The following is a 111,900-nucleotide window of genomic DNA, read 5'->3' as shown; positions in this document are numbered from 1 at the left end:
CGCTGCCGCGAGGTGGCATCGGAAAGGGTGGACCAGGCCAACTGACCGCCCTGGCCGACCAGGAATTTGCTGATCATGTCCTTCAGGCCATCGCCGACCTCCCGCGTGAAGCGGTCGAAATCGTCGTCGCCGGGACCGAACGGATCACCGGAAGAAGAGTTGGTGGGCGACATCGGAAGCTCCTCGCCGATCGCGGACTGTCGTACTCGCAGTCCACGGTACGCAGATCCGCGATCGGCGGGGCGACGACTCAGCGGCCGGTGAGCTTGTCCTTCACCGAGTCGATGCCGTCCTTCACCTTGTCGGCGGCTTCGGTCACCTTCGAGCGTGCCTCGGCCAGACCCTGATCGGCCTTGCCTTCGTTCTTCAGATCCTGATCGTCGGTCGCCGCGCCAGCGGCTTCCTTGGCTCGGCCCTTGAGGTCGTCAGCCTTGTTTCGTGCGTCATCGGTCAGTCCCATGCAGTCCTCCTCGTGTCGTCACGTATCGACCCTGGCGGGCCGTTGTCATCCGATCAGATGGCACTACCCACGCTACCGACGCCGACCGGATCCTGCAGGGCGCCGGTTCAGCGGCCGGTCCAGCGGGGTGTCCGCTTCTGCACGAATGCGGCGATGCCCTCCCTGGTGTCGGCACTCACCAGGATCTCGTCCATGACCGCCAGGCTGTCCTGCACCGCCTGCACCGTGTCGGCCTGCGCCTCGGTGTCGGCCATCACCGACAGCGAGGCGCGGACCGCGGTGGGCGAGGCGGCCAACACCTCGGCGGCGACCTCGCGGGCCAGGTCCAAGACCTCTCCGCGGCGGGCCACGCGGGAGACGAGGCCGTGGCTCAGGGCTTCGTCGGCGCTCAGCCGTCGCCCGGTGAGGATCATGTCGCGGGTCAGCGCGGGCGGAATCGTCCGGGGCAGGCGGACGAGGCCGCCCGCGGCCGCGACGAGGCCCACCTTGACCTCGGGCAGCCCGAAGGTGGCCTGCTCGTCGGCGACGATCACGTGGCAGGCCAACGCCACCTCCAGGCCGCCGCCCAGGGCGAATCCGTTGACCGCGGCGATGATCGGCTTGGGCAGGCGGCGCCGGGAGGTGAGACCGCCGAAACCGTTGGCCGGGGTGGCCAGCCCACCCCCGCCCGCGCTGGCCGCGAGGTCGTTGCCGGAGGAGAAGGCCTTGTCGCCGGCGCCGGTCAGGATGGCCACCCAGAGATCGGGGTCGGCGAAGTAGGCGTCGAAGATCTCGTCGAGCTCCTGATTGGTGTTCGCGCTCAACGCATTGCGCGAATCCGGCCGGTTGATGACGATCTCCAGGACCCGACCGTCGCGGCGCAGCACCACGTCCGCGTAATCGTCCCGAAAGCCCACCGGCGTCCGCGGATGCAGACGTTCCATGGTGGTCTCGTCGGCGGTCACCGTGTTGCGGGTCGGCGACGACCGGACCCAGACTCGCGTGCCGATCGGATCGCCCAGGAGGCGTTCGGCGAGGGCGGTGTCGTCGGGGTCGGCCAGTCCGATGAAACGCGAGCCGTCGTCCATCCGTCCGATCACCACCCCGATCGGCGCCTCGCCGGCGGGATCGAGCACCGTGTACGACTCCACGGTCGCGGGCCCATCGGGGAAGCGGCACAACGGGACTCGCTCGCCGCGGTCCAGGCGGGCCTGTAGCGCGGCCGACCGCGAGGGACGCCACGGCGCGGGCACGGTGGAATAGATGCCCACCGAGAGCTTGCTGAGCAGGCCGCCGTTGGCGGTCACCAGTCCCCGCGAGCCCGGGTCGCGGCGCACCCGGCGCACGATTTCGGCGATGCCGTGCATGGAGTAGTTGTTGCCCGGCCCGCCGAAGTACGGCAGACCGCCGGTCGCGGTCAGGCCCCGCGGATCGTCGGCGCGCAACCCGAGCGCTTCGGCCGCGGTGAACATGGCGATCGGGAAGCAGCTGTAGAGGTCGAAGGCGGCGATGTCGTCGGGGCCCACCCCGGCCATCTCCAATGCCTGTGCCAGCGCGGCGTCGGAGGCCGGGGCCAGCGAGAGGTCGGGGCGGGCCAGCATCGGGGCCTCGGCGGTGTCGGCGTGCCCGTGCAGGAAGACCCAGCGCGCCGGGTCGATGCCCGCGGCCGTCGCCTCAGCGACGGACATCATCAGGACGGCGGCGGCCTGGTTCACGTGGTCGCGGGCGATGAGGCGCCGGGTGTACGGCACCGTCACCATGCGATTGTTCTCGCCCACCACCGTGAGCTCGGCGGCCGTGTGCTGGCGGGGCGCCGCGGCGTACGGATTCTCGGCGGCCACCGCCGTCATCGGCGCGAACAGCTCGCCCATCTGCTGCGCGTAGTCCGCCGCCGAGAGGCCCAGCCGATGCCGCCGCGCATTCTCCAGCAGCGCGTACTGGTGCACCGGTGCCATCACACCGTGCTTGACCGACTCCACGGAGGTGAGGCCGGCGATGCCGTAACCGCGGTCCTCGAGCGAGCCCGCCACCTCCTCGGTGAAGTCGGGCGCGGGGTCCACCCGATCGGCGCGCAGCCGCCGCACCGTCGACATGACCTCGGCGCCGAACAGCAGGACGGGCCCGGCTCGTCCGGCGGCGATCTCCGCGCCGAACTCGTTGACCAGATGCTGCGGGCTCTGGCCGCCGGTGATCTCGGCGATGGCGCGTCGCGGGTTCATCCCGGTGCGCGCGGCCACCGCCCGCGGCATGTTGTCGGGGCGTCCGAACACCGAGCGCGCCGCGGGGCTGGAGATCTCGAACGAGCGTGTCGCCGCCACCACGTCCACGTCCGCGGCCAGGTCGGCGGCGGCCCGGTCCGCGCCGGTGTCGGCGAAGGCCGCCCGCACGGCGCGGGCGGCCAGGTCCGCCTCGCCCAGGGCCGCGTAGTCGGGATCGTCGAGGCGTTCGGCGGCCTGCCCGACGCCGACGATCACCGGCGTTGCCGGATCGACTCCGTGAATCAACGTGCTCTCGTCAGGCATGCGCGGGCTCCCTCGTACGGTGGTACTCGGACCTTACTGGCGAGGTCGCACGGTCGAGGCGAGGAGGTGCGATGGCCGAGATGGCGCCGCTCGACGCGGACATGTTCTGGCGCTCGCGGCTCGGGGCCACCGACCAGTTCGCGCTGTACTGCTTTGCGGCCCAAGGGGATCGCCGACCGGACGAGCTTCTCGCCGATCTGCGCCTGCGTGCGGGCGGGGTACCCGAACTCGGGCTGCGGGCGGCGCCCGCCTGGCGCGATCTGGCCCTGCCGCGGTGGTGCCCCGCCCCGATCGTCGACGACCAGCTCCGCCACCACGACGGACCGGCGACCTGGGATGAGTGCCGCGCCGCGGTCGCCGACCTGCTGACCGACAGTCTGGACGCCACCGAACACACCTGGCGGGCGCACCTGTTCGGCCCCGTCGCGGGTGCGCCGCGGGCCGCCGGCCCAGCCTGGGTGCTGGTCCTGCAGGTGTCCCACGCGCTCGCCGACGGGCGCGGGGTGGCGGCGCTGGCCCGCACGCTGCTGGGCCCGGGCGGCGAGCCGGAGCCGACGAGCGGGCGACCGGTCGCCGGGGATCGGCCCGGAGTCCCCGCGCTGGCGGCGGGCGTGCTGGGCATGCCGCTGCGGTTGGCGGCCGGCCTCGCGCTGGGCACGGCCGGGTGGCGCCGCGCCGACGACACCCCGGCACCGCCGACGATGGCGGCCACCACCCTCAACCGGGTGGCCGGTCGCCGCCGCCGTATCGACGTTCGCGTCGTCGAGGCCGACGCCCTGCGGATCGGCACGGCCACCGTCACCGTCTCGGTGCTCGCGCGGCTCGCGGAGGTGCTCGGCCCGTACCTGGGCATCGCCGACGACGCGCTGACGGTCGAACTGACCGTCGGGCGCGCGGCGCACGGGCGGGGGCGCAACAACTTTCACAACGTGAGCGTTCGGCTGCACCCCCATCTGGACCGGATCGACCGCGCCCGCATGATCGACGCGCAGATCCGCGCCGCCCGCGTGCGCGAGGACGCACCCGGTCGACGGCTGGAACGGCGGGCCGCCGACATCACGCCCGCCGTCTTGCGGTCGCTGGCCGTGCGATGGACACCCACCGACGTCGCACCCGCGCGCGTGGCCGGGGCCGCCGTGGTCTCCGCGGTGCACCGCGGCCCGGCGGATCTGACCCTCGGCGGCGGGGCCGTGCTGTTCACCGCCGGTTTCCCGGCGCTGTCGAGCGCGCACGCGTTGTCGATCGGCGTGCTTCGCCTCGGCGCGACGGCGACGCTGTCGCTGACCACCGACCCGGCCGCGGTCGACGCCGATTGTCTGGTCTCCCTGTTGGTCGCGGCGACGGACGGTTAGGGTCCAGACATGACCTACGTCACCGAGAATCCAGCCACCGGAACCATTGAACGCACCTTCGACGTCATGAGCGATGCGGACGTCGACGATGTCCTGGCGCGGTCGGCCGCCGCCTACGGGCAGTGGCGCCGGACGCCGATCGCCGAGCGCGTGCGCATGCTGCGTGACACCGCGCAGATCTACCGGGACCGCGCCGACGAACTGGCCGGCATCATCGCCGGTGAGATGGGTAAACCCCTCAATCAGGCGCAGGGCGAGATCGCGCTCACCGCGATGATCTACGACTGGTACGCCGAGCACGGTCCGGCGCTGCTGGAGACCGAGGAACTCGATCCGCAGGGGGCCGCCAGCTCGACGGTCACCCGCGAATCGGTCGGTCCGCTGCTGGGGATCATGCCGTGGAACTTCCCCTACTACCAGGTGGCGCGGTTCGCGGCCCCGAACCTGTTGCTGGGCAACACCATCGTGCTCAAGCACGCGCCGATCTGTGCCGCCTCATCGCAGGTGATGGAGGAGATCGCGCACTCCGCCGGGGTGCCGCGGGATGCGTACATCAACGTCTACGCCAGCAACGAGCAGGCCGCGACGATGATCGCCGACAAGCGGATCCAGGGCGTCTCGCTGACCGGCAGCGGCCGGGCCGGCGCCGCGGTGGCGCAGACCGCGGCGGCGCACCTGAAGAAGTCGGTGCTGGAGCTGGGCGGCTCGGACGCCTTCATCCTGCTGGACACCCCGGACGTCGCAGCCACTGCGGCGGGGGCCGCGGCGCGCCGGATGATGAACTGCGGGCAGGCCTGCAACTCGCCCAAGCGGTTCATCGTGCACGAGGACCTCTACGAGGGTTTCGTGGAGAACCTCACCGCGGCGGTGCAGGCCATGACGGTGGGCGATCCCACCGACCCCGCGACCAAGATCGGCCCGCTGTCGTCGGTGGCGGCCCGCGATCAGGTGGTCGACCAGGTGCAGCGGGCGGTCGCGCAGGGGGCCACCCTGCACACCGGCGGCACGGCACTGGACGGCCCCGGCGCCTTCATGGCCCCGGCGGTGCTCACCGGCGTCACCCCGGAGATGGACGTCTACTCCGAGGAGGTCTTCGGGCCGGTGGCGATGGTCTATTCGGTCTCCGACGACGAGGAAGCCGTCGCCCTGGCCAACGACGTGGACTACGGGCTGTCCGGGTCGGTCTGGAGTTCGGACGTGGAGCGGGCCAGCGCGCTGGCCGATCGCCTCGACGTGGGCATGGCCATGGTCAACGAGCACGGCACGTCCCTGCCGGGCCTGCCCTTCGGCGGCGTCAAGGCCTCCGGCTACGGCCGGGAACTGGGTCCGTGGGGCCTGGGCGAGTTCGCCAACCTGCGCCTGCGCCGCGTCGCCAAGTCCTGAACGCTCCGCGCATCGGTGCGCGCGGCGTCGGCGATCACTCCACGTAGTCGTCGACGGCCGCGGCACCGATGCCGCGCGGGGTGCCCCGCGTCAAACGCTTCGGCAGCCGGTCGGCGAGACCGCCGATGGGCGCCACCGAACGGTTGAGCAGCTCGACCACCTCGTTGAGATGGTCGACCGTCTCCTGCATGGCCGACAGGTTGGCGGGCAGGGCCGCCAACGTCTCGGACAGTTCGGAGAACTTGTCGAGCGGGCCGTCGGGCGCGATGATCTGCTCCAGCGCGCCGCCCTCTCCGACGAGCTGATCGAGCAGGCCTTCGTCGCTGGCCGCCCGATCGAGCACGCCGCCCGGCTGTGCCAGCTTGGTCAGCACGCCGTCGGGTGCGGTGAGCTTGTCGATCACGCCGCCCTGGCTGGTGAGGCGCTCGAGGATGCCCTCGTTCTCGGTGATCTGGTCGATCACGCCGCCGGACCGGGTGAGCCGGTCGAGCGGGCCGTCCTTGGCGGCGATGCGCATCAGCGCGCCGTTCTCGTCGGTCAGCAGGTCGATCGCGCCGCCGGGCTTGGTGAGCCGATCCAGAATGCCGTCGTTCTCGGTGAACTGGTCCACCACGCCGCCGGACCGGGTGAGCCGGTCGATGGGGCCGTCCTTGGCGGCGATGCGCATCAGCGCACCCTTGTCGTCGGTCATCTGATCGAGGAGGCCGCCCCGGGCGGTGAGCTTCTCCAGGAGGCCGTCCGGGGCGGTCAGCCGATCGATCACGCCCCCCGGCTTGATCAGCCGGTCGAGCGGACCGCCGTTGGCCAGGAGCCGTCCGAACGGGCGGTCGGGGCTCATCAGGTCGGCGACCTGCGCCAGGATCACCAGGGGAGCCCGCACGGTGGCGACCTCGCCCTGTCCCTGAATGCCGAGCGCGCTGTTGAGCTCGGACTCGACGCTGTCGGCGGCCACCCGAGCCACGTTGATGGTCGACTCCACGGTGCTCAGCACCACGCCGGTGGCGGCGAAGCCCAGCCGAATCGGCAGGGTCACCAGGGCGCGGGGATCCGGCAGTTCACTCATGGGCCCAAACTCTACCGTTACTCGTGGTCACAACAACCCTCAGCGAGCGTTGTTCTGGCGTTTCATGGACTTCTTGTACTCGCGGACCTTCAGCAACGATTCCTGATCCACCACGTCGGCGATCGACCGGTAACCGTCCTCGCTGAAGTCGCCGGCGATCTTCTCCCAGCCGTCCGGGCGCACGTCGAGCTGTTTGCCCAGCAGCGCCACGAACATCTTGACCTTCGCCTTGCCGTAGCCGGGCAGGCCCTCGAGCCGGCGGGCCAGGTCGCGGCCGGACTCGGCGTCGCTCCACACCCGCTCGGCGCGTCCGTCGTACTCCTCGACGATCACCCGGGCGAGCTGTTGAATCCGCTCGGCCATGGAGCGGCCGTACCGGTGGACGGCGGGCGGCGTGGCGCACAGCGTGGCGAATTCCTCGGGATCGGCCGCGGCGATGGCCGCCGGATCCAGGGTGCCGAAGCGGTCGAGGATCTTCACCGGTCCGGCGAAGGCGCGTTCCATCGGGAACTGCTGATCCAAGAGGCCGCCGATGAGCAGGGCGAACGGGTCGCGGGAGATGAGCTCGTCGGCGACGGGATCCATCGTCAGGTGCAGATCGGCCATACGGCCATGCTAATCGCCCCGTCGCGGCGCCGCGGCTGGCAGACTCTGCAGGCATGCGCCACCTGTCGTCCATCGCCCGTCCCGTCACCGCGCTGGCTCTGGCCGCCGCCACCGGGGTCGGTGCTCTCGCGCTCGGGACCGCCGCCGCCGGCGGGGCGCAGGCCGCGCCGCCGCTGCGGAACTACGTCAAGACCATTCGCTGCGACAGCGCCAACCCGTTCCCGGCGCCGCGGGTGCCGATCTCGGTGGATGTGTGGAACCAGGTGCGCTTCCCGTCCGACGGCCTGCCCGGTCCGGCGATCGAGCTGATCGCCAGCAGTCCGCGTCCGCGCGGGCTGCTGCCCAACACCGGGATCTACACCATGTCGACCACGGTGAACTGGCACAACGTGACCACCGGAAAGCGGGGCGTGGTGCGGGTGCCCACGCGCGCCGAGCGCATCACCTGGCAGGCGGTGCTGCACCCGGGCGCCGGGCAGGTGAACTTCCGCATCACCCAGCGCATCGGGGCCATGGTCTTCGTGCCGATGGTGAACCCGCAGGTCTCCACCTGCCGCGGTTCGGCCCGGGCCTGAAGCGCTCGGGGACCCGGGCCGAGCCGCTCAGAACAGGTCGTCGAGGTAGCCGAGAACGGCGGTGCGCTCCTGACGCGCGCCGTCGGCGGCGTCGGGCGTGAAGTACGTCTTCGAGGTGACCTTGTTGCTGGACAGCTGCGCATCGGCCAGGAAGCGCAGGGCCTCGTGCACCTGGTTGGCGTCGTTCTGCAGGGTCTGACTGAGCATCAGGGGCCGGCTGAAGCCGTTGCGCGAGAGGGCGAGCGAGCGCTTGAGTGAGGCCGCGAGCTTCGGGCTGGAGGCCACGGACTTGCTGACCAGATCGCCGAGGGCGACGCCCTTGACCGCCGAGCGGAGCGCCGGGGCGCACATCGTCTGAGCCTTGGCGACGAGTTGCTTGCCGGTGGGGGAGAGCACCGAGGCCACGTCGGCGGCCTCCAGGGAGGCCAGCGCGTAGATCACGTCGGCGGTGATCGACTCGGAGACCGCGGGCGAGGTGGGGGTCAGGCCGCTGACCAACACGTCGATGCCGGCCGGGATGCTGGTGGCGACGGCGCCCTGGAAGTCGAGGTCGTCGCCCTGCCACTGGGTGCCCTTGCGGGCCAGCTCGATGGCCGCGGCCGCGCCCTGGGCCTCGCCCAGCACCGCCCACTGCGGTGCCACCGAGCCGTCGACCACCACACCGGCCAGCACGGCGTCGAGCAGATTGCGTGCGGTCACCGCGTGGTCGAGGTACTGCGGGGAGGTGCCGGCGCCGACCATGCCGTAGTCGGGGGTGATCACCGCGAAGCCGTTGCGCAGCAACGCGGCGACGGTGTCCCGAGCGCTCGCGGCCGGGGTGGTGGAGGCATTGCAGTTCTCGGCGACGCCGTACCCGGCGGGAGCGTTGACCACCACCGGCCATCCGCCCGCGGGAGCCTTGCCCTTGGGCTCGAGGATGGTGGCGATCGCCAGGTGCAGGCTGTCGTCGACGCCGGTGGTCCAGTAGCTGTAGCGCTGACCGGACGCTGCGGCGGCGGGGAGGCTGCCCTGGGGCAGCTGCTGGTTGACGTACACCGCGCCCGGCGTCTGACCCGGCACGGACTGTGCCGATTGCGTGGTCTCCGGATCGGCGAAGGCGTGCGTGGCCGTCAACGCCCCGCCGGCGGCGACGGCGGCCGCGGCCGTGGCGATCGCGAGGCTCTTGCGCAGCCGAGGAGAGTGAGGGAGGGGACGGCGGGGGCTCATGGGCGTTCTCTGTTCGATCAGGGGAGCGACGGGGGTGCGGGCCGACGGCGGCCGCGGGTCACGGGAGGGTCAGGAGGCAGGGGTCTCGACGACGCCGACCGCGGGCAGGAAGTAGCAGGTGCGCCCGGCGTGGGTGGTGGTGCCGAAGACCGCGGTGAGGATCGAGCCCTGCCCGGTGTCGACGCGCGCCATGCGGATCGGTGCCGACTTCGTCAGCGCCTGCAGCGCGGCGGAGTTGGTGATCTCGGCGACCGGCTTCAGGTCGGCCATGCCGCCCTTCATGCTCGCGGTGTTGAACCAGGCGACCTGGAATCGGTCACCGGTGTGCCCGGCCGGCGGCAGGAGCGCGTAGGCGGTCTGGTCGGCGGTCAACGCGGAGGTGATCTCGGCGAGGTCCTGATTCTTGTCGAGCAGATCGCCGATCGCACCGATGCCGAGGCCGTCGAGCAGTTGGCTCAGTGCTTCGCCCGCGGTCTGATTGCCCACCTTGGGGAACGGGCCGGGGAAGCCGACCGCCGGTGCGGTGACCAGCCCGAGCGGATTGTCGTCGGTGGGGGTGGCGCAGAAGGGGGCGAACGCCGGGGTCAGCGCCTTGGCGCCGGTCAGGCGTTCCAGGGCTTGCAGGCCGGTACCCGCCGTGCCCAGCGGATTGTCCACGTCGTGCGCGGCGGCCGGCGCCGGTTGCGGCAGTTCGACCGCGGGCTCGGTGGGCGTGGGTTCGGCGGGTGCGGCCGGGTCGGGAGTGTCCGGCGTCGCCGGGGCGGCGGGGTCGGGCGTGCCGGGGTTGGCGGGGTCGCCGCCGGGCAGCAGCGTCATCAGGTCGGGCTGTCCTTCGGCGCCGAGGATGGCCTGCAGGGCTTCGAGTGCCTGCTGGTCGGCGCCGGACGACTTGAGGGTGCGCAGGGCGTCGGCCAGTTCGGTGTCGAACGGGATCTGGCCGAGGGACAGCGCCTCGAGCACGCCGGTGCCCAGCGACGGCATGGTCGGTTCCGCGTGGGCGGGGCCGGTGCCGGCGAGGGCGGCGGCGACCGCGACGGCCATGGCGATGATGCCGGTACGAGCGGCGGGTCGAAGGCGTGCGGCCACGGCGGAGCTCCTCACAGGAAAGCTGAAACAGATGGGACTAATGGTGCTTATGTTAAAGAACAACAGCCCTGTGATCTGATTGCAAGTCGCCGAGTCCGTCCCGTGACCTGATCGCGACCCGCAGGAGATTCTCAGGTGCAAGGGTCGACGGCCCGGCGGTGGACCGATGCCGACGGGCCCCGGCTCCGTGGGGAGTCGGGGCCCGTTGAGCTGGGCGAATGGGCGATCAGATGATCGCGGTGCCGATCGTCGGGGCGATGCCGCAGGTGATGCGCTTGCCCTTGATCTTGGTGGTCACATCGCCGTGAATGGTCGAGACGATCCGGCCGCGACCGGTGTTGGCGATGGCGGTGAAGGTGCCCGGGCCCTTGACCGCGTTGATCTTGGGATTGGGCAGCAGTCGCTGCTGGCCGGTGCGGCCGTTGTCGATGTTCAGCCAGGAGACCCAGAGCGAGCGCGCGGTGTTCTTCTGCGCGACGCCGGTGCCGAGGCTGGTGTAGACGTAGCCGGCCTGGCCGCGCTTGGGGCCGGGGGCGGGCGCCTTCTGCGGGCCCGCGGTCACCAGGGCCATGCCCACCGAGTTGCCGTTGCCGGGCATGCAGCCCAGGCCCAGGGTCGGGTACAGGAACTGCTGAATGCGGGGCTTGTTCGGTCCGCTCGGCAGGTTCGGCGCGTCGTCGTCCTTGGCGGCCGGGGTGGACAGGGCCGCATCCTCGCGGGCGTGCACCGCAGCAGCCTCGGTGGCGCCGGGCTCGCCGAGGAAGTCGATCAGCGCGCGGAAGGTGTCGGCGGCTTCGGCCGGCAGCAGCGGGTTGTCGGCCATCGCCCGCACGTCGGCGAGCAGCTGGGTGTTCACCTGGCCGTCGGAGTCGCGGGTGGCGACCGAGCCGATCAGTGCCGGCGCGACGGCGCCCAGGGCGTCGAGCACGCGCTGATCCACCTTGGGTGCGTTCTCGGCGTCGGGGATGGGGAGGTCCTGGGCCTGATCGATCTGGGCCTGATCGGACTGGGGTGCGCCGGTACCGGGCTCGGCGTACGCGGCCGGGGTGGTGAAGGCCATCGTCGCGGCCAGCGACAGTGCGGCCAGCGACGCGGGGGCCACGCGGGTGCGGCGGGTGCGAACAGTGCGCACAGCGATGTTCCTAACGGTCGACAACGGTCTCGGGCGAGTGTAACCGCACTTCTCGGAAACTACTGAGCCCAATGGGGCCAGTGTTACCAAAGTGATGTGTGGGATGGTCGGGAATCCGGGGTGTCGTCCGCGCCCCGAACTCGGTAGATTCCTCATCGGTCGGATGGACATCTGCCCGCACCCGCCTCTGTCAGGAGACTTCTTGTGAAGAAGCTGTCCCGCCGTACACCCGTGGCGCTCATCGCCGTCGGGGCGCTGTTGGCGACGCTCACCGCATGCACCAGCGGCTCGTCGGATTCGACGGTCACGGTATTGACCCACAACTCGTTCGATCTGCCCCCGAACCTGATCGCCGAGTTCGAGCAGGAGTCGGGGCTGAAGGTGAACTTCGTCAAGTCCGGCGACGCCGGGCAGTTGTCCTCGGTGGTCTCGCTCAGCGCGGGCAAACCGAAGGGCGACGCGGTCTTCGGCATCGACAACACCTTCGCCGCTCGGCCGATCGAGGCCGGGGCGCTGGATCCGTACACCTCGCCGCTCGCCGCCGAGGGCGCCGATCGCTACGCGGTGCCCGATACGGCGAACGAGCTGACGGCGATCGACCACGGTGACGTGTGCATCAACATCGACGAGCAGTGGTTCGACCGCGAGGACATTCCCGCGCCGACCGGACTCGACGACCTGAAGGACCCGCGGTACGCGAACCAGCTGGTCCTGCTCGACCCGGCGACCTCGTCCCCGGGAATGAGCTTCCTGCTCGCCACCATCGGCACCTACCGGGACAAGGCCCCGGACTACTGGCGCGCGCTGATGGACAACGGCGCGCAGGTGGTCTCCGGCTGGGAGATCGCCTACAACCAGCTGTTCAGCGCCGGTGAAGGCCACGGCACCAAGCCGATCGTCGTCTCGTATGCGAGTTCGCCGGCCGCGACACCGGGGACGCGGGCGCTGCTGTCGGGCTGCTTCGCCCAGATCGAGTACATCGGCGTGCTGCGCGGCGCGGCCAACGTCGACGGCGCGCACAAGGTGATCGACTGGATGCTCGGACCGCAGGTGCAGGCCGCGCTGCCGACGTCCATGTACGTCTACCCGGTGCGCAACGGCACCCCGCTGCCGCAGGACTGGCGTCTGCGCGCTCCGGCGCCGCAGTACACCGTGACGATGTCGCCGCAGTACATCAACGCCAATCGGGAAGCCTGGCTGAAGGATTGGCGCGCGACCGTGCGCCGATGACCCCCGTGGACTCCGCGCCGCCGCGCGGACGGACCGGTCGGCGGGTGCTGGGCGCAGCGGTCGCCCTGGTGCCGCTGCTGTTCGTCGCGGCGCTGTTCCTCGCGCCGCTGGCGGCGCTGGCCAAGCGGGCCTTCGACGATGCCGACGCGGTCTCGCCGTGGGCTGCCTGGCAGCGCACGCAGGCGTGGGAACTGCTGGGCGTCACCGTCGGCATGGCGGCGGCCTCGGCGGTGCTGGCGGTCCTGGTCGCCGCGCCGATCGTCTGGCTGGTGGCCACCGTGGACCTGCCCGGCATGCTGCTGCTGCGGGTGGTGGTGACCCTGCCGTTCGTGCTGCCGACCGTCGTGGTCGGCGTCGCCTTCCGCGCGCTGGGCACCGGCCCGCTCGACGGGCTCGGCCTCGACTCGGGCCTGGGGGCCATCCTGCTGGCGCACATCTTCTTGAACGTCGCCGTGGTGGTGCGGGTGGTCTCGGCGGTCTGGCTGCAGGTGGATCCGCAGGCGGTCGTGGCCGCCCGCACCCTCGGGGCGTCGCCGTGGCGGGCCTTTCTCGACGTCGTCGCACCGCGCCTGCTGCCCGCGGTCGCGGCGGCGGCCGCCCTGGTCTTCCTGTTCTGCTCCACCAGTTTCGGCGTCATCGTAGTGCTCGGCGACGGCCGGGTGCGGACCTTGGAAACCGAGATCTACCAGCAGGGCGTGGGCTACTTCCGCATCCCCGAAGCGGTGTCGCTGTCGTTCCTGCAGATCCTGCTCGTGGTGGCGGCGCTCATCCTGGCCCGGGTGCTGGGCCGGTCGACGCCGGCGACCAGCGATCGGGGCGGCCACCGGCGCCGACCGCGCGGGTGGGCGATCCTCGCGGTGGCCGGGGTGCTGATCTGGACGGTCGTCTGGCTGGTGGTGCCCATCGGCTCGCTGGTGGTGCGGTCGTTGCGCCCGGGCGGCGAGTGGTCGATGGGCGGCTACCGCGTGCTGTTCGACGATGCCTCGTCGGTCAGCATCGTCGACTCGCTCTGGTACTCGGTCACCAGTGCGGTCGCGGCGATGGCCATCGCGCTCGCGGTGGGCCTGATCGCGGCGGTCGTGATGACGCGTCGCCGGGACACGGTCGCGAAAGTCGGTGGGGCACTGGCGATCCTGCCGCTCGGCGTGAGCGCGGTGACCCTCGGCTTCGGCTACGTGGTGCTCTCCACCTACCTGCCGCGGGAGGTGGGGATGTCGCCGTTGCTGATCCCGGCCGTTCAGGCGCTCATCGCGATCCCGGTGGTCATCGGCATGATGGTGCCGGCCCTGGCCGAGGTGCCGCAGCGCCGTCGCGATGCGGCCGCGGTGCTCGGGGCCGGTCCGGCGCGCGTGTTCTGGACCGTCGACCTGCCGATGATCGGCCGATCGCTCTGCGCCGCAGCAGGTTTCGCATTCGTGATGGCGATGGGTGAGTTCGGGGCCACCACGTTCCTGGCGCAGGGCGACACCACCACCCTCCCGGTGCTCATCGGCTCCCTGATGGGGCGGCCGGGCGCGGACAACCTGGCCGCCGCGATGGCGGCCTCCGTACTGTTGGTCGCCGTGAGCGCTGTGGTGGTCTTCTTCGTCGAACTCGCCGCGCCGCGTGGCGCGCAGGCCGCGATCGGGGGACGGCGATGAGTGTGCTGCGTCTGCGCGACGTCACCGTCGGCTACGGCGCCCGGACCGTGCTCGACGGCCTCGACTGGGCCGTCGGCTCCGAGGACAGTCCGGTGTCGGCGCTGCTCGGCCCCTCCGGCTGTGGGAAGTCGACCCTGCTGCGTGCCATCGCCGGTCTGGAGCCGCTCGTCCGCGGCGCCATCACCTGGGACGGTCGGGATCTGGCCCACGTGCCGGTGCACCGCCGCGACTTCGGGGTGGTCTTCCAGGACGGTCAGCTCTTCTCCGGTCGCACCGTGGGCCAGAACGTCGCCTACGGCCTGCGGCGTCGCCGGTGGTCGCGCGCGCAGATCGACGAGCGGGTGCGGCAGATGCTGGACCTGGTGCAGCTGCCCGACATCGCCGAACGGCGCGTCACCGAACTGTCCGGCGGCCAGGCCCAGCGAGTGGCGCTCGCCCGGGCGCTGGCGCCGCGGCCCCGGCTGCTCCTGCTCGACGAACCGCTCGCCGCCCTCGACGCGCGGCTGCGCGAGGAACTGGCCTTCGCCATCGGCGACATCGTGCGGGCGGCCGCGACTCCCACCGTGGTGGTGACCCACGACCGTGCCGAGGCCGCGCTCCTGGCCGACGAGGTGTCGGTGATGCGGGCGGGTGCCATCGTGCAGAGCGGGACCCCCACCCGGCTGTGGCGACGCCCGGCCGACGAGTGGGTGGCCGACTTCCTCGGCGCCACGCTGCACATCGACGCCCAGGCGGTGGGGGAGGCCCTGCGGACCCCGCTCGGCGACCTCGAAGCGGCGACCTTCGGGGCGCTGCCGCCCGGCCGCTGCCGCCTGGCGCTGCGACCGGAGTCGGTGCGCGCGGAACCGGCCGCCCCCGCCACCCCGGCCGCCCCGACCGGGGTGGTCACCCACGTCGCCGCGCTGCCGTCGGGGCTGCGCCTGCGGGTGCGCACCGAGGCGCTCGGCGAGATCGACGCGGTGGCCGAACGGGCCGTCGAGGTCGGCGAAACCGTCTCGCTGCGGCTCGATCCGAGTCATGTGGGGGTGATCGGACTGTGAGATTCGTCGTAGCCGGCGCGGTGATCCGGCCCGCGCCGAGCGGCGCCGGGGCGGAGCTGCTGCTGGCGCAGCGGTCCTATCCCGCCGACGTCGCCGGGCTGTGGGAACTGCCCGGCGGCAAGCTGGCGCCCGGCGAGACGGCCGAGCAGGCGTTGGTGCGGGAACTGGCCGAGGAACTGGCGGTGACCGTCGCGGTGGGTGCAGCCCTGAGCGAGCAGGTGCCGCTGCGCGCCGACCTCACCCTGGTGGCCCACTGGGCGAGGGTGCTCGACGGTGTCCCGCGGGCCGTCGAGCATCACGGCCTGACCTGGGTGGATGCCGATCGGTTGGCGGCGATGGCGGAGTCCGGCGTGCTGGTGCCCGCCGACACCGCGTGGGTGCCGGAATTGCTCACTTACCTTCGCAGGCAGGATTCAGGCGAGCCTTCTTGAGCGCCTTGCGCGCTTGCTTCTTGGACATGTGCTCCAGATCGAGCTTGCCCATGCGGTGCACCACCACCGGGCAGCGCAGGCACCGGGTGCTCTTCTTGCAGCACTTCTTCTTCGGCTTCAGGTGTGCGACCTTCGCCGGGTCCGGTTTGCCCATGCCTCGACATTACGCCCCTCGCGGCCGCGCCCACGGGTCGGCGGATCGCGCGGGCGGGTGCGCTACGGGTAACCTGATGAGGTTAATTTTCACTCCGTGTTTCGCAGCCATGCGAGGGCGGGTGAAAACAAAGAGAGCGAGAGAGACCTTCAGTGAGCCTAGTCACCAACTTCCGCAACGTCGCGATCGTGGCGCACGTCGACCACGGTAAGACCACCCTGGTCGACGCGATGCTGCGCCAGTCCGGCGTGTTCGGCGAGCGCGCCGAACTCGTCGACCGCGTGATGGACTCCGGAGACCTCGAACGCGAGAAGGGCATCACCATTCTCGCGAAGAACACCGCCGTGCACCGTCGCCAGCCCGACGGCACCGAGTACGTCATCAACGTCATCGACACCCCCGGCCACGCCGACTTCGGCGGCGAGGTGGAGCGTGCGCTCTCGATGGTCGACGGTGTGGTGCTCCTGGTGGACTCCTCCGAGGGCCCCCTGCCGCAGACCCGCTTCGTGCTGCGCAAGGCGCTGGCCGCCTCGCTGCCGGTGATCGTGGTGGTCAACAAGACCGACCGTCCCGACGCGCGCATCAGCGAGATCGTCACCGAGTCGCAGGACCTGCTGCTCGACCTGGCCTCGGATCTGGACGACGAGGCCGCCGAGGCCGCCGAACTGGCGCTGGAACTGCCGGTGCTGTTCGCCTCCGGGCGCGCGGGCATCGCCAGCACCACCGAACCGGCCAACGGCGAGGTGCCCGACGGCGACAACCTCGATCCGCTCTTCGACGTCCTGATCGACAAGATCCCCGCGCCCAAGGGTGACATCGCCGCGCCGCTGCAGGCGCACGTGACCAACCTCGACGCCTCGCCCTTCCTCGGCCGTCTGGCCCTGGTCCGCATCCACAACGGCACCCTCCGCAAGGGTCAGACCGTCGCGTGGTGCCGCGAGGTGGACGGCCAGCCGGTGATCGAGAAGTCGAAGATCACCGAACTGCTGCAGACCGTCGGCGTGGACCGCGCGCCCGCCGAGGAGGCCGTCGCCGGCGACATCGTCGCCGTGGCCGGCATGCCGGAGATCATGATCGGTGACACCCTCGCCGACGCCGCTGACCCGGTGCCGCTGCCGCGCATCACCGTCGACGAGCCGGCCATCTCGGCGATCGTCGGCACCAACACCTCGCCGCTGGCCGGCCGGGTGAAGGGGCACAAGCTCACCGCCCGGATGGTCAAGGACCGCCTGGACAGCGAACTGATCGGCAACGTCTCGCTGCGCGTGGAGGACATCGGTCGCCCGGACGCGTGGGAGGTGCAGGGCCGCGGTGAGCTGGCCCTGGCCATCCTCGTCGAGCAGATGCGCCGCGAGGGCTTCGAGTTGACCGTCGGCAAGCCGCAGGTGGTGACCCGCAAGGTCGACGGCAAGGTGCACGAGCCGTTCGAGCACCTGACCATCGACGTGCCCGAGGAGTACCTCGGCTCGGTCACCCAGCTGCTGGCCGCCCGCAAGGGCCGCATGGACCAGATGAACAACCACGGCTCCGGCTGGGTGCGGATGGAGTTCACCGTGCCCTCGCGCGGTCTGATCGGTTTCCGTACCGACTTCATGACCGAGACGCGCGGCACCGGCATCGCCAACGCGGTGTTCGCCGAGTACGCGCCGTGGGCCGGTGAGATCCGCGCCCGCCACACCGGTTCGCTGGTGTCCGACCGCGCCGGTTCGGTCACCCCGTTCGCGATGATTCAGCTCGCCGACCGCGGCACCTTCTTCGTGCACCCCGGCGACGACACCTACGAGGGCCACGTGGTCGGGATCAACCCGCGCCTGGAGGATCTCGACATCAACGCCACGCGCGAAAAGAAGCTCACCAACATGCGTCAGTCGTCGGCCGACGTGATGGAGACCCTGGCCAAGCCGATGGAGCTCGATCTGGAAGCCGCGATGGAGTTCTGCGCCGTCGACGAGTGCGTCGAGGTGACGCCCGAGGTGGTGCGCGTGCGTAAGGTCAACTTGGACAGCACGACTCGTGCCCGGGAGCGCTCGCGCGCGAAGGCACGCGACGCAAACGCCTGACGAGGAGTGTCGATGAGCTGGTGGGCGCGGTTCGGGCGTCGTAGCACGGTGGCCGCGGTGGCCGGTCTGGTCGCCCTGACCGCGACCGCCTGCATGAGCGATCCGCCTCCGCCGGTGCGGGAGACGTTGCAGACTCCCACACCCAACGAGTACCCGGACGAGCGGACCGTGTACCTGGCCACCGACGGGATCGGCGCCGGATTCAATCCGCACCTGGGCGCCGACCAGAGCGTGGTGACCACGGCCATCGCGGCGATGACGCTGCCGAGCGCCTTCGTCCCCCAACGCACCCCGACCGGGGAGGTCTGGCGGCTCAACGACGTCCTGCTGACCTCCGCGGAGGTCACCAGCACCGAGCCGTTCACGGTGACCTACCAGCTGGTGAACGACGCCCAGTGGTCCGACGGTCTGCCGGTGACCGGCGACGACTTCGCCTACCTCTGGCAGCAGATGGCCCGCCAGCCCAACGTCGTCGGGCAGGCCGGCTATCGAGCGATCAAGAACGTGCAGACCTCGGGCGGCGGCAAGGTGGTCGCGGTGACCTTCTTCGACGAGTACCCGGCGTGGCGGGAACTGTTCACCAACCTGCTGCCCAGCCACAAGCTGCGCTCGGACCCGACCGGCTTCCAGACCGGCATGGACCGCGGTAAGCCGGTCACGGCCGGACCGTTCTCGGTCTACTCGATCGACCGGGCTCGCGACGAGGTCCGCCTCATCCGCAACGACCGGTACTGGCGCACGCCGCCGGCGCTGGACCAGGTGGTGCTGCGCCGGGCGGGCACGCTGCCGCAGATGGCGCAGACCGTCCGCAACGGCGACACCGATGTGGCGGCGCTGACCGCCGGCGCCGCCAGCGCCGCCGAGATCTCGGCGATCCCGGGGGTCCGCAGTGATCGCCAGCCGGCCACCCGGACGCTCGGCGTGAACCTGAACACCCGCGCCCCGGTGATGGAGGCGCTGCCGGTCCGGCAGGCGGTGCTCGGCATGCTCAACGGCAGTGTCCTCACCGCCGCGGCGGCAGGGGACGACGTGGTGACCCCGTTCGCCAACACCGTCTACGCGCCGTCCCAGCGCGGCTACTTCCCGGTGACGCGTTCGCGGCCGACCGCCGATCAGGTGCAGCAGTGGCTCACCTCGGCGGGTTATGTCCGCGGCGTGCCGCGCGAGCGGCCCGCCCCCAAGACCCCCGACGTGAGCGGTTCGCCCGCCCCGTCGAGTGCGGCGCCCAGCACCGGCACTCCGTCGACCACCACTCCGCCGACCACCACGGCCGTCAAGGACGTGCCGGAACTGCCGTTCGGCGTGGCGCCCTATCTCAAGGACGGGGTCCCGCTGGTGGTGCGCATCGGTGCCACCAACACCGATCAGCGCACCATGTCGGCGGCGGAGAACATCGCCGACCAGTTGCGTGGCCAAGGGGTGCGAGCGGTGGTCCGTGGCTTGAGCAACACCGAGCTGTACGGTCAGGCGCTGACCGCCGCCGAGGTGGATCTCGTGGTCGGCTGGGGTTCGGCGGGCATCGACCCGGCGACGGCGCTGGCCTCCCAGGTGGGCTGCCAGGAGCCGCCCGCGGGTACCGAATCGGGCGCGCACACCGTCGAACCGGAAGCCGATCCGGCGGTCGATCACAGCGTGCTGCCCACCCCGACCGGGTCGGCGGGCGCACCCGCGCCGTCGGGCACCGACGATCGTGGCAAGTCCGATCCGGATGCGAGCTACATCGGCAACATCTCCGGCCTGTGCGATCCGCAGCTGATCGCGCTGGCCTCGGCCGCCATGACCGAGTCGAGTCCGACGGCCACGCTGACCTCCGCCGAGCCGCTGCTGGCGGCGCAGGCGGTGTACCTGCCGATCTACCAGGATTCGGTGTTCGTCGCCGTCACCGACAAGGTGAGCGGGGTGCCGGTGACCGGCCCCATGCAGGTGGGAATCTTCGGCGACGCCGTCGCCTGGCGGCAGTCGTGACCGGCCCGTCGACAGGTCGTCGCCTGCTGGTGCTGCACGCCCATCCGGACGACGAGTCGATCATGACCGGCGGCACCATCGCCCACTACCTGGCCGCCGGCGTGGACGTGCGCGTGCTGACCTTCACCCTCGGGGAGGAGGGCGAGGTGATCGGCGACGAGTGGGCCCACCTGGTGGCAGACCGGGCCGATCAACTCGGCGGCTTCCGCATCGGGGAGCTGTCCGCGGCGTTGGCCGCCCTCACGCCGCCCGGCCGGGCCCCGGTGCGCCCGCGGTTCCTCGGCGGGGCCGGTCGATGGCGCGACTCGGGCATGGCGGGCACCCCGTCGGCCGAGCACCCGCGCGCGCTGGTGCAGGCCGACGCCGACCTGCTGGCGCAGACCCTGGCCGCGGAGATCGTCGCCTTCGATCCCCAGGTGATCGTCACCTACGACGTCGCCGGCACCTACGGCCATCCCGACCACATGCGGGTGCACGAGATCTCGCACCTGGCGATCGGTTCGGCCGTCGCCGAGCTGGGTCGCCGCCCCAAGGTGTACGAGGCGGTGACCGCGGCCGGTGCGCTGGCCGCCGGGCAGGCCCGGATCGCGGAATTGCCCGCCGGCTGGCGCCATCCCCGACCGGGGGAATTGGCCAGCTATCCGGACGAGCAGATCGGGGCCACCGTGGACGTCTCCGACGCCTACGCCGCCAAGGTCGCCGGCTTGGCCGCCCACGCCACTCAGATCACCGTGGCCCCGTCGGGCACCGAGTTCGCGTTGAGCAACGACATCGTGCAACCGATCCTGCCGACGGAGCACTTCCTGCGTGTGGATGCCGCCGCAGGGCAGCCGCCGGAGACCGACCTGTTCGCGGGCCTGCCGTGACCTGGAGCGAACGACTCGAGCTCGCGCTCGTCACGCTGGCCGCCGGTGTGCTGACGGTGCTGTGCTGCGCCTTCCTGATGATCTCCGTGGGCCCGGTGCCGTTCCCGGTGACCGCCCTGCTGGTGGGCGCGGGCAATGTCGGCCTGGTCTGGCTGGCCGCGCAGTACACCGACTCCCCGGCCAAGTACGCGCCGCTCGCGGTGTCGGGGCTGGTGATGATCGTCGCGATGGCCCCCGTCCCCGGCGGATTCCCCGGGTGGATCACCGGGCTGCCGATGCTGCTGATGCTGTTGTTCGGCCTCGGTCTGCCCGCCTCGGTGGCCGCCCGTCTGCGGTAACGCCGCCCGACTGCCGGACGAATGCGCGGCTGTCTACAGTGGGTCGTGTGACCCTCGAAGCCGATCCGACTCCCTCGGCGCTGCGGCGCGCTCTTCGTCGGGCTCGCGACGGAGTGACCCTCAACCACGATGAGGCCGCGGTCCTGATGGCCGCCCGCGGCGACGACCTCACCGCGCTCTGCGAGGCCGCCGCGCGTGTCCGCGACGCCGGTCTCGAGGCCGAAGGACGCGCCGGGCAGATCAGCTACTCGCGCAAGGTCTTCATCCCGCTGACCCGACTGTGCCGGGACCGCTGCCACTACTGCACGTTCGTCACGGTGCCGGGCAAGCTCGCCCGCGCCGGCCAGGGCGCCTTCCTCGAACTCGACGAGGTGGTGGCGTTGGCGCGCCAGGGCGCGGCCCTGGGCTGCAAGGAGGCGCTGTTCACCCTCGGCGACCGGCCGGAGGACCGCTGGCCGGCCGCGGCGCAGTGGCTCGATGAGCGCGGCTACGACTCGACGCTGGACTATGTGCGCGCGGCGGCGATCCGGGTGCTGGAGGAGACCGGGCTGCTGCCGCACCTGAACCCCGGCGTGATGAGCTGGGAGGAGATCAACCGCCTCAAGCCGGTGGCCCCGTCGATGGGCATGATGCTCGAGACCACCGCGCGGCGGCTGTTCACCGACAAGGGCGAATGCCATTACGGCAGCCCGGACAAGGACCCGCTGGTGCGGGCGCGCGTGCTGGTCGACGCCGGTCGCCTGTCGGTGCCGTTCACCACCGGGATCCTGGTGGGGATCGGGGAGACGCGGGTCGAGCGCGCCGACTCCATCCTGGAGATCCGCAAGGTGCACAAGGCTTTCGGGCACGTGCAGGAAGTGATCGTGCAGAACTTCCGCGCCAAGCCGGACACCGCGATGGGGGCCGCGCCGGACGCGGAGATGAGCGAGTTCCTCGCCTCGGTGGCGGTGGCCAGGCTCCTGCTCGGACCCGCCATGCGGATTCAGGCTCCGCCGAACCTGGTATCGGAGAACGAGTGTCGCGCGCTGATCGCCGCGGGCGTGGACGACTGGGGCGGCGTCTCGCCGCTGACCCCGGACCATGTGAACCCGGAACGGCCGTGGCCCAACCTCGACGACCTGGCCCGCATCACCGCCGCCGGCGGCTACACGCTCACCGAGCGCGTCGCGGCCCAGCCGCGCTATGTGCTGGCCGGGCAGCCGTGGATCGACCCGCGGATCGCCGGGCACGTGGCGGCGCTGGCCGATCCGGTCACCGGCCTGGCACGCGAGGTGCTGCCGGTCGGGCTGCCGTGGCAGGAACCGGACGAGGAGTGGGCCTCGTCGGGGCGCGTCGACCTGAACACCGACATCGACGTCGACGGCCGCAACACCGACACGCGCAGTGACCTCGGCAGCGCCTTCGGCGACTGGGACACCGTCCGGGAGCAGGTGCTCGCGCTCGGCGATCAGGGGGCACCGCGACGGCTGGACTCGGAGGTGGCCGGCGCGCTGGCGCGCGCCGAGAACGATCCGGCGGGCCTGTCCGACGAGGAGTACCTGACGTTGGCGACGGCCGACGGTGACGGGCTCGAGGCCCTTGCCGCACTGGCGGATTCGATCCGCGCCGAGGAGGTCGGCGACGAGGTCACCTACGTGGTGAACCGGAACATCAACTTCACCAACATCTGCTACACGGGCTGCCGGTTCTGTGCTTTCGCGCAGCGCAAGGGCGATGCGGACGCGTTCACGCTGTCCACCGACGAGGTGGGCGACCGGGCCTTCCAGGCGCACCTGGCCGGCGCCACCGAGGTCTGCATGCAGGGCGGCATCGATCCCGAGCTGCCCGCCTCCGGGTACGCCGACATCGTGCGCGCGGTCAAGGCCCGCGTGCCGTCGATGCACGTGCATGCGTTCAGTCCGATGGAAGTGGTCAACGGGGCCGCGCGCTCGGGCGAATCGATCCGCGACTGGCTGACCGGTCTGCGGGAGGCGGGGCTGGACTCCATCCCCGGCACCGCCGCCGAGATCCTCGACGACGAGGTGCGGTGGGTGCTCACCAAGGGCAAGCTGCCGACCGCCTCGTGGATCGACGTGATCACCACCGCGCACGAGGTGGGGCTGCGGTCGAGTTCGACGATGATGTACGGCCACGTCGACTCGCCCCGGCACTGGGTGGGGCACCTGAACGTGCTGCGCGACATTCAGGACCGCACCGGCGGTTTCACCGAGTTCGTGCCGCTGCCGTTCGTGCACCAGTCGTCGCCGCTGTACCTGGCCGGCGCCGCGCGACCGGGGCCCACCCGGCGCGACAACCGGGCCGTGCACGCGCTGGCCCGGATCATGCTGCACGGCCGGATCGACCACATTCAGACGAGCTGGGTCAAGCTCGGTGTTGAGGGCACGCGCGCCATGCTGCGCGGCGGCGCCGACGACCTCGGCGGCACCCTGATGGAGGAGACCATCTCGCGGATGGCGGGCTCGGCGCACGGCTCGGAGAAGACCGTCGCGGAGCTGCACGAGATCGTCGAGGGCATCGGGCGCACACCCCGCCAGCGGACCACCGAGTACGGTCGCGTCGACTCGCCCGTCGCCGCCCGACCGACGCTGGCGGTCATCGACTAGATACGCCTCCGGCGCGACCCCCTCGGGGGCCGCGCCGGACGCGAGGGCTCATCGGCCCGCTGGGGGCCGGGCTCGGCTCAGCGAGCGCCGAACAGCTTGGCGAAGCGGCCGGGCGCCTTCTCGTGACCCGGGCAGCGCTTGCTGGCGGGCACGCCGCGCATGACCTGGTCGACGTGCTGGCCGCAGCCGCGCCAGGTGACTTTGCCGCAGGTCTTGCAGGTGGCTTGCTGGCACATGTGTTCTCTCCTCGAGGGTGATGACGATCGGGGCGATCGACGGTTGTCTGGGGTGGATGGGGAAGGTCAGGCGAACAGGTCGCCGCGCGCCGCGCGCAGCGTGAGCATGCCGCCGGACAGGTTGGCCGCGGTCAGGCCGGACTGCCGCAGGATCCGGTACGCCAGGTAGCTGCGCTTGCCGCTGGCGCAGTACACCCGGATCGGCCGGCCGGCTGCGGCCTCGCGGATCTCGTCGAGGCGCTCGCGCACCTGCACGTGCGGCACCAGGAGCGCGCCGGGCAGGTGGCCCTCGTCGTATTCCTCCTGGCTGCGCGTGTCGAGCAGCAGGTAGCCGGGCTCGTCGACCTGCTCGGCGTACCAAAGCTTCAGTTCGCCGTCGAGCACGTTCTCGGCGATCATGCCGGCCAGGTTCACCGGGTCCTTCGCCGAGCCGTAGGGCGGCGCGTAGGCCAGATCCAGGTCGATCAGCTCCGGGCCGGTCATCTGGTTGGCGATGGCGGTGGCGAAGACGTCGATCCGCTTGTCCACGCCGTCCGGGCCCACGCCCTGCGCGCCCAGGATCAGCCCGTCGGAGCTGCGCAGGTGCAGCAGCAGGCTCATCTGGACGGCGCCGGGGAAGTAGCCGGCGTGATTGTCCGCGTGCAGGTGAATGGTGCGGTAGTCGATGCCCGCGGCGTCCAGGGCGCTGCGGTTGGCCCCGGTCAGGGCCGCGGTCAGCGAGCCGACGCGCACGATGGCGGTGCCCACCGGCTGGGGGATGGGGCGGGCGGTCTCGGGGGCGACAATGTGGTCGGCCACCAGGCGTCCGGCGCGATTGGCCGGGCCAGCGAGCGCCACCGGGCGGCGCACTCCGGTCACCCGGTCGGTGGAGATCACCGCGTCGCCGACGGCCCAGATGCCGTCGAGGTTGGTGCGTCCGTGCTCGTCGACGATGAGCGCACCGCGATCGTTGTCGATGCCCGCGGCGACGAAGACCTCGGTGTCGGGGCGCACGCCCACCGACAGCACGATCACGTCGGCCGGGATGCGGGTGCCGTCGGCGAGCACGACGACGTCCTCGTCGGCGCCGGTCTCGACGGAGGCGGCACCGATGCCTTCGTGGACGGTGATGCCCATCGCGGTCAGCTCGGCGCTGATCCGCGCTGCGATCTCGGTCTCCAGCGGCGGCAGCACGTGCGGGGCCAGTTCCACCACGTCCACGGCCAGGCCCTGCATCCGCAGGCCTTCGGCCGCCTCCAGGCCGATGAAGCCCGCGCCGAGGACCACGGCGCGCGTGGCGCCCTCATCGACGGACTCGCGCATCCGCACGGCGTCGCCGACGGTGCGCAGGGTCTGCACGCGTGGGGAGTCGAGTCCGGGCAGCGGCGGGCGGATGGCCGAGGCGCCGGGGGAGAGCACCAGGGCGTCGTAGCTCACGGTCTCCACGCCGGCCGCGTTGCGCACCTGGACGGTGCGCGCCTGCGGATCCACCGCGATCACGTCGTGCTGGATCCGCACGTCGATGTCGAGCGCCTCGCGCAGTGACTCGGGCGTCTGCACCAGCAGATCGGACCGCTCGGTGATCTCGCCGCTCACGTAATACGGCAGGCCGCAGTTGGCGAACGACGGGTGTTCGCCGCGTTCGAAGACGATGATCTCCGCGTTCTCGTCCAACCGTCGGGCTCGGGCCGCGGCGCTCATTCCGCCGGCGACGCCGCCGACAACAACAATTCTCATGAATGCCTCCTCGTTGCGCTCAACAATACCCTAGGGGGTATTAATTCCGGCAAGAGGTGGCTCGTCTCACGGCCTTATTCTCAGGCTGCGCATAAGTTCGCGCCGGTGGCGGGCCTAGCGGGCTCCACTGAGTTAGTGACGCCGGGTCCGGGACCGATAGTCTGTACTGGTTGTCCGAGACTCTCCGGTGCGATCAGCCCTCGACCCGGAGAACTGGCGTGTGTGAAGAGGAGAGACGTCGTGACCTACATCATCGCCGAGCCGTGTGTGGATGTGCTCGATCGGGCCTGCGTCGAAGAGTGTCCGGTGGACTGCATCTACGAGGGCGGGCGGATGCTGTACATCCAGCCCGACGAGTGCGTGGACTGCGGTGCCTGCGAACCGGTGTGCCCGGTGGAGGCCATCTTCTACGAGGACGACGTCCCCGACGAGTGGGAGCCGTACTACGCGGCCAACGTCGACTTCTTCAACGACCTGGGCTCGCCCGGCGGCGCCAGCAAGGTCGGCAAGGTGGACTACGACCCGCCGTTCATCAAGAACCTGCCGCCGATGGGCGAAGAAGCCTAGCGTGGCCGATCTCCTGCGCCCGGTCAGCGCCACGCTGCCCGATTTCCCGTGGGACTCGCTGGACGAGGCGAAGGCGACGGCGAGCGCCCATCCGGGCGGGATCGTCGACCTCTCCGTCGGCACCCCGGTGGATCCGGTGGATCCGATCATCCGACAGGCCCTCGCGGACTCCTCGGAGTTTCCGGGCTACCCGGCGACGGTCGGCACCGCGCAGCTGCGGGAAGCGGCCGCGGCGGCGCTCGGTCGGCGATTCGGCATCGACGGACTCGACGAGTCGGCGATCCTTCCGGTGATCGGCACCAAGGAGGCCATCGCGGGCCTGCCCGCGCAGTTGGGCGTGCCCGCCGGTGGACTCGTGGTGATCCCCGAGGTGGCCTACCCGACGTACGAGGTCGGTGCGCTGCTCGCCGGTGCGCGCGTGCTGCGTGCGGACTCGACGGTGGCCGTCGGTCCGGAGACCCCGGCCCTGCTGTTCCTGAACTCGCCGTCGAACCCGACCGGCAAGGTGCTGCCGGTGGACCATCTGCGCAAGGTGGTCGCCTGGGCGCGCGAACGCGGCGTCGTGGTGGTCTCCGATGAGTGCTATCTCGGCCTGGCCTGGGACAGCCCGGCCGTGTCGATCCTGGACCCGGCCGTGTGCGGCGGCGACCACACCGGCCTGATCGCGGTGCACTCGCTGTCCAAGGTGTCCAACCTCGCGTCGTACCGGGCGGGCTTCCTCGCCGGCGACCGGGCGCTGATCGCCGAGCTCCTCGCCGTGCGCAAGCACGCCGGGATGATCGTGCCGTTCCCGGTGCAGGGTGCGATGGTGGCGGCGCTGGACGACGACGTGCACGTCAACGAACAGCGCGAGCGCTACCGGGTGCGTCGGGACAAGCTCCGGATCGCACTGGAAGGGGCGGGTTTCACCCTCGACGATTCCGAGGCCGGCCTGTACCTGTGGGCCACGCGAGGCGAGGATTCCCGCGCCACGGTGGACTGGTTCGCCGCCCGCGGCATCCTGGTGGCCCCCGGCGAGTTCTACGGACCGCGCGGTGCCCGCCACATCCGGATGGCCTTCACCGCCACCGACGAACGCGTCGACGCCGCCGTCGCCCGCCTGGCCTGACACGCCCGCGCCGCTCGGCCACGCCCGCGCCGCTCGGCCACGCCCGCGCCGCTCGGGCGCGTTCGCGTCGGACGGGACCGCCGCGAACGTGTCTGAGCGACGCGAACGGCGGCCCCGTCGAGGGGGGACCGGCAGGGGGGACCAGGGTCAGTCGTTGGCGTGCAGGGCCTCGTTCAGGGCGATGCCGTCCCCATGGGACGCGGCGACCTCCACGGTCCCGGTCTGCGAATTGCGCCGGAACAGCAGATTGTTGCGGCCGGCCAGCTCGCGGGCCTTGACCACCTTGCCGTCCGGGCCGGTCACCTTGGTGCCGGCGGTGATGTACAGCCCGGCCTCCACCACGCAGTCGTCGCCCAGCGGGATGCCGCACCCGGAGTTCGCGCCGAGCAGGCAGCGTCGGCCGAGGGAGATGATCTCCTTGCCGCCGCCGGACAGGGTGCCCATGGTCGAGGCGCCGCCGCCGATGTCGGTGCCGTCGCCGATCACCACGCCGGCGGAGATGCGGCCCTCCACCATCGAATGGCCCAGCGTGCCGGCGTTGAAGTTCACGAAGCCTTCGTGCATCACGGTGGTGCCGGGGGCGAGGTGGGCGCCCAGTCGCACGCGATCGGCGTCGCCGATGCGGACGCCGCCGGGCACCACGTAGTCGACCATGCGGGGGAACTTGTCGATCGAGTGCACGCTCACCGTGCCGCGGGCGCGCAGGCGTGCGCGGGTGGCCTCGAAGCCGTCCACCGCGCAGGGGCCGAAGTTGGTCCACACCACGTTGGCGAGCAGGCCGAAGATCCCGGTCAGGTTCTGCCCGTGCGGCGGCACCAGACGATGCGAAAGCAGGTGCAGTCGCAGGTAGACGTCGTGCGCGTCCGCGGGCGGCGCCTGCAGATCGGCGATGACGGTGCGCACCGCGACGGTCCGGACCCGGCGGGCCCCGTCCACGCCGACGGCCTCGATCAGGTCGCGCGGGGTGTACGCCTCGCTCAGGACGACGGTGCCCGCGGCGTCGGCGCCGTCGGTGGTCAGGTGCGGGTCGGGGAACCAGGTGTCCAGGACGACGTCGTCGTCGGTCAACGTGGCGATTCCAATGGCGATAGCACCGTGAGTAGTCACAAGAACCGATTTTATCGCCTGCCGCGCCGGTGATAATCGACGACATGACCGAACCAGGCGACGGCGGCCCCGTCGGAATGCGCTGGGTGCCGCCCGGGGAGTTCACGATGGGGTCCGATCACGACTACCGGGAGGAGCGGCCCGCGCACCGGGAGCGGGTCGACGGGTTCTGGATGGACGTGGCCCCGGTGACCGTCGCGGAGTTCGGACGCTTCGTCGCCGCGACCGGGTACCTGACCACCGCCGAGCAGACCCCGGACGCCGTCGACTATCCGGACGCCGACCCGGCGCTGCTGGTGGCCGGCTCGCTGGTCTTCACGCCGCCGCCGGGCCCGGTGCCGCTCGACGACCCGGCCCGCTGGTGGAGCTACGTCCCCGGCACCTGCTGGCGCAGCCCGGAGGGGCCGGGCAGCACCGTCGACGGGCTGGCCGAGCATCCCGTGGTGCACGTGTCGCTGACCGATGCGCGGGCCTACGCGCGGTGGGCGGGCAAAGAACTCGCCACCGAGGCGCAGTGGGAGCGCGCGGCACGCGGCGGCCGGGACGGCAGGCGCTACGCCTGGGGCGAGGAACTGATGCCGGCGGGGGTGCCGGTCGCGAACACCTGGCAGGGCGACTTCCCTTGGCGCAGTGACGATCCCGACGGATTCTCGCGAACCAGCCCGGTGGGGCACTACCCGGCCAACCCGTACGGATTGGTCGATCTGATCGGCAATGTCTGGGAGTGGACGGCCAGCGCCGCCACCGATTCGCACGGGTCGTCGCCGTCGTCCTGCTGTGCGCCGAACCCCGCTCGCGCCGAGGCCGCGGCGCACCCGCGCAACACCATCAAGGGCGGCTCGCACCTGTGCGCTCCGGAGTACTGCCGCAGGTATCGGCCCGCGGCCCGCGCCGCGCAGGAGGTGGACGGTTCCACCTCCCATCTGGGGTTTCGCTGCGTCAGCTCCCATTCGGAGATCGCCAAACAGGTGTGAGGCAAGTCTCTTCGCCCCTATTGTCGTGCCTTGGGGGATCAACCGAAGGACTCACGCGATGCATGCTGCCCACGATGACGGACCGAACAACGGGGCCGGCGTGTCCCGTCGCGGTTTCCTGGCCACTGCGGCCGGAGCAGCGGTCGCGGGTGCGGCCCTGGCGTCCACGACGGCGGGGACGGGCGCCGCGCAGGCCAAGCCGGGCAAGATGGTCCGGCGCCCGAATCTGATCCTGTTCATCACCGATCAGGAGCGCAAGCCGATGTACTGGCCCAAGGGCTGGGCCAAGGCCAACCTTCCGAACCGGCAGCGCCTGATCGACCACGGGTTGTCGTTCGAGAACGCGTTCACCGCCGCCGCGATGTGCTCGCCGAGCCGCTCGACGTTCTTCACCGGAAAGTTCCCCGCCGAACACGGGGTCACCAACACGCTCACCGAGGGCGGCACGGTCTCGCCGACCGAGCGCACCCTGCCCGTCGACGAGCAGAACATGGCCAAGCTGCTGCGCTCGGCCGGTTACCGGGTCCACTACCGCGGCAAATGGCACCTCAGCAAGGGCAGCGACGGGCACAGCCCGTCGTCGGCGGACCTGGCCCGCTACGGCTTCGACGGTTGGCGCGCACCGGACTTCGGCGGCGACACCAGCACGGCGAACTTCGGCGGCGGCTGCGCCGACCACGACAGCACCGTCACCGCGCAGGCGGTCGACTTCCTGCGGAACCAGGCGCACACGTCGGACGCGCCCTTCGCGCTGATCGTGTCGCTGGCCAACCCGCACGACATCCTCTCGTATCCGAAGTCGTGGGACCGCCCCGAAGGCGACTGCGACAACTACGGTTCGGTGGCGCCGCAGGCCTTCCATCAGGGCATCTCGCTGCCGCCGAGCTTCGCCGAGAACCTCCGGCGCAACCACAAGCCGTCGGCGCAGGTGCAGTCGCAGGTGATGCTCGGGGCCGGACTCGGGGTCCTCCCGACCCGTCGTGCGGCGCACAACTACGTGAACTTCTACGCCTACCTGCACAAGGTGGTCGACCAGCAGCTCGGTCAGGTGCTCGACGCGCTCGAGGCGCGGCCGGAGGTGGCCGACCGCACCCTGTTCCTGCGCATCTCCGATCACGGCGAGATGGGCTTGTCGCACGGCGGGCTGCGGCAGAAGGCGTTCAACGCCTACGAGGAGACTCTGCGGGTGCCGCTCATCATGAGCAATCGGGTGATGTTCCCGCAGGCCACCTCGACCAAGGCGCTCGCCTCCCTGGTGGACCTGATGCCCACCCTGGCGTCGCTGGCCAAGGTGCCGAACCCGAAGGCCTGGATCTTCCGGGGCGCGGATCTGACGCCGGTGATCGCCGACGCGGTGGCGCATCCGGGCGCGCCGAGTGCCCGGGTGCAGGACAGCGTGATGTTCACCTTCGACGATCAGAACGCCGCCACCCCGAACGGGCAGAACATCGTCAAGGAGCCCAACCACATCCGCACGGTGCGCGACGAGCGCTGGAAGTACTCGGTGTACTTCGATCCCGACGGCGCGGCGCCCGCCCAGCGTGAGCTGTACGACCTGCGCCGCGACCCGTACGAACTGGTCAATCGGGCCGATCCGCGCTCCGGCGTCGATTTCGATCCGGCGCAGATGGCGGTGATGGAGGCCAAACTGTACGCGCGGATGCGGGAGACCGCGACCACCCCGCGCGGCGGGATCCTGCGCTGACCGCTGCCGCGTCGGCGGGCTCGTTACAGTGAGACGGGTGAGTGTTCCGGAGCTGAACCTGCGTGCCGATCCCGCCGAGCTGACCGCGGCCCTGGTGGACATCCCGAGCGTGAGCCGCGACGAGTCGCTGATCGCCGACGCGGTCCACGCGGCGCTGCGCGCGCAGACTCGCGGCTTCGAGATCGTCCGCCTGGGGAACAACGTGCTGGCGCGCACCGACGCCGGCAAGGACTCCCGAGTGATCCTGGCCGGGCACCTGGACACCGTGCCCATCGTCGACAACGTCCCGTCGCGCCGCACCGACACCGCCGAGGAAGGCGCGGTGCTGCACGGCTGCGGCACCGTCGACATGAAGTCGGGGCTGGCCGTGTTCGCGCACCTGGCCGCCACCCTCGACGATCCGCGGCACGACCTCACGCTGATCTTCTACGACTGCGAGGAGATCGCCGCCGAATTCAACGGCCTGGGCCGGATCGAACGGGAACTGCCGGACTGGCTGATCGGCGACGTCGCGATCCTGGGGGAGCCCACCGGCGGCCTCATCGAGGCCGGGTGCCAGGGCACCCTGCGCGTCCGCTTGTCCGCCACCGGCACGCGGGCCCACTCGGCCCGGGCGTGGATGGGCGAGAACGCCATCCACAAACTGGGCGGCGCGCTCACGACCCTGGCCGCCTACCGGCCGCGGCGCGTCGACATCGACGGCTGCGAGTACCGCGAAGGACTCTCGGCGGTCGCGGTCGCCGGGGGAGTGGCGGGCAACGTGATCCCCGACGGCGCGCACCTGGACGTGAACTTCCGGTTCGCGCCCGACCGCACCCCGGAGCAGGCCCTCGCGCACGTCCGCGAGGTCTTCGCCGCCGACCTGGCCGACGGCACGCTCACCGCCGAGGTCACCGACTCGGCGCCCGGGGCCCTGCCCGGGCTCGCCCATCCGGCGGCCGCGGCCCTGGTGGCGGCGGCCGGCGGGCGGTTCCGCGCCAAGTTCGGGTGGACCGACGTGGCCCGCTTCGCCGCGCTCGGGGTGCCCGCGGTGAACCTCGGTCCGGGCGACCCGAGCCTGGCCCACCGCGCCGACGAGCGCGTGCCGTTGACCCAGATCCGCGAGGTGACCGATCTCCTGCGGGGGTACCTGCGCGCGTAGCGCCGGGTGGGGGCTGCGCTGTTGCTAGCGTGAAGCCATGAGCGATGTGCGGCCCGAGCCGCTGGAGGACGACGTGCCGATCGAGGGCACGCAGGTGCGGTACGCCGGAGCCGCGAAGGTCCGGGTGGACGAGGACAGCGAGTACGTCACCAGTGACGAGAACCTGCTGGAATGGGTCGATCCGCGCGACAGCACCAAGATCCTCGAGCGCACCGTCCGCGACTCGTGGCGCGTGCTGCGCATCCAGTCCGAGTTCGTGGCCGGCTTCGACGCGTTGGAGAACGTCAGCGAGGCGGTGACCGTCTTCGGCAGCGCGCGTTCGGTGCCCGGCAGTGCCGAATACGAGATGGGCGTCGAGGTGGGGCGACGGCTGGTCGAGGCCGGCTACGCGGTCATCACCGGCGGCGGCCCGGGCGCCATGGAGGCCACCAACAAGGGCGCGTTCCTGGCCGGCGGGGAGTCCATCGGGCTCAACATCGAGCTGCCGTTCGAGCAGCACTTGAACCCGTACCTCACGCTGGGCATGCACTTTCGGTACTTCTTCGTCCGCAAGACGATGTTCGTCAAGTACGCGCAGGCCTTCGTCTGCCTGCCCGGCGGCGTCGGCACCCTCGACGAACTCTTCGAGGCGCTCACCCTGGTGCAGACCGGCAAGGTCAAGCGCTTCCCGATCGTCCTGGTCGGCCGTGCCTTCTGGGGGCCGCTGCTGGACTGGATGCGCCAGGTGCTGCTGGCCGACGCCAAGATCAGCCCGCAGGATCTGGACCTGATCACCGTGGTGGACACCCCGGAGGAAGCCGTCGACGTGGTCATCGCTTCGGGCGTCCGATGAGCGCGATCTGCGTCTACTGCGCGTCCGGTCCGGTGGATCAGACCTACCTCGACCTGGCCACGGCGACCGGCGCGGCGATCGCCGAGGCCGGACTGACCCTGGTCTCCGGCGGCGGCAACGTCGGCATGATGGGTGCGCTGGTGCAGGGCGCCCGGGCCGCGGGCGGCTACACCATCGGCATCATCCCCGAGCACTTGATGGCCGCCGAGGTGGCCGACACCGACTCCGACGAGCTGATCGTCACCGACACCATGCGCGAGCGCAAACGCCTGATGGACGAGCTCGCCGACGGGTTCATCACCCTGCCCGGCGGGATCGGCACGTTGGAGGAGCTCTTCGAGACGTGGACCGGCGGCTTCCTTGGCGTGCACACCAAGCCGATCGCGCTGCTCAACCACGAGGGCTTCTACGATCCGATGCTCGCGTGGATGGACGACCTGGCCACCCGCGGTTTCGTCGCCCGCCACGCCCTGGACCGACTCACCGTGGTGCCCGATCTGGCCGGTGCGCTCGCCGTAGCTGACTCAGCGGTAAGGTAGCGGAACTCCCCGTCGTCGTCGAGAGAGAGCTCACCCGCCATGCCACAGCAGACCAGTCCGCGTCCCGGCCTCGAACGCAACCGGGTGGGCGTCACCGACCTGCTCAAAGGCGTGATCGAGATGGCGCCCGACCTGCCCTCGATGGCGCGGCACGCACCCGGCATGGTGCTGCGTTCGCCCGACATGACCAAGACGATCGGCTCCATCTTCGCGAACCTGGCGGCCAAGCATCCCGATCGTCCCTTCGTCCGCTTCGAGGGGTCGACGCTGACCTACGGGGAGGCCAATCGGGAGGTCAACCGGTACGCCGCCGTCCTCGCCGAGCGCGGTGTGGGCGTCGGTGACGTGGTCGCGATCCTGGCCGAGAACAGCGACACCGATCTGCTGGTGATCCTGGCGGCGGTCAAGCTGGGCGCGGTGGCCGGCATGCTCAACTACAACCAGCACGGCGCGGTGATCGACCACAGCATGAAGCTGCTCGACGCCAAGGTGCTGATCCGCGATCCGCGGTGCACGGCGGCCTGGGAGACCATGAGCCCCGAGCGGCACCCCGAGCACGTGCTGGACTTCGCGGCGCTGGCGGAGGCCGCCGCCGACAAGCCCGACGTCGACCCGGCCGTCACCGCGACCCTCCCGGCCTCGACCACCGCCTTCTACATCTTCACCTCCGGCACCACCGGCCTGCCGAAGGCCAGCCTGATGAGCCACAACCGTTGGCTGGCCAACTACTCGGGCATCGGCGGTCTCGCGGTGCGGCTGCGGCCCAGCGACACCCTCTACGTCCCGCTGCCGATGTACCACAACAACGCGCTGTCGGTCTCGCTCGGCGCCGTGCTGGCCGGCGGCGCGTGCATCGCGATCGGCCGTAAGTTCTCGGCCAGCCGATTCTGGGACGACGTGATCGCCAATCGGGCCACCGCCTTCTGTTACATCGGCGAACTCTGCCGGTACCTGCTGGCGCAGCCGGCCAAGCCCGTCGACCGCGCACACGCGGTACGCGTGATCGTCGGCAACGGGATGCGACCGGAGATCTGGGAGGAGTTCGCGCAGCGCTTCGGCATCGACCGGATCGTCGAGTTCTACGGGGCCAGCGAACTGAACCTGGCGTTCGTCAACGCCTTCAACGCCAAGCGCACCGCCGGCTTCTGTCCGCTGCCGTACAAGGTGGTCGAGTACGACGCCGACGGCAGTCCCCGCCGCGACGCCGACGGCCGCCTGCGGCCGGTGCCGAAGGGGGAGCCGGGTCTGCTGATCGCCCAGATCAGCGCGCGCGTGCCCCTGGACGGCTACACCGACGACGCCGAGACCGAACGCAAGGTGATCCGGGACGCCTTCAAGCCCGGCGACGCGTACTTCAACTCCGGCGATCTGGTGCGGCAGCAGGGTTTCCTGCACATCGCCTTCGTCGACCGGCTGGGCGACACCTTCCGGTGGAAGGGCGAGAACGTGGCGACCACCGAGGTGGAGGCCGCGGTGGCCGGTGACGACGCGGTGGGTCAGGCCGTGGTCTACGGCGTGGAGATCCACGGCTGCGACGGCCGCGCGGGCATGGCGGCGATCACCGTGCGCGCGGGTGCGGCGATCGACGGCAAGGCTCTCGCCGACCGGCTCTACGCGGACCTGCCGGCGTACGCCCTGCCGCTGTTCCTGCGGGAGGTCTCGGAGATCGAGGCCACCACCACCTTCAAGAACCGCAAGGTGGAATTGCGGGAGGAGGGTTTCGCCGACACCGGTGACGACCGGGTGTGGGTGCTCGCCGGCAAGACCGAGGGTTACGTGCCGTTCTATCCCGAGTACCCGGCGGAGGTCGCCGCGGCCAAGGCCCCGCGCTGACGGAGAAAACGGCGCTGGCCCATGATGGAGGCATGACCCTGTCCGAGCCTTCCGGCACCCTGTGCGGACGCCCGGTCGCCACCGATCGGGCCCTGGTGATGGCGATCGTCAACCGCACCCCGGACTCGTTCTACGACGCCGGCAGCACCTTCACCGACGACGCCGCCATGGCGCGGATCGACACGGTGATCGCCGAGGGGGCGGACATCGTGGACATCGGCGGGGTGAAGGCCGGGCCCGGCGCCGAGGTGGATGCGGCCGCCGAGGCCGCGCGTGTGGTTCCGATGATCGCCTGGATCCGCCGGCGCCACCCCGACGTGCTGATCAGCGTCGACACCTGGCGCAGCGAGGTGGCCGCGGCCGCGTGCGCCGCCGGTGCGGACCTGATCAACGACACCTGGGCCGGCGCCGACCCGGACCTGGTGGCGGTGGCGGCCGACCTGGGCGCCGGGCTGGTGTGCTCGCACACCGGCGGGGCCGTGGTGCGGACCCGCCCGCACCGGGTGGCCTATGCCGACATCGTCGGCGAAGTGGTCGACGAGCTGACCGCGTCCGCGCAGCGGGCCGCCGACGCCGGGGTGCGCCGCGACGGCATCCTCATCGACCCGACCCACGACTTCGGCAAGAACACCCACCACGGGCTGACCCTGCTGCGGCACCTGGAACGTCTCGTCGACACCGGCTGGCCGGTGTTGATGGCGCTGAGCAACAAGGACTTCATCGGCGAGACGCTGGGTGTTCAGCTGCACGAAAGGGTGGCCGGTACGCTGGCTGCGACGGCTCTGGCCGCCGCAGCGGGTGCGCGTGTGTTTCGGGTGCACGAGGTCGCCGACACTCGCCGCGTGCTGGACATGGTCGCTTCGATAGCCGGCACGCGACCGCCTGCCCGGACGGTCAGAGGATTGGCATGAGCAAGGACATTCCCGTAGCGGACGCTGCCGGGCCGACGACGCTGGGCGCGCAGGCCACCTGGTCGCACACGCATGCCTGGGATCGGCCCACCTGGACCGTCGACGAACTCGTGGCCGCCAAGGGCGACCGGACGGTCTCGGTGGTGCTTCCCGCGCTCAACGAGGCCGATGCGGTGGCCGGGGTGGTGGCCTCGATCATGGATCTGGTGGGCTCCCTCGTCGACGAACTGGTGGTCCTGGACTCCGGATCCACCGACGACACCGCGGCGATCGCCCGCGCGGCCGGCGCCCGCGTGGTGGCGCGTGACGAGGTCTTCCCCGACCTGCCCCCGCGCCCGGGCAAGGGCGAGGCGCTGTGGCGGTCGGTGGCGGCCACCACCGGCGACCTCATCGCCTTCGTCGACGCCGACCTGATCGACCCCGACCCGATGTTCGTGCCCCGCCTGCTGGGGCCGCTGCTGCTGGACCCGGACATCCACCTGGTCAAGGGGTACTACCGGCGACCGCTCCGGTCGGGCGGTGCACAGGTCGCCGACGGCGGCGGCCGCGTGACCGAGCTGCTGGCCCGGCCGCTGCTGACCGCGCTGAAACCCGAACTGGGCGAAGTGATTCAGCCGCTCGGCGGGGAGTACGCCGGGACGCGGGAACTGCTCAGTTCGGTGCCCTTCGCCGCCGGTTACGGCGTCGAAGTGGGGCTGCTGATCGACACCTACGACCGCTACGGCCTGGCCGGGATCGGTCAGGTCAACCTGGGCACCCGCGCGCACCGCAACCGCCCGCTCTCCGAGCTCGCCGTGATGAGCCGTCAGATCATCGCCACGCTGCTGCAGCGCTGCGGCATCGAGGACTCCGGGGTGGGGCTCACGCAGTTCGTGCCCGGCGTCGACGGCACGTTCTCGCCGCTCACGACGGAACTGACCGTGGCCGACCGGCCGCCGGTGCGTCGGTTGCTCGACGCCGGCGCCGACCGGGATCGGTAGGGTGGCACCGTGCTGACCATCGCTGCGTACGTCATCGGCCTGGCGCTGGTGGTGGCCGTCGTCTTCGCGGTGGTCTGGTTCGTGTTCGGCCGCGGCGAGGACCTGCCGCCGCTGGAGAAGGGGACCACCCTCACCCGGCTGCCGCGCGCGGGGATCACCGGCGACGACGTGCGTGCCCTGGTCTTTCGGCAGGTGACGCGCGGATATCAAGCGCAAGAAGTGGATTGGGCGCTGGAGAAGCTCGCGCGCGAGCTCGACGACCTGCGCGCGGTGGTGCACGACCTCACGGTGCGCGCCGAGGAGGACGAGGCGGCCGCCGATACCGGACCGCTGCCGGAGGTAGACCCGTCCCGGCGACGGTGACGAGATCTGCGCCACGTATCATGGACGCAGATTGACGTGTGTCTGTGAAGGGAGCGCGAGAATGGCAGCGATGAAGCCCCGAATGGGTGACGGTCCTTTGGAGGCGGTCAAGGAGGGGCGCGGCATCGTGGTGCGCATTCCCATCGACGGCGGAGGTCGTCTGGTCGTCGAACTGAACGATGACGAAGCGGCCGCGCTCGGCGAGGTCCTCCGCGAGGTCGTGGCCTGACCGACGTCGCCTCTGACATCGGGCAACGTGGGGTTCAGGCCCTGCGTTGCCCGGTCTGTTCAGCGGCCCTCGACATCGTCGAACAGGGCCTGCGGTGTGCGCACGCACATCGTTTCGATCGCGCACGGCAAGGGTATGTGGCGCTGCTGAGCGGCCGGGGCAACCGGCATCGCAGCGATACCGCGACCATGGTCGCCGCGCGCCGCCGACTGCTCGGTGCGGGTCTGTTCGACCCGATGGCACGCGCGCTGGCCCGGCGGATACCGCCGGAGGCCGCGGTGATCGTCGACGCCGGTGCGGGCACCGGCCACTATCTGGCCGCGGCCCTGGACGCCGCCCCCGCAGCCGTCGGCATCGGCCTGGATCTGTCCAAGTACTGTGCGCGCGCCGTGGCGCGGGCGCACCCGCGGGCCATCGCGGTGGTTGCCGATCTGTGGGAACCCGTTCCGGTGGCCGATGCGGTGGCCGACGCCGTGCTGTCGGTGTTCGCTCCGCGCAACGTGCCCGAGACCGCCCGCATGCTGGCGCCGGGCGGCAGCTGGCTGCTGGTGACCCCCAACCCCGGGCATCTGCACCGGGTGCGCGCCGACCTGGGAATGCTGGAGATCGGCGCCGACAAGCTCGAGCGCCTCCACGAGGAGCTGACCGCGGGCGGCCTGCACGTGCGCCACACCGAGTCGGTCACCGCGCAGGCGCCGCTCGACGCCGGGCTGTTGGCCGATCTGGCCGGGATGGGCCCGGCCGGATTCCACCGCACCGACGACGAGCTGCGGCACGCCGCGCGGGTCCTCACCGCGGACCGCGCGACGATCGACGTCGGCATCGACGTGACGGTGACCGTCGCCGCGGCGACGCCCGCCTGATCGGTGCAAAACACCCGCGCGTGGTCCGATCGAACGAGGCCTAAGGTCGGTGATCGTCGACGCCGACCGCCCGCAGGTCCGCGCTTGGCGATATGTTGGACACGTGAGGTCACAACCGCATGTGCTTGGAATCGTGCTCGCTGGTGGCGAGGGGAAACGGCTGTACCCGCTGACCAAGGATCGGGCGAAGCCCGCTGTGCCCTTCGGTAGTTCCTACCGACTGATCGATTTCGTCCTGTCGAACCTGGTGAACGCCGGGTACGAGCGCATCTGCGTGCTGACCCAATACAAGTCGCATTCGCTGGACCGACACATCTCGCAGACCTGGTGGTCGTCCGGGTTCCACGGTGAGTTCATCACCCCGGTGCCCGCGCAGCAGCGTCTGGGGCCGCGCTGGTACACCGGCAGCGCCGACGCGATCTACCAGTCGATGAACCTGATCTTCGACGACAAGCCCGACTACATCGTGGTCTTCGGCGCCGACCACGTGTACCGCATGGATCCCGCGCAGATGGTGGAGCAGCACATCGCCACCGGCGCCGCGGTGACCGTCGCCGGTATCCGCGTGCCGCGCAAGGAGGCCATCGCCTTCGGCTGCATCGACGCCGACGCGGACCGGAAGATCACCAGCTTCGTGGAGAAGCCGAGCGATCCGCCCGGCACCCCCGACGACCCGGACGTCACGTTCGCCTCCATGGGCAACTACGTCTTCTCCACCGCGGCGCTGGTGGACATGCTCCGCAAGGATGCCGCCGACCCCGACTCCGATCACGACATGGGCGGGGACATCATCCCGGCGTTCGTGGAGCTGGGGCAGGCCTGGGTCTACGACTTCGACAGCAACCTGGTGCCCGGCCAGACCCCGGACGATCGGGGCTACTGGCGCGACGTCGGCACCATCGACGCCTTCTACGAGGCGCACATGGATCTGGTGTCGGCCAATCCCGCGTTCAACCTCTACAACGAACGCTGGCCGATCCGCGGCGGGACCTCGCATCTGCCGCCGGCCAAGTTCATTCGCGGCGGCAGCGCCAACGACTCGATGGTCGGGGCGGGCTGCATCGTCTCCGGCGGCACCGTCCACAATTCGGTGCTGGCGGTGGACGTGATGATCGACGAGGGCGCGGTGGTCCAGGGCAGCGTCCTGATGCCGGGCGTCCGGGTCGGTCGGAACGCCGTGGTGCGCAACGCGATCCTCGACAAGAACGTGTACGTGCCCGACGGCGGGCAGGTCGGCGTCGACCTGGAGGCCGACCGGGAGCGGTTCACCGTCAGCAGCGGCGGCATCGTCGCCGTCGGCAAGAACGAAACGGTCTGAGCGCCGGACCGGCGACCGGCTAGTCCGGGATCAACCCGGCCCGGCGCAGGGCGCCGCGGCCGTAGTCGATGAGGGTCGGCACCGAGTCGAGATCCACCCCGTCCGGGAGGGCGTCGACGGGCCACCACGCCAGATCCACCGACTCGCTGCTGCGCACGGGCGCCGGCGGCGTGCCGTCGGCGGTGGCCGGTGCGACCGCGGCGTAGCGGACGTCCAGGTGGCGGGTCGGCAGTCCGAGCGAGCACGTGATCGGGTGGGTGTGCAGGTGCACCGGTTCCGGGGACAGCCGCAGACCGCTCAGACCCGACTCCTCGGTCGCTTCGCGCAGCGCGGCGGCGTCGATACCGGTGTCCTCCGGCTCGCAGTGCCCGCCGAGCTGCACCCACTTGCCGACCCGCGGATGCAGCGTCAACAGCACGTGGCGCCCGGTCGCGTCGAACACGATCGCCGAACCGGTGAGATGACCCGGAACGCAGGCCCGTTCACACGGATTCTCGGCCGCATCGAGGAACGCCAGGTAGGTGTGGCGCAGCGCATCCTGGTCGGCGTCGGGCGCGTCCCATGCGGTCAGCACCGCCCGGCTTCGCGTGGTCGTCACAGCTCGATCACCAATCCCTCGGTCGCCGCGGCCGGGCGAAGCTCGTTCGGAGTCTGCGGGTACCCGACGGCGACGGCACCCAGCGGCGCCCACGCCTGCGGCAGGTCCAGCACCCGACGCACGGTGGGTGCGGCGAAGATCGTCGAACCGATCCAGCAGCTCCCGACGCCGCGGACCGAGAGGGCCACCAGCAGGTAGCCCACCGCGGCGCCGGCGGCGACGGTGAACATGGTGTTCTCGGCGGTCGTGCGGCGCGCGTCCGGATAGTCGTGCATGCCCTCGTCGGTGAGGACCGGAATCACCAGTTCGGGTGCGTCGTACAGGATTCGGCCGCGGGCGACGCGCTTGTCGATGGAGTCGGCGCTCTTGCCGTCGGCGGTCAGATCGCCGCGCCAGTCCTCGGCCATCGCGTCCAGGAGCGCGCGGCGGCGCTCGGGGTCGCGGACCCACAGGAACCGCACCGGGTGCGTGTGGTGCGGCGCCGGGGCGGTGAGCGCCTCGGCGAAGGCGGCGTGCATGTCGGCCGGCGGCACCGGGGCGGGGGCGAAGGCGCGTACCGAGCGCCGGGTCAGGAGCGCTTCCAGCCGCCCCGCGGCGAGGGCGTCGTCGGTGCCCAGGCGAAACAGGTCGGCCGCCGGCTCGCGCACCAGGTCGCGGGCCGCGCTGCCGTCGTCGACCGGCGCCAGACCGCGGATCACCGCCACCGGCACCCCGGCGGCCTTCCCCTTGACCAGATCGGCGGCGGCGGCCAGTTCGTCGGCCACCGCGATGTCGGTGACGCGCAGCAGGTTGCCGTAGGCGTCGGTGGTGCCGTCGTAGGCGTGCCGGACAGCGATCCCCGCCGCGCCGATGGCCACGTCGGTCTGTCCCGCGCGCCAGGCACGACCCATCGTGTCGGTCACCAGGACCGCGACCCGGCGGCCCCGCTCGGCGAGCGCGGCGCGGAGCCCGGCGGCGCTGGCATCCGGGTCGACCGGCAGCAGGGCCAGCTGATCGGTCGCCACGTTCGAGGCGTCGATGCCCGCGGCGGCCTGCACCAAGCCGTGCCGATTCTCGGTGATCAGCAGCTGGTCGCGGCGGGCGACGATACGGACCGCCTCGTCGGCGATGAGCGTGCGGCGCAGGGCGTCGCGCAGCTCCGGATCTGCGGGGGCCGGGACCAGGCGGCCCTCGATCTTGGAGAACACCTTGCTGGTGACCACCACGACGTCGCCGTCGGCGATCCACGGCGCGGCGGCGAGCAGCTCGGCGGCCAGGTCGCTGTCGGGGGTGAATTCGCCCAGGCCGGTGACCGGCAGGATCTCCACGGCCCCGGCCGCCCGGTGGTCGTGGGCCGGTGCGGTGGTCACGGGTGCACTCCGACCAGGGCGCACGCCGCGCGCACCATCGCCGCGGTGGCCGACGGGTCGGTCATCAGCAGCGGGGCGGCGGCGGTGGCGATCCCGGGGACGGGGTCGGCGACCGCGGTGTCGCCGGGGGCCACCAGCCAGCCGTCCAGCAGGCCGTTGCCGCTGCGCGCGCCGTAATGCTCGGCGATGGCGCGCGCGGTGGTGTCCACGCCGAGTACCGACAGGCATTCGTCGGCCATGCCGCGCAGCGGGCGGTCGTCGATCACCGGGCTGATCCCGACCACCGGGGCGGCAGTGTTGCGCAGCGCGGAACGGATGCCGGGGACGCTGGTGATGGCGCCGATCGAGACCACCGGATTGCTGGGCGCCAGCAGGATCACGTCGGCGTCGCTGAGGGCATCGAGCACGCCCGGCGCGGGGGCGGCGTTGCCGTCGACCTGGACGAAGCCGTGGGTTCGCACCTGCGCGCGGTGCCGCACCCACCATTCCTGGAAGTGGATCGCCACGCGCTCGCCGGGCTCGCCGCCGGGAGCGTCGATCAGCACGTGCGTCTCGTGCCGGTCGTCGGTGACCGGCAGCAGGCGCACGCCCGGCTGCCAGCGCTTGGACAGCGCGGCGGTGATGTCGGAGAGCCGGTAGCCGGCATCGAGCATGCGGGTGCGGATCAGGTGGGTTGCCAGGTCCCGGTCGCCGAGCCCGAACCAGTCCGGATCGGCGCCGTAGGCGGCCAGTTCCTCCTTGGCATGGAACGTCTCGCCGCGGCGGCCCCAGCCGCGCTCGGTGTCGATGCCGTCGCCGAGGGTGTACATGCAGGTGTCCAGGTCGGGGCAGATGCGCACCCCGTGCATCCAGGCGTCGTCGCCGACGTTGACCACCGCGGTGACCTGGTGCGGGCCGCCCGGCCCGTCGTCAGTGGCGGGAAAGGCGGTGGGTCCGAAGACCTCGCGCACACCCTGCAGGAACCGGGCGCCACCGACGCCCCCGACCAGAACCGTGACCTTCACAGCGTTCACCCTACGATGGGCGACGGGCCCGCGAACCGTCGGGCGGGCGGTACCGCGCGCCGAGCGCGACACGCCGAACATGCTCCCGATACGGCGGTACTTCCCAGAACGGGCCCGCCGCGGGTGATATCAAGGGAACTTCGCCGTTCGCTTGACCTGCGCGACCGATTCCGTGTGTAATCACAGGAGTGTGATTCTTGCCGTTGGACCCTTGACAGGGACCGAGGTGGGGGCAGAGCACACAACGAACACACCGGAACTGATCATCGAGCAGGGAGGCGACGAATGACGTTTGCGGGGAACGGTGATTCACGCGATAGCTCGACGTCGTCGGTTTTCGTCGGAGACAGCAGCCACCTGTCGCTGATTCACGGGGGACTGGACGCCTATTTCGACGCGGTCGAAGACGAATGGCAAGACCGGGCGCTGTGTGCCCAGACCGATCCGGAAGCGTTCTTCCCGGAGAAGGGCGGCTCCACGCGCGAAGCCAAGCGCATCTGCCACGGCTGCGAGGTCAAGGCGGAATGCTTGGAGTACGCGCTCGGCAACGACGAGCGCTTCGGTATCTGGGGCGGGCTGTCCGAGCGGGAGCGACGCCGCCTCAAGCGCGGCATCATCTGACGCCGACGCGTCGCGAGCATCCTCGCCGAAGGGCCGGGCAGATCACCGATCTGCCCGGCCCTTCTGCGTGCCGTCAGGCCTCCGGCCCGCGTTCGATGGTCTCCTCGTCCACGCCGAGGTAGGTCGCGACCTGCTGGATCAGCACTTCCCGCAGGATCTCGGGCAGGTCGTCGTGCCGGGCGCGGAGCTCCAGCGGCTTGCGGAACAGGATCAGCTGCGCGCGCGTGGGCTTCCCGGCGGCGTCCACGCCGGCCGGGATCAGGCGGGCCAACGGGACCGGTCCGTCGGCGGTGACCTCCTCGGGCCACTGCACCGTGTCGGCGTCGCGCGGCAACATGCGGGGGATCTCGTCCACCGCGAGGTCCAGGCCGGTCAGGCGCTCGTGCCAGTGGCGATCGATCTCGGCGAAGGCGACCATCGCGGCGCGGTCGAAGAGGCCGGCGCGGGTGATGTAGGCCGGCAGCGTCGGCGGCAGGACCGGGCTGCGCAGGCCCCGCCCGTGACGGTCGCGGGCCGGGCGCGGCGGACGCAGAAGCTCGGCGGAATCGGCCGGAAAGAAGCGCATGCCGGCAGTCTAGTGCCGGCGGTCCGGCGCCGCGGGGCCCGACGATCGGCCCCGGCCGGCTCCGGCGAACGTGGGTGCGAGCAGCGTGCCGCCAGCCGGTTTGCGTGTCGATGCCTGGTGCGGCGGCCGTGCGCGATAGGCTGGCCGGTGTGAACCCTCCCCGTCAGTGCTGCCGTCCCGGGTGCTCGCGCCTCGCTGTGGCGACCCTGACCTTCGTGTATGCGGAATCGACCGCGGTGATCGGCCCGTTGGCCGGTCCGGACGAACCCCACTCCTGGGACCTGTGTTCCGAGCACGCCGATCGAATCACGGTGCCGCGCGGCTGGGAGCTGCTGCGCAGCGAGCGGGAGTTCGTCCAGCCCGCCGAGGACCAAGAGTTGACGGCGCTCGCCGACGTGGTGCGGGAAGTCGGTGGCGCGGGACGGGCCTCGCTGCCGCCGATGCCGTCGTTCACGCCGCGCGCCGAGGTCGACGACTCGACGTCGGGGCGCCACCGCGCCGATCGTCGCAGCACCCCGGCGGCACCGGCGCCGGGTCCCCGACCCGGTCGGCGCGGCCACCTGCGCGTCCTGCCGGATCCGGTCGACTGATCGCGCGCCCCGAGTCGTGTGATTCATGCCGGTAACCATCGAAGTTCTCGACGACGCGGAGTTCCTGCACTCCGTTGACCGCGACGGTCTCCTCCGTGCCGCCGCCATGTCCGGCGCGCAGGTCCGCGCCGTCGCGGAGGCCCAGTCCGAAGGCGTCCTCGATCCGCTCGCCGACCTGCGCCCGCGCGCGGTGGTGGTGGTGACCGGCGCGGCGCTGCTGTCGGCGCGCGCCGGTGCACTGGTGACGGCGGTCTTCGCGGCCCGGATCGACGTGCCCGTCGTGGTGGTCCCCGTGCTGCCCGGCTGGATCGGTCCGCTCGACGTGGTGGTGGTCCTCGGCGCCGACGCGGGCGATCCGCAACTCTCCGACGCCCTCACTCGCGCCGCGCATCGACGCGCCGAACTGGTGGTGGCCGCTCCGCTGGAGGGGCCGCTGCGGGAAGCCGCGGGCCTCGGCCGTCCCGGAGCGGTACCGCTCATCGACCTCTCGCCCCGTCTGCCGATCGACCCCCGGTTCGTCTTCGCCGGTCAGGTCGCGGCGCTGGCCGCGGTGCTCACCGGGCTGACGGCCGTGCGCCTGACGCCGGCGCCGCCGGCGCTGGCGGAGATCGCCGAGCACCTCGACGCCGAGGCCGCCGCCGATCACCTCGGGCAGGAGAGCTTCCACAATCAGGCCAAGCTGCTGGCGCTGCGGACGGCCGGACATCGGTCGGTCTGGGTGGGCGACACCCCGGGCGCCGCGGCGGTCGCCGCCCAGGTGGCCGTGGCCTTCTTCGAGATCGCCGGACGGATCGCCGCGGTGACCGACGAGCCGCGGGCCCTGGCGGCGTTGGCCGCCGACGGCACCTCGGCCGGTGGCACGGACTCGCTGTTCTACGATCCGGAGTTCGACGGTCCCGCCGTGAGCGAGCCGTTACGCGCCTTCTGGGTCAGCACCGCCGATCGGGCCTCGACCCTGGCCCGCCGACTCGTCGGCCGGGAGGTCGACGTCGTCACCGAGCAGACCGACACTCCGGAAGTCGACGACCGGCCGTGGGTCGGTGGCGGCGAACCCGCCGTCGACACACCGACGGACTTGACGGCCTACCTGGTGACCGTCGTCCGAGCCCAAATGGCGGCTGCCTTCGCAGCCCTTGCCGAATCAGACTTGTGAGAAGGCGGCCACAGGCCGCGGGGGAGAAGGACAGGAGGACTGCATGAAGGTACTCACCGGGATGATCCGCCCGTACGCGTGGGGCTCGCGGACGGCCATCGCCGAACTGCAGGGCCGACCCACACCGTCGGCACACCCGGAAGCCGAGCTCTGGTTCGGTGCGCATCCGGCCTCACCTGCTCGCCTGGAGGGCGAGACGGGGGATCTGCTGTCGATGATCGACGCCGATCCGGTGGCCGCGCTGGGCGAGCCCACCGCACGGGCCTACGAGGCGCGCTTGCCGTTCCTGGTGAAGATCCTGGCGGCCGACGAAGCGCTGTCCCTGCAGGCGCACCCGAGCGCCGAACAGGCCAGGGTGGGCTTCGACGCGGAGAACCGCGCGGGACTGGCCGCCGACGATCCGCGCCGCAACTACCGCGATTCCTGGCACAAGCCGGAGATCGTGGTGGCCCTCGACGACGACTTCGAGGCGCTCGCCGGTTTCCGGGATCCGGCCGAAACCGTGGAGCTGCTGCGCAGCCTGCAGGTTCCCGGGCTGGATTCGGCGCTGGGCATGCTGGCCGGGTCCCCGGACGCCGACGGCCTGCGCGCGGTCTTCACCACCTGGCTGACCCTGCCGGAGCGGGTGATCACCGAACTGGTGCCCGAGGTGCTCAACGGTGCCGTGGCGGTGCTCGGTCGCGGGGAGACCCGCTTCGCCGACGAACTGCGCGCGGTGCTCGAACTGGGGGAGGCCTACCCCAACGATCCCGGCGTGCTCGCCGCACTGCTGCTGAACTTCCTGCGCATGCGCGCCGGCGAGGCGATCTACCTGCCCGCCGGCAACCTGCACGCCTACCTGCGGGGCACCGCGATCGAGGCGATGGCGAACTCGGACAACGTGCTGCGCGGCGGCTTGACGCCCAAGCACATCGACGTGCCGGAACTGCTGCGGGTGCTCGACTTCCGCCCGGTGTCCCGGGGCACGCTGATGCCCGCGGTGCGCTCGGTCGGCGCCGAACGGGTCTACCTCACTCCGGCGCCCGAATTCCTGCTGTCACGGATCGAACTGGACGGCACCGGCCTCCGGTTGCCGTCGAGCGTCAGCTTCGACATGCCGGGCCCGCAGATCCTGACCGTGACCTCGGGTCGCATCGAGGTGACCGGCGCCGACGGCGAGCGCGCGGTGGTCGACCGCGGCGAGGCACTCTGGCTGTCCGACGCCGACTCCGACGTGAGCGTGCACGCGGCGTCCGCGCATGCGATCTTCTTCCGATCGCGGGTGCCGCTCGAGGCGCCCGACCGGGCCGCCGCGAACGCCGTGAACGGGGACACCGAGCTCACCGGAGGGTGAGCCGGTCACCGGCCCCGACGCGCACGAGAGCGTCCTCGGCCGGGGTCGTCACCGAACGAACCCGCAGGTGTCGACCGTTGCCGGTGACCCTCACCCGATCGGTGTCGTCGGCCTCGGCCAGCCACACCGGGGCGCCGGTGTCGGCCAGCTCCGGTCGTCCCGGACCCGTCACGCGCAGCACGGTGCTCCCGGCGAGGGGGCCGAGCCGGTGGCCGGGCCGGTCGTCGATGAGCAGCGGCGCCGGGCCGTCCGCGGCCGGGTGCAGCAGTCGCGGGTCGGCCACCGCGTCGATCAGTCCGGCCCACTGACGGGGCCGGTCGGTGAACACCGCGGCGCCGATGCCCACCGCCGTCAGACGTGCCACCAGGCGGTGCACCGCTTCCAGGTCGCAGGCCGCCTCCGCCAGCGGGACGTCGGATCCGGCCAGACGCAGGGTGACCGGACGCCCGCGATGATCGGCGCCGACGATCACCCCGGCGCCGGCGACGGGGAGCACCGCGCCGCCGAGCGCGGGGACCGTCGCTCCGGGCAGCGGCCGGTCCACCCGGGCCGTCCCCGGCGTGGACGGCCGACTCGCCGCGGCGGCGCCCGACCCCAGGTGCGCCCGCACCACGGGCGCGCCCGATTCGACGCTCCACCGCAGAGCCGTGGTCGCGGCGCCTGCGGTTCGCCACACCGATTCCATCGCGGCGGGCAGGGCGTGCGGGTCGTCGGTGAGCACGGCGGTCGGCGGGCCCTCCTGGTGCAGCCGCGCGGACAACAGACCCGTCAGTTCGGCGGCGGTCACCCCGGTCGCGACCGGACCGTCGGCGGAGAGCAGGGCGGCGAGGCGGCCGGTGAGCGACCGGCAGGCGCGTAGGGCCGCAGCGGTGCCGGTGCCGTAGGCGGCGACCAGCCCGGGATGGTCCAGGGGTGCGAACTCGAGCAGCACGTGGACGCGGCGTTCGGCCGCGACCGACAGCGGCCCGGTGAGCGTCCGGTAGGCGGCGGCGGTGGGACCGTCGTGCAGTCCGGTGCGTCCCTCGGTCAGCACGGTCACCGAGGTGGCCGCGCCGTCGGGTCGAGTCATCCACTGCCGCAACGAATTCCATGCGATACCCGGGGCCCGGTCGCGCGCCGACCACGGGTTCTCCAGGCGCTCCGGGCCGGGTGCGCCGGCGTGCACCGACAGTGCGGTGACCAGGACGCCGGCGCGGTGGTGGACGCCGAGGAAGCCGTCCCCGCACGGCAGGTCGAACGGCGCCGAGTGTGGGCGGTTGCGAGTGGCCCGCGGCCGAGCCCTGCGACGAACCTGCATGTGTCTGCCTCCCCCGAGCGACATCTCGGCGTTCCCGGTTCATTCGCCGAAAGCGCCTGGCGTCACCCTACTGCGGCGCTACCGTGTGCACCACGAGATTTGATCGGGGGGGTCGAGTGTCGAGACAGTTGACGACGCGTGCGCAGGTCAGCGGCTATCGGTTCGGTGTGGCGCGGGCCGAGCACGCGCTGGTGCGACGCGACGCGCGCATGCTGGACGACCCGATGCGGGCGCAGTTCCGAGCGTTGCTCGCCGGGGCGGTGGTCGCGGTTCTGCTCGCGGCCGGGGCGGGTATCTACGGGCTGATCTCTCCCGCGCCCTCGGTGGCCGAGGCCAAGATCATCGCCTCCGACACCGGCGGGCTCTACGTTCTGGTCGACGACGTGATGCATCCGGTGCCCAATCTCGCGTCCGCCCGGCTGGTGGTGGGGGAGCCGTTGTCGGCCCGCACCGTGTCCCACGGCGCGGTGAGCCGGTATCCGCGCGGGTCCGCCCTCGGCATCGCGGGGGCGCCGGCCGCCCTGCCGGGACCGGACCGCCGGGAGTCGTCCACCTGGTCGGTGTGCGACGACCCGGCCGCGGGCACGGCGGTGATCGCCGGGTCGCTGACCGCCGAAGCCGCGCCGAGCGCGGCCGGCGCGCTGGTGCGCTCGCCGGCCGGGGAGTGGCTGATCTACCACCCGGGCGGGGAGGGCCGGCGGCGACCGGTCCGGGCGCGGGTGCAGGGCACGGCGACCGCGGTGCGGCGCGCGCTCGGCCTCGACGGCGCGACGGCGCGGCCGATCAGCCAGGCGCTGCTCAACGCGTTTCCCGCCGAACCCGAGCTGGCGGTGCCGGAGATCGCCGGCCGGGGCGGGCCCGGACCGGGCGCCCTCGCGGACGTCCCCGTCGGCACGGTGATCCGTTCGTTGGGCGTCGACGATCGGCCGTCCTACTTCGTGGTGCTGGCCGACGGCGTGCAGCCGGTCTCGGTGGCCGCGGCCGAAGCCGTGCGCGGCGCGGACCGCGACTCGGCCGGCGCGGTCCGCCAGGTCTCACCGGGAGCGATGAGTGCGGTGCCGGTGGTGCACCGGGTGCCGCTGGATCACTTTCCGGCCGGTCCGGTGACGCTGGCCGGGGCGTCGACGGTGCTCTGCCGCCGGTGGGAGTATGCGGCCGGGGCCGCGGCGGCGCGCGAGACCTGGACGATCACGCCGCACCTGCCGTTGCCGTCCGGGGCCCGCGTGGTGCCCCTGCGGGCGGGCGACGGGACCGGACCGGCACTCGACGGCGCCTACCTGCGGCCGGGCACCGCCGAACGGGTCCAGATCGCCGGCGCGGAGTATTACGTGACCGACGCCGGGGTGCGGTACCGGCTGGTGGGCGAGGACACCGCCGCGATGCTCGGACTGCCCGCTGCGGGCCGCCCGGCGCCGTGGCCGGTGCTGTCGTTGCTGCCGTCGGGGCCGACGCTGGCGCGGGAGGCCGCGCTGGTCGCGCGCGATCTGCCCCGGTGAGGGGCTGATCGGGCGCGCTCAGAGCGGCGGGGTGAGACCGGCGGCCAGGACGCGGATGAGCCGCTCCCAGTCGTCGGCCAACGCCGCGGGAGTGAGGCCGACGACGTCGAGCTGGTGCCGGACCGCGATGGCCTCGATGGGGGCCTGGACGGCGACCGCGGCGGTGGCCAGGTTGCCGGGGTAGCCCATCTGCCCGAGCAGGTACTGCACGTGGCGGGTGGACATCGCCCACACCGGATGGCTCAGGCGGTCGGGGTCGTCGGCCCCGGCCTCCAGCAGGATGTCGAGGTGGTCGACGGTCATCTTCAACCGGGCGCGGCCGTAGGCGATCAGACGGTCGAGCGGGGGCGCCCCCGGGCCGAGCGGCTGGGGGCCGGTCAGGAAGTTCTGCTGCAGTTCGAGCTCGGAATGGTCCAGCAGGGCCATCATCAGCCCGCTGCGGTTCCCGAAGCGGCGGAACACGGTGCCCTTGCCGACTCCGGCGGCCCGCGCCACCGCATCCATCGTCACCGCCGCGGCGCCGTGGTCGTCGATCAGCGACTTGGCGGCGGCCAGCAGCAGCTGACGATTGCGTGCCGCATCGGCGCGCTCGGTGCCGACGGCCGGCGCCTGCACGAGCTGCAGGGTCAGCGTCTGGCCCGGATCGGAGGACATGGCCCGAGGATAACCTGGTCACGTTCGTGACGGGACTCACCGCCGGACCGGGATGGCCGGTCGGCGCGGTTTCGTTGGAATCGGGGTAACCGTGTCCGGTCCCTCGACCCCAGGAGTCTTCATGTCCTCTGCTTCCCGCACCGTCGTCGTTCTCGTCGGCAGCCTGCGCCGCGAATCGATCAACCGCCGCATCGCCCGCCTGGTGGCCGAGCAGGCCGCCGACGGAGTCGACGTGCAGATCATCGAGGGCCTGGACTCGCTGCCCTTCTACAACGAGGATCTCGACGTCGAGGGTGTGCGCGGCGCGGGCGTGGACGCCCTGCGCGCGCGGGTCGCCGACGCCGACGCGGTGCTGCTGGTGACGCCCGAGTACAACGGCGGGCTGCCGGCCGTGCTCAAGAACGCGATCGACTGGCTGTCGCGCCCGTTCGGGGAGAGCGCCCTGAGCGGCAAGCAGGTGGGGGTGATCGGTTCGGCTCTCGGCCGGTACGCCGGTACCTGGTCCCGTCAGGATGCGCGCAAGGCGGTCGGGATCGCCGGTGCCGTGGTGGTCGAGGCCGTGGAAGTGGGTATCGCGGCGGGCGAGGTGGAGGCGGGCGAGACCGGTGACGCGCGGCTGGCCGAGCAGGTCGTCGGGGTGCTGGACACGCTGATGGGAGAACTGGTCGGCGCGCGCTGATCCCGGCGCTGGGCACGACACGCCCAACACGCCGAGACACGCCGGGAATGCCTGTGGATTACTCGTGATCGACCTGGGTCTTTCACGATTGTTATTCACAAGTTCTTGTGGTGTCGAGAAATGTCGGACACAAGGGGTAGTGTTCTGAGTGTCCGACGGGGGGAAGATCCCGCAGTGCGGATCCGGTGCCCAGGCACCGAAACCACACGGGGGTCATTCTTCACGGAGAAGCCGCCGGATCACATACCAGTTCCGAGTTCGACTGTTTGCGAGGAGTCCGCAATGGCCATCACCGTCTACACCAAGCCGGCCTGTGTTCAGTGCAACGCCACCTACAAGGCGCTCGACAAGCACGGTCTGTCGTACGACGTCGTCGACATCAGCCTCGATGACGAAGCGCGCGACTACGTGATGGCTCTCGGCTACCTGCAGGCCCCCGTCGTCGTGGTCGACGACGAGCACTGGTCGGGTTTCCGCCCCGAGCGCATCAAGGCTATCGCCGCCCGCGCAGCATAAGGAGGCGATCGTCGTGTCCGTCGTCGCCTCTGCACGGGAGACCGTGCATGCCGGCTCATCGAGCCGGGGAGTCGGTGGTGCGGAGAACACCTCTGAATCGGGGGAGTCGGTCGGCGGCGAACTGCCGCTGATCGTCTACTTCTCCTCCGTGTCGGAGAACACCCTTCGGTTCGTCGAGAAGCTCGGTGCCCGGTCTCAGCGGATCCCGCTGCACGACCCGACCGGCGCCTTCCAAGTGGACGAACCCTACGTGCTGATCAGCCCGACCTACGGCGGTGGCAAGTCCATCGCCGCCGGGCGGCAGAGCGCAGACGGTGCGCAGCGGAGCGGCGGTCACGTGCCCAAGCAAGTGATCCGGTTCCTCAACAACGCGCACAACCGATCCCTCATCCGCGGGGTCCTGGCCGCCGGTAACACCAACTTCGGCGAGGACTTCTGCGTGGCCGGCGACATCATCGCCGGCAAGTGTCAAGTGCCCTACCTGTACCGCTTCGAATTGATGGGCACCAGCGAGGACGTCGAACGCGTCCGCGCCGGTCTCGCCGGATTCGCCGCCAGTCCCGCATTCACTCGCTGAACGCTCGCGTTCGCCCTGATTCTGTATTCACCTCACGCAATATCCAGGAGTCGTCGTGTCGCCTACCGTTGTTCCCGTGTCTGACCTTCCCGCTGTCGAGCCCACCGTCTCGGCCAGTGTTTCCGGCGTGCACGCCGGACCGGCCGGACATACCCCGGGGGACCTCGACTACCACGCCCTCAACGCGATGCTGAACCTGTACGACGCGGACGGGAACATTCAGTTCGAGAAGGATCAGCAGGCGGTGCGGCAGTACTTCCTGCAGCACGTCAACCAGAACACCGTCTTCTTCCACGACCTCGACGAGAAGCTCGACTACCTCGTCAAGGAGAACTACTACGAGGCCGAGGTTCTCGATCAGTACGACCGTGAGTTCGTGAAGCTGCTGTTCGGCCACGCCTACGGCAAGAAGTTCCGGTTCCCCACGTTCCTCGGAGCGTTCAAGTACTACACCAGCTACACGCTCAAGACGTTCGACGGCAAGCGCTACCTGGAGCGTTTCGAGGACCGCGTCTGCATGGTCGCGCTGACGCTGGCCGCCGGCGACACCGCACTGGCGCGCAACCTGGTCGACGAGATCATCGACGGCCGCTTCCAGCCGGCCACCCCGACCTTCCTGAACTCGGGCAAGAAGCAGCGCGGCGAGCCGGTGTCGTGCTTCCTGCTGCGCATCGAGGACAACATGGAGTCGATCGGCCGGTCGATCAACTCGGCGCTGCAGCTGTCCAAGCGAGGCGGCGGCGTGGCGCTGCTGCTGAGCAACGTCCGTGAGCAGGGCGCCCCGATCAAGCAGATCGAGAACCAGAGCTCGGGCGTCATTCCGATCATGAAGCTGCTGGAGGACTCCTTCAGCTACGCCAATCAGCTCGGTGCCCGCCAGGGCGCCGGCGCGGTGTACCTGCACGCGCACCATCCCGACATCTATCGCTTCCTGGACACCAAGCGCGAGAACGCGGACGAGAAGATCCGCATCAAGACGCTGAGCCTGGGCGTGGTGATCCCGGACATCACCTTCGAGCTGGCCAAGCGCAACGACGACATGTACCTGTTCAGCCCGTACGACGTCGAGCGCATCTACGGTGTGCCCTTCGCCGACATCAATGTCAGCGAGAAGTACGAGGAGATGGTCGACGACAAGCGCATCCGCAAGTCCAAGATCAAGGCGCGCGAGTTCTTCCAGACCCTCGCCGAGCTGCAGTTCGAGTCGGGTTACCCATACATCATGTTCGAGGACACGGTGAACCGGTCCAACCCGATCGAGGGCAAGATCACGCACTCGAACCTGTGCTCGGAAATCCTGCAGGTGTCGACGCCGTCGACCTACAACGACGACCTCTCGTACAACCACATCGGCCGCGACATCTCGTGCAACCTCGGGTCGATGAACATCGCCAAGACGATGGACTCGCCGGACTTCGGCCTGAGCATCGAGACCGCCATCCGCGGTCTCACCGCCGTCGCCGACCAGACGGCCATCGATTCGGTGCCGTCGATCAAGCGGGCCAACGACGAGGGGCACGCCATCGGCTTGGGGCAGATGAACCTGCACGGCTACCTTGCGCGCGAGCGTGTCTTCTACGGCAGCGAAGAGGGCATCGACTTCACCAACATGTACTTCTACACGGTGCTGTTCCACGCGCTGCGCGCGTCGAACAAGCTCGCCAAGGAGAAGGGTCGCCCGTTCATCGGCTTCGAGAACAGCACCTATGCCAGCGGTGAGTTCTTCGACAAGTACATCGACCAGGAGTGGGTGCCGGCCACCGACAAGGTGCGCGAGCTGTTCGCCAACGCGGGCTCGGGCAACGAGAAGGGCCTGTTCAGCACCGACGGCATCGAGATCCCGACGCAGGACGACTGGCGCGAGCTGAAGGAAGCCGTCATGCGCGACGGCATCTACAACCAGAACCTGCAGGCGGTGCCGCCGACCGGGTCGATCAGCTACATCAACCACTCGACCAGCTCGATCCACCCGATCGCCGCACGCGTGGAGATCCGCAAGGAAGGCAAGATCGGCCGCGTCTACTACCCGGCGCCGTACCTGACCAACGACAACCTGGAGTACTACCAGGACGCGTACGAGATCGGCTTCGAGAAGATCATCGACACCTACGCCGCGGCGACGCAGCACGTCGACCAGGGTCTGAGCCTGACGCTGTTCTTCAAGGACACCGCGTCGACTCGCGACGTGAACCGCGCGCAGATCTACGCCTGGCGCAAGGGCATCAAGACGCTGTACTACATCCGCCTGCGGCAGATGGCGCTGGAAGGCACCGAGCTGGACAACTGCGTCAGCTGCATGCTGTAGAGAAAACAGAAAGTGTGCCGCCGGTAGGTCTGACCTACCGGCGGCCTACTTGTCTGAGGAGGTGTGTCTACGCGGCCTCTGCGGTGGCGCGCTCCTGCCGCAGCTTCAGCGTGTACAGGGACACCAGGCCGACGACCGCCAGGACCGAGATGATCGGTCCGATGCGCCAGATCTGATCGACCTGGCCGTTGATCACCGCGACCATCACCATCGGTGCGGTGCCGCCGACGACGGCGGCGAACTGGTAGCCGAGGCTGGCGCCGGAGTGGCGGACCTTCGCGGGGAAGATCTCGGCGAAGAGTGCCGGCTGCGGTCCGGTCTGGAAGCTCATGGCCAGGCAGGAGACGAAGATCGCGACGACCAGCGGCCACATGTTGTCGGCGCTGGACGAGGCCATCAGGAACCACATGGGGATCGCCCAGACGCCCATCATCGCTGACCCAGAACGGGATACGTCAACCCCAGGCCATGAAGGCCTCCGGGGACGTGACGGCGGTCATGATCAGGAAGACGCCGTTGCCCAGGATGAGGCCCAGGGGGATGTCCAGCTGCGGGAAGCTGCCGTAGAAGCCGCGCCGATGTGCCGGTGCGTATTCGGTGGCCAGCAGGATCGCGCCGCCCCACTGGCCGCCGACGGCAAGGCCCTGTGCAACGCGCGGGATGACCAGCAGGGTGGGTGCCAGCCAGACCGTCGAGGTCTCCGGGATGAAGCCGATCAGGATGGTGGCGATACCCATCAGGACCGGATTGAGACTGTGTGACCTGCGATATATTCGCTACTTACTTGCTCGTGGGGTCGGCGCCCGAGGCCGGGTCCTCGCTGTCTCCGGCGCGCAGGGTCAGCAGGCGCCGCGGGGGAGCTTCTTGAGGTTGCGACCCAGCCACGTCGCCATCCGATTCAGGTTGGCGGTGCCCACACCCATCTCCGCGCCGGGTTGATAGCTGCTCATGCTGACCGCGAGCTGGCGACCGTCGCGCCAGGTGATCAGGCCGATCTGGCGGACTTCGACGCCACCCTCGGCGGCCGGCCCCCAGCCGCCCTTGACCGCGGTGGTGATGTGCTTGGCGGTCATCGATTTCAGGCCCCACTGCTGGTTGCCGGCCACCTCGCCCATGTCGGTGACGATCTGCCCGGCGTCGGGCAGGCACGGCAGGTGCGCGGTGAAGACCGCGCTGGCGGTCAGCGGCCAGACGGTGAGGCCGAAGGTCTCGTCCGGCTCGACGATCTCCACCAGTTCGGTGGTGGTGTCACCGCCGTCGCGCAGGACCGCGGTGATCTTGTCGCTCGCCTGCTCCGGGGTGCCGAGGGATTCGCGCAACGCCAGGTTGGCGTCGTTGTCCGAATCGATGATGGAGCGGTTGATCAGCGACTGCTTGGCGCCGTTGCGCTGGGCGGCCAGCGCCACCGGCACCTTCATCGTCGACCAGGCCACCCGGGCTTTCTGATCGCCGAACACCGCGACCTCGGAGGAGCCGACGGGGGCCAGCACCATTCCCACCCCGGGCCCGAAGTCGGCCTTGTCGAAGCTCGCCGCCAGCTCGGCCGCGGCCGTCGTGGTGGGCCCGGCGGGCGTGACCGAGACGCCGGTGGACACCGCCGGGGTCGGTTGCGGAACGCCGGCGGTCTCGGCACAGCCGGTCAGAGCGGCCATCGTGCTCAGCGACAGCAACGCCGCTGTCGTACGGGTGCGGCGGGCCGTTCGAGTGATCTGCACCGACGCTCCTGTCAGTAGATGTAGACGACGGCCTGGTTGCCGCCGCGACACGCGATGACCTGCTGGTACGGGCCGCAGTTCATCACATAGTTCATCCGCTGCTGCGGTGCCCAGCCGTTCACGGCGCGGGTACCGCCCATCGGCCCGCTCTCGAGGTAGGCGGTGCGGACGTTGGCGGCGAACTCGCAGCCGGTCCATTGCGGGTAGCCGGTGCCGACGCCCGGGAAACCGGGGCACGGCTGGTTGTCCGACGGCGGCGGGCCCGGGGTCCACGCCGCGGTGGGTGCCGAGGTCGTCGCCTCGACGGTCGTGGGGGCCGCGGTCGGCGGGGTGATGACCACGGTGCTGGTGGCGGCCACGGTCTCCGCGTCCGTCGACCGCTGGTCGAGCAGATACCAGACGCCGACGCCGATCAGCGCCACCACGATCACGCTCAGGACCGCGATCAGGGCGGTGTTGAGCCCATTGCTCTTCGCGGGCGGCGGGCCGTAGGTCGGATAGGGCTGGCCGTAGGGCTGCTGACCGTAGTGCTGCTGCGGGTACGGCTGCCCCGGGGGCGGCTGCATTCCGTAGGCGCCCGGCGGCGGGGGCGCGCTGGCGGGCGCTTCGACGGCGGCGTAGGCGGCCTCGGCCGGGGCGGCGGGCTCGGTGCGATGCACGGTGGTCGGGGCGGCGCCCGCTGCGGCGATGAGGCCGGTCTCCGATTCCCCGACGGTCGGCGGACGCTCGCCGGACAGCGCGGCGCGCGCCGCCCGGGCCAGCTCGAGCGCGGAGGGGCAGCGCTGCGTCGGGTCCTTCGCCAGGCCCCAGGCGAGGACCTGGTCCATCGCCTCGGTGAGGGCCGGATTGACGGTGCTCGCCGCCGGGATCGGGTCGAAGAGCAGGCCCTTGGTGATGGTGGAGACCGACGAGCCGGGGTACGGCTTGGCGCCGGTGAGCATCTCGAAGAAGACCGCGGCGAGCGCGTAGACGTCGGTGACCGCGGTGACCGGCGAATCGTCGAACTGCTCGGGCGCCATGTAGGCCACCGAACCGACGGCGGTACCGGTCTTCGTGAGGTGGGTGTCGGTGTCGGCGTGGGCGACGCCGAAGTCGACGAGGTAGGCGAAGTCGGCCGACGTGACCAGAATGTTCTCCGGCTTCACGTCGCGATGCACCAGGTCGGCGGCGTGGGCGGCGTCGAGTGCGGCGGCCACCTGCTCGAGCAGCCCCACCGCTTCGGCCGGCTCCAGGGCGCCCCGCTCGCGCATCACCGTGCGCAGGTCGGAACCGTTGACCAGGCGCATGTCGAGGAACAGCTGACCGTCGATCTCGCCGAAGTCGTGGATCGGGATGACGTGCGGTTCGTCGAGGCGGGCGACGGTCTGGCATTCGCGGCGGAAGCGTTCGATGAACGCCGGATCCTGGGCGAGATGGCCGGGCAGCAGCTTCAGCGCGACGGTGCGGTCGCGGGTGGTGTCGTGGGCGCGGTACACCTCGCCCATGCCGCCGCGGCCGAGGAGCGCATCGAGCCGATACGGCCCGACCGTCTCGCCTTCTCGGCCCGTCGTCTTCTCAGTCATCTCGCACGCTCCTCATCGGTGGCATGAAAAGAGTAAAGGGAGAGCGGTGTCAGATGTGACACGGGGCTCGATCCGGTCGGCGGATGCCCGGGGTCACGGACTGTTCGGTGGTGCGGTCGGCGGGGTCAACCGGTCCCGGAGGAGGGGCAGGACGTCGTCGAGTGCACGGGTCATGGCCGCGACACGTTCACGCGGGCCCCGGGCGGTCAGGATCGCGTAGCGGTCGGCGGCGCCGAGGGGCAGCATCGCCGCGGTGCGGAAGGTGTACTCGGTGGGCGGCAGATCCTCGGGTGCCGCGAGCGTGGCGGTGGGACGTCCGCTGCGCTCGGCGATGCGGTCGTACAGCTCCTGGGCCTGCACCAGCGCGTCGGTCAACGCCGACCGTGCCCACTGCCAGTCGGCGGTGGTGCCCGCGGGCTCGTCCGGCCACATCTGCACCTCGGCGCGCGGGTACGGGTCGTCGTCGAGCCAGCGGGTCACCCGGATCCGGTCCAGGCCGCGACAGGCCAGACGGATCTGACCGCTCGCGTGACTCCGGTGACCCAGCAGTCCGGTCACCGTGCCCACGTCGCAGCGATCGTCCCCGCCGCCCACCTCGCTGCCGCGGGCGATCAGCACCACCCCGAATCGGCCGTCGCCGGCGACGACGTCGGCCACCAGGGCGCGGTAGCGCGGTTCGAAGACGTTGAGCTGCAGGGGTTCACCGGGGAGTAGGGCGTGCTCGAGGGGAAACATCGGCAGGACCGGCATGCCCTCAGCATGCCTCGGCGAAGACGGAACCGCTTGCAATCGGCCACGACACGCCGGGCCGCCGATTCCGGCGACACGCCGGGCGCGCCGAGACACACCATCTTGTGGTGGTTAGACCGGCCGGACGCAACGAGTAGTGTTGGGGGCGTTCTGAACTCCCAAGCCATTCATGAAACCCGAGGTGCCATGTCTGCGTCCGCTCACAGTCCTGCCGAAGGCGCTCCGATCAAGCTGGTCGACCGCGTCAGCGCGATCAATTGGAACCGCGTCCCGGATGAGAAGGACGCCGAAGTGTGGGATCGACTGACCGGCAACTTCTGGCTGCCGGAGAAGGTGCCGGTGTCCAACGACATCCAGTCGTGGGCCACCCTGACCGACTACGAGAAGACCATGACCATGCGGGTCTTCACCGGTCTGACGCTGCTGGACACCATCCAGGGCACCGTCGGCGCGATCTCGCTGATCCCCGATGCGCAGACCCCGCACGAAGAGGCCGTGCTCACCAACATCGCCTTCATGGAGTCGGTGCACGCCAAGAGCTACAGCCAGATCTTCTCGACGCTGTGCTCCACCCGCGAGATCGACGAGGCCTTCCGCTGGTCGGAGGAGAATGTGCACCTGCAGCGCAAGGCGCACATCATCATGGAGTACTACCGCGGCGACGACCCCCTCAAGCGGAAGGTCGCCTCGACGCTGCTGGAGTCGTTCCTGTTCTACTCCGGCTTCTACCTGCCGATGTACTGGTCCTCGCGGGCCAAGCTCACCAACACCGCCGACATGATCCGCCTGATCATCCGCGACGAGGCCGTGCACGGCTACTACATCGGCTACAAGTACCAGCGCGCGCTGGAGACCGAGAGCGCCGAGCGTCGGGCCGAGCTCAAGGAGTACACCTTCGAGCTGCTCTACGACCTGTACGACAACGAGTCCGACTACACCGAGGCCCTGTACGACGAGGTGGGTCTGTCCGAGGACGTCAAGAAGTTCCTGCGCTACAACGCCAACAAGGCCCTGATGAACCTGGGCTACGAGGCGATGTTCCCGAAGGACGAGACCGACGTGAACCCGGCGATTCTGTCGGCGCTCTCGCCCAACGCGGACGAGAACCACGACTTCTTCTCCGGTTCCGGCAGTTCGTACGTGATCGGCAAGGCCATCAACACCGAAGACGAGGACTGGGACTTCTAGTCACGGGCGGTTCCCCCCCCCGGGGACCGCGTTCCCGCGTCGCTTTCCGACCGCCGGCCCCCCGCACCGTTTCAGGTGCGGGGGGTCAGCCGTTCGGTCAGGACGAGCTTGGCGAACTCGACGCGGTTGCGGGACTTGGTGGCCGCCAGCACCGCGCTGACATGCTTCTTCACCGTGTCCAAGCCGATGGTCAGGGTCGCGGCGATCTCGTCGTTGGTGTGGCCGTCGGCCACCAGCTCGCCGATCTGGGCCTGCCGCGGGGTCAGCTTCGCCCGCCACGAGGGGGCGACCTGGCCGGGCAGCGTCTGGGCGAAGGTGGACAACTGCCGGGCGAGCAGGCCGAGGCTGGCCAGCCGCTCGGGTGCGATGCCCTTGTCCTCGTCGTCGAAGACGCCGACCATCGCGTGGCTGTGGCCGGCCAGTTCCAGGTGCAGCACCGAGGCGCTGCGCAGTCGGTGGCGATAGAGGAAGCGGTCGAGGTAGGTCACCGCTTCCGACGGCAGGCCGCGCAGCGACGTGTGGCAGATGGCCCGGGTGCGCGCGAGCGCCGCGTACGACTGCGGGGTGGCGAACATGTCGTCGGCGTACCACCCGGAGGTGTACTCGTCGATGATCGGCGTGATCCGCCCGGTGGTCACCGGGTGGGGGTCGCGGAAGGCGCCGCGAAACGTCGCCCCGGTGAGGAACGTGGTGTTGGGGAAGCGGTAGCGCTCGTGCAGCGACGCCATCAGCAGGTCCTTGAACTCGGCCAGGGTGGTGGCCTGCGCGCAATCGTCGAGGACCGCGAACAGGGCGTCGTATTCGCGACCGGGCAGGGCCGTCGTCGTGGATGGGCGCACGGTGCCTCCTGTGCTGCGCAGCGGCGGGTGATGTCGGACCGAACGGGTTCCGTCGATTCTGAGCCGTGACGGCCTATGGCGCAAGACACCACTTTGGTGCAATGTGCGGATCGTCACAGCGATCCTACGGTGGTGTCACCGTCGAGCGGAACTCGCTCGGCACCGATCACGAACCCAGGAGAACTCATGTCACGTCTGCGTTTCGGCTACTTCATGGCGCCCTTCCATCCGGCCGGGCACAACCCGTCGATGTTGATGGAGCGAGATCTCAGCTTCGTCGAGCACCTCGACAACGTCGGCTACGACGAGATCTGGTTCGGCGAGCATCACTCGGCGGGTTCGGAGATCTTCGCCTCGCCCGAGATCATGATCGCCGCCGCGGCCTCGCGGGCCCCGCGCATCACCTTCGGCACGGGCGTGACGTCGCTGTCGTACCACAATCCGCTGTGGGCGGCCGACCGCATGATTCAGCTCGATCACCTCACCCGCGGCCGGGTCATCTTCGGCGTCGGACCGGGTTCGCTGCCCACCGACTCGATGATGATCGGCCTGGATCCGATCGACACCCGCGAGCTGCTGCAGGAGAACCTGGACATCGTGGTGCGCCTGCTCAACGGCGAAGAGGTGACGGCCAAGACCCGCACGCACGAACTGATCAACGCGCGCCTGCAGCTGGCGCCGTACCGTCCGACCGGGCTGCCGGTCTCGGTGGCCGCGGTCGCCTCGCCGACCGGACCCCGACTGGCCGGCACGCACGGCCTCGGGTTGCTGTCGATCGGCGCGACGCTGTCGGCCGACGGCTTCGACGCCCTGGCGCACCACTGGGGCATCATGGAGGAGCGGGCGCAGGCGCACGGCAAGACGGTCAACCGTGACGACTGGAGCCTGGTGGGTATCTTCCACGTCGCCGAGACCGAGGACGAGGCTCGGCGCCAGGTTCGGCACGGCATCGAGCAGTGGTTCGACTACTTCCAGCGGGTGGCAGCCTTCCCGCAGATGGGCGTCTCCGGCGACAAGCTCGACGAGATGATCGACTTCGTCAAGGACTCCGGCATCGGTGTGATCGGTACCCCGGAACAGGCTCGCGACCAGGTACAACGACTCTGGGATCAGTCCGGCGGGTTCGGTTCCATGCTTCAGATGGCCACCGACTGGGCCACCCCGCGCGACACGCGACGGTCGGCGGAACTGTTCGCCGAGCAGGTATTCCCGTACTTCCAGGGTCAGGCGCAGCCGACGCTGGATGCCGCCGAGCGGGCGCGCGCGGTCCAGAGTGGCTACGCCGACAAGCAGCTGGCCGCCGTCGATCACATGACCAAGAAGTACGAGCAGGAGCTGGCCGCCAAGGCCTGACCGACAATGACCGGCAACGCTGTGAGTATTCCGCTCCAATCCCGCTTCCGGGATGCCATGGCCGGTGTGTGCAGCCCGGTCGCCGTCGTGACTTCACGCGACGGCGACCGGCCGCACGGCACCACCGTCTCGGCGTTCATGTCCCTGTCCATGGAGCCCCCGATGATCGCGGTGGCGCTGGACCATTCCTCCGACCTGCTGGCCGCGGTCCGTGCGCACGGACGCTTCGGCGTCAATGTGCTGGCCGCCCCGCAACACGAGATCGCCGGGGCCTTCGCCCGCAAGGGCGCCGCCAAGTTCGACGGCGTGCCGTGGACCGATTCCGGCGGGGTGCCCAAGCTGGCCGAGGTGGCCGGCTGGGTGGCCTGCGAGGTGACCGACCTGGTGGTCGGCGGCGATCACACGGTGCTGTTCGGCACCGTGGTGGAGGCCGAGGTCGGCGTCGACCGTCCCCTGACCTACTTCGCGCGCACGTTCGGCACCCACCTGCCGCACGAGGCGCCGCTCACGCAAGGAGCCTCCTGATGGGTATGCCGAACAACTCGATGTCCACCGTCGCCGACGCCGCGGCGGCCATCGCCGCCGGCGGCATGGTGGTGGTGCTCGACGACACCGACCGCGAGAACGAAGCGGACCTGGTGATGGCCGCCGAGTACGCGGACACCGACTCGATGGCCTTCTTCATCACCCACACCTCTGGTCTGCTGTGCGTGCCGCTGGAGCGAGCGCGCGCAGCCGAGCTCGGCCTGTCGGCGATGGTCACCGACAACACCGACCCGCACGGCACGGCCTTCACCCAGAGTGTGGACCTGGCCGGTACGGGCACCGGCATCAGTGCCGGGGCCCGGGCGGCGACGGCGCGCGCGCTCGCCGACCCCACGTCGGGGCCGGCGGACTTCGTCCGGCCCGGACACATGTTTCCGCTCACCGAGCACCCGCGCGGGATCGCCGCCCGCGGCGGGCACACCGAATCCGGGGTGGCGCTGTGCCGGGTGGCCGGCCGCACCCCGGTGGCGGTGATCTGCGAGCTGGTGACCGCCGACAGCCGGGACATGCTGCGGGGCGACGACGCCGTCGCCTTCGCCCGGCAGTGGGGTCTGCCGGTGATCACCGTCGGGCAGCTGCAGGAGCACCTGAAGGTGGTCCCGACCGGGAACGCTCCGGTGCCCACCGACCACGGCCGCGCGCACGCCTACGCCTACCGAAGCGGCGGGGTGGAGCACCTGGCCATGGTCTACGGCGACATCGCCGAGCGCGCGGAGGTCCTGGTGCGGGTGCACAGCGAGTGCATGACCGGGGACCTGTTCGGTTCGGCCAAGTGCGACTGCGGGCAGCAGCTGGCGACGTCGATCGACCAGATCACCGCGGCAGGCGGCGGCGTCGTGGTGTATCTGACCGGCCACGAAGGGCGCGGCATCGGCCTGGGACGCAAGCTCCGCGCCTACCGGCGGCAGGCCGAAGGGCTCGACACCGTCGACGCCAACCTGGCGGTGGGCGCACCGGTGGACGCGCGTGACTACGGGGTGGCCGCCCAGATCCTGGCGCACCTGGGCGTAGAAGAGGTCGCCCTGCTCACCAACAACCCGGACAAGGTGCGTCGCCTGAGCGATTTCGGGATCCCGGTGGGCCGCCGGATTCCGCTGGAGGTGGCCGCCGGTGCGGAGAACATCCGCTACCTGCAGACCAAGCGGGACCGGATGGGGCATCTGCTCGGCGAATCCACCGGCTGAGGCGGCGGCGCCTCAGCTCTCGCGGAGCACGGCGTACAGCTCGGCAAGATCATCGAGGGCCTCGCCCAGTTCGGTCGCCCCCACCCCCGAGGCGCGCAACGCGGAGCGGAGCGCACCGAGATCCAACTCGGTGGGCGGGTTGACCGACGGCACGGTGGGTACCGCCGGCACGGCCGCGTGGTCGCCGAAGTACGCCGCCTCCACCTGCTGCGGAGAGTCCGGGGTCGCGGCCGCGGTGGGGGCGGCGGCGTCGTCGGCGCCCCCGCGGCCGCGGGCCAATGCCAGCAGGTCGGGCAGGTCGGTGCCGAGCACCCGCAGCAGGACGGTCGGCTGTCGGTCGATCTGCGCGGACACCTCGAACGCCGTGGCCAGCACATGGATGCAGCGCGGGGCCTCGTCGGGGCACGTGCACGCCGAGGTCACGTCCGCCGACTCGGTCGGGGTGATCAACTCGCCGAGGGCCGAGGGCTGGTCGCCGCGGGCCAGTGCCAGCAGCGCATCGGTCTCGCCGGCGGCGACCAGCAGCGCCACCACTGTCGCCGGGTCGATGGGCCGGGGGATCAGGACCACCTGGAACGGGTCGAGCTGGCTGCCGCGCACCGAGGCGGTGATCTCGCCGGGCGCCACCACCAGAGATTCGACGTGATGGTCGCGGAAGTAGCGGCGGGCACCGGTGAGGTGGCGGTGATCGGCACCCGCCTCGACGACGGCGGCGAAGGCACGCCCCCACGGGGTGAGGCCGTAACCGCGCACCGGTGGCCGAGAACCCTTGCGCCGCGCGCTCATTCGCCCACCGCCTCGGCGCGCAGGGACAGCAGATCCAGCAGGGCGTCGTCGCCGAGGTCGGCGAGCCAGCTCTCCCCGGTGGCGACGGTGAGGGACGACAGTTCGCGTTTGGCGGCGATCAGTTCGTCGATCCGTTCCTCCAGGGTGCCGACGCACACGAACTTGCGCACCTGGACCGCGCGGGTCTGGCCGATCCGATATGCGCGGTCGGTGGCCTGCTCCTCGACGGCGGGGTTCCACCAGCGGTCGGCGTGGATCACCTGGTTGGCGGCCACCAGGTTCAATCCGGTGCCGCCGGCCTTCAGGGTGGCCACCATGATCGGCGGGCCGTCGTCGCGGCCGAAATCGGCGACCAGTTCGTCCCGTCGCGCCCGGGGCAGGCCACCGTGCAGTACCGGCACGTCACGCCCCAGGATCGGGCCCAGCCACTGGCTCAGCAGTTCCGCGAACGCGGCGAACTGGGTGAAGATCAGTCCGCGGTCGCCCTCGTCGACCAGTGTGGTCGCGAGGTCGGTGATCAGTTCCACCTTGCCGGAGCGGTGCCGTCCCCGCCGCAGCATCGGCGAGCCGTCGCCGAGATAGTGCGCCGGGTGATTGCACACCTGCTTGAGTCGGGTCAGTGCGGCGAGCACGGTCTGGCGGCGGGCCCCCAGGTACGACCGATCCTCGAGCGCCTCGTGCAGATCGTTCAGGATCGCCTGGTACAGCCCGGCCTGCTCGGCGGTCAGGTTGGTGCGCACCGTCAACTCCGTCTTCTCCGGGAGGTCGGCGGCGATGGCCGGATCGGTCTTGAGTCGACGCAGCACGAACGGGCGGGTGAGCGCGTTGAGTCGTTCCAGAGCGCGGGGATCGCGGTCACGTTCGATGGGTTCGGCGAAGCGGGAGCGGAACGACGAGGCGGTGCCGAGCAGCCCCGGATTCACCAGGTCGATCACCGAGCGCAGATCTTCCAGGCGATTCTCCACCGGGGTGCCGGTCAACGCGATCCGTCGCGGAACATCAAGCGCCCGAAGCGCTTTCGCCGCCGCCGTCCGCGAGTTCTTGACGTGCTGAGCCTCGTCGACCACCAGCAGATCCCACGGCAGCCCCGTGAACGACTCCCGGTCGCGGGTGAGAGTGGCGAACGTCGTCAGCACCACGGCGGTGGCCGACGACGACAGCGCCGCCGCGTCGCGGCCGGTGCCGTGATGGACCACGACCCCCAGGCCGGGGGCGAATCGGGTCAGCTCGCGTTGCCAGTTGCCGATCACCGACATCGGGCAGACCACCAGGGCAGGCGGTGCGGCGGGCGCCTGGTCGCGGCGGCACGCGAGCAGGGCGATCACCTGCACGGTTTTGCCCAAACCCATGTCGTCGGCCAGCACGCCGCCGGCACCGATACGACCGAGCGCGTGCAACCACTCCACCCCGCGCTGCTGGTACGGGCGCAGCGTCGCGTGCAGCGACGGCGGCAGCGTGACCGGTTCGGGTACCAGCGCGCCGCCGGCGGCCACGTCGTCGAGCCAGCCCAGGCCTTCGACGCTGCTGATCGGTACCGGCAGGCGGGTGTCGTCGCCGGTGATGAGCCGCATAAGCTCGGCCAGCTCCAGGTCGGCGCCGTCGCCGACGGTCCGCTGTGCGGTCAGGAAGGTCGCCGCGCGGCTCAACGCGGCGCCCTCCGCGCGGACCCACCGCCCGCGCACCCGCACCAGGTCGCCGTGCTGGCGGGCGAGCTCGTCGAGGTCGTCCTGGCCGAGGGCGGTGCCGGAGTCTCCGAGGGCCAGCCGCCATTCGAAGTCGGAGATCTCGTCGAGGCCCACGAGGCCGGGACGCGCGCCCCCGCCGGGTACGGCGCTGCCGCGCAGCTGCAGGGTCGGGGTCACGGTGGCCACCGTCCGCGGCAGCAGGACGGTGAGGCCCGCCGCGCCGACGGCGGCGGCGCCGGTGGCGAAGAACTCCGCCACCGCCGGGGTGCCGAGCAGGAAGTCGAGGGTGTGCGGGTCGGTCTCGGCGCGGGCGAGTTCACCGAAGGCCGCGACGGCGGTCGCCAACTCGCTGGTGAGGTCGTCGAGCTCGTGCGGACCGAGGCGATGGGGCACCACCGGGGTCACCAGGCCGTCCCCGTCGCGGCGGCAGACCTGCAGGCGCCAGCGCTCCTGCTCCGGGGGCAGTTCCGGGCCGGCGGGATCGTCGTCCGGCGGGTGCAGTCGCAGCACCAGGCTCGGCCCGGTCGGCGCGCCGGTGCTGTGCCAGCTCTGCCACGCGGCGCTCGCGCTCGCGCCGGACGGGAGGGGAGTGGGCGCCGGCTGGGTGAGACCGTCGATGAGCGGCACCCGCGACCGGCCGCGTTCGCCGGCCAGTGCGCGCCGGCATTCGGCGTCGACGGTCTCGGCGACGAAGTCGAACAGGGCGGTGGCGCCGCCGTTGGCGATCAGCGCCGGGGGAGCGCCGGCGGAGATCACCGTCTGCCAACCCAGCCATGCCGCCCCCGGCAGCAACTCCCAGCGGACTTCGCTCTCACCGGCGCGGACCCCGGGCGCCACCGCGCCCGCCGCCCGCAGCCGCCGCGCTCCGGCCAGCAGATAGCGGTAGAAGGCGACGTCGCCGCCGACGCTCAGATAGTCGCAACGATCGAGGAGTTCGACGGCGCTGGACACACCGAGGGTGACGGCGGGACGCAGCACCCGCGTGCCGTCGGCCGCGAGGTGGTCGACGGTGTGGCGGAACTTGCGTCGGGCCAGCAGGTCCGCGACCGACTCGGGGACCTCCGCCACGTCGCCGAGGGCGCGGGGTTCTCCGGCGGGGACGGGCTCACCGTCCGGCCACAGGGCCAGGCCGAGTCCCGGTCGCCACAGGGCGCGCAGCCCGAGCCGCTGGCCGTGGGACAAGCCGGTGCCGCCCTATTCGCCAGCCGAGCTCGAGTTGAGCGAGCTCTTGGCATCGTTGAGGACGAGCCACGCGGCGGCCAGGCCGGACGAGCGGAACCACACGTCGTCGTTGATCCACAGCACGCGCTGCCAGCTCGGCGCCCCCATCTCCAGCCAACGATCGCTGTCCAGCACCGAGGTGGCGCGGGACATGCCCTGCTCGCCCTCGGCGCTGATGTAGATCAGGTCGGCGTCGGCGTCGGTGAAGTTCGCTTCGGTGACCACCACCGGATCGGCGCCGCGCTGGGCGGCCGGGCGTTGCACCCCGATCTGAGCGAGGATGGACGCCCCGAAGTTGGCGGTGCCCTCCAGGAGCTCGGCGTCGGGTGTGAAGCGAACCAACGACACCTGATTGTGGGCGGCGTCCATCACGGTGCCGATGCGCTTGACCTCGGCGTCGAACTCGGCCAGGCGCTCGGTGGCGGCCGCGGACCGATTCAGCGCCGCGGCCACCGCGGTGAACTGCGCCCGCCAATCCTTGCCCGGTTCGATCGTCGCCACCCGTGCGCTGCCGAGCGCGCCGGTCTGCCGCAGAGCGGACAGTTCGGCCGCGGTGCTCGGGGTCGCCAGCACCAGCTGGGGTGCGGCCTCGCGCACCTGTTCGGCCGTCGGCTTGTCTCCGAGGGTGGGGACGGCGCCCAGTGCGGGGCCGAGGTAGGCGGGAATGGAGCCGGCGTCGGCGGTCACCGCCCGCACCTTGCTTCCGATACCGAGCGCGCAGAAGGCATCGAGCAGGCTCGGATCGGTGACGACCACCCGGGCGACGTCCGTACGCCCGGCATCGGTCGCGGTGGGCGCCAGGCACGTCTGGGCGTAGTCGCGGTCGGCGTTGACGATGTTCACGCGCGCGATCCGCGAGGTGACGGTGGAGATCACCTCGCCGTCGGGCGTGCGCAACGTGGTGTCGGCGTCGCCGCACGCGGTCACGCCGAGCGTGGCGACGGTGGACAGTGCGACGAGGGCGCTGATTCCGCGGGAGCGGGCGCGACCGAGTCCGCGGAGCGGGGAGTTAGCGAGCACTCGACCACGCTAGCAGAGCCGACCGTCGATTCCGCGGCGGGCGAGTCGGCCCGATGGCGGCTCCGACCTGCGAAAACCGGGTCTCGGTACAATCGAATACGACAGATCGTAGGACCCGTGCGGTGCGCGGGCTCGGTCTGGTTTACGATCAGAGGACAGCGCAGACGGCGTCGTGCCGTTTTGTGCCTTGCATGGTTAGAGTCCAGGCGCCGGTCGGGCGCCCAGGAGGAGGATCTGTGACCGCGTTAGACCAGCCGACGACCGAGGTGACTCCGGTTCGTCCGTACCCAGAGCGCTATCAGCGCAAGGGTTCGTTCTTTTACAAAATGATCACCACGACCGATCACAAGCTGATCGGTCAGATGTACATGGTGGCCTCGTTTGCGTTCTTCCTGGTGGGCGGCTTGATGGCCCTCCTGATGCGCGCCGAGCTGACCCACCCGGGACTGCAGTTCCTCTCGAACGAGCAGTTCAACCAGCTGTTCACCATGCATGGCACCGTCATGCTGCTGATGTACGCCACCCCGATCGTGATCGGCTTCGCGAACTTCGTGCTGCCGCTGCAGATCGGTGCTCCGGACGTCGCCTTCCCGCGTCTGAACGCGATGGGCTTCTGGCTCTTCCTGTTCGGCAACCTGGTGGCTCTGGGCGGCTTCCTCACTCCCGGTGGCGCCGCTGACTTCGGTTGGACCGCGTACACCCCGCTGACCGACGCCGTGCACTCGCCGGGCTTCGGCGCCGACCTGTGGATCATGGGTCTGGGCGTCGCCGGTCTGGGCACCATCCTCGGCGCCGTCAACATGATCACCACCGTGGTCTGCCTGCGTGCACCCGGTATGACCATGTTCCGCATGCCGATCTTCACCTGGAACATCCTGGTGACGAGCGTCCTGATTCTGCTGATCTTCCCGCTGCTGACCGCGGCCCTGATGGGCCTGGAGGTGGACCGTCAGTTCGGCGCCCACATCTACGACCCCGCCAACGGTGGCGTCATCCTGTGGCAGCACCTGTTCTGGTTCTTCGGCCACCCCGAGGTCTACGTGATCGCGCTGCCGTTCTTCGGCATCGTCTCCGAGGTCTTCCCGATCTTCGCGCGCAAGCCGCTGTTCGGTTACTCGGGCCTGGTCTACGCCACCCTCGCGATCGCCGCACTGTCGGTGGCCGTCTGGGCGCACCACATGTACGTGACCGGCTCCGTCCTGCTGCCGTTCTTCTCGTTCATGACGTTCTTGATCGCGGTGCCCACCGGCGTGAAGTTCTTCAACTGGATCGGAACGATGTGGAAGGGTCGAATGACATTCGAGACTCCCATGCTGTTCTCGATCGGCTTCATCGTGACCTTCCTGTTCGGTGGCCTGACCGGTGTGCTGATGGCCAGCCCGCCGATCGACTTCCACATCTCGGACACCTACTTCATCGTCGCGCACTTCCACTACGTCCTGTTCGGCACCATCGTGTTCGCCACGTACGCCGGCATCTACCTGTGGTTCCCGAAGATGACCGGTCGCATGCTGGACGAGCGCCTGGGCAAGTGGCACTTCTGGCTGACCTTCATCGGCTTCCACCTGACCTTCCTGGTTCAGCACTGGCTCGGTAACGAGGGCATGCCGCGTCGTTACGCGGACTACCTGCCGACCGACGGTTTCACCACGCTGAACGTGATCTCCACGTCGGGTGCGTTCGTCCTGGGTCTGTCGATGATTCCGTTCCTGTGGAACATCTTCAAGAGCTACCGCTACGGCGAGGTCGTCACGGTCGACGACCCGTGGGGCTTCGGCAACTCGCTCGAATGGGCCACCAGCTGCCCGCCGCCGCGTCACAACTTCACCGAGCTGCCGCGGATCCGGTCCGAGCGTCCTGCGTTCGAACTGCACTACCCGCACATGGTCGATCGCATGCGCGACGAAGCGCACGTCGGCTGGGGTAGCGAGAAGCACGCGGAAGCGAAGTAGTTCCGCAACCCGGTAGAAGTACCTGATCCACCAGGCCCGCCCGAGTCCTCCTCGGGCGGGCCCGGTGCATCTCGGGGACGGGCGGCCGCAGACCCCATGCCGGTGTGCGGCCGGAAACGCCGTGGCCCATAATTCAAGGGTGGCTAGCGCAGAGATGGATTCGTCGGTACTTCTTACGGTGAGCGGGCCGGACAAGCCCGGCGTGACGTCGTCGCTGATGACCGTCCTGACCGAATGCGGTGTGGACCTGCTCGACGTGGAGCAGGTGGTGATCCACGAGCACCTGACCCTCGGCGTGCTGGTGTCCACCGACCGTTCCGCCCACGCGCTCCGGGAGACGGTGTCGCAGGCGCTGGCCGAGCACGGGATGGACGTGGTGGCCCGGCAGAACGACGAGGCGGGCGTCCGCGGGCCGTCCAGCCACGCGGTGGTGATCCTGGGCAGCCCGATCGCCGCGGAGGCCTTCGCCGCCGTCGCGGCCGCGCTCGCCGAGCAGGGCGGGAACATCGACTCGATCCGCGGCGTCGCCGACTATCCGCTCACCGGTCTGGAACTGCTCGTCACCGTCGACGACGGCGACGACGCGGCCCTGCGCAAGGCGCTGGGCGCGGTCACCGGCCGCTACCCGATCGACCTGGCCGTCGAGCGTGCCGGGCTGGCGCGCCGGGCCAAGAGGGTCATCGTCTTCGACGTCGACTCCACCCTGATCCAGGGCGAGGTGATCGAGATGCTCGCCGCGGAAGCCGGTCGGGAAGCCGAGGTCGCGGCCGTCACCGAGGCCGCGATGCGCGGCGAACTCGACTTCGCGCAGTCGCTCCATCAGCGCGTGCGCGCGCTGGAGGGCCTGGACGCCTCGGTGATCGACCGCGTGGCACAGTCCATCGAACTGACGCCGGGTGCGCGCACCACCATTCGCACCCTGCACCGCCTCGGCTATCACTGCGGTGTGGTCTCCGGCGGCTTCCGCCAGGTGATCGAGCCGCTCGCGGCGGACCTGGAGCTGGACTTCGTGCGCGCCAACACCCTCGAGGTGGTCGACGGCAAGCTCACCGGCCGCGTGATCGGCGAAGTGGTGGACCGGCCGGGCAAGGCCCTCGCGCTCGCCGCGTTCGCCGCCGAGATGGGGGTGCCGATGGAACAGACCGTCGCGGTCGGCGATGGCGCCAACGACATCGACATGCTCACCGCCGCCGGCCTGGGCATCGCGTTCAACGCCAAGCCGGCGCTGCGGGAGGTGGCCGATGCCACGCTCGATCATCCGTTCCTGGACGCGGTCCTGTTCATGCTCGGCGTGACCCGCAACGAGATCGAGGCCGCCGACGCCGTCGACGGCGGCGTGCGGCGGGTCCCGCTGGCCTGATCGCCCCGGACGAGGGGGCTCAGCGCTTGGCGTCGATCGCCACCGCGGGCAGCTTCTGGAGATCGGCGATCACCTGCGGATCCTGCAGCTCCATCCAGGCGATCACGTCCTGGTAGGTGGCGCAGACGGTCTCCGGCTTGGTGCACGCATCCCGCATGAAGTCGGCGGTGGCCGGGTTGAAGGCGTTGGCGTTCCACTCGTTGAAGTGGTTGGCGATCACCAGGGGAGCGCGATTGCCCTCGTAGGCGCGCTTGTACATGTAATCGTATGTGGAGCGGACCGCTCGGCGGATCTTCGGGGCGTCCTTGGGGCGATCGCGCGCGCCGTTGTAGGTGTACCAGAAGTTGTAGTCCAGCGCGGTCTGCCGGTGCTTGAGGGCGGGCGAATACACGTAGGGAATGGGGAACTCCCAGATCCCCCGTTCCTTGGTGGGCCAGAAGATACCCGGCTGCGCCGCCGCCATCGACGAATCCCACGTCATGTGGTGCTTGCGGAGCGCGGGGAACAGGGCCTTCGGGGTGCCCTCGAGGCACTGGGTGCGGCCGCCCTTGACCACCTCCGGTCCGAACGCCAGATCGGGGCCGGTGGTGATGCCGTTGTTGGTGCGCCAGTTGACCATCAGCGAGAAGAACTGATCGAGTTCGTGGTTCCAATCGGCGGTGGTCCACGCGTTGCCCGGATAGGACGTGCCGGCGCAGAAGTGGCCGACGTAGTGGGTGCCCATCTCGTGGCCGTCGTACCAGGTCTTGTTGAGGTACTCGATCTCCTCGATCACCTCGGCCTTGGTGCCGCCGAAACCGATCGCGGCCTCGCCCGGCTTGCGGCCGGGGGCGCGGTACTTCTTGCGGGCCGCGTCGGTGAGGAAGTACAGCCCGGTCATCAGTGCGCTGAAACGGGCGTCGGTCTCCTTGGCCGTCTCCAGGAACAGGTCCCAGTTGGGGCCGACGCCCACACCGTCGAAGGAGAACAGAATGAACTGGGGTGGTTTGGCGCCGGGCGCCAGCTTGGTCAGCGGAACATTCGACTCGGCGCGCACCGGCACGACGGGTGTCGGGTCGGCGGCGACCGGAACCCGGACGGCATGGCCGGAGGTGTCGCTCGAACACGACAGCGTGCCGGTCGATAGCAGCGCGGCGGCCAGGAGCATGGCGGCGGTTCGGGCCGGCCATCGGCGGGTCGTCGCAGGCATGGAGCCCTTTCACGGTGGGTGCTGAGCGTGTGTGGGTGTGAGCGTATCCGCTGAGCTACGGTGTGCTCGATGGCACTATCGCAGAACTTTGCCCGGCTTGCGCATTATTCGCCGCGTGGCGTCGATCCGGACGACCCCGGCCAGGTGCTGGCCATGCCGTTAGTCTTGCGTATCGAGAAGTCGACGCCGCCGGACCGGGCAGCGCTGCTGGAGGCGGCGGCGCAGGCGAGTATCGCGGCCTGCCTGGACCCCAGGGCCGAGCCCGGAGGCGAATGGGCCGAGGCCTTCGATGCCTGGTGCGCCGGCCGTATCCGCAAGATCGCGCGGCGTGCGCGGGGCGCATCCTGGGCCGCGGTCCAGGAACTGCCCGGCGTCACCGCCCAGGTGGGAGCGGCCCAGGCCCGTGCGCTGGTGCCCGGGCCGGTGGGCCGGGCCGACCGGCGGGTGACGAAACTGCAGATCGAGGGCACCGACATCGCCGGGGAGCTTCCGTCGGCGCCGCGTGCCGACGGGCGCGGGGCCCGGTTGCGCCTGTGGACGGCGCCCGACCTGGCGATGACCGTCGGCAAACTCGCCGCCCAGGTGGGGCACGCGGCCATGCTCGGTGCCGAACTGGTGCCGCCGGACGCCGCACCGCGATGGGCCGAGGACGGCTGCCCGGTGCAGGTGTGTCAGGCCGATCGGCGCCGGTGGGCGCAGCTGCTCGCGGCCGCCGAGCACGGGCGTGCCGCGGTGGTCCGCGATGCCGGGTACACCGAGATCGCGCCGGGGTCGGTCACCGTGATCGCCGAGGCCCTGCCTGCGGAGTGATCGCGGTCAGGCGGTCGGCGCCAGCGCCCGCACGGTACCGAGCCAGACCGCACGGTCGGGGGCCATGGGCGCGAGCATGAGTTCGTCGGCGCGCGCGTACTCGGCGAAACCGGCCAGCGTGTCCCGCACCTGCTCCGGGGTGCCGACGGCGGTGTGGTGGAGCATGTCGTCCACCTGGCGGCCCACCGGACCGGCGAGCAGCGCGTCGGCCTGTTCGTCCGAGAGCGACGTGTCCCGGGCGAACAGGAACTTGGCTCGGTGCCGACGGGTCGCGTCGAACTGTGCGCGGGCGAGGTCGGCGTCGTCGTCGGCGATCACGCCCGCTGCGGCGATCACATAGGGCTCGGCGAGGCCGCCGAACTCGGCTTGGAGGGGACGGAACTCGCTGCGGTACAGGGCGACGGCCTGCTCGAGTGCGGCCGGCGCGAAGTGCGAGGCGAAGGCGTAGGGGAGCCCGAGGTAGGCGGCGAGCTGCGCGCCGAACAGGGACGAGCCCAGGATGTACAGCGGCACATCGGTGCCTGCACCCGGCGTGGCCACCACCCCGGATTGCTGCGGGGTGCCGCGCAGGTACTTCTGCAGTTCCACGACGTCGGCGGGGAACTGTTCGGAGGCGGCGGGGCTCCGGCGCAGCGCCGCGAACGTCGCCTGGTCTCCGCCGGGGGCGCGGCCGAGGCCGAGGTCGATGCGGTCCGGGTACAGCTCGGCAAGCGTGCCGAACTGCTCGGCGATCGCCAACGGCGAATGGTTCGGCAGCATGACGCCGCCGGCGCCCAACCGGATGCGGCTGGTGGCCGCACCCATGCGCGCGATCAGCACGGCCGGGGCGGCCGAGGCGATGGCCGACATGTTGTGGTGCTCGGCGTACCAGAGACGTCGATAACCGGTGGTGTCAGCGAACTCGGCGAGCTCCAGGGAGTGCCGCAGCGATTCGCGGACCGTCTCGCCGGCTCCCACCTGGGCCAGATCGAGCAGGGACAGGGGAACATTCGACAGGTTCACGGTCTGGTTCAAGTCCGCCGCCACCGGTTGTATTCCCGTGGGCCTCCCGCACCCGAGCCGCGCGGTCGTCCATCATGGTGGGGTGACTGATGCGCAGACCGACCCGGACCTGATTCTCGATTTTACCGACGTGCGCCTGGTACGCGGCGGCAAGACCCTGGTCGGACCCATCGACTGGAAGGTGGAGCTCGACGAGCGCTGGGTGATCATCGGGCCGAACGGTGCGGGCAAGACGTCGCTGCTGCGGATGGCCGGGGCCGTCGAGCACCCCACCGCCGGCACCGCCTTCGTGCTCGGCGAGCAGCTGGGGCGCACCGACCTGCGGGACCTGACCACGCGCGTCGGTCTGGTGAGTTCGGCGACGGCAGGTCGTATTCCGCCCGGCGAGGTGGTCGCGGACCTGGTGATCTCGGCCGGCTACGCGGTGCTCGGCCGGTGGCGCGAGGACTACGACGACTTCGATCGGCAGCGCGCGGTGGAGGTGCTGGAGTCGATGGGCGCCGAGCACCTCGCCGACCGCACCTTCGGCACCCTGTCGGAGGGGGAGCGCAAGCGCGTGCTGATCGCCCGCGGGCTGATGACCGATCCGGAACTGCTGCTGCTGGACGAACCGGCGGCCGGGCTCGATCTGGGCGGGCGCGAGGAGCTCGTCGACCGTCTGAGCCGGTTGGCCCTCGATCCGGATGCCCCGGCGATGGTGCTCATCACCCACCACGTGGAGGAGATCCCGCCGGGCTTCACCAACCTCATCATGCTGTCCGAGGGCGAGGTGACCGCGCAGGGGCCGCTCGCGGACACGCTGACCGCCGAGAACCTGACCGCGACCTTCCGGCAGAACATCGCGCTGAGCCGGGAAGACGGACGCTACTTCGCCCGCCGGGCGCGCCGGGCCGGCGGGCACCGGCGAGCCGCCGACGTCTGAGGGATACAGTCGAGCCATGACGAGTGAGCGCTTGCTCACGCCGCCCGAGCAGGAGACGAAACCATGAGCGCTGACAGCCCGCACGAGATCGCCCCGCTGCGTGATGCGTCGACGGTCGTCCTGGTGCGCGACGGCGGCGAAGGCATCGAGGTCTTCCTACAGCACCGCGTGCAGCAGATGGCCTTCGCCGGCGGCATGACCGTCTTTCCAGGCGGTGGCGTGGACGATCGTGATCGGGACGCCGCGATCCGGTGGGCCGGGCCCGAGGTCGGGTGGTGGGCCGAGCAGCTCGTCACCGACGAGGCGACCGCCCGCGCGCTGGTCTCGGCCGCGGTCCGCGAGACCTTCGAGGAATGCGGCGTGCTGCTGGCCGGCACCGCCACCCAGGTCTGCGCCGACCCGTCGATCTACGGCGCCGAACGGGCAGCGTTGGTGAGCAAGGAACTGTCCTTCGCGCAGTTCCTGCAGAACCACGACCTGGTGCTGCGGACGGACCTGCTGACACCGATGGCGCACTGGATCACGCCGAAGAACGAGCGGCGCCGCTACGACACCCGGTTCTTCCTCGCGCAGGTGCCGGACGGTCACGACGCAGACGGCGCCACCACCGAGGCCGAGGCCACCGAATGGCGCACTGCCGACGCGGCTCTGGCCGACTGGCAGGACGGACGTCGCTTCCTGTTGCCGCCCACCTGGACTCAGCTGCGCGACGTCGCCGAGTTCGCGACGGTGGCCGAACTGGTGGCCAAGCCGCGGGTCCTGACCCCGATCGAGCCAGAGGTCTCCGACGGCCAGGGCATTCTCGGGCTTGGCTTCACCGGTGCCGACGACTACTTCGCGGCGCTCAAGGACGGGCGTCTGGACCGTCTGCGCGACGCAGCCAAGTAGCCCACCGCGTCACCTACTCTCCGAGTCGGCAGTGTCATCGTCGGCCTCGTCTCGGTCCGCCCACTCCAGCAGGGTGTCCAGCCGGTGTGCGGACTCCTCCATCGGTGCGAACAGGTCGCCGCGTCGGGCGAACCGCTGCGGCATGGTGGCGACGGTGAAGTCGTCCGGTTCGGCGTCGTCGACCTCCGACCAGTCCAGCGGCGCGCTCACGGTGGCCCGCGGGGTGGAGCGCACCGAGTAGGCCGCGGCCATGGTGTGATCGCGGGCGTTCTGGTTGAAGTCGATGAAGACCTTCGCCGGGTCCCGGTCCTTTCGCCACCACACCACGGTCGCGTCCTCGGGGAGCCGCCGCGTCACTTCGCGACCGAAGGCGCGGGCGGCGCGGCGAACGTCGGCGAAACCCCAGTCCGGGGCGATCCGGACGTAAATGTGCAGGCCGCGGCCGCCGGAGGTCTTCGGGAAGCCTCGAATGCCGAGCTCGTCGAGGAGCTCCTGCGCGGCGCGCGCGACGCGTCGCGTCCGCGCTAGATCGCAGTCGGGCATCGGGTCGAGGTCGATCCGCCATTCGTCCGGAAACTCCACCGCCGTGCGCCGGGAGTTCCACGGATGGAACTCGACGGTCGACATCTGCACCGCCCACAGCACGGCGGCGAGCTCGGTGACACAGAGCTCGTGGACCGTGCGCTGATAGCGCGGAAAGTCGATGCCGACGGTCTCGATCCAGTCGGGGGCGCCCGCGGGCAGCTTCTTCTGGTGCACCTTGGGTCCGGCCAGACCCTTGGGTCGCCGGTGCAGCATGGTGGGGCGCTGATCGAGGGCGGCCACGATGCCGGGCCCGACGGCCCGGTAGTAGTGGGCCAGATCCAGTTTGGTGATTCCGGTGCCGCGCGGCCCGGGCGCGTCCGGGAAGTAGATGCGATCGGGACTGCTGAATCGGACGATCCGCCCCGGACGCGCCCCGTCGGCGCCCGGCGGTCCCGGTACGAGCAGTTCCACGGCGTCGCCACCCATAGCCGGATTCTACCGACGAGTACCCCCGTGGCGGGTGCAGTTGGGAACGACGGGCATCCACCCGGTAACGTGCCTGACATGGCTGAGTTCGTGACCTTCGAAACCGCCCCGGACCACCCGGGCGTCGGCATCATCGAGCTGCGTCGCCCGCCGATGAACGCACTGAACCGTCAGGTTCAGGACGAGCTCGTCGCGGCCGCCGCGGAGGCGAATGCGCGCGACGACATCAAGGCCGTCGTCGTCTACGGCGGACCCAAGGTCTTCGCCGCCGGCGCCGACATCAAAGAGATGATCGACATCACGGCCACCGAGATGGCGAAGATCGCGCGCGGCTTGCAGCGCGGCCTCGGGGCGATCTCCGAGATCACCAAGCCCACGGTGGCGGCCATCACCGGTTACGCCCTGGGCGGCGGACTGGAAGTGGCGCTCGGCGCGGACCGCCGCATCGCCGGCGACAACGCGAAGCTCGGCGTCCCCGAGGTGCTCCTCGGCGTGATCCCCGGAGGCGGCGGGACGCAGCGTCTGGCCCGCCTCATCGGCCCGTCGCGGGCCAAGGACATGGTGTTCACGGGTCGTTTCGTCGGTGCCGAGGAGGCGCTGGCGATCGGTCTGGTCGACGAGGTCGTCGCTCCCGACGACGTCTACACCGCGGCCGTGACGTGGGCGGCCCGGTTCACCGGTGCGGCCTCGGTGGCGTTGGCCGCCGCGAAGGCCGCGATCGACGAGGGCCTCGACACCGACCTGGAAACCGGGTTGAAGATCGAAGCGCACCTGTTCGCTTCTCTCTTCGCCACCGACGACCGTGCGATCGGCATGGCGTCGTTCATCGAGAATGGCCCCGGCAAGGCCGACTTCACCGGAAAGTAGCACCACCTTCATGACGACGATCGACGATCCGAAGCCGAACCCGCACGCTACCGCCGAGCAGGTGGAGGCTGCGCTCACCGACACCAAACTGGCCCAGGTCCTCTACCACGACTGGGAAGCGGAGAGCTACGACGACAAGTGGTCGATCTCGTTCGACGAACGCTGCATCGACTACGCGCGCGGCCGCCTGGACCGCATCGTGCCCGACGCCGATCTGCCGTACGGGCACGCGATGGAGCTGGGCTGCGGCACCGGCTTCTTCCTGCTCAACCTGATGCAGTCGGGGGTGGCCACCAAGGGGTCGGTCACCGACCTGTCGCCCGGCATGGTGAAGGTGGCGCTGCGCAACGCCGAGGGCCTCGGGCTCGACGTGGACGGCCGGGTGGCCGACGCCGAGAAGATCCCGTACGACGACAACACCTTCGACCTGGTCGTCGGTCATGCCGTGCTGCACCACATCCCGGACGTCGAGCAGTCGCTGCGCGAGGTGCTGCGCGTGCTCAAGCCGGGCGGCCGTTTCGTCTTCGCCGGCGAGCCGTCGACCCTGGGCGACTTCTACGCCCGCTGGATGAGCCGGGCCACCTGGTGGGCCACCACCACCGTCACCAAGTTCGGGCCGCTGCAGTCGTGGCGCCGCACGCAGGCCGAGCTCGACGAGTCCTCGCGGGCCGCGGCACTCGAGGCCGTCGTGGACATCCACACCTTCTCGCCGCAGGACCTGGAGGACCTCGCGACCGCAGCCGGCGCCGTGGAGGTGAAGTCGGCCAGCGAGGAGCTCGCGGCCGCGATGCTCGGCTGGCCGGTGCGCACCTTCGAAGCGGCCGTCCCCGGCGAGAAGCTGGGTTGGGGCTGGGCGCGCTTCGCCTTCGGTGGCTGGAAGCGGATGACGTGGCTCGACGACAACGTCCTGTCCAAGATCGTGCCGCCGCAGTACTTCTACAACGTGCTCATCACCGGGGTGAAGCCGACCCCGTAGGGGCGTCGACGTCGACCGACCGCCGTGACCTACGCCCTGAGTCCAGAGGACGTCGCCTTTCTGCGCTCGCGGTACGGCAGCAAAGCGCTCGAGGTGGCCGCGCAGTTCGCGCTGACCTCATCGTCGCTGCTCGCTGACCTCACCGCGCTGCGTTCTCGGTACCCCGAGCATGCGGCGGCACTGGTCGAGACCGTCCGCGCCCGGCGCCGAGCGGCGGGCAAGCTGGCGAACGCCGACGAACTGCTGGCCGACGACAACGCCGTGCAGCAGGCCACCGCGACACCGGTCGCGGCGCTGCGTGCCGCCGAGATCGCCCGCCGCCATCCGGGTGCGATGGTGCACGACCTGACGTGCTCGATCGGGGCGGAGCTGTCCGCGCTGGCCGCCGAGCCCGGTATCGGCGCGGTGCTCGGCTCGGATCTGGATCCGGTGCGGCTGGCCATGGCGCAGCACAACCTGGGTCTGCTCGGCGGCGTGGCGCCCACGCTGCTGCGCGCGGACGCGCTCACACCGACGTCGACGGCCGACCTCTTCATCGCCGACCCGGGACGCCGCAACAGCGGCGGCCGGGTCTTCGGCATCGATCAGCTCGATCCGCCGCTGCTGGAACTGCTCACCGTCTACGCCGGGCGGCCGCTGGTGGTCAAATGCTCACCCGGCCTGGACTATCGGCACTTGCGCACTCGCTTCGGTTTCGACGGTCAGGTCCAGGTGGTCTCCCTGGACGGCGGGGTCCGCGAGGCCTGCCTGTGGACCGAGGCGGCCGGGCAGCCCGCCAATCGCGCCAGCGTGCTGCGCAGCGGGCCGGACGGCACCACCGTCTACGAGGTCACCTCCGACGACCCGGACGAGCTCGAGGAGCCGGGGGTGGGGGAGTGGATCGTCGACCCCGACGGCGCGGTGGTGCGCGCGGGTCTGGTGCGGCATTACGCGCACGCCCACGGCCTGCGTCAGCTGGACCCGCAGATCGCCTATCTGACCGGAGACACGGTTCCCGCCGGTGAACGCGGCTTCCGCGTGATCGAACGATTGCCGGTCGCCGAGAAGGCGCTGCGCGGAGCGCTGGCCGCACGCGGCTGCGGCAGCCTGGAGGTGCTGGTGCGCGGCCTGGACGTGGACCCGGATCGACTCCGCAAGCGACTCAAGCTCAAGGGGACCGAGCCCTACGCGCTCATCCTGACGCGCATCGGACGCCAGGGCGTGGCGTTCCTGTGCGAACCCGGCGTCCGCGCGGCCGCCTGACGGCGCGCGGCAGCCGAACTACCGGGGACTGAAGTAGAAGACCTCGCCGGCGTGGGTGGCCACCGCGACGCTGCCCCATGCCGAGACCGCGATACCGGTGGTGAAACCGGCCGCGTTCGGCAGTTCCAACGACCGCAGTGTCGCACCGTCGGACGTGGAGACCTCGGTCAACATCAGCTTCTGGTCGGCGCCCGTGCGCACCACGGTCCAGGCGCGGTCGCCGCCGGTGATCGTCGACAGGCTGACCGTCTCCAGATCGGTGCGCTCGGCGATCACCTCGGCGCCGTCGCCGGTGTCCTTGAGGATCGTCAGGGGAGCTCCGACCGTGCCGGTGGGGATGAGCACCCCGTCCGGGGACACGGCCAGCGTCGCGAAGCCGAAGCCACCGAGATCGTGATTCCATCGCGGCGAGCCGTCGGCGGCGTCGTAGGCGTAGAGGCGACCGTCGCGGCCGAAGGCGTACACCGTCGTGCCGTCGGCCGAGACCGTCGGCGGACCGACCATGCCGCCGGGCACCTCTACGTGCCAGCGCTGAATGATCTGGCGCTCGACGTCGGTGGGCTTCCCACCATCGGCCAGCAGGGCGGACTCGGCGTAGGTCAGGGCGCTCAGCTGCGACTGCGCGGTGCCCTCGGGACGGAAGTTGAGGTAGAAGCGCTCATTGGCGGCGTCGACGGCCGGGGGCGCGGAGACCGCGCAGAGCGGGCCGCCGGTGACGCAGTCGCCGAGCCCGAACAGCGGCTCATCGGGTCGGGCGTCCGGCCGCAGCCGCACCTCCGGCGTCTCGAAGGCGTTGGTCTGGGCGTTGATCAGCAGGATTTGACCCTGCGTGGTCACCATCAGCACGCGGCCCGGTCCGGCGAACTTGGCCGAGACCGGGACCCCGATGACCGGCATCCGCCACCGGATGGAGCCGCCGCCGTTGAAGGCCAGGAACGTGCTCGACTCGCCGAGGTAGGGCTGCGAGTTCTGGTCGAAGGCCATGGCGTTGAGTTCGACGCCCGCGGTCATCCGCTTGCAGAAGTTCTTCCGGCCCGCGGCGTGGTCGAAGACGAACATGTTGCAGCCGTTGCCGGTGTTGGCCGTGACCCCGATGTCGCCCAGGGCGTTCATGGTCAGGGGAGCGCTGATGGGGCCGCCGGTGGGGCGGGTCCAGGCCAACGCCAGATCGTCCGGCGCGGTGACCGGCGTGTAGTTCGAGTTGGCGCCGTCGCCGCCGTAGGTGGGCCACCCGGCGGCCGGGATCGCGCGGACCTCGGTGTGCCCGTCGGAGCAGGCCGTCAGCATCAGTCCGATGATCGCCACCAGCGCGATCGAGGAGAGGGTACGACCGCGCCGCAGACGTGATCCGGCTGACTGCTGCATCCCTTGGGGTACCTTCCTTCGCCTGCCCCGGCCGCGGCGTGAAGCGCGGACGGGCCGTTCGGGCAAGACTCTATCGTGTCGGAAAATTGCGTCGATTAGGGTTTGTCCTCATGACCACCATGTGGAACGCCTCGTACCGTTCGCGCTGGCGTGCCGGATTGCGCCGCCGGGACCCCGCGCAAGCCCGTTTTCTCACCATGGACTCGCTCCGCTGGATCAAGAAGAACAAGGCCTGGACCCCCTGGTACCTGGTGCGTTACTACCGGTTGGCCCGGTTCCGGCTGGCCAACCCGCACATCGTGCTGCGCGGCATGGTCTTCCTCGGCAAGGACGTGGAGATCCACGCGACGCCGGAGATCTCGCGGATGGAGATCGGGCGCTGGGTGCATATCGGCGACGGCAACTCGATCCGCTGCCACGAGGGCAGCCTCCGGATCGGTGACAAGGCCGTCTTCGGCTGCAACAACGTGGTGAACGCGTACCTGGACATCGAGATCGGCGGCTCCACGCTGATCGCCGACTGGTGCTACATCTGCGACTTCGACCACGTGACCGACCACATCGGCATTCCGATCAAGGACCAGGGCATCGTCAAGGGCCCGGTGCGCATCGGCGCCGACACCTGGGTGGCCACCAAGGTGACGGTGCTGCGGAACACGATCGTCGGGCGGGGCAGTGTGTTGGGCGCGCACGCGGTCACGCGCGGGGTGATCCCAGACTATTCGATCGCCGTCGGCTCGCCGGCCCGCGTGGTGAAGAACCGCCTGGAGGCCTGGGAGGCCGGCGCCGAGCAGCGCGCCGAGTACGAACGGGCGCTGGCCGACATCGAGCGCAAGAAGGCGCAGGCCGCCCAGAGCGACTGAGCCGGACCCGGGGGAAGGCTCCGGGCCGGCCGGTCGGCGAGGTCCGCCGCCGCAGCCCGATGTAGGCGTCATTCTTGTCGGTGGGTGGGTCTAGCATGGCTTTAGAACACCAGAACTAGTTTAAGGTGTGCTGACTCGCTTGGGGAGGTGAGTAGCCATGGCGCAGCGAACAGCTTCGAGGTGGCCCGACGCCGACCTGACCGCCTGCGGCCTCCCCGCTCCCGGCACCGACCTCGCGAACCTGCCCACCGGTGCGGTGGTCGCGGCGATCACCGCGACCAAGAACGGACAGTGCTTCCTCGATTGGCAGTTGTTCCAGTTCGCGTTGTCCATGTTCGCCCGCGTCTGCGCCTCGACGAGCGACCTCGTCGCGACCCAGAAGTCGCTGATCGACGCCGAAGCCCAGACGACGCTGGAACTGCAGATGAGTCTGGAGAGCACCGAGTACGCCGCCGAAGCGCTCCTCGCCGACGCCCTCGACGCGCGGGATCGACTGCCGCGCGTGTACGCGACCATGCGGCTGGGTCTGATCGACCGCGATCGCTTCCACCGCATCGCCCACGAGGGCCGCTTGGTGGTCGACGAAGCCATCATGGCCATGATCGACGCCCTGATCGCCAAGGAGATCACCGGCGCCCAACGCGGCTATACCTCGATCTCGGTGGCCAAGACCGGCGCGCTCGCCCGCCGACTCGTCGCCGAGAACGATCCCGATGCCGCGCGCCGCGAACGCGAGAACGCCAAAGACGGCCGCAGCCTCGGCCACCAGTCCCTGGAAGCCGGCATGGCGCAACTGTTCCTCACCGCAACTGCCGAGGACGTCCGCCTCGCGCGCCAGATGCTCGACGCAGTCATCGCCGGCCGCTGCCCCGCAGACCCGCGCACCAAGACTCAAGCCCGCTCGGACGCCGCGATCGCGCTCCTGCAGCGCAAGCAGTTCACCTGCGAATGCGACACCGACGGCTGCACCGCGCAGATCAGCGAGGTCGAACTCGACGCGCGTGCCGCGCGAATCGTCGTGCACGTGCTGTGCGACGCCACCACCCTGGATGGCGGCGACAAGTGCGGCTACCTCGACGGGCACGGCCCGATCTCGGCCGAACACGTCCGCGAGATTGCCGCGCGCGATGATGCCGTGATCCACCGGCACCGTCTCGACGACCTGCTCGAACCCAGCTCCGCTGCCGGACACGACTCTGCTGCGCGTCCCGAGGAGGCGGCGCTGCATCGACGAGCACCCCGCTCCGACACCCCGGACGAGCGCCGGGGCGATGACTCACGGCCCGAGACCGAAAACGGCGGAGAACCGGCCGCGGTGATCGCCAAGACCGCTCTTCCGAGCGATCCGTACCGTCCGAATCTGCTGACCGACCTGATCGCGCGGTTCCTGTGGGGCACCTGCTCCATCCCCGGCTGCGAGCGCGCGGCGTTCGCGTGCGATCTGGACCATGTGGCCGAGTTCGACAACGTCCATCCGGAGCTCGGTGGGCCCACGTGCGTTTGCAATCTGTTGCCCAAGTGCCGCTATCACCATTTGGTGAAGACGAATCTGGAGAGCTTCGTCGACGACCTCTGGATCGACTCGAATGGTCGTTACCACTCGAGCGTGACCACGCCCCTGGGGCAGAGGAGTCGAGGTGCTCGCGCCCAACCAGTGGTTGATTCCGCGCCTGGCTGATCTGCGCTGCACCCACCAGCTCGCCGGCCAACACGCCACCGGAATCGCCACCGGAACCGTCGCAGGCGGCCCGCAGCGAGCCTGCACCCGGACCGCGGCCAAGCACGCCCGGCGTCGGGCCGAACGCAAAGCCAATCACGACCGTCGCCTCGCCGAGCTGTCCGAGCAGCCCCCGGAGTCCATCGCCGCCGATCCTGTCGACGACGAGCCGCCGTTCTGAGGGCCGCGCTAGGGCGCAGACTCGCGCAGCACTCCGAAGTGCCGGACCGTTCCGGAGACGCCGGGCAATTCCTTGACCGGCGACCAGGTGTTCATTCCGTCGCTGCTGTCGGAGTAGAGGTACTTGCCCGCCTTGTAGGCGTCCAGATACAGGCGCCAATCACCGTTGGGCAGCTGCGTCACCGCCGGTCCCTCCACCAGGGTGCCCCACGGGCCCGGCGCCACGAACGAATACGGACCGCGCAAGGCGGGCGCGATCGCATGCTCGATCACCTTCTTGGTCTCGTTCTTGGTGAACGCGTGGTAGGTGGATCCGGCCTTGACCACGGTGGTGTCGATCCGATCGGCGCGGAGCCCGTCGAGGGGCACCGGCCAACTCCAACGCTCCAGCGATGAGTCCAGCGCGGTGAGCAGGTAGGGCACGAAGCCGCCGCCGGTCGACATCGACAGGATGAGGTGAACGCGGCCGTTGTCGATGAACCACTCCGGCGCCCACGCCTTGGTGGTGAACGGAGACAGGGACGGACCGTCTCGGAATCCCGCCGAACCGTTGATGCCCAGCGGATTCACCGGACCTTTGCCGTCGCCGGTGCCCGGCAGAAGGGCGCAGCACAGCGGTACCGGCCAACTCGCCATGGGTGTCCAGGTGAGGCGGTCGACACTGCGGGCGAAGCCGATGTTCGCGCCGTCGGCCGTGGTGTGCGTGAGGTAGTACATCCCGTCGGTGTGCCGGAAGATGCTCGGATCACGGACGAACCCGGAGGCGGGTCGGTATGCCCCCAGCTTCAGCGGAGTGAAGTCGGTGCCGTTGCGCGACTCGTAGACGTCCATGACGCGGGCGCTGGTGTTGCTGAACGCGACCATCGTGTACCGATCGGTGGCGGTCGGTTCCGCGGTCGCGGTGCCCGGCGCCAGCATTCCGGCGAGCGCAAGCGTCAGCGTGGCGACGACGGTACGGCGACGCCTCCGAGAAGGTCTCATTCAGGGAGTATCGGCGAGAACCACCAGTACCATCCACCCCTGTGGCCACATGGGCGCCAAGTTGTGACCCTCCGTCGAACGAGGCAGTCCGCCGAGTCGGCTACCAGCGATTGTGGACGTGTTCGGCGAAGCCGGTCAGCCCGCTGAACTCGATCACTTCCAGGCCGGTGTCGTAGCTGCCCGACCAGGTGCCGAAGCACTGGTCGGTGGCACCGGACAGCACGCCCAACTGCATGCGGCTGCGCTTGTCGTGGAAGGGCACCAGCTCAGCGGACAGTCCGCCGCCGGACAGTCGCCACGGCGCGAGGAAGTCGGTGGTCGAGTAGTCCCAGCGCAGCTCGGCGCCGATCTTGTGCAGGCGACCGTCGATCACGATGCCGTTCTCGGTGACACCGGTGCCCGTGGTCCATTTGCCGCCGACCTGCAGACCGATGGTGTGCCCACCGGATCTGCCGGAGCCGGCGCCCCAGTTCCAGGTGATGTTGTACGGCCACCGGCCGCGCCCGTGGTCGAGCACCGCCCAGGATTCGCCCTCGGGCAGCGTGTACTCGGTCCCGCGGATGATCAGCGACCCGGATGCAGGCAGCGCGACGTCCTTGACCGTGTACTGGAACCGGGAATCACTCCACGGGACCACGACGGCCAGGCAGTCGTGCGCGGCGGGCCGGCTGACGACCACATCGATGACCCCGTCGGGGATGGTGGCCCGCAGCCGCGTGCCGCCGTCGGCGATCGGGGTGAGGTCGATCGCGAGCTTCTTGGCGCGCGCCCGGGTCGGCCCGTCGGCGAGCGAGGCGGGCAGTGTCACGCCGCGCGGCGGCAGGACGGTCGCCGATTCGCCGACCTCCTCGCCGGTGGTGCGGTCGAAGATCCACACCTCGTGCACCGCCGCGTAGTCGATCGAGGAGACGGTGAGCGCCGCGATGTGGGTCGGAGTGATGACGTTCCAGTACTCCCACCGCTTGTTGCGTCCGCGTCCGTGCGAACCGTGCCCGATACCGGCGGTGTCGACGAGGGGCCAGCGGGCGAAGCCGACGGCCTCGCGATTGAGCCGGCCGTCGGGAAGCGTCAAAGAGACCCGCTCGGTGAGTTCGCGCTCACGGGCGGTCGGATGATCCGATTGCATGCGCACGAGCCTACGGGGGCCGCGAGCGCGGGCGTAGTCGAGCGCTCGGGGCGAATAACGGTTGGCCATCGCGCGCGCCGCCGACCAGAATGGCAGCCGTGGACGATCTACTCATCGCGCCGGGCCCGGGGGCCCCGCACGGCCTGCGGGTACCCGCATCGGAGTTGATCGAACAGTTCTCCCGCTCGTCCGGCCCCGGCGGCCAGGGGGTGAACACCACCGATTCCCGCGTCCAGCTGAGCCTGGACCTGGCGACGACGACGGCCCTGGACGAGGCTCAGCGTGCCCGTGTGCTGCGCATGCTCGCATCGCGACTGGACGGCAGCGTGCTGACCATCGCGGCCTCACCCGAGCGTGCGCAGCGCCGCAACCGGGTCGCGGCCCGTCAACGCCTCGCCGACCTGCTTCGCGAGTCGGTGGCGCCGGAGATCCCGCGCCGCCCCACGCGGCCCACCCGCGGTTCCCAGCGTCGTCGACTCGACGCCAAGACCCGACGCGGGGCGGTCAAGGCGAACCGCCGTCGGCCCGTCGCCGACTAGCTTCCGCGCCGAGGTCGGGCGGTGGGGTCAGGCGGTGGGGATGGCGGGGCCCTCGCTGGGCTGGACCACCACGAAGCCCGGGCCGTGGAAGGCGAGCTGGAACGACTCGCCCGAGCCGCGGCCGATCAGCGAGCCCATCTTGAAGTCGTTCTTCAGCGTCGGCGTCAGATTGGCCGACCAGCACACCGCGGCCTGCGGGTCGACGTAGGTGGGCTGCTGGGAGCAGTCGAGGATCATCGGCGGGCCGTCGCTGGTGACACCGACGACGCCGTGCCCGGACAGCGTCAGGTTGAACAGCCCGCCCGCCATCATCCCGGCGTTGCCGATGGAGGTGATCTTCCAGGTCAGCGAATCGTCGAAGGCGAGGAGGCTGGAGGTGTTGACGGTGATGGCCTCCTACGGGCCCTCCAACTGCAGGGTGAACACGTCCTGGGCCCGTCGGGCGAAGAAGACCTCGCCCTGACCGGCCACCCGCATCAGCTGGCCGCCCTCATTGCTGATGGCCTTCTTCAGGAAGTTGCTGACCGAACCGGAACCTTCGTGCTTGAAGTCGAAGACGCCCTGGTAGGCCACCATGGCGCCCTTGGCGGCCAGTGCCCCCGGACCGAAGGCGACGCGCAGCATCTTGGCCGACTGCACCGTCCACCGCTGCCCGGTCTCCTTCTCGCGGTTGGTCTGGTCGAACAGGGAACTGCGCATGTGTCCATCTCTCCATCTCCGGCCGCCGCGGCGACCGGCTCAGTTCTCGTGGTCGCGCTCCGGAAGGGGACGCAGGGGGATCTCCGGCCGCGCGAGGTCGCGGTGCCGGCGTCGGGTGGCCACCTGATAGACCGCCGCGGTGCGCTCGGCCACCACCGGCCAGGTGAACTCCTCGGTGAGCACGGCGCGGGCGCGGTGGGCCCAGACCGCCGCGTCGTCGGGCTGCGCCAAGGTGCGGCACACGGCCTCCACCAGCGCCGGGACGTCGGCGGGGGCGAAGGTGGCCCCGGTGGAGCCGTCGACGACGGCCTCGCCGAGTCCGCCTGCGGTCGAGGTGACCAGCGGAATTCCCGACGCCGCCGCCTCCAACGCGACGATGCCGAAGGGCTCGTAGCGGCTGGGCAGCACGATCGCCGCGCAGCGCTGCATCAGGGTCACCAGACCATCATGGTCCTGCCGCCCCACGAAGGCCACCGATGCGGCGACCTCGTGCTGCTCGGCGACCTGCGTGAGCCAGGTCAGCTGGGTGCCGTCGCCGGCGACGGTCAGCGTGGTCCCGGGGTAGGCGCGCTGGATGGCGGGCAGCGCGGCCAGCAGGTCCTGCACGCCCTTCTCGTATTCGAGGCGACCGGCGAACAGCAGCTCGGCCGGTCCGTCGAGCGCCGGGCGTTCGGCGAACGCCCACGCGGTCAGATCGATGCCGTTGTGGATCACGGTGATCGGCGCCAGCTCCGGGCCGAAGAGGGCCGACACCTCGTCGCGCATCGAGGTCGAACAGGTGATGAGGGCGTCCGCGGAATTGGCCAGCCACCACTCCACCGAGTGGACCTGCCGGTTGACGTGCCCGGCCACCCAGCCCGAATGCCGACCGGCCTCGGTGGCGTGCAGGGTGGCCACCAGCGGCGCGTCGAAGTACTCGGCCAGGGCGATCGACGGGTGCGCGACCAGCCAGTCGTGCGCGTGCACCACGTCGGGCGTCCAGTCGCGCCCGAGATGGCGCAGCGCGGCCCGGATGAAGCTGTGCCCCATCGACAGCGTCCACGACATCATGTCGACGCCGAAGTCGAACTCGGTCGGATCCTCGGCGGCGGCCACCACCCGCACACCGTTCACCACGGTGTCGGTGGTGGGGTGGGTGGACGGATCGGTGCCCGACGGCTGCCGGGTCAGCACGGTCACGTCGAGTCCCTGGGCGGCCAGCGCCTCGGCCAGGTAGTGCACGTGGCGACCGAGGCCGCCGACGACCACCGGCGGATACTCCCAGGACACCATCAATACTTTGCGGCCCGTCATCGGAGGCTCCCGTCGCGTGCAGGCAGGCGGCGGGCGTCGAGCGCGCCGAAGAGGTTGTCGGCGTGGCGCCAGCCCCGCGCCAGTCGTGCCGCGTGGTCGTCGTGTCCGGCGGCCGCCGCGGCGCAGATCTCCCGCGTGGCGTGGGCGTGCTTGTAGGCGCGGTCCTCGGCGTAACCGGCGGCGGTGTCCTTGGACACCATGAACGGCCAGTCCGACTGCAGGGTCATCAGCGTTTCGCGCAGCACCTGGTCGGCGGTGGCGTCGCGGGCCGCGGCGCCGTCGAGTCGCTTGTCGAGCACATCGAGCGCGGTCTCGGAGACCTCCTCGTTCAACCGGACCAGGTGTTGGACCTGCGGGCCCTCCCAGACGCGCCAATCCTTGCCCGATCCCCAGGAGGAGTCGGCCAGCTCGACGGGTTCGCCGACGAAACCGTCGGCGCGCGCGTTCGCGAGCGTGCCCACGGTGACGCCGATCTCGGGGAGACGACGCAGCACGCGCTCGAGCCACACCGGGCCCTCGTGCCACCAGTGGCCGTACAGCTCGGTGTCGAACGCGGCGACCACCAGTGCGGGGCGGCCGATGCGGGCGGACTCGTCGATCAGGCGCTGCCGCACGCTGCCGACGAAGTCTTCGACGTGCGCCTCGATCACGGCGTCGACCAGCGCCGGGTCGTAGGGCTTCTTCGCCTCGCCCGGGACGTTCTTGCCGGTCACCCGGAACGGCTTGAAACCGGTCCGGTGGTCGTAGGTGTGGAAGTCGCGGTACGCGCTGTGGCCGGGATACCCCGACTTCGGCGACCACACGCGATAGCTGACGGTCAGGTCGCGGCCGAAGGCGACCACGTCGGTGCCGGCCACCGGCCGGCCCAGCGCGGTGTCGCCGCGCAGCGTGGGCCCGTCGACCATGAAGTGCTCGACGCCGGCCTCGGCGTAGTCGTGCTCCATGCCCGGGGTGTAGGCGCATTCGGGCGCCCAGATCCCGGCCGGCTTGCGGCCCCAGCGCAACTGCGCGTCGGCCAGGCCCTCGGCGAGGGACAGGCGGCGCAGGCGCGGATCGAGCAGCGGCTGGAACGGATGGGCCAGCGGTCCGCCGAGCAGTTCGAGGACTCCCGACGAGGCCAGGGCGCGGATCTGCGGGCTGCCGCCGTGCCGCCAGTGCTGCTCGAAATCGGCGAGCGCGGCGGCCGCCTCCCGATACTCCCGGTGGCCGCTGACACGGCGGTCCGGATCATCGTCGAGCGCGGCCTCCATGGCGCGCAACTGCCAGTCGGCGAGCCACTCGTACATCGAGGAGGTCGCGTGCGGATCGTCGAGCTGGGCGGCCAGCACCGGGGTGATCCCGAGCGAGAGCTGGTCGGTGAAGCCGTCCTCGGCCAGACGCCGCAGCATGGCGTACAGCGGCAGGTAGCAGTTGGCCCACGACTGGTAGAGCCACTCCTCGCCGACCGGCCAGCGGCCGTGATTGACCAGCCACGGCAGGTGCGAATGCAGAACCAGGGTGAACTGGCCGGGTACCGGGTCGACCACGGTCACGAGTCGGCCCGGCGGGTGGCGATCGCCAGCAGATCCAGGCTGGTGTCGATGTCGCGCTCGTCGGCGTCGACGATCTCGAAGTCGGCGGCGGTGATCCCGGCGACGTCGGCGACCAGCTCGGCCGGCCATTCCTGGGCGGCCAGCGCGCGCTCGATCTGGGCGTCGATCAGCGAGCCGCCCCATTTGGCGTCCAGCTCCCGCAGGCGCGGGCCGTGGAAGACGCCGAGCATGGCGTGCACGTCGAAGCCGTCGTCGGTGAGCAGTCCGGTGAGTTCGGCGGCGTTCAACTCCCGCGTGTGGAAGGGGTTGAGCGGCGTGTCCAAGCCGGGGGAGAAGGTGATGCGGTTCGGAGTGCTCATCAACAGTTCCCCGCCGGGGCGCAGCACCCGGTGGCATTCGGCCACGAAACCGGGCTGGTCCCAGAGGTGTTCGATCACCTGGAAGTTGACGACGAGGTCCACTGAGCCGTCGGCCAGCGGCAGATCGATCAGGTTGCCCTGGTGCACGGTGACTTCCGGGTAACGGCGGCGCGTGTGTTCCACGGCCTGCTCGTCGTAGTCGACGCAGACCACCGAGGCGGCGCGCCGGGCCAGCTGGGCGGCGCCGTAACCCTCGCCGGAGCCCGCCTCGAGGATGTCCTTGCCCGCACCGCGCGGCTCGATGAAGTCGTAGGCCACCTCGTGGCGGCGGAACCAGTAGTTCTCCGCGGGAATGCCGGGCACGGTGCGCTCGCCGGTGAGGGCGAGGTGCTGATCCACGTCGAGGGGACGCTCGGACGAGGCCGGGGAATCGCTCATCTGCACGACACTAGGGCATGCACGGGGCCCGGCTCCGAGTCGCCCTGGCCGGGGCGGACGCCCGCAACCCTCCCGAATGTGAGTAAGACGACGCGGTTTCCTCCCGGGTGGTGTATTCCCCGAGTGAGCAAACGGTTAGAGTTACCAATGACCCATGGCCTTACCGGCCGGTAAGTTGCCGAAACCTACGCAGGAGGTCGACGAAGACCCATGACGAACGTTGTTGTGCTCATCAAGCATGTGCCGGATTACACGGCCGAGTGGACGCTCTCTGCCGACGACTACACGCTCGACCGCGCCGCTGTCGACGGCATCATCGACGAGATCAACGAGCGGGCCGTCGAAGCCGCGCTGCAGATCAAGGAAGCCAACGGCGGTGAGGTCACGGTGCTGTGCGCCGGTCCCGCGCAGGCGGCCGACGCGATCCGCAAGGCGCTGTCGATGGGTGCCGACAAGGCCATCCACATCCAGGACGACGCCGTGCACGGCAGCGACGCGGTGCAGACCGCCTACCTGCTGGCCACCGCTCTGGGCACCGTTGAGGGCGTCGAGCTGGTCATCGCCGGCAACGAGTCCTCGGACGGCCGCGCGGGTGCCGTTCCGGCGATGATCGCCGAGTACCTGGACCTGCCGCACCTGACTCACCTGCGCAAGCTGGAGGTCGACGGCGAGTCGCTGCGCGGCGAGCGCGAGACCGATGACGGCATCTTCACCGTCGAGGCCACTCTGCCGGCCATCGTCTCGGTGAACGAGAAGATCAACGATCCGCGCTTCCCGTCCTTCAAGGGCATCATGGCCGCGAAGAAGAAGACCCCCGAGGTCCTCACCGCTGCCGGGCTCGGCATCGAGGACGGTGTGATGGGTGTGGCCAACGCCGCCAGCAGCGTCACCGGTGTGACCCCGAAGCCGCCGCGCGCCGCGGGCGAGCGCGTCGTCGACGAGGGCGATGGCGGCACCAAGGTCGCCGAGTACCTGGTCGGCCAGAAGATCATCTGATCGCCCCCGCCCCCGACAAGCAAAGACATTCAGGAGAGACAACATGGCTGAAGTACTCGTGCTCGTTGAGCAGGATCCCGAGGGTGGGCTGAAGAAGGTCACCACTGAACTTCTCACCGCCGCCCGCGCGCTGGGCGAGCCCGCCGCCGTCGTCATCGACGGCCCGGGCAAGGCCGACGGCGTCCTCGGTGCACTGGCCGAGGCCGGCGCCGAGAAGATTTACGTCGCCGAGTCCGACGACGTGACCAACTACCTGGTGAGCCCCAAGGTGGACGTGCTCGCCGGCCTGGCCGAGGAGAACTCCCCGGCAGCGGTGCTCATCGCGGCCAACGCCGAGGGCAAGGAGATCGCCGGTCGTCTGGCCGTGCGCCTGGGCTCGGGCCTGCTGGTCGACGTCATCGAGGTCGGCGCGGGCGGCACCGGTGTGCTGTCGGTGCGCGGCGGTGCCTTCACCGTCGACGCCGCTGCCGGCGGTGACACCGCGGTGATCAGCGTTCGTCCGGGCGCCATCGAGGCCGCTCCGGCCGCCGGCGCGGGCACCCGCGTCGACGTCTCGGTGCTCGAGCAGGCCGAGAACGCCGTCAAGGTGACCGGCTTCGAGCCGAACGTCGGCGGCGACCGTCCGGAACTGACCGAGGCTTCGGTCGTCGTGTCCGGCGGCCGCGGTGTCGGCTCGGCCGAGAAGTTCTCCGTGGTCGAGGATCTCGCGGACGCGCTCGGCGCTGCCGTGGGCGCTTCGCGTGCGGCCGTCGACTCCGGTTACTACCCGGGCCAGTTCCAGGTGGGTCAGACCGGCAAGTCGGTCTCGCCGCAGCTGTACATCGCGCTGGGCATCTCCGGCGCGATCCAGCACCGCGCGGGCATGCAGACCTCGAAGACCATCGTGGCCGTCAACAAGGACGAAGAGGCCCCGATCTTCGAGATCAGCGACTTCGGTGTGGTCGGCGACCTGTTCGACGTCGCCCCGCAGCTGACCGAGGCGATCAACAAGCGCAAGTGATCGACGGGGCGCCGGTTCTCGGGTAAGGACCGGCCCCCAACCCGATCGACGACACCCGCTCCGCAATTCTGCGGAGCGGGTGTTTCGCATCTCGGGGGACGACGGGGCCCGGTGACCGGCCAGCCGTTCACCGAGCGGTTCGACGGGCGTCGCCGAGCGGCCGCCACCGCGTTGTTCTCGACGGTTTGACTGCGGGCATGACGGTTCTTCCGATCCACAGTCCACTGTCCGAATCGCCCGTGCGGCAGACGCTGTTCGTCGCCGGGGAGTACGACGTCGTCGTCAGCGGTCATCCGGCCGATATCCGTGCGGCACAACGGCTTCGGTTCGAGACCTTCCGGTCCGAGCCGGGCTACTCCGACGCCATCGGCGACGACGACACCGGGCTCGACGCCGACCGCTTCGACCACTTCTGCGATCACCTGTTGATCCGGCACCTGCCGACCGGTGAACTGGCCGGATGCGCGCGGGTGCTGCCGCCGGCCCGGGCCATCGCCGCCGGGGGCTGGTACTCGGCGGGTGAGTTCGATCTCAGCGAGCTGGCCTCCATCGCGCCGGAGACCGTGGAGATGGGTCGCGCCGTGGTGGCCCCGGCGCACCGCAGCGGCGCGGTGACCGGCCTGCTGTGGACGGCGGTCCTCGGCTACCTCGACGACGGCGGCTACCGGTACCTGATGGGCTGCGTCTCGGTGCCCGTCGACGCCGCCGCCGGGCGCGGGCGGGAACTGCGCGGGATCCGCGATCTGGTCCGCGATCGCCACAGCGCCCCGTGGCAGGTGTATCCGCACCGCCGCGTCGAGGTCGACGGCGCCGGCCTCGACGACCTGGCACCGGTGGAGCGTCCGGTGCTGCCGCCGCTGCTGCGTGGCTACATCCGCCTCGGGGCGCGCGTCTGCGGTGAGCCCGCCTTCGACGAGACCTTCGACGTCGGGGACTTCCTCACCGTGATCGACCGGGAGCAGGGCGACGACCGCTACCTCGCGCGGCTGCGCGGAGCGCTCACCCGACTGACGGCACCGCCGGCCGGGTCGGCGGCCACGGACGGGCAGCGCTGACGGTGCCGGAGGCGTCGACCCTCGATCCGTGGGTGCCGGTCAGCGGGTGCGGCAGCCAGTGCGTTCCGGGGGAGCGGGCGCGGGTCGGCGCGGTGCGGGTGACCGGCCGCGTCGTGGCCCTGGTACTGGCCGTCCTGGTGTTGCTGCCCGTCGGGCTGCTGGCGGCGGTGTCGCCGCGCGCGGTGCGCACCGGATACTGGCGGTTCGCGGCGCGGTGCGGGGTGCAGGCGGTGGGCCTTCGACTCACGGTGATCGATCACCGGCCGCGCGGGGCGCGCGGGATGCGCGGCGCCCTGGTGGTGGCCAACCACGTTTCGTTCCTCGACATCTTCGCCGTGGCGGCGGTGGCGCCGGCCCGTTTCGTGGCCAAGCGGGAGGTGCTGGCGATGGGGGCGCTGTCCCCGCTCCTCCGGTGCTTCGGGGTCGTGCCGCATCGGCGGGGCCTGCGCCGCGGGCTGTCCGACGACGTGCGTCGGGTCGCCGGACTCCTGGCCCGGGGGCGGCCGGTGGTCGTCTTCCCCGAGGGCACCACCTGGTGCGGGGTGGCCGCGGGCGAGTTCCGTCCGGCCTTCTTCCAGAGCGCGATCGACGCCGGAGCTCCGGTGCTGCCGGTCGGCGTGCGCTACCACCGTGCCGGAACACCGGCGGTGGCGCCGGGCTACCTGGGGGAGGACTCGGTGGGCGACACGTTGCGCCGGGTGCTGCGGGCCCGCGGGCTCAGCGTCGACGTGGTGGTTCATCCCGCGCAGCCGCCGGTGGCCGGTCGTCGCGACCTCGCCGCGCGCTGTGCCGCGGCGATCCGGCCGGAGCGGGAACTGCGCGCCTGGCCGGTGTCGGTGCCGCGGGGTGAGGTGGCCGTCGGCATTGGGCCGCGGAGGCCATCCACGGCTACTCTGGATGGGAATCATGTCCGTGTATCTCGACAACGCCGCCTCCACCGCGCTGGTGCCCCAAGCCCTCGCGGCGATGAGCGATGCCTGGAGTCGTCCGGGTAACCCGATGTCGCTGCACGACGCGGGGCGTCGTGCCCGGCGATTGCTGGAGGAGTCCCGCGAGACGATCGCCCGGTGCGTCGGGGCCCGTCCCTCCGAGGTGATCTTCACCGCCGGTGGCACCGAGGCGGACAACCTGGCGGTCAAGGGCATCTATCGGGCCCGGAACGCGCAGGATCAGCGGCGACGTCGCCTGGTGATCTCCGCCGTCGAGCATCACGCGGTGCTCGACCCGGCACAGTGGCTCGCCGACAACGAGGGCGCCGAACTGGTGGTCCTGCCGGTGGACGCGCATGGCCGGGTGGACCCGGCCGACCTGCGGGCCGAGTTGGCCGCGCACGCCGACGAGGTCGCGATGATCTCGGTGATGTGGGCCAATAACGAGGTGGGCTGCCTGCAGCCCATCGACGAGCTGTCGTCGCTGGCCCGCGAGTTCGGCGTGCCCCTGCATTCGGATGCGGTGGCCGCGGTGGGCCACGTGCCGGTCGACTTCGCCGCGAGCGGGCTGTCCGCGCTCAGCCTGGCCGCCCACAAGTTCGGCGGCCCGCAGGGCTTCGGCGCGCTGGTGCTCGGTCGCGAGGTGCTGGCGCAGCCGCTGCTGCACGGCGGCGGTCACGAACGCGATCTGCGCTCGGGCACCCAGGACGTCGCCGGTGCGGCCGGCACGGCGGCGGCACTGCAGGCGGCGATCGAGCGCGCCGCGCAGGACACCGCCGCGGTGACCGCGGTGCGCGACCGACTCCTGAACGTCCTGGCCACCATCGACGGGGTGACGGTGAACTCCGGCACCGACGGTCTGCCCGGCATGGTGCACGCGAGCTTCGAGTACTGCGAGGGCGATTCGCTGCTGATGCTCCTGGATGCGAAGGGCGTTCAGTGCTCCACCGGGTCGGCGTGCACGGCGGGCGTCGCCTCGGCCAGCCACGTGCTGTTGGCGATGGGCCTGGACCGCGCGGCCGCGCGCGGCTCGCTGCGCTTCTCGATCGGCCCGGACAACACCGTCGCCGATATCGACCACGTGGCCGCCGTTCTGCCCGAGGTGGTGGACCGCGCTCGCGCGGCCGGACTGATGGGAGTGCGTTGATGACCGACCCGAACACCGAGTCCCGACCCGCCGCGCAGGCCCCGTCGGCTGTGGTCGATCCCGCTGCGCTTGATCTCTCTGCGCTTGATCCTTCTGCGCGGCGCCGACGGGTGCTCGTGGCGATGAGTGGCGGCGTCGACTCCTCGGTGGCGGCGGCGCGCGCCGTCGACGCCGGACATGACGTGGTCGGCGTGCATTTGGCGCTGTCGACGGCGCCGGGTGCGCTGCGCAGCGGGTCGCGCGGCTGCTGTTCGCGGGAGGACGCCGACGATGCGCGCCGGGTGGCCGACATGCTGGGCATTCCGTTCTACGTGTGGGACTTCGCCGACCAGTTCAAAGAGGACGTGATCGACGAATTCGTCGCCGCCTACGCCGCCGGTGAGACCCCGAATCCGTGCTTGAGCTGCAACGAGAAGGTCAAGTTCGCGGCGCTCGCCGAGCGTGCCGTCGCACTGGGCTTCGACGCGTTGGCCACCGGCCACTACGCCCGCGTCGACGAAGCCGGCGTGCTGCGCCGCGCCGTGGACGCCGACAAGGACCAGTCGTACGTGCTGGCGGTCCTCGACCACGGGCAGTTGAGCCGAGCCCTGTTTCCGATCGGCGACACCCCCAAGCCGGAGATCCGGCAGGAGGCGCAGCGCCGCGGTCTGCTGGTGGCCAACAAACCCGACTCTCACGACATCTGCTTCATCCCGAGCGGTGATACCAAGGCGTTCCTCGGTGCGCGCATCGGGGTGCGGCGCGGCGCGGTGGTCGACGGCCGCACCGGGGAGCAGCTCGCCGAGCACGACGGAGTGCACGGTTTCACCATCGGCCAGCGCAAGGGCCTGGGCATCGAGGCGCCCGCCGTCGACGGCACGCCCCGGTACGTGACCGCGATCGACCCGACCAGCGGCACCGTGACCGTCGGCGCCGCCGCGGACCTGGAAGTGCATTCGATCAGCGCCACCAAGGCCATCTGGTGCGGCGGTGCGGTGCCGTCCGGTCCGGTGGAATGCACCGCGCAGGTGCGCGCTCACGGGGGCCTGGCCGAGGCCGTGGCGACGCCGGTCGACGGACCGGACGGCCCGGGCATCGAGATCGCCCTCCGGCAGCCGTTGCGCGGGGTGGCCCGCGGTCAGGCCGCGGTCCTCTACCTCCCCGACGCCGAGCGCGGCGACCTCGTCCTCGGTTCCGGACGCATCACCGGCGCTGCCTGACCCGCGGGCGCCGCCGTGCGGCGCGCGTCAGAGCTCGAAGGTCTCGCCCGCGGTGGCGGCCTCCAGTTCGGCCAGGAGCCGATCGCGCGCGGAGATCACCCGCGCGAACTCCCGCACCCGGGGGGTCCACGGGCCGTCGCCGCCGAGCAGCGGGATCTCCAGCTCGAAGAGGCGCTTGCCCAGGGTGCCCAGGGTGCTCTGGACGAAGACGAGGTCCCGGATCCGGAGCCGCACCGACGGCAGGGTCAGGGCGAAGAGCAGGGAGAACGGGTCCAGATCGGGGGTGTCCGGGGCCACCGAGATCACCCGCAGGTGACTCTGCACCAGGCTGCGCACGTTGCGCTCGGTGATCATGGCCGCCGTGCCGATCCGGTAGCGTCCGTCGACGACGATCAGCACATCGCCGGCCCGCAGGTCGATCGCCGCCCGGTGCTCGTCGTAGACCGCCTCGCTCACCGATTTGGTGGGATCGGTCGACACCTCGAAATTGCTGAGGTCGGAGGTCCGGATGAACGGGATGTCCCCGGTGCCGTAGGCCGCCGAACCGGGTTCGCGTCCCTTGCGCACACGGATGAGGCCGCGCTCGCGCAACTGGCCGAGGGTCACCCATTCGGCGCCGTCGAGGAGGGCCTGCTCGTCGGCGCTACGAGGGGCGGGCCGCTCGAAGTAGCGCGGCACCAGGTAGGTGTGGCCGGTCAGGTCCACCGCCGACCACGCGGTCCGGCCGTCGGCCCGGTGCGGATAGGCGGCCGCGAGCGCGGCGAAGTCGTCCGGAAGGGCAGTGCCGTCGGCGCTCACCGACTTGCCGCGCCGGTCGTGGCCGCAGTGCAGCGCCGCAGCGATCCAACTGGTGGCGGCGGGGGCGCCCTTGGTGAAGAACAGCACGTTGGTCTTGGTGTCGGTCCCCGGCTGGAAGGTGGTGCGCGGACAGTCCAGGAGCGCATCGATGCTGCCGTGCCTGCGCAGCCAGGTCCACACGAAGCCGGAGCCGAGATTGCCGAAGACGCCCTCGGGCAACACGATGCCCATCCGGCCGCCCGGGCGCAGCAGGTGCACGCACAGTTCGAGGAACAGGATCTGCGGATCGCGGCTCTTGTCCACCTGATCGGTCGGGGACCAGACGCCGTCGGCATCGCGGGTCCACACGTGCCCGAAGTCGTACTGGCGCAGGATGTCCGGATCGGTGATGCCGATGCGCGCGCCGAACGGGGGATTGGTGGCGATCACGTCGAACTGTTCGGGCTGCCCGTCGGCGTCCACCCAGGCGGCCCGGTCCAGGGAGTTGCGGTGGAAGGCACGGCCGTCGTCGCCGGCCACCACGGCCAGCAGCGCGGTCATCAGGCGATACAGGTCGAAGTCCTTGTCGGCGCCCACCACCGCGATCCGGGCCCGCTGCCGTGCGGCGTGCGCCACCGCCTCGACCAGGAAGCCGCCGGAGCCCGCCGACGGGTCGAGGACGCGTTCGCCGTCGGCGGGGTCGAGCATCGTCACCATGGCCCGCACCAGCGTGTGCGGGGTGAAGAACTGGCCCTTCTCGCCGCGGATCCGAGGCCCCAGCACCGCCTGGAAGGCGTCCCCGACCACGTGCGCCGGCGCCGCGTCGAGCGAGATGTCGGACAGGGCGTGCAGTGCGTCGCGGATCACCGCGTCGTCGTTGTGGAAGGACTCCTCGGGGGAGATGGCGCCGGGGAACTCGTGGTGAGCCAGCTCCAGCAGCACGGCCGGGTCGGCGCCGTCGAGCACCGACTGCCACACGTGCGCGCGGCCGGCGCGTTCGGCCGCCAACTTCACCAGCAGCGCCAACGTCATGTCCTCGACGATCCGCTCGGCACGACTGCTCTGCCCGTTGGCGTACAGGTGGTAGTACAGGCCGCGGAAGGCCTCGCCGATGTGCGAGTTCGAAGGCGAGGGCATGGCGTTCATCCTAGGGCGGCGGCCGGGGCCGAACGCACTAGGCTGGCCTGGTGAGCGAGCGTTCTGTTTCGACGGCATCCGGATGGCCCGTGGCGCGGGCGACGGGGATCGGCTCCATGCCCGGAACCGATCCGCGGGAGGCCGTCGCGGTGGTGGTCGGCGAGCTCGGCCTGCCGCATCTGCCCGAGTTGCCCGCCCGCGGCGTCGGCGGCGACCTCCTCGGCCGCACCGCCGGGCTGCTCGTGGAACTGCCCGTGGACTACGTGCACCGCACCTACCGACTCGCCGCCGCGCCCACCGTCGAGACGCGGCGCGCCCGCGACTATCTGCGCTGGGACCTCGATGCGATCGAGGAGTGCTGGGAGACGCGCGGGCTGCGCGGCGAGCACGAGGTCCTCAAGGTGCAGGCGTGCGGGCCGTTCACCTTCGCCGCGCACGTGGAACTGCGTGGCGGACACAAACTGATCCGCGATCCGGGCGCGGTCCGCGACGTCGCCGAGTCGTTGGCCGCGGGACTGCGCGAGCACGCCGAGGATCTCGAACGGCGTCTCGGCGTGCGGGTGGTGGTGCAGCTGGACGAGCCGGAGGTCGGGCGGGTGATCGACGGCGCCGTGCCGCCGCTGACCCGGCTGGATCCGATCGCCCCGGTCCCGGCGCCGGAGATCGCCGCGCGCCTGGAAACCTTTGCCGCGCAGGTGAATCGACCGATGCTGCTGCACAGTTGCGCCGCGCCGAGGTGGGAGCTGTTGGCGGAGCTGCCGGCGTTCGCGGTGTCGATGGACCTGACCGCGCTGACCGTGCGGGACTACGACGCGCTCGGCGGTCTGCTCGACGCCGGTCGGGTGCTGGCCGCCGGGGTGGTGCCCACCGACGATCCGGGCCTGCCGCGCAACCAGGTGGTCGACGACCTCGTCGCACGACTGCAGGGCCTCGTCGACCGCATCGGCCTGGAGCGCGCCGTGCTGCGCGATCAACTGCTGGTGACCCCCACCTGCGGGCTGGCCGGCGCCGGGGACCGCTGGGCGCGGACGGCCCTGGCCGTCGCCGAGTCCGTCGCCGAGGGCGTGGCGACGCTGTGATCGGCACCGTCGACGTCGCTGCGGTGCAGCGTCGCACCCTCGCGGTGGTCATCGCCAGCCAGGTGCTCGGCGGCGCCGGGCTCTCGGCCGGGGTGGCCGTCGGCGCCCTCCTGGCTCGCGAGATGCTCGGCTCCGAGGCGATGTCGGGGCTGCCCGCGGCCATGTTCACCCTGGGGTCGGCGGGGGCGGCGTTCGGGGTGGGACGGATCGCGCAGCATTCGGGTCGCCGAGTGTCGCTGGCCGTCGGCTTCGGCGCCGGCGCCCTCGGTGCGGTGGGCATCGTGGTGGCCGCGGCCCTCGGCAACGTGCCGCTGCTGTTCGCGTCGCTGCTGGTGTACGGATCGGGCACCGCCACCAATCTGCAGGCGCGCTACGCAGGCACCGACCTGGCCGCGCCGGACCGGCGGGGACGGGCGATCAGCGTGTCCCTGGCCGCGACCACCCTGGGTGCGGTCGCGGGCCCCAACCTGCTGACCCCCACCGGCGCCTTCGCCGAGGCGATCGGCCTGCCCCGCCTGGCCGGTCCCTTCCTGCTGGCGGCGGTGGCCTACGGCGCGGCCGGACTGATCTTCTTCCTGCTGCTGCGCCCGGACCCGTTTCTGCTGGCCCGCGACGTGGCCGCGCGGGCCGCTGCGGCGGACCCCGAGGGCGGGGCCGCCGGTTCGGTGCCGGGCGGCGGCGCCACCGCGCCCCGGACCGCGTTGTACATCGGCGCTGCGGTGATGGTGACCGCGCAGATCGTGATGACCGGGGTGATGACGATGACCCCGGTGCACATGGTGGATCTGGGCCGCGGCCTCACCGCGGTGGGCGTCGTCATCGGTCTGCACGTGGCCGCCATGTTCCTCCCGTCGTTGGTGACCGGTCCGCTCGTGGACCGCGTCGGCCGCGGTCCGATGGCCGTCGGTGCGGTAGTGCTGCTGGTGGCGGCCGCGCTCCTCGCGGCCTGGGCGCCGCACGACGGGCTCGGCTGGCTGACCGTCGCACTGATCCTGCTCGGGCTCGGCTGGAACCTCGGATTGATCAGCGGCACCGCCCTGGTGGTCGACGCCACATCGGCGCCGGAACGGCCGTCGGTGCAGGGTGCGATCGATGTCCTCATCGCGCTCGCCGGGGCCGGTGCCGGGGCTTTGGCAGGCGTGATCATGTCGGTCTTCGGATTCGACGTGGTCGGTTACGTCGGCGCGGTGATCGCGGTACTGCTGCTGCCGGTGCTGGCCATGTTGCGGCGGGCGGGGGGTTTGGGCAAGGTGGCGGTGTGAGTGAACAGGTGGAGTCGACCGAATCCCTGGGGGAACCCTCGACACCGCCGACACCGCCTCGCCGTCGCCGTGTCGAACTGCTCCTGTTCGGCGTGCTGCTGACGGTCCTGGTGGGACTGGTCATCGCGCTGGTGGCGCGGGGAACCCAGTCGTCCTCGGAGACGTCGCCGTCGCAGGCGTCGGCGGCCCCGGCGACCTTCGGGCCGTTGGGCGATCTGTCCCGGCGCACGGCCGACGACCCGCGCGCGCTGGGCGAGGTGGACGCCCCGGTCACCATGGTGGTCTTCTCCGACTTCCGGTGCCCCTTCTGCGCCACCTATGCGCGCGACATCGAGCCCCAGCTGATCGAGAAGTACGTCGACGCGGGCAAGCTCCGCATCGAATGGCGAGACCAGCCGATCTTCGGCAAGGAGTCCGAACTGGCCGCCCGCGCCGGATGGGCGGCCGCCGCGCAGGGCAAGTTCTGGCAGTTCGTCGACGACGTCTACGCCGACGCGCCCACCACGGGCCATCCCGACCTGCCCATCGACGTCCTCGTCGAGCACGCGAAGGCCGCGGGGGTGCCCGACCTGGAGCGGTTCCGCAGCGAAACGCTCAGCGATCGGTACGACGGCGACATCGCTCAGGACGTGGCACCGACCGAAGAATTCGGCATCATCGGCGTGCCCGCGTTCGTGATCGACGGCGAGCCGATCGTCGGGGTGCGACCGATCGAGACCTTCGAGGTGGTCATCGACCAGTACCTCGCCGGACGCTGACGTCGTGGGCCAGATCGGTCTGGTCGGCGCCTTCCTCGGCGGGCTGCTGGCATTGCTGAGTCCCTGCGCGGCGCTGCTGCTGCCGTCGTTCTTCGCGTTCACCTACGACGGCACCCGCGCGCTGCTGTCGCGCACCGCGCTGTTCTTCCTCGGCCTGGTCCTCGTGCTCGCCCCGATCGGCGCCGGTGCGGCCGCCCTGGGTTCGCTGTTCACCGTGCACCGCGGCACCGTCACCGCGATCGGCGCGATCGTGGTGATCGTCTTCGGCGTGCTGCTGATCCTCGGCAGCGGCTTCGGCTTCGGTCGACTGTCCGGGCTCGCCGACAGCGTGCGCGTGGTGGGACCGGTCTCCACCGTGGTGCTCGGCGCGGTGTACGCCTTCGCGGGCTTCTGCTCCGGTCCGCTGCTCGGCGCCGTCCTCACGGTGGGGCTGGTGAGCGGGCAGCCGGTGTACGGCGCCGCGGTCATGGTGGCCTATGCCGCCGGGATGACGGCGCCGCTGCTGCTGTTGGCGGCGTTCTGGACGCGGATCGGTCCGCGCCTGCGGGGCGTGCTGCGGGGCCGGGAGATCAGGGTGGGTCGCCTGTCACTGCACAGCACGTCGTTGATCTCCGGCCTGGCGCTGATCGCGATCGGCATCCTGCTGTGGGTCACCGAGGGCACCGCGTCGCTGGGCGCCCCGGTCGGCGCCGACACGCAGGTGCGGTGGCAGGCGCAGGTGGCCGACTGGGCCGACTCGATCAGCGGCCTCGCCGTGCTCACCGTGGTCGTCGCCGTGGCCGTGGTGGTGCTGGCGGTGCGGCTCCTGCGGCGCCAGGACGTCGAGCGCTGATTCCGGTCGAGCGTTGACGTCGGTCGAAGGCTGACACCGATCGAACGCCGACTCAGGGCGCGGTGCCTGCGTCCGGAAGCTGCGCGATCGCCCGCTTGGGGGCGATCCGGCGGTAGCTGGCGTCGAGCAGTTCGGCGACCTCCGCCCAGTCGGTGTCGGCGGACAGCTCCAGACCGAGCCAGCCGTAGGCGCCCACGTAGGCGGGGACGAAGAAGCGTCCGTCCTGCTGCAGGGCCTCCTGTTCGCTCGGGTCCGGGATGAAGAGCAGCGCGGTGGGCAACGGTGTGGCGGTGGCCCCCTTGCGGGAGCCGCCGTACATCGCGAACATCTTGCCGCAGCGGAAGGTGGGGCGGCCGTGCGCGACCTTCTCGGTGGCTTCGGGCAGGGCGAGGGCGATCTGCCGGACACGCGCGAGCACGGGGTCGGCGTCGTCGAACATGATCGGATGCGGCATGGTTCCAGGGTAGGGTGCCGCCGTCGGCGGCCACCGATGATTGCTCATCGATGGGTGCGGCGGGGCCGCGGAAGTGGGGGACACCGTGCACGAGGATCCGACGCGGGGGCCGGTCGACGACCCCGGGCTCAGCCGGGAACCGTTTCCACCGTCCGCGCCGACCGCCGGCCGGACCCTGACCCGGCCGATGATCGCGGCGCTGGTGGTGCTGGCGCTCCTGATGGTGGGGGCCGTGGTGGCGGCAGTGCTCGCGGTGGTTCAGGTGCGGGAAGCGAGTACCTCCTTGGCCGGCTCGGCGTCGAGCGCGCGGGTCACGGAACTGCCTGAATCGGCCGTACCCCCTGCGGCCGAGCGCGACTGGGCCAATCCGGCGTGGCTGGGCACCTTCGTCGGGGACACCGACACGGGGCGCTACACCCTGACCTTCACCGACGACGATCCGGTGACCGGACTACTGCACATCAACAACGATGCCGGCGGGGTGTGCCGGATGTCGGTGCAGCAGACCTATCGGCTCAACGAGTCCTCGGTCGTGATCCGCATGACGTCGCTGGCGGGCTCGAGTTGCCGGGAGACCAACTGCGACGTGGTGGTCAACGGCGACACGGTGACCATGATCTACCGATCCGTCACCTACATCCTCACCCGCGCGTGACGGGAAGAGGAATCGTCGGTGGGGCCGACTAGAATCCGGTTGTGACGAACCCGCAGCAGCAGTGGTCTGAGCTGGCCGCCGAAATCCGAGATCACCAGTTCCGCTACTACGTCAAAGACGCGCCGATCATCGCTGACGCCGAGTTCGACGTGCTGTTGCGGCGGTTGCAGCAGCTCGAGGACGAGAACCCGGAACTGGCCGTGCCGGATTCGCCGACCAAACTGGTCGGCGGCGGCTTCTCCACCGCGTTCACCCCGGTCGACCACCTCGAGCGGATGATGTCGCTGGACAACGTCTTCGACGCCGACGAACTGCGCGCCTGGATCGCGCGCACCGAGGCCGACGCCGGGACCGGCATCGACTACCTCTGCGAGCTGAAGATCGACGGCGTGGCCCTGTCCCTGGTCTACGAGGACGGCAGGCTCGTGCGCGGGGTGACCCGCGGGGACGGCCGGACCGGCGAGGACGTGACGCTCAACGCCCGCACCATCGTCGGTGTGCCGCACCAGCTGACCGCGACCGAGCAGTACCCGGTGCCCGCCCTGCTGGAGGTGCGCGGTGAGGTGTTCTTCCGGCTCGAAGACTTCCAGAAACTGAACGCATCGCTGGTGGAGGCGGGCAAGGCGCCCTTCGCCAATCCGCGTAACTCGGCCGCCGGTTCGCTGCGCCAGAAGAATCCGCAGATCACCGCGCAGCGGAATCTGCACATGATCTGCCACGGCGTCGGCCGCATCGACGGCTGGCACCCGGCCTCGCTGCACGAGGTGTATCTGGCGCTGGGCGCGTGGGGCCTGCCGGTGTCCACCCACACCCGCAAGGTGGTCGGCGCGCAGGCGGTGGAGGAGGCCATCGTCTACTGGGGCGAGAACCGGCACTCGGTGGAACACGAGATCGACGGTCTGGTGGTGAAGGTCGACGACACCGGTCTGCAGCGCCGCCTCGGCGCCACCTCGCGCGCCCCGCGGTGGGCCATCGCCTACAAGTACCCGCCCGAGGAGGTCACGACCGAACTGCTCGACATCAAGGTGGGGGTCGGCCGCACCGGTCGCGTCACGCCGTGGGCGGACATGATGCCGGTCCTGGTGGCCGGGTCGACGGTCGCCCGCGCCACCCTGCACAACGCCTCCGAGGTCAAGCGCAAGGGCGTGCTGATCGGCGACACCATCACCATCCGCAAGGCCGGTGACGTGATCCCCGAGGTCCTCGGTCCGGTCGTGGACCTGCGCGACGGCACCGAACGCGAATTCGTGATGCCCACGCACTGTCCGGAGTGCGGTGCCCAGCTGCGGCCGGAGAAGGAGAGCGACGTCGACATCCGGTGCCCCAACGCGCAGCGGTGCCCGGCGCAGCTACGCGAGCGGCTGTTCCACCTGGCCGGTCGCGGAGCGTTCGACATCGATGCGCTCGGCTACGAGGGCGCCAACGCGCTGTTGACCGGCAAGGTGATCGAGGATGAGGGCGACCTGTTCGCGCTGACCGCCGACGATCTGGCGACGACGTCGTTCTACACCAACCTCAAGGGTGAGCTGTCGGCCAACGGGCAGCGCCTGCTGCAGCATCTGGAGACCGCCCGGCAGGTCCCGCTGTGGCGGGTGCTGGTGGCGCTGTCCATTCGGCACGTCGGCCCGACGGCGGCGCGCGCGCTGGCGACCGCCTTCGGCTCCCTGGAGGCCGTCGAGAACGCGAGCGCCGAGGACCTGGCCCAGGTCGACGGGGTCGGGGAGACGTTGGCCACCAGTATTCGGGACTGGTTCGACGTCGACTGGCACCGCGAGATCGTCGCCAAGTGGCGGGCGGCCGGGGTCTCGATGGCCGACGAGGTGGACGAGTCGATCGTCCGGACGCTGGAGGGCAAGACCATCGTGGTGACCGGGTCGTTGGCCGACTTCACCCGGGACGGGGCCAAGGAGGCGATCATCGAGCGCGGCGGCAAGGCATCCGGTTCGGTGTCGAAGAAGACCGACTACGTGGTGATCGGCGATGCGCCCGGCAGCAAGGCGGCCAAGGCCGAGCAGCTCGGGGTGCCGATCATCGACGAAGCCGCCTTCGTCCGGCTGCTGGAAACCGGCAACCCCTAGGCCCCGGCCCGCGCCGGGGACGGGCGCCCGACACCGTTCAGACGGACTGCACCAGGCCGGAGACGATGCCGGTGAGGTGGCTCAGGCGGGCCACCTCGCTGGGCCGGAAAGCCGGTCCGCCGACCCGGCCCAGGAGCAGGGCCTTGCCGCTGCGGGCCAGCGGCGCCGCGGCCAGGGTGGTGGCCAGCTCGCGCCACGGACCGGGCACCCATGCGGCGTCGCCGTCGAGTTCGCAGGCCTGCGTCAACGGCAGCCAGTCCGCGCGCGTCAGCGGAGTCTCCGGTGCGCTGGCGCTGGCGGCCAGGCGGACCGGTTCGTCGGCGCAGCCGGCCACCACCATCGCCCACGACACGTGCAGGCTGCGCGGGGCCAGATCGACGAGCACCTGCAGCCGGTCGGCGCGCGCAGCGGCGACGGCATCGATCAGTTCCAGCTCCTGGTGCAGGTCGAGCTTGCCGGTGAAGGGACGCAGCGAGTCCACGCTCACCCCGTCGACCGACTCGGCCGCGGTGATCAACGTATCCGGCAACGCTCCGTGGGGCAGTTCCACCACCACGTCGTCCACGGCCAGCCCGTCGCCGCGTTCGATCACCTCCAGGGAGCGGATATCGGCGCCCACCGTACCGAGCGCCATCGCGAGCAGGCCGAGGCTGCCGGGTCGATCGGCCAAGGTCACACGCAGAAGATAAGACACGACTTCCATTATTCGAACCCTTGTTGCGCCGTGGTTACGTCGCCGTTGCGGGCGCCGCTAGGCGCTGCACGGTGACGATGGTCATAGCTTCACGCTACCGACGCGAGGCCCGCGGCGCAGGTGCGTGCGGGAGGGCCCTAGGCTGGTGACACCGCACGTGTACGAGAGGAGCCTGACGATGCCATCGCAGTCCGAGCCGACCATCAGCAGGACCGAGGTCGCCCACCTGGCGCGTCTGTCCCGACTGGCGCTCACCGACGACGAACTCGATCAGTACGCCACGCAGCTCGACTCGATCCTGGGTCACGTGGCCCAGGTCGCCGAGGTGGCCGCCGACGACGTTCCGCCGACCGCCCACCCGGCCGATCTGAGCCACATCGTCCGGCCCGACGCCGTGGTGCCGGGCCTGACCGTCGCCGAGGCCCTGTCCGGGGCGCCGGCCGTCGAGCAGGACCGTTTCGCCGTTCCGCAGATCCTCGGGGAGGAATGACCACCGTGAGCACCCGTACCGCCAATGAGATCACCGGCCTGTCCGCCGCCGAGCTGGCCGCGAAGATCGCCGACCGGGAGCTGTCCTCGGTGCAGGTGACCCAGGCGCACCTGGATCGCATCGCCGAGATCGACGGCGAACTCGGCGCCTTCCTGCACGTCGGCGCCGACGAAGCGCTCGCCGCCGCCCGCGCCGCCGACGCGACGATCGCCGCGGGCGAGGCCCCGTCCGCGCTCACCGGCGTGCCGATCGCCCTCAAGGACGTGTTCACCACCGTCGACGCGCCGACCACCTGCGGCTCCAAGATGCTGGAGAACTGGACCGCGCCGTACGACGCGACGCTGACCACCCGGCTGCGGGCCGCCGGCATCCCGATCCTCGGCAAGACCAACATGGACGAGTTCGCGATGGGCTCGTCCACCGAGAACTCCGCCTACCAGGTGACCCGCAACCCCTGGGACACCGACCGGATCCCCGGCGGTTCCGGCGGCGGCAGCGCCGCGGCGCTCGCCTCCTACCAGGCGCCGCTGGCCATCGGCACCGACACCGGCGGTTCGATCCGGCAGCCGGCCGCGGTCACCGCCACCGTCGGCGTGAAGCCCACCTACGGCACCGTCTCCCGCTACGGGTTGGTGGCGTGCGCGTCCTCGCTCGACCAGGGCGGGCCGTGCGGCCGCACCGTGCTCGACACCGCACTGCTGCACGAGGTGATCGCCGGTTTCGATCCGCGCGACTCCACCTCCATCGACGTCCCCATCGGCGACGTGGTCGGTGCCGCCCGCGCGGGCGCCACCGGCGACCTGACCGGTGTCCGCGTCGGCGTGGTGAAGCAACTGCAGGGCGAGGGCTACCAGCCCGGCGTCCTGGAGTCGTTCGAGAAGGCCTGCGAGGTGCTCCGCGCCCAGGGCGCGACCATCGTCGAGGTGGACTGCCCGCACTTCGAGTACGCCCTCGGCGCCTACTACCTGATCCTGCCCTCGGAGGTGTCCAGCAACCTGGCCCGCTTCGACGCCATGCGGTACGGCCTGCGCGTCGGCGACGACGGCAGCCACAGCGCCGACGAGGTGATGGCGCTGTCCCGTGCGGCCGGTTTCGGCCCCGAGGTGAAGCGACGCATCATGATCGGCACCTACGCGCTGAGCTCGGGCTACTACGACGCCTACTACGGCCAGGCGCAGAAGGTCCGGACGTTGATCGCCCGGGACTTCGCCGCGGCCTTCGAATCGGTCGACGTGCTCGTCTCGCCGACCACCCCGCAGACGGCGTTCAAGCTGGGGGAGAAGGTCGACGACCCGTTGTCGATGTACCTGTTCGACCTGTGCACCCTGCCGGTGAACCTCGCGGGCAACGCCGCCATGTCGGTGCCGTCGGGCCTGTCGTCGGCCGACGGCCTTCCGGTGGGTCTGCAGATCATGGCGCCGGCCCTGGCCGACGACCGTCTGTACCGCGTCGGTGCGGCCTACGAGGCGGCCCGCGGACCGATCGAAGGCTGAGTCGAGCGCGTTGCGGTGGCCGGTCCCGTCGGGATCTGATCGAATGGAGGCGTTCGCCCGCGGTGGGGCGTCGCAGCGATGGGAGATCAGGCACGATGGCTCGATACGGGATTCTCACGTCCGGCGGTGACTGCCCCGGCCTGAACGCGGTGATCCGCGGGACGGTGCTGCAGGGCACCACGGTGCACGGCCAGGAGTTCGTGGGTTTCCGCGACGGCTACCGGGGCCTGGTGTACGGCGACATCCGTCCGCTCAACCGCCTGGCGGTGCGCGGCATCTCGCGCAACGGCGGCACCATCCTCGGCACCAGTCGCTTCGGTCCGTACAGCGAACCCGACGGCGGTCCCGAGAACATCAAGAAGGTGCTCGAGCGGCTGGAGATCGACGGCGTGATCGCCATCGGCGGCGACGGCACCATGGCCGCGGCCAACCGGCTCTACGAGGACGGCATCCCGATGGTGGGCGTCCCCAAGACCATCGACAACGACCTCGAGGCCACCGACTTCACCTTCGGTTTCAGCACCGCGGTGGAGATCGCCACCGACGCCGCGGACCGGCTGCGCACCACCGGCGACTCCCACCAGCGCTGCATGGTGCTCGAGGTGATGGGTCGGCACGCCGGGTGGATCGCGATCTACGCGGGCGTCGCCTCCGGTGCGCACGTCACGCTGATCCCGGAGGCGCCGGAGACCCTCGACCAGATCTGCCGGTGGGTCACCGAGGCCGCCGAACGCGGTCGCGGCCCGCTGGTGATGGTGGCCGAGGGCTTCACGCTGCCGGAGATGGACGACGCCTACTCCGACAAGGGCCTGGACGAGTTCGACCGCCCGCGGCTGGGCGGCATCGGCGAGATCCTGGCGCCGCTGATTCAGGAACGCACCGGCATCCAGACGCGCGCCACCACCCTCGGCTACATCCAGCGCGGCGGCGTGCCGACGGCCTTCGACCGGGTGCTCGGCACCCGCTTCGGGCAGGCCATCAGCGATGTCCTCGCCGACGGCGACTGGGGGCAGATGGTGGCGCTGCGCGGCACCCAGATCGAACGGGTGCCGTTCACCGACGCCGTCGGGCACACCAAGTCGGTGCCGCTGGACTTCTACCGCGGCGCCCGCGCCCTGTTCGGCTGACATGGCCGAGCAGCCCGCGCTGCCGTCGGTCGCCGAGCAGGCGCGGCGGCTCGTCGACCTCGGTGTCGCCGAGCTGTCCGGGCTCTCCGCCGCCGACTTTCTCGCCCACGCGGAGGCCCTGACCTGCGATGACGGTGTCGAGCGGCTGCTCGTCGTGGATCCCGCGCGGGTGCCGCCGTCGGAATTGGCACCGCTCATGCGGCTGCCCGGTCACGACGCGGCCGAGGCCAAGGAGGGCTTCGTCGTGGTCGACATGAGCGACGTCGACCGGTTCGGTCCGCTGCCGGAGATCGCGGTGCCGGACGGACCGCTGTACACGGTGACCGCCCCCGATCGCGGCGACGGCTACGCGAACTGGTCGCCCGACGAGGCGCTGCCGGAGATCCACGCGGCCGGGCGCACCCCGCTGCTGCTGCACGAGGCGATCACCTGGGCGCTGCAGACGCCGCGGGTGGTGGCACCCAACCACTGCTACATGGCGATCGGCTCCCGGCTGCGCAAGGCCGACGGCAGGCTCGACGCCCGCACCCCCGCGGTGTGGATCTCCGGCGGCACCGGACGCGACGGCCGGGCGCGCAAGGGCGCGCCGAAGGTGGGCTGGTGCTGGGCCGGAAACCGGCACACCTGGCTGGGCATCGCCTCCGCGCAGGGGCGGGCGGGCCGTCGGGCGTCGTCGACCCACTGACCACCGCCCGCGGGGGCTGGCGGGGGACAGCCTGCATCGGGCC

Annotated in this window: 106 protein-coding genes and 1 pseudogene (1 of these 107 only partly in view); 67 read left to right on the top strand and 40 right to left on the bottom strand. The window is 70.8% G+C overall.

The window, feature by feature from the left end; genetic code table 11:
- From ACFFJD_RS05425 to ACFFJD_RS05415, 3 genes are all read right to left on the bottom strand, one after another.
- Positions 1–173 carry the beginning of an Rv0313 family protein gene (locus ACFFJD_RS05425; protein ID WP_382361943.1) on the bottom strand. The gene continues 214 nt to the left of window position 1, outside the view, so the window shows 173 of its 387 coding nt (coding positions 1–173); its start codon is at positions 171–173; its stop codon lies beyond the left edge, outside the window.
- A gap of 77 nt (positions 174–250) precedes the next feature.
- A complete protein-coding gene (locus ACFFJD_RS05420) occupies positions 251–460 on the bottom strand; it encodes a CsbD family protein (RefSeq protein ID WP_382361941.1) in 210 nt (69 codons plus the stop codon).
- A 107-nt stretch (positions 461–567) separates the two neighbouring features.
- On the bottom strand, positions 568–2,961 hold the full coding sequence (locus tag ACFFJD_RS05415; protein ID WP_382361939.1) for an acetyl-CoA acetyltransferase: 2,394 nt from the start codon (positions 2,959–2,961) through the stop codon (positions 568–570).
- Positions 2,962–3,032: 71 nt separating this feature from the next.
- Here ACFFJD_RS05415 and ACFFJD_RS05410 point away from each other — a divergent pair, with 71 nt between their 5' ends.
- Both ACFFJD_RS05410 and ACFFJD_RS05405 read left to right on the top strand, forming a co-directional pair.
- Positions 3,033–4,313, top strand: coding sequence for a wax ester/triacylglycerol synthase domain-containing protein (locus tag ACFFJD_RS05410; protein ID WP_382361937.1), 1,281 nt, complete (start codon positions 3,033–3,035; stop codon positions 4,311–4,313).
- Positions 4,314–4,322: 9 nt separating this feature from the next.
- Entirely contained in the window at positions 4,323–5,696 is a 1,374-nt protein-coding gene (locus tag ACFFJD_RS05405; protein WP_382361935.1) for an NAD-dependent succinate-semialdehyde dehydrogenase, read from the top strand.
- Positions 5,697–5,730: 34 nt separating this feature from the next.
- Here ACFFJD_RS05405 and ACFFJD_RS05400 read toward each other — a convergent pair whose 3' ends face one another.
- Positions 5,731–6,759 (bottom strand): hypothetical protein, encoded by a 1,029-nt coding sequence (locus ACFFJD_RS05400; protein WP_382361933.1) that lies wholly within the window; start codon positions 6,757–6,759, stop codon positions 5,731–5,733.
- A 39-nt stretch (positions 6,760–6,798) separates the two neighbouring features.
- Complete coding sequence (locus ACFFJD_RS05395; protein WP_382361931.1) at positions 6,799–7,365, bottom strand: HhH-GPD-type base excision DNA repair protein; 567 nt, start codon at positions 7,363–7,365, stop codon at positions 6,799–6,801.
- A 53-nt stretch (positions 7,366–7,418) separates the two neighbouring features.
- Here ACFFJD_RS05395 and ACFFJD_RS05390 point away from each other — a divergent pair, with 53 nt between their 5' ends.
- A complete protein-coding gene (locus tag ACFFJD_RS05390) occupies positions 7,419–7,940 on the top strand; it encodes a hypothetical protein (protein WP_382361929.1) in 522 nt (173 codons plus the stop codon).
- Positions 7,941–7,967: 27 nt separating this feature from the next.
- Here ACFFJD_RS05390 and ACFFJD_RS05385 read toward each other — a convergent pair whose 3' ends face one another.
- The 3 genes from ACFFJD_RS05385 to ACFFJD_RS05375 all read right to left on the bottom strand — a co-directional run bounded on the left by ACFFJD_RS05385 (position 7,968) and on the right by ACFFJD_RS05375 (position 11,364).
- The gene (locus ACFFJD_RS05385; RefSeq protein WP_382361927.1) at positions 7,968–9,146 is read right to left on the bottom strand and encodes an alpha/beta hydrolase; all 1,179 of its coding nucleotides are present in this window, start codon (positions 9,144–9,146) and stop codon (positions 7,968–7,970) included.
- A 69-nt stretch (positions 9,147–9,215) separates the two neighbouring features.
- On the bottom strand, positions 9,216–10,232 hold the full coding sequence (locus tag ACFFJD_RS05380) for a hypothetical protein (RefSeq protein ID WP_382361925.1): 1,017 nt from the start codon (positions 10,230–10,232) through the stop codon (positions 9,216–9,218).
- A gap of 226 nt (positions 10,233–10,458) precedes the next feature.
- On the bottom strand, positions 10,459–11,364 hold the full coding sequence (locus ACFFJD_RS05375; protein ID WP_382361923.1) for an Rv1157c family protein: 906 nt from the start codon (positions 11,362–11,364) through the stop codon (positions 10,459–10,461).
- 204 nt (positions 11,365–11,568) lie between these two features.
- Between ACFFJD_RS05375 and ACFFJD_RS05370 the strand changes: the two genes are divergently transcribed.
- Genes ACFFJD_RS05370 through ACFFJD_RS05355 form a run of 4 tightly spaced genes read left to right on the top strand, consistent with a single transcriptional unit; the run spans position 11,569 to position 15,705 of the window.
- The gene (locus tag ACFFJD_RS05370) at positions 11,569–12,594 is read left to right on the top strand and encodes a thiamine ABC transporter substrate-binding protein (RefSeq protein WP_382361921.1); all 1,026 of its coding nucleotides are present in this window, start codon (positions 11,569–11,571) and stop codon (positions 12,592–12,594) included.
- Positions 12,591–14,234 (top strand): ABC transporter permease, encoded by a 1,644-nt coding sequence (locus ACFFJD_RS05365; protein ID WP_382361919.1) that lies wholly within the window; start codon positions 12,591–12,593, stop codon positions 14,232–14,234. The genes ACFFJD_RS05370 and ACFFJD_RS05365 overlap by 4 nt, the downstream gene beginning before the upstream one ends.
- Entirely contained in the window at positions 14,231–15,274 is a 1,044-nt protein-coding gene (locus ACFFJD_RS05360; RefSeq protein WP_382361917.1) for an ABC transporter ATP-binding protein, read from the top strand. Before ACFFJD_RS05365 ends, ACFFJD_RS05360 begins: the two co-directional genes overlap by 4 nt.
- A complete protein-coding gene (locus ACFFJD_RS05355) occupies positions 15,271–15,705 on the top strand; it encodes a (deoxy)nucleoside triphosphate pyrophosphohydrolase (RefSeq protein WP_382361915.1) in 435 nt (144 codons plus the stop codon). Before ACFFJD_RS05360 ends, ACFFJD_RS05355 begins: the two co-directional genes overlap by 4 nt.
- Here the strand turns inward: ACFFJD_RS05355 and ACFFJD_RS05350 are convergent.
- A complete protein-coding gene (locus ACFFJD_RS05350) occupies positions 15,665–15,859 on the bottom strand; it encodes a hypothetical protein (RefSeq protein WP_382361914.1) in 195 nt (64 codons plus the stop codon). The two genes, ACFFJD_RS05355 and ACFFJD_RS05350, sit on opposite strands and share 41 nt — an antisense overlap.
- Before the next feature lie 152 nt (positions 15,860–16,011).
- Here ACFFJD_RS05350 and typA point away from each other — a divergent pair, with 152 nt between their 5' ends.
- From typA to ACFFJD_RS05325, 5 genes are read left to right on the top strand one after another with little or no spacing between them, the layout of a single operon-like run.
- Positions 16,012–17,919, top strand: coding sequence for a translational GTPase TypA (typA, locus tag ACFFJD_RS05345; RefSeq protein ID WP_382361912.1), 1,908 nt, complete (start codon positions 16,012–16,014; stop codon positions 17,917–17,919).
- Between the two features lie 12 nt (positions 17,920–17,931).
- Entirely contained in the window at positions 17,932–19,884 is a 1,953-nt protein-coding gene (locus ACFFJD_RS05340) for an ABC transporter family substrate-binding protein (protein WP_382361910.1), read from the top strand.
- Positions 19,881–20,750, top strand: a complete 870-nt coding sequence (gene mshB / locus ACFFJD_RS05335; RefSeq protein ID WP_382361908.1) for an N-acetyl-1-D-myo-inositol-2-amino-2-deoxy-alpha-D-glucopyranoside deacetylase — start codon at positions 19,881–19,883, stop codon at positions 20,748–20,750. Before ACFFJD_RS05340 ends, mshB begins: the two co-directional genes overlap by 4 nt.
- Positions 20,747–21,088: a hypothetical protein gene (locus ACFFJD_RS05330; protein WP_382361906.1), complete on the top strand. Its 342-nt coding sequence runs from the start codon at positions 20,747–20,749 to the stop codon at positions 21,086–21,088. The genes mshB and ACFFJD_RS05330 overlap by 4 nt, the downstream gene beginning before the upstream one ends.
- A gap of 29 nt (positions 21,089–21,117) precedes the next feature.
- Complete coding sequence (locus tag ACFFJD_RS05325) at positions 21,118–23,691, top strand: bifunctional FO biosynthesis protein CofGH (RefSeq protein WP_382361983.1); 2,574 nt, start codon at positions 21,118–21,120, stop codon at positions 23,689–23,691.
- A 77-nt stretch (positions 23,692–23,768) separates the two neighbouring features.
- Here ACFFJD_RS05325 and ACFFJD_RS05320 read toward each other — a convergent pair whose 3' ends face one another.
- Positions 23,769–23,927, bottom strand: coding sequence for a DUF8730 family Cys-rich protein (locus ACFFJD_RS05320; RefSeq protein WP_382361904.1), 159 nt, complete (start codon positions 23,925–23,927; stop codon positions 23,769–23,771).
- A 66-nt stretch (positions 23,928–23,993) separates the two neighbouring features.
- Entirely contained in the window at positions 23,994–25,643 is a 1,650-nt protein-coding gene (locus ACFFJD_RS05315; protein WP_382361902.1) for an FAD-dependent oxidoreductase, read from the bottom strand.
- 240 nt (positions 25,644–25,883) lie between these two features.
- On the opposite strand from ACFFJD_RS05315, the gene fdxA reads away from it, so the two are divergent.
- Both fdxA and dapC read left to right on the top strand, forming a co-directional pair.
- Entirely contained in the window at positions 25,884–26,210 is a 327-nt protein-coding gene (gene fdxA, locus ACFFJD_RS05310; protein ID WP_382361900.1) for a ferredoxin, read from the top strand.
- A gap of 1 nt (position 26,211) precedes the next feature.
- Positions 26,212–27,318, top strand: coding sequence for a succinyldiaminopimelate transaminase (gene dapC / locus ACFFJD_RS05305; RefSeq protein WP_382361898.1), 1,107 nt, complete (start codon positions 26,212–26,214; stop codon positions 27,316–27,318).
- Positions 27,319–27,465: 147 nt separating this feature from the next.
- On the opposite strand, the gene dapD is transcribed toward dapC, so the two are convergent.
- Positions 27,466–28,425, bottom strand: coding sequence for a 2,3,4,5-tetrahydropyridine-2,6-dicarboxylate N-succinyltransferase (gene dapD, locus ACFFJD_RS05300; protein ID WP_382361896.1), 960 nt, complete (start codon positions 28,423–28,425; stop codon positions 27,466–27,468).
- 44 nt (positions 28,426–28,469) lie between these two features.
- Here dapD and ACFFJD_RS05295 point away from each other — a divergent pair, with 44 nt between their 5' ends.
- The 12 genes from ACFFJD_RS05295 to glgC all read left to right on the top strand — a co-directional run bounded on the left by ACFFJD_RS05295 (position 28,470) and on the right by glgC (position 40,113).
- A complete protein-coding gene (locus ACFFJD_RS05295) occupies positions 28,470–29,399 on the top strand; it encodes a formylglycine-generating enzyme family protein (RefSeq protein WP_382361894.1) in 930 nt (309 codons plus the stop codon).
- Between the two features lie 58 nt (positions 29,400–29,457).
- Positions 29,458–31,104, top strand: a complete 1,647-nt coding sequence (locus ACFFJD_RS05290) for a sulfatase family protein (protein ID WP_382361892.1) — start codon at positions 29,458–29,460, stop codon at positions 31,102–31,104.
- Positions 31,105–31,141: 37 nt separating this feature from the next.
- A complete protein-coding gene (dapE, locus tag ACFFJD_RS05285) occupies positions 31,142–32,245 on the top strand; it encodes a succinyl-diaminopimelate desuccinylase (RefSeq protein ID WP_382361890.1) in 1,104 nt (367 codons plus the stop codon).
- A 37-nt stretch (positions 32,246–32,282) separates the two neighbouring features.
- Positions 32,283–33,077, top strand: coding sequence for an LOG family protein (locus ACFFJD_RS05280; RefSeq protein WP_382361888.1), 795 nt, complete (start codon positions 32,283–32,285; stop codon positions 33,075–33,077).
- Positions 33,074–33,616, top strand: coding sequence for an LOG family protein (locus ACFFJD_RS05275; RefSeq protein WP_382361886.1), 543 nt, complete (start codon positions 33,074–33,076; stop codon positions 33,614–33,616). The genes ACFFJD_RS05280 and ACFFJD_RS05275 overlap by 4 nt, the downstream gene beginning before the upstream one ends.
- Positions 33,617–33,655: 39 nt before the next feature.
- Positions 33,656–35,449, top strand: a complete 1,794-nt coding sequence (locus ACFFJD_RS05270) for a long-chain-acyl-CoA synthetase (protein ID WP_382361885.1) — start codon at positions 33,656–33,658, stop codon at positions 35,447–35,449.
- Between the two features lie 32 nt (positions 35,450–35,481).
- Positions 35,482–36,360, top strand: a complete 879-nt coding sequence (gene folP, locus ACFFJD_RS05265) for a dihydropteroate synthase (protein WP_382361883.1) — start codon at positions 35,482–35,484, stop codon at positions 36,358–36,360.
- Positions 36,357–37,340: a glucosyl-3-phosphoglycerate synthase gene (locus ACFFJD_RS05260; protein ID WP_382361881.1), complete on the top strand. Its 984-nt coding sequence runs from the start codon at positions 36,357–36,359 to the stop codon at positions 37,338–37,340. Before folP ends, ACFFJD_RS05260 begins: the two co-directional genes overlap by 4 nt.
- A gap of 9 nt (positions 37,341–37,349) precedes the next feature.
- Positions 37,350–37,703: a DivIVA domain-containing protein gene (locus ACFFJD_RS05255; RefSeq protein ID WP_382361879.1), complete on the top strand. Its 354-nt coding sequence runs from the start codon at positions 37,350–37,352 to the stop codon at positions 37,701–37,703.
- Between the two features lie 61 nt (positions 37,704–37,764).
- Positions 37,765–37,932 (top strand): DUF3117 domain-containing protein, encoded by a 168-nt coding sequence (locus ACFFJD_RS05250; RefSeq protein WP_382361877.1) that lies wholly within the window; start codon positions 37,765–37,767, stop codon positions 37,930–37,932.
- On the top strand, positions 37,929–38,795 hold the full coding sequence (locus ACFFJD_RS05245) for a putative RNA methyltransferase (protein ID WP_382361981.1): 867 nt from the start codon (positions 37,929–37,931) through the stop codon (positions 38,793–38,795). The genes ACFFJD_RS05250 and ACFFJD_RS05245 overlap by 4 nt, the downstream gene beginning before the upstream one ends.
- Positions 38,796–38,898: 103 nt before the next feature.
- Entirely contained in the window at positions 38,899–40,113 is a 1,215-nt protein-coding gene (gene glgC / locus ACFFJD_RS05240; protein ID WP_382361875.1) for a glucose-1-phosphate adenylyltransferase, read from the top strand.
- Positions 40,114–40,132: 19 nt separating this feature from the next.
- Here the strand turns inward: glgC and ACFFJD_RS05235 are convergent, their stop codons facing one another.
- From ACFFJD_RS05235 to cofD, 3 genes are read right to left on the bottom strand one after another with little or no spacing between them, the layout of a single operon-like run.
- Positions 40,133–40,711 (bottom strand): NUDIX hydrolase, encoded by a 579-nt coding sequence (locus tag ACFFJD_RS05235; RefSeq protein ID WP_382361873.1) that lies wholly within the window; start codon positions 40,709–40,711, stop codon positions 40,133–40,135.
- Positions 40,708–42,060 (bottom strand): coenzyme F420-0:L-glutamate ligase, encoded by a 1,353-nt coding sequence (locus tag ACFFJD_RS05230; protein ID WP_382361871.1) that lies wholly within the window; start codon positions 42,058–42,060, stop codon positions 40,708–40,710. The genes ACFFJD_RS05235 and ACFFJD_RS05230 overlap by 4 nt, the downstream gene beginning before the upstream one ends.
- Positions 42,057–43,064 (bottom strand): 2-phospho-L-lactate transferase, encoded by a 1,008-nt coding sequence (gene cofD, locus ACFFJD_RS05225; protein ID WP_382361869.1) that lies wholly within the window; start codon positions 43,062–43,064, stop codon positions 42,057–42,059. Before cofD ends, ACFFJD_RS05230 begins: the two co-directional genes overlap by 4 nt.
- Positions 43,065–43,349: 285 nt before the next feature.
- Here cofD and ACFFJD_RS05220 point away from each other — a divergent pair, with 285 nt between their 5' ends.
- A complete protein-coding gene (locus ACFFJD_RS05220; protein ID WP_382361867.1) occupies positions 43,350–43,685 on the top strand; it encodes a WhiB family transcriptional regulator in 336 nt (111 codons plus the stop codon).
- 73 nt (positions 43,686–43,758) lie between these two features.
- Here ACFFJD_RS05220 and ACFFJD_RS05215 read toward each other — a convergent pair whose 3' ends face one another.
- Entirely contained in the window at positions 43,759–44,250 is a 492-nt protein-coding gene (locus ACFFJD_RS05215) for a metallopeptidase family protein (RefSeq protein ID WP_382361865.1), read from the bottom strand.
- A gap of 149 nt (positions 44,251–44,399) precedes the next feature.
- Between ACFFJD_RS05215 and ACFFJD_RS05210 the strand changes: the two genes are divergently transcribed.
- The 3 genes from ACFFJD_RS05210 to manA are packed head-to-tail and all read left to right on the top strand — an operon-like array spanning position 44,400 to position 47,326.
- Entirely contained in the window at positions 44,400–44,840 is a 441-nt protein-coding gene (locus tag ACFFJD_RS05210) for a DUF3499 domain-containing protein (protein ID WP_382361863.1), read from the top strand.
- A gap of 25 nt (positions 44,841–44,865) precedes the next feature.
- Positions 44,866–45,993 (top strand): hypothetical protein, encoded by a 1,128-nt coding sequence (locus ACFFJD_RS05205; RefSeq protein WP_382361861.1) that lies wholly within the window; start codon positions 44,866–44,868, stop codon positions 45,991–45,993.
- A 43-nt stretch (positions 45,994–46,036) separates the two neighbouring features.
- Positions 46,037–47,326, top strand: coding sequence for a mannose-6-phosphate isomerase, class I (gene manA, locus ACFFJD_RS05200; protein ID WP_382361859.1), 1,290 nt, complete (start codon positions 46,037–46,039; stop codon positions 47,324–47,326).
- On the opposite strand, the gene ACFFJD_RS05195 is transcribed toward manA, so the two are convergent.
- A complete protein-coding gene (locus ACFFJD_RS05195; RefSeq protein ID WP_382361857.1) occupies positions 47,313–48,623 on the bottom strand; it encodes a hypothetical protein in 1,311 nt (436 codons plus the stop codon). The genes manA and ACFFJD_RS05195 overlap by 14 nt on opposite strands.
- A 128-nt stretch (positions 48,624–48,751) precedes the next feature.
- Between ACFFJD_RS05195 and eccB the strand changes: the two genes are divergently transcribed.
- A complete protein-coding gene (eccB, locus tag ACFFJD_RS05190) occupies positions 48,752–50,119 on the top strand; it encodes a type VII secretion protein EccB (protein WP_382361855.1) in 1,368 nt (455 codons plus the stop codon).
- A gap of 18 nt (positions 50,120–50,137) precedes the next feature.
- Here the strand turns inward: eccB and ACFFJD_RS05185 are convergent, their stop codons facing one another.
- Positions 50,138–50,773 (bottom strand): TetR/AcrR family transcriptional regulator, encoded by a 636-nt coding sequence (locus tag ACFFJD_RS05185; protein ID WP_382361853.1) that lies wholly within the window; start codon positions 50,771–50,773, stop codon positions 50,138–50,140.
- Between the two features lie 121 nt (positions 50,774–50,894).
- Here ACFFJD_RS05185 and ACFFJD_RS05180 point away from each other — a divergent pair, with 121 nt between their 5' ends.
- The 4 genes from ACFFJD_RS05180 (at position 50,895) to nrdE (ending at position 54,850) form a co-directional block, all read left to right on the top strand.
- Positions 50,895–51,452: an NAD(P)H-dependent oxidoreductase gene (locus ACFFJD_RS05180; RefSeq protein WP_382361851.1), complete on the top strand. Its 558-nt coding sequence runs from the start codon at positions 50,895–50,897 to the stop codon at positions 51,450–51,452.
- A 282-nt stretch (positions 51,453–51,734) separates the two neighbouring features.
- Complete coding sequence (nrdH, locus tag ACFFJD_RS05175) at positions 51,735–51,968, top strand: glutaredoxin-like protein NrdH (RefSeq protein ID WP_382361849.1); 234 nt, start codon at positions 51,735–51,737, stop codon at positions 51,966–51,968.
- Positions 51,969–52,089: 121 nt separating this feature from the next.
- Positions 52,090–52,545: a class Ib ribonucleoside-diphosphate reductase assembly flavoprotein NrdI gene (gene nrdI, locus ACFFJD_RS05170; RefSeq protein WP_345313036.1), complete on the top strand. Its 456-nt coding sequence runs from the start codon at positions 52,090–52,092 to the stop codon at positions 52,543–52,545.
- A 55-nt stretch (positions 52,546–52,600) separates the two neighbouring features.
- A complete protein-coding gene (gene nrdE / locus ACFFJD_RS05165) occupies positions 52,601–54,850 on the top strand; it encodes a class 1b ribonucleoside-diphosphate reductase subunit alpha (RefSeq protein ID WP_382361847.1) in 2,250 nt (749 codons plus the stop codon).
- A gap of 67 nt (positions 54,851–54,917) precedes the next feature.
- Here the strand turns inward: nrdE and ACFFJD_RS05160 are convergent, their stop codons facing one another.
- The 5 genes from ACFFJD_RS05160 to ACFFJD_RS05140 all read right to left on the bottom strand — a co-directional run bounded on the left by ACFFJD_RS05160 (position 54,918) and on the right by ACFFJD_RS05140 (position 58,877).
- The gene (locus ACFFJD_RS05160) at positions 54,918–55,280 is read right to left on the bottom strand and encodes an MFS transporter (RefSeq protein ID WP_382361845.1); all 363 of its coding nucleotides are present in this window, start codon (positions 55,278–55,280) and stop codon (positions 54,918–54,920) included.
- Positions 55,281–55,305: 25 nt separating this feature from the next.
- A complete protein-coding gene (locus tag ACFFJD_RS05155) occupies positions 55,306–55,587 on the bottom strand; it encodes an MFS transporter (protein WP_345312904.1) in 282 nt (93 codons plus the stop codon).
- A gap of 102 nt (positions 55,588–55,689) precedes the next feature.
- A complete protein-coding gene (locus ACFFJD_RS05150) occupies positions 55,690–56,565 on the bottom strand; it encodes a serine hydrolase (protein WP_345312905.1) in 876 nt (291 codons plus the stop codon).
- 11 nt (positions 56,566–56,576) lie between these two features.
- Complete coding sequence (locus tag ACFFJD_RS05145) at positions 56,577–58,127, bottom strand: protein kinase domain-containing protein (RefSeq protein WP_382361843.1); 1,551 nt, start codon at positions 58,125–58,127, stop codon at positions 56,577–56,579.
- A 93-nt stretch (positions 58,128–58,220) separates the two neighbouring features.
- Positions 58,221–58,877 (bottom strand): LON peptidase substrate-binding domain-containing protein, encoded by a 657-nt coding sequence (locus tag ACFFJD_RS05140; RefSeq protein WP_345312907.1) that lies wholly within the window; start codon positions 58,875–58,877, stop codon positions 58,221–58,223.
- A 186-nt stretch (positions 58,878–59,063) separates the two neighbouring features.
- On the opposite strand from ACFFJD_RS05140, the gene nrdF reads away from it, so the two are divergent.
- Complete coding sequence (gene nrdF / locus ACFFJD_RS05135; protein WP_345312908.1) at positions 59,064–60,065, top strand: class 1b ribonucleoside-diphosphate reductase subunit beta; 1,002 nt, start codon at positions 59,064–59,066, stop codon at positions 60,063–60,065.
- 71 nt (positions 60,066–60,136) lie between these two features.
- On the opposite strand, the gene ACFFJD_RS05130 is transcribed toward nrdF, so the two are convergent.
- The gene (locus ACFFJD_RS05130) at positions 60,137–60,904 is read right to left on the bottom strand and encodes a helix-turn-helix transcriptional regulator (RefSeq protein ID WP_382361840.1); all 768 of its coding nucleotides are present in this window, start codon (positions 60,902–60,904) and stop codon (positions 60,137–60,139) included.
- Between the two features lie 186 nt (positions 60,905–61,090).
- On the opposite strand from ACFFJD_RS05130, the gene ACFFJD_RS05125 reads away from it, so the two are divergent.
- The 3 genes from ACFFJD_RS05125 to ribA are packed head-to-tail and all read left to right on the top strand — an operon-like array spanning position 61,091 to position 63,987.
- Positions 61,091–62,257: an LLM class flavin-dependent oxidoreductase gene (locus ACFFJD_RS05125; protein ID WP_382361838.1), complete on the top strand. Its 1,167-nt coding sequence runs from the start codon at positions 61,091–61,093 to the stop codon at positions 62,255–62,257.
- A gap of 6 nt (positions 62,258–62,263) precedes the next feature.
- The gene (locus tag ACFFJD_RS05120; RefSeq protein WP_382361836.1) at positions 62,264–62,782 is read left to right on the top strand and encodes a flavin reductase family protein; all 519 of its coding nucleotides are present in this window, start codon (positions 62,264–62,266) and stop codon (positions 62,780–62,782) included.
- Complete coding sequence (ribA, locus tag ACFFJD_RS05115) at positions 62,782–63,987, top strand: GTP cyclohydrolase II (protein WP_382361834.1); 1,206 nt, start codon at positions 62,782–62,784, stop codon at positions 63,985–63,987. The genes ACFFJD_RS05120 and ribA overlap by 1 nt, the downstream gene beginning before the upstream one ends.
- 12 nt (positions 63,988–63,999) lie before the next feature.
- Here the strand turns inward: ribA and ACFFJD_RS05110 are convergent, their stop codons facing one another.
- Genes ACFFJD_RS05110 through ACFFJD_RS05100 form a run of 3 tightly spaced genes read right to left on the bottom strand, consistent with a single transcriptional unit; the run spans position 64,000 to position 68,699 of the window.
- Positions 64,000–64,773, bottom strand: a complete 774-nt coding sequence (locus tag ACFFJD_RS05110; protein ID WP_382361833.1) for an SWIM zinc finger family protein — start codon at positions 64,771–64,773, stop codon at positions 64,000–64,002.
- Positions 64,770–67,640: a DEAD/DEAH box helicase gene (locus ACFFJD_RS05105; protein ID WP_382361832.1), complete on the bottom strand. Its 2,871-nt coding sequence runs from the start codon at positions 67,638–67,640 to the stop codon at positions 64,770–64,772. The genes ACFFJD_RS05110 and ACFFJD_RS05105 overlap by 4 nt, the downstream gene beginning before the upstream one ends.
- A 12-nt stretch (positions 67,641–67,652) precedes the next feature.
- A complete protein-coding gene (locus tag ACFFJD_RS05100) occupies positions 67,653–68,699 on the bottom strand; it encodes an ABC transporter substrate-binding protein (protein WP_382361831.1) in 1,047 nt (348 codons plus the stop codon).
- Between the two features lie 236 nt (positions 68,700–68,935).
- Between ACFFJD_RS05100 and ctaD the strand changes: the two genes are divergently transcribed.
- Together ctaD and serB are read left to right on the top strand one after the other, a co-directional pair.
- The gene (gene ctaD, locus ACFFJD_RS05095) at positions 68,936–70,651 is read left to right on the top strand and encodes an aa3-type cytochrome oxidase subunit I (RefSeq protein WP_382361829.1); all 1,716 of its coding nucleotides are present in this window, start codon (positions 68,936–68,938) and stop codon (positions 70,649–70,651) included.
- A 154-nt stretch (positions 70,652–70,805) separates the two neighbouring features.
- Entirely contained in the window at positions 70,806–72,011 is a 1,206-nt protein-coding gene (serB, locus tag ACFFJD_RS05090) for a phosphoserine phosphatase SerB (RefSeq protein WP_382361979.1), read from the top strand.
- 19 nt (positions 72,012–72,030) lie between these two features.
- Here the strand turns inward: serB and ACFFJD_RS05085 are convergent, their stop codons facing one another.
- The gene (locus ACFFJD_RS05085; protein ID WP_382361827.1) at positions 72,031–73,200 is read right to left on the bottom strand and encodes a polysaccharide deacetylase family protein; all 1,170 of its coding nucleotides are present in this window, start codon (positions 73,198–73,200) and stop codon (positions 72,031–72,033) included.
- 69 nt (positions 73,201–73,269) lie between these two features.
- On the opposite strand from ACFFJD_RS05085, the gene ACFFJD_RS05080 reads away from it, so the two are divergent.
- Complete coding sequence (locus tag ACFFJD_RS05080) at positions 73,270–74,010, top strand: aminoacyl-tRNA hydrolase (RefSeq protein ID WP_382361825.1); 741 nt, start codon at positions 73,270–73,272, stop codon at positions 74,008–74,010.
- Positions 74,011–74,016: 6 nt separating this feature from the next.
- Here the strand turns inward: ACFFJD_RS05080 and ACFFJD_RS05075 are convergent, their stop codons facing one another.
- Positions 74,017–75,024, bottom strand: a complete 1,008-nt coding sequence (locus ACFFJD_RS05075; RefSeq protein WP_382361823.1) for an LLM class flavin-dependent oxidoreductase — start codon at positions 75,022–75,024, stop codon at positions 74,017–74,019.
- A gap of 70 nt (positions 75,025–75,094) precedes the next feature.
- Here ACFFJD_RS05075 and ACFFJD_RS05070 point away from each other — a divergent pair, with 70 nt between their 5' ends.
- Positions 75,095–75,934, top strand: coding sequence for an ABC transporter ATP-binding protein (locus ACFFJD_RS05070; protein ID WP_382361821.1), 840 nt, complete (start codon positions 75,095–75,097; stop codon positions 75,932–75,934).
- Between the two features lie 63 nt (positions 75,935–75,997).
- Positions 75,998–76,822 carry an NUDIX hydrolase gene (locus ACFFJD_RS05065; RefSeq protein ID WP_382361819.1) on the top strand — a complete coding sequence of 275 codons (825 nt, stop codon included), beginning with the start codon at positions 75,998–76,000 and terminating at the stop codon, positions 76,820–76,822.
- Between the two features lie 9 nt (positions 76,823–76,831).
- Here the strand turns inward: ACFFJD_RS05065 and ACFFJD_RS05060 are convergent, their stop codons facing one another.
- A complete protein-coding gene (locus ACFFJD_RS05060) occupies positions 76,832–77,833 on the bottom strand; it encodes a DNA polymerase domain-containing protein (RefSeq protein WP_382361817.1) in 1,002 nt (333 codons plus the stop codon).
- A gap of 78 nt (positions 77,834–77,911) precedes the next feature.
- On the opposite strand from ACFFJD_RS05060, the gene ACFFJD_RS05055 reads away from it, so the two are divergent.
- From ACFFJD_RS05055 to ACFFJD_RS05045, 3 genes are read left to right on the top strand one after another with little or no spacing between them, the layout of a single operon-like run.
- Positions 77,912–78,700: an enoyl-CoA hydratase/isomerase family protein gene (locus ACFFJD_RS05055; protein ID WP_382361815.1), complete on the top strand. Its 789-nt coding sequence runs from the start codon at positions 77,912–77,914 to the stop codon at positions 78,698–78,700.
- A 10-nt stretch (positions 78,701–78,710) separates the two neighbouring features.
- A complete protein-coding gene (locus ACFFJD_RS05050; RefSeq protein ID WP_382361813.1) occupies positions 78,711–79,676 on the top strand; it encodes a methyltransferase domain-containing protein in 966 nt (321 codons plus the stop codon).
- 24 nt (positions 79,677–79,700) lie between these two features.
- Positions 79,701–80,918, top strand: a complete 1,218-nt coding sequence (locus tag ACFFJD_RS05045) for a THUMP-like domain-containing protein (RefSeq protein ID WP_382361811.1) — start codon at positions 79,701–79,703, stop codon at positions 80,916–80,918.
- A gap of 18 nt (positions 80,919–80,936) precedes the next feature.
- Here the strand turns inward: ACFFJD_RS05045 and ACFFJD_RS05040 are convergent, their stop codons facing one another.
- Entirely contained in the window at positions 80,937–82,283 is a 1,347-nt protein-coding gene (locus tag ACFFJD_RS05040; RefSeq protein WP_382361810.1) for an outer membrane protein assembly factor BamB family protein, read from the bottom strand.
- A 110-nt stretch (positions 82,284–82,393) separates the two neighbouring features.
- Here ACFFJD_RS05040 and ACFFJD_RS05035 point away from each other — a divergent pair, with 110 nt between their 5' ends.
- The 3 genes from ACFFJD_RS05035 (at position 82,394) to ACFFJD_RS05025 (ending at position 85,044) form a co-directional block, all read left to right on the top strand.
- Complete coding sequence (locus ACFFJD_RS05035; protein ID WP_382361808.1) at positions 82,394–83,146, top strand: acyltransferase; 753 nt, start codon at positions 82,394–82,396, stop codon at positions 83,144–83,146.
- Between the two features lie 157 nt (positions 83,147–83,303).
- Complete coding sequence (locus tag ACFFJD_RS05030) at positions 83,304–84,824, top strand: HNH endonuclease signature motif containing protein (protein ID WP_382361806.1); 1,521 nt, start codon at positions 83,304–83,306, stop codon at positions 84,822–84,824.
- On the top strand, positions 84,784–85,044 hold the full coding sequence (locus tag ACFFJD_RS05025; protein WP_382361804.1) for a hypothetical protein: 261 nt from the start codon (positions 84,784–84,786) through the stop codon (positions 85,042–85,044). Before ACFFJD_RS05030 ends, ACFFJD_RS05025 begins: the two co-directional genes overlap by 41 nt.
- An 8-nt stretch (positions 85,045–85,052) precedes the next feature.
- Here the strand turns inward: ACFFJD_RS05025 and ACFFJD_RS05020 are convergent, their stop codons facing one another.
- Together ACFFJD_RS05020 and ACFFJD_RS05015 are read right to left on the bottom strand one after the other, a co-directional pair.
- Positions 85,053–86,024, bottom strand: a complete 972-nt coding sequence (locus ACFFJD_RS05020; protein WP_382361802.1) for a glycoside hydrolase family protein — start codon at positions 86,022–86,024, stop codon at positions 85,053–85,055.
- A gap of 100 nt (positions 86,025–86,124) precedes the next feature.
- Positions 86,125–87,150, bottom strand: coding sequence for a DUF2804 domain-containing protein (locus ACFFJD_RS05015; protein WP_382361800.1), 1,026 nt, complete (start codon positions 87,148–87,150; stop codon positions 86,125–86,127).
- A 98-nt stretch (positions 87,151–87,248) separates the two neighbouring features.
- Here ACFFJD_RS05015 and arfB point away from each other — a divergent pair, with 98 nt between their 5' ends.
- Complete coding sequence (gene arfB / locus ACFFJD_RS05010) at positions 87,249–87,689, top strand: alternative ribosome rescue aminoacyl-tRNA hydrolase ArfB (protein WP_382361798.1); 441 nt, start codon at positions 87,249–87,251, stop codon at positions 87,687–87,689.
- Between the two features lie 27 nt (positions 87,690–87,716).
- On the opposite strand, the pseudogene ACFFJD_RS05005 reads toward arfB, so the two are convergent.
- The 4 genes and pseudogenes from ACFFJD_RS05005 to ACFFJD_RS04990 form a co-directional block, all read right to left on the bottom strand.
- Positions 87,717–88,313, bottom strand: a pseudogene (locus ACFFJD_RS05005) (AIM24 family protein).
- 114 nt (positions 88,314–88,427) lie between these two features.
- Positions 88,428–89,681, bottom strand: a complete 1,254-nt coding sequence (locus tag ACFFJD_RS05000; protein WP_382361796.1) for a glycosyltransferase family 4 protein — start codon at positions 89,679–89,681, stop codon at positions 88,428–88,430.
- Entirely contained in the window at positions 89,678–91,207 is a 1,530-nt protein-coding gene (locus tag ACFFJD_RS04995) for a 1,4-alpha-glucan branching protein domain-containing protein (protein ID WP_382361794.1), read from the bottom strand. Before ACFFJD_RS04995 ends, ACFFJD_RS05000 begins: the two co-directional genes overlap by 4 nt.
- A 2-nt stretch (positions 91,208–91,209) precedes the next feature.
- On the bottom strand, positions 91,210–92,010 hold the full coding sequence (locus ACFFJD_RS04990) for a class I SAM-dependent methyltransferase (RefSeq protein ID WP_382361792.1): 801 nt from the start codon (positions 92,008–92,010) through the stop codon (positions 91,210–91,212).
- A 210-nt stretch (positions 92,011–92,220) separates the two neighbouring features.
- Here ACFFJD_RS04990 and ACFFJD_RS04985 point away from each other — a divergent pair, with 210 nt between their 5' ends.
- The 6 genes from ACFFJD_RS04985 (at position 92,221) to mnmA (ending at position 98,336) form a co-directional block, all read left to right on the top strand.
- Complete coding sequence (locus ACFFJD_RS04985) at positions 92,221–93,006, top strand: electron transfer flavoprotein subunit beta/FixA family protein (protein ID WP_382361790.1); 786 nt, start codon at positions 92,221–92,223, stop codon at positions 93,004–93,006.
- Between the two features lie 43 nt (positions 93,007–93,049).
- Positions 93,050–94,006 (top strand): electron transfer flavoprotein subunit alpha/FixB family protein, encoded by a 957-nt coding sequence (locus ACFFJD_RS04980; protein WP_382361789.1) that lies wholly within the window; start codon positions 93,050–93,052, stop codon positions 94,004–94,006.
- Positions 94,007–94,203: 197 nt separating this feature from the next.
- Positions 94,204–95,061, top strand: a complete 858-nt coding sequence (locus tag ACFFJD_RS04975) for a GNAT family N-acetyltransferase (RefSeq protein WP_382361787.1) — start codon at positions 94,204–94,206, stop codon at positions 95,059–95,061.
- Between the two features lie 2 nt (positions 95,062–95,063).
- On the top strand, positions 95,064–96,056 hold the full coding sequence (locus ACFFJD_RS04970) for a lysophospholipid acyltransferase family protein (RefSeq protein ID WP_382361785.1): 993 nt from the start codon (positions 95,064–95,066) through the stop codon (positions 96,054–96,056).
- Complete coding sequence (locus ACFFJD_RS04965) at positions 95,968–97,137, top strand: cysteine desulfurase family protein (protein WP_382361783.1); 1,170 nt, start codon at positions 95,968–95,970, stop codon at positions 97,135–97,137. Before ACFFJD_RS04970 ends, ACFFJD_RS04965 begins: the two co-directional genes overlap by 89 nt.
- On the top strand, positions 97,137–98,336 hold the full coding sequence (gene mnmA / locus ACFFJD_RS04960) for a tRNA 2-thiouridine(34) synthase MnmA (protein ID WP_382361781.1): 1,200 nt from the start codon (positions 97,137–97,139) through the stop codon (positions 98,334–98,336). The genes ACFFJD_RS04965 and mnmA overlap by 1 nt, the downstream gene beginning before the upstream one ends.
- A gap of 27 nt (positions 98,337–98,363) precedes the next feature.
- On the opposite strand, the gene ACFFJD_RS04955 is transcribed toward mnmA, so the two are convergent.
- Positions 98,364–100,250, bottom strand: coding sequence for an N-6 DNA methylase (locus ACFFJD_RS04955; RefSeq protein ID WP_382361779.1), 1,887 nt, complete (start codon positions 100,248–100,250; stop codon positions 98,364–98,366).
- Positions 100,251–100,300: 50 nt separating this feature from the next.
- Between ACFFJD_RS04955 and ACFFJD_RS04950 the strand changes: the two genes are divergently transcribed.
- Genes ACFFJD_RS04950 through ACFFJD_RS04935 form a run of 4 tightly spaced genes read left to right on the top strand, consistent with a single transcriptional unit; the run spans position 100,301 to position 104,181 of the window.
- Entirely contained in the window at positions 100,301–101,329 is a 1,029-nt protein-coding gene (locus ACFFJD_RS04950) for a methionine synthase (RefSeq protein WP_382361777.1), read from the top strand.
- On the top strand, positions 101,326–102,591 hold the full coding sequence (locus ACFFJD_RS04945; RefSeq protein WP_382361775.1) for an MFS transporter: 1,266 nt from the start codon (positions 101,326–101,328) through the stop codon (positions 102,589–102,591). Before ACFFJD_RS04950 ends, ACFFJD_RS04945 begins: the two co-directional genes overlap by 4 nt.
- A complete protein-coding gene (locus ACFFJD_RS04940; RefSeq protein WP_382361773.1) occupies positions 102,588–103,349 on the top strand; it encodes a DsbA family protein in 762 nt (253 codons plus the stop codon). Before ACFFJD_RS04945 ends, ACFFJD_RS04940 begins: the two co-directional genes overlap by 4 nt.
- A 4-nt stretch (positions 103,350–103,353) precedes the next feature.
- Positions 103,354–104,181 (top strand): cytochrome c biogenesis CcdA family protein, encoded by an 828-nt coding sequence (locus ACFFJD_RS04935; protein ID WP_382361771.1) that lies wholly within the window; start codon positions 103,354–103,356, stop codon positions 104,179–104,181.
- Positions 104,182–104,233: 52 nt separating this feature from the next.
- Here ACFFJD_RS04935 and ACFFJD_RS04930 read toward each other — a convergent pair whose 3' ends face one another.
- A complete protein-coding gene (locus tag ACFFJD_RS04930; RefSeq protein ID WP_382361769.1) occupies positions 104,234–104,635 on the bottom strand; it encodes an MmcQ/YjbR family DNA-binding protein in 402 nt (133 codons plus the stop codon).
- A gap of 85 nt (positions 104,636–104,720) precedes the next feature.
- Between ACFFJD_RS04930 and ACFFJD_RS04925 the strand changes: the two genes are divergently transcribed.
- Positions 104,721–105,290, top strand: coding sequence for a hypothetical protein (locus ACFFJD_RS04925; RefSeq protein ID WP_382361767.1), 570 nt, complete (start codon positions 104,721–104,723; stop codon positions 105,288–105,290).
- A gap of 41 nt (positions 105,291–105,331) precedes the next feature.
- Complete coding sequence (gene ligA / locus ACFFJD_RS04920; protein WP_382361765.1) at positions 105,332–107,368, top strand: NAD-dependent DNA ligase LigA; 2,037 nt, start codon at positions 105,332–105,334, stop codon at positions 107,366–107,368.
- Positions 107,369–107,405: 37 nt separating this feature from the next.
- Here the strand turns inward: ligA and ACFFJD_RS04915 are convergent, their stop codons facing one another.
- Complete coding sequence (locus ACFFJD_RS04915; RefSeq protein WP_382361763.1) at positions 107,406–108,071, bottom strand: ACT domain-containing protein; 666 nt, start codon at positions 108,069–108,071, stop codon at positions 107,406–107,408.
- 169 nt (positions 108,072–108,240) lie between these two features.
- On the opposite strand from ACFFJD_RS04915, the gene gatC reads away from it, so the two are divergent.
- From gatC to ACFFJD_RS04895, 4 genes are all read left to right on the top strand, one after another.
- Positions 108,241–108,552: an Asp-tRNA(Asn)/Glu-tRNA(Gln) amidotransferase subunit GatC gene (gene gatC, locus ACFFJD_RS04910; protein ID WP_382361761.1), complete on the top strand. Its 312-nt coding sequence runs from the start codon at positions 108,241–108,243 to the stop codon at positions 108,550–108,552.
- Entirely contained in the window at positions 108,549–110,045 is a 1,497-nt protein-coding gene (gene gatA, locus ACFFJD_RS04905) for an Asp-tRNA(Asn)/Glu-tRNA(Gln) amidotransferase subunit GatA (RefSeq protein ID WP_382361759.1), read from the top strand. The genes gatC and gatA overlap by 4 nt, the downstream gene beginning before the upstream one ends.
- Before the next feature lie 95 nt (positions 110,046–110,140).
- Positions 110,141–111,172 carry an ATP-dependent 6-phosphofructokinase gene (locus tag ACFFJD_RS04900; protein WP_382361757.1) on the top strand — a complete coding sequence of 344 codons (1,032 nt, stop codon included), beginning with the start codon at positions 110,141–110,143 and terminating at the stop codon, positions 111,170–111,172.
- A gap of 1 nt (position 111,173) precedes the next feature.
- Entirely contained in the window at positions 111,174–111,857 is a 684-nt protein-coding gene (locus ACFFJD_RS04895; RefSeq protein ID WP_382361755.1) for a DUF5701 family protein, read from the top strand.
- Positions 111,858–111,900 lie beyond the last annotated feature (43 nt).

Source organism: Gordonia phosphorivorans (assembly GCF_042432625.1).
Taxonomy (GTDB): Bacteria; Actinomycetota; Actinomycetes; order Mycobacteriales; family Mycobacteriaceae; genus Gordonia; species Gordonia phosphorivorans.
The sequence above is the reverse complement of the archived record's forward strand: the minus strand, read 5'-3'. Positions and strand labels throughout refer to the sequence as shown.

Excerpts from the sequence above, each read along its gene's own strand:
- ACFFJD_RS05420 (WP_382361941.1), bottom strand. The coding sequence starts at position 460 with ATGGGACTGACCGATGACGCACGAAACAAGGCTGACGACCTCAAGGGC.
- ACFFJD_RS05415 (WP_382361939.1), bottom strand. The coding sequence starts at position 2,961 with ATGCCTGACGAGAGCACGTTGATTCACGGAGTCGATCCGGCAACGCCG.
- ACFFJD_RS05410 (WP_382361937.1), top strand. The coding sequence starts at position 3,033 with ATGGCCGAGATGGCGCCGCTCGACGCGGACATGTTCTGGCGCTCGCGG.
- ACFFJD_RS05405 (WP_382361935.1), top strand. The coding sequence starts at position 4,323 with ATGACCTACGTCACCGAGAATCCAGCCACCGGAACCATTGAACGCACC.
- ACFFJD_RS05400 (WP_382361933.1), bottom strand. The coding sequence starts at position 6,759 with ATGAGTGAACTGCCGGATCCCCGCGCCCTGGTGACCCTGCCGATTCGG.
- ACFFJD_RS05395 (WP_382361931.1), bottom strand. The coding sequence starts at position 7,365 with ATGGCCGATCTGCACCTGACGATGGATCCCGTCGCCGACGAGCTCATC.
- ACFFJD_RS05390 (WP_382361929.1), top strand. The coding sequence starts at position 7,419 with ATGCGCCACCTGTCGTCCATCGCCCGTCCCGTCACCGCGCTGGCTCTG.
- ACFFJD_RS05385 (WP_382361927.1), bottom strand. The coding sequence starts at position 9,146 with ATGAGCCCCCGCCGTCCCCTCCCTCACTCTCCTCGGCTGCGCAAGAGC.
- ACFFJD_RS05365 (WP_382361919.1), top strand. The coding sequence starts at position 12,591 with ATGACCCCCGTGGACTCCGCGCCGCCGCGCGGACGGACCGGTCGGCGG.
- ACFFJD_RS05360 (WP_382361917.1), top strand. The coding sequence starts at position 14,231 with ATGAGTGTGCTGCGTCTGCGCGACGTCACCGTCGGCTACGGCGCCCGG.
- ACFFJD_RS05350 (WP_382361914.1), bottom strand. The coding sequence starts at position 15,859 with ATGGGCAAACCGGACCCGGCGAAGGTCGCACACCTGAAGCCGAAGAAG.
- ACFFJD_RS05340 (WP_382361910.1), top strand. The coding sequence starts at position 17,932 with ATGAGCTGGTGGGCGCGGTTCGGGCGTCGTAGCACGGTGGCCGCGGTG.
- ACFFJD_RS05320 (WP_382361904.1), bottom strand. The coding sequence starts at position 23,927 with ATGTGCCAGCAAGCCACCTGCAAGACCTGCGGCAAAGTCACCTGGCGC.
- ACFFJD_RS05315 (WP_382361902.1), bottom strand. The coding sequence starts at position 25,643 with ATGAGAATTGTTGTTGTCGGCGGCGTCGCCGGCGGAATGAGCGCCGCG.
- ACFFJD_RS05295 (WP_382361894.1), top strand. The coding sequence starts at position 28,470 with ATGACCGAACCAGGCGACGGCGGCCCCGTCGGAATGCGCTGGGTGCCG.
- ACFFJD_RS05290 (WP_382361892.1), top strand. The coding sequence starts at position 29,458 with ATGCATGCTGCCCACGATGACGGACCGAACAACGGGGCCGGCGTGTCC.
- ACFFJD_RS05280 (WP_382361888.1), top strand. The coding sequence starts at position 32,283 with ATGAGCGATGTGCGGCCCGAGCCGCTGGAGGACGACGTGCCGATCGAG.
- ACFFJD_RS05275 (WP_382361886.1), top strand. The coding sequence starts at position 33,074 with ATGAGCGCGATCTGCGTCTACTGCGCGTCCGGTCCGGTGGATCAGACC.
- ACFFJD_RS05270 (WP_382361885.1), top strand. The coding sequence starts at position 33,656 with ATGCCACAGCAGACCAGTCCGCGTCCCGGCCTCGAACGCAACCGGGTG.
- folP (WP_382361883.1), top strand. The coding sequence starts at position 35,482 with ATGACCCTGTCCGAGCCTTCCGGCACCCTGTGCGGACGCCCGGTCGCC.
- ACFFJD_RS05260 (WP_382361881.1), top strand. The coding sequence starts at position 36,357 with ATGAGCAAGGACATTCCCGTAGCGGACGCTGCCGGGCCGACGACGCTG.
- ACFFJD_RS05250 (WP_382361877.1), top strand. The coding sequence starts at position 37,765 with ATGGCAGCGATGAAGCCCCGAATGGGTGACGGTCCTTTGGAGGCGGTC.
- ACFFJD_RS05220 (WP_382361867.1), top strand. The coding sequence starts at position 43,350 with ATGACGTTTGCGGGGAACGGTGATTCACGCGATAGCTCGACGTCGTCG.
- ACFFJD_RS05215 (WP_382361865.1), bottom strand. The coding sequence starts at position 44,250 with ATGCGCTTCTTTCCGGCCGATTCCGCCGAGCTTCTGCGTCCGCCGCGC.
- ACFFJD_RS05205 (WP_382361861.1), top strand. The coding sequence starts at position 44,866 with ATGCCGGTAACCATCGAAGTTCTCGACGACGCGGAGTTCCTGCACTCC.
- manA (WP_382361859.1), top strand. The coding sequence starts at position 46,037 with ATGAAGGTACTCACCGGGATGATCCGCCCGTACGCGTGGGGCTCGCGG.
- ACFFJD_RS05195 (WP_382361857.1), bottom strand. The coding sequence starts at position 48,623 with ATGCAGGTTCGTCGCAGGGCTCGGCCGCGGGCCACTCGCAACCGCCCA.
- ACFFJD_RS05185 (WP_382361853.1), bottom strand. The coding sequence starts at position 50,773 with ATGTCCTCCGATCCGGGCCAGACGCTGACCCTGCAGCTCGTGCAGGCG.
- ACFFJD_RS05180 (WP_382361851.1), top strand. The coding sequence starts at position 50,895 with ATGTCCTCTGCTTCCCGCACCGTCGTCGTTCTCGTCGGCAGCCTGCGC.
- nrdH (WP_382361849.1), top strand. The coding sequence starts at position 51,735 with ATGGCCATCACCGTCTACACCAAGCCGGCCTGTGTTCAGTGCAACGCC.
- ACFFJD_RS05160 (WP_382361845.1), bottom strand. The coding sequence starts at position 55,280 with ATGGGCGTCTGGGCGATCCCCATGTGGTTCCTGATGGCCTCGTCCAGC.
- ACFFJD_RS05155 (WP_345312904.1), bottom strand. The coding sequence starts at position 55,587 with ATGGGTATCGCCACCATCCTGATCGGCTTCATCCCGGAGACCTCGACG.
- ACFFJD_RS05145 (WP_382361843.1), bottom strand. The coding sequence starts at position 58,127 with ATGACTGAGAAGACGACGGGCCGAGAAGGCGAGACGGTCGGGCCGTAT.
- ACFFJD_RS05140 (WP_345312907.1), bottom strand. The coding sequence starts at position 58,877 with ATGCCGGTCCTGCCGATGTTTCCCCTCGAGCACGCCCTACTCCCCGGT.
- nrdF (WP_345312908.1), top strand. The coding sequence starts at position 59,064 with ATGTCTGCGTCCGCTCACAGTCCTGCCGAAGGCGCTCCGATCAAGCTG.
- ACFFJD_RS05125 (WP_382361838.1), top strand. The coding sequence starts at position 61,091 with ATGTCACGTCTGCGTTTCGGCTACTTCATGGCGCCCTTCCATCCGGCC.
- ACFFJD_RS05120 (WP_382361836.1), top strand. The coding sequence starts at position 62,264 with ATGACCGGCAACGCTGTGAGTATTCCGCTCCAATCCCGCTTCCGGGAT.
- ribA (WP_382361834.1), top strand. The coding sequence starts at position 62,782 with ATGGGTATGCCGAACAACTCGATGTCCACCGTCGCCGACGCCGCGGCG.
- ACFFJD_RS05110 (WP_382361833.1), bottom strand. The coding sequence starts at position 64,773 with ATGAGCGCGCGGCGCAAGGGTTCTCGGCCACCGGTGCGCGGTTACGGC.
- serB (WP_382361979.1), top strand. The coding sequence starts at position 70,806 with ATGGATTCGTCGGTACTTCTTACGGTGAGCGGGCCGGACAAGCCCGGC.
- ACFFJD_RS05085 (WP_382361827.1), bottom strand. The coding sequence starts at position 73,200 with ATGCCTGCGACGACCCGCCGATGGCCGGCCCGAACCGCCGCCATGCTC.
- ACFFJD_RS05080 (WP_382361825.1), top strand. The coding sequence starts at position 73,270 with ATGGCACTATCGCAGAACTTTGCCCGGCTTGCGCATTATTCGCCGCGT.
- ACFFJD_RS05065 (WP_382361819.1), top strand. The coding sequence starts at position 75,998 with ATGAGCGCTGACAGCCCGCACGAGATCGCCCCGCTGCGTGATGCGTCG.
- ACFFJD_RS05060 (WP_382361817.1), bottom strand. The coding sequence starts at position 77,833 with ATGGGTGGCGACGCCGTGGAACTGCTCGTACCGGGACCGCCGGGCGCC.
- ACFFJD_RS05055 (WP_382361815.1), top strand. The coding sequence starts at position 77,912 with ATGGCTGAGTTCGTGACCTTCGAAACCGCCCCGGACCACCCGGGCGTC.
- ACFFJD_RS05050 (WP_382361813.1), top strand. The coding sequence starts at position 78,711 with ATGACGACGATCGACGATCCGAAGCCGAACCCGCACGCTACCGCCGAG.
- ACFFJD_RS05040 (WP_382361810.1), bottom strand. The coding sequence starts at position 82,283 with ATGCAGCAGTCAGCCGGATCACGTCTGCGGCGCGGTCGTACCCTCTCC.
- ACFFJD_RS05035 (WP_382361808.1), top strand. The coding sequence starts at position 82,394 with ATGACCACCATGTGGAACGCCTCGTACCGTTCGCGCTGGCGTGCCGGA.
- ACFFJD_RS05030 (WP_382361806.1), top strand. The coding sequence starts at position 83,304 with ATGGCGCAGCGAACAGCTTCGAGGTGGCCCGACGCCGACCTGACCGCC.
- ACFFJD_RS05020 (WP_382361802.1), bottom strand. The coding sequence starts at position 86,024 with ATGAGACCTTCTCGGAGGCGTCGCCGTACCGTCGTCGCCACGCTGACG.
- ACFFJD_RS05015 (WP_382361800.1), bottom strand. The coding sequence starts at position 87,150 with ATGCAATCGGATCATCCGACCGCCCGTGAGCGCGAACTCACCGAGCGG.
- ACFFJD_RS05000 (WP_382361796.1), bottom strand. The coding sequence starts at position 89,681 with ATGACGGGCCGCAAAGTATTGATGGTGTCCTGGGAGTATCCGCCGGTG.
- ACFFJD_RS04990 (WP_382361792.1), bottom strand. The coding sequence starts at position 92,010 with ATGAGCGATTCCCCGGCCTCGTCCGAGCGTCCCCTCGACGTGGATCAG.
- ACFFJD_RS04985 (WP_382361790.1), top strand. The coding sequence starts at position 92,221 with ATGACGAACGTTGTTGTGCTCATCAAGCATGTGCCGGATTACACGGCC.
- ACFFJD_RS04980 (WP_382361789.1), top strand. The coding sequence starts at position 93,050 with ATGGCTGAAGTACTCGTGCTCGTTGAGCAGGATCCCGAGGGTGGGCTG.
- ACFFJD_RS04975 (WP_382361787.1), top strand. The coding sequence starts at position 94,204 with ATGACGGTTCTTCCGATCCACAGTCCACTGTCCGAATCGCCCGTGCGG.
- ACFFJD_RS04965 (WP_382361783.1), top strand. The coding sequence starts at position 95,968 with ATGTCCGTGTATCTCGACAACGCCGCCTCCACCGCGCTGGTGCCCCAA.
- mnmA (WP_382361781.1), top strand. The coding sequence starts at position 97,137 with ATGACCGACCCGAACACCGAGTCCCGACCCGCCGCGCAGGCCCCGTCG.
- ACFFJD_RS04955 (WP_382361779.1), bottom strand. The coding sequence starts at position 100,250 with ATGCCCTCGCCTTCGAACTCGCACATCGGCGAGGCCTTCCGCGGCCTG.
- ACFFJD_RS04930 (WP_382361769.1), bottom strand. The coding sequence starts at position 104,635 with ATGCCGCATCCGATCATGTTCGACGACGCCGACCCCGTGCTCGCGCGT.
- ACFFJD_RS04915 (WP_382361763.1), bottom strand. The coding sequence starts at position 108,071 with ATGGAAGTCGTGTCTTATCTTCTGCGTGTGACCTTGGCCGATCGACCC.
- gatC (WP_382361761.1), top strand. The coding sequence starts at position 108,241 with ATGCCATCGCAGTCCGAGCCGACCATCAGCAGGACCGAGGTCGCCCAC.
- gatA (WP_382361759.1), top strand. The coding sequence starts at position 108,549 with ATGACCACCGTGAGCACCCGTACCGCCAATGAGATCACCGGCCTGTCC.
- ACFFJD_RS04900 (WP_382361757.1), top strand. The coding sequence starts at position 110,141 with ATGGCTCGATACGGGATTCTCACGTCCGGCGGTGACTGCCCCGGCCTG.
- ACFFJD_RS04895 (WP_382361755.1), top strand. The coding sequence starts at position 111,174 with ATGGCCGAGCAGCCCGCGCTGCCGTCGGTCGCCGAGCAGGCGCGGCGG.